This window comes from Pseudonocardia sp. NPDC049154, assembly GCF_040648315.1.
In the GTDB taxonomy this organism is placed as follows: Bacteria; Actinomycetota; Actinomycetes; order Mycobacteriales; family Pseudonocardiaceae; genus Pseudonocardia.
Map to the genome: position 1 here is coordinate 1 of NZ_JBEZDN010000017.1, position 88,635 is coordinate 88,635.

Sequence of the window (88,635 nt, forward strand, 5' to 3'; positions counted from 1 at the left end):
AAGTGGTGCTCCAGCACCACTTACCGCGCACGGCGGCTCCGCGGCGGGCACGGTTGAATGGCGCCGTGAGCGACCGCCGGACCCCCTCCCTCACCGACACCCTCGGCCCGGCCGCCGCCGGCCTGCGGCACGCGGCCACCACCACCCTCGGCACCGGACGCGCGCTGGTCGCGCTGGCCCGCTCGGGCGTCGTCCGGCCGATGCGGCCGGACCGGCTGGCCGGGGCGCTCGTCGGGTTGGTCCGGTACCGGTTCACCTTCGCCGGCGGCTACGCGGTCGGCGCGGCCCGGCACCCCGACCGGCCCGCGATCGTCGACGACTCCGGCACGCTCACCTACGCCGAGGTCCACACCCGCACGGACGGGCTCGCCCGGGCGTTCAAGGACCGTGGCGCGGCCGAACGCACCCGCGTCGGCGTGCTGTGCCGCAACCACCACGGCGCGATCGAGGCGATGGTGGCGTGCGCGAAGCTGGGCGCGGACGTCGTGCTGCTGAACACCGGCCTGCCCGCCGGCCAGCTCGCGGAGATCGCCGAGGAGCTGAGGCTGCGGATCGTCGTGGCCGACGACGAGTTCCGCGACCGGCTCCCCGAGGGCCTCACCGTGATCGGCGAGGGCGAGCTCGACGGGCTCGCCGAGACCCCCGGCCCGCCGCCCGGGCGTCCCGCGGAGGAGGGGCGGGTGATCGTGCTGACCTCCGGCACCACCGGCACCCCCAAGGGCGCGCAGCGGCCGCCGATCTCGAACCTCGCGCCGGCGGCGTCGATCCTCTCGGTCATCCCGTTGCGGGCGGGCGAGCCGACGCTGCTCGCGGCCCCGCTCTTCCACACCTGGGGCAACGCCGGCCTGATGCTCACCCTGCTGCACGGCGGCACGGTCGTGCTGCGCCGGCAGTTCGACCCCGAGGACTTCCTGGACACCGTGGCGGCCGAGAAGATCCAGGTCGTCATCGCCGTCCCCGTCATGGTGCAGCGGGTGTACGAGACCGGGCAGGCGTGGCGCGACCGGCACCGGCCGCGGATCGTCGCGGTCTCCGGCTCCGCGCTGCCGACCGGGCTCGCCCGGGACTTCATGGACCGCTACGGCGACTGCCTCTACAACCTCTACGGCTCCACGGAGGTCTCGTGGGTGAGCATCGCCTCCCCGCGCGACCTGCGGGAGGCGCCGGGCACCGCGGGCCACGCGCCCGTCGGGACGGTCCTGCGGATCCTCGACGACGACGGCCGCGGGGTGCCGCCGAACACCGACGGCCGCGTCTTCGTCGGCAACGACCTGCCCTTCGAGGGCTACACCCGCGAGGGCCAGGACATCGAGCGGCAGGACGGGCTGATCGGCACCGGGGACGTGGGGCACCTCGACGACGCGGGCCGGCTCTTCCTCACCGGCCGGGGCGACGACATGATCGTCTCCGGCGGGGAGAACGTCCACCCCGGACCGGTCGAGGACCTCATCGCGGCCGACGACGCGGTGCGCGAGGTCGCCGTCGTCGGGGTGCCGGACGAGAAGTTCGGTCAGCGACTCGCGGCCTACGTCGTGCTGCGCGAAGGGGCCACGCTGGACGAGGACGCCGTGCGCGCGCTGGTCAAGGAGAAGGCCGCCCGGTTCGCCGTTCCTCGGGACGTGGTGTTCCTCGACGAGCTCCCACGCAACCAGACCGGCAAAGTGGTCACCAGAGAGTTACCGGGTATGAACTGAACGCATCATCCGAGGTCACCCGTGCGATTTAGGGTGACCTAAGGTAGGGTCCCGGAATGGCCGGGAAGACCGACGCGCGCTGCTCCGCACTCGCGCGCGCGCTCGCCGAGCCGCTCCCCGGCACCGCCCCCGTGGGCGACCGGCTCGTGTGCGTCGAGCACCTCGGCGCGTGGCCGCGGACCGTCGACGAGCACCCCGACCCCGCCGTCGCCGGGCTCGCCGAGCGGGCCCGCGCGGCCGGCCGGCGGCTGCTGCTGATCCGGCGGCCCGGGCGTCGTCCGCCGCCGGACTCGCCGCGCACCGTGCTGCTCGCCGACACCGGTCCCGGGGCGGTCCGCGTCGGACAGCTGGTGGTCGAGGGGCCCTCGGAGCTCGCTTCGATCCCCCTCGACGACGCCCGCGCGGGCGAACCCGTCACCCGGCCGTTGATGCTCGTCTGCACGCACGGCACCCGGGACCTCTGCTGCGCGGTCGACGGGCTCGCGCTCGCCCGCGGGCTCGCCGAGACCGAGACGGACGGGATCTGGGAGTGCTCGCACCTCGGTGGGCACCGCTTCGCGCCGACCGCGCTCGTGCTGCCCACCGGCTACCTCTACGGCCGCCTCGACCTCGCCTCCGCCATCGAGGCGCGCAAGGCCGCCGGGCAGGGCGAGGTGGAGCACGGGCACTGCCGCGGCCGCGCCGCCTGGGAGCCGGCCGGGCAGGTCGCGGAGCTCGCCGTGCGCGCGCAGACCGGCCTGCGAGACGTCGACGCCCTCCTCGTCGCCCGCATCGACGGTCCCGACGTGCTCGTCACCGGCCCCGCCGGCGCCGCCTGGGCCGTGCGGGTCGAACCACGCCCCGGCCCCGAACGCCCGACCTCCTGCGGCGGCACCCTCGAACGCATGGCCCCCCTCGTCGCCACCGGGATCCGGGAGCTCGCCCGGGTGCGGTGAGGGTCGGGCGCGAGTGGGTGTACGAGCGCGGGTCGTGAGGACGTCAGGACCGGCCTGGATCGCTGGATCTTCGTCTCGGCAGCGGTCTGCCGGCTGAGTGTCGGCAGCGGTCGCACACCCAGCAGGCCATCACACATCTGGTCGACGGGATGTGTGCAGGACGGGCGGGATGGCAGCGCTCCGGACCGGATGGGCCGGCCCTCCTCGAGACGGGCTTGAGCCGCGAACGCGAGCAACCGCCTACCGTCTCCCCGTGGTCGCTCCCGTCCCCGTGCCGCCCGAGGATCCCGTCGACCGGGCGCGCCGGCTGGCCGTCGAGGTGCTGGAGCCGCACGCCGCGGCGGCCGACGACCCCGCGCGCGGGGTGCGTCGGGACCACATCCGGGCGCTCGCGGAGGCGGGTCTGCTCAGTGTGCGGATCCCGGAGGCCGAGGGCGGGCTCGGCGCCGGCGCGGTCACGGACGTCGAGGTCACGGAGGTCCTCGCCGGGGCGTGTGCGGCGACCTGGTTCGTGGTCAACCAGCACCGCACCCCGCAGATGCTCGCGCGCGGCGGCGTGGCCGGCCTCGACCCGGCGCACTTCACGACCGGAGAGGCCGGGTCCCGGTACCGCGCCGCGCTGTCGTCCGCCGAGGAGCAGGCGGGGCTGGCGATCGCGCACCTGCGCCGCCCCGGCTCGCCCGCCGTGCGCGCGGAGCCCGACGGCGCGGGGTGGCGGCTGCACGGGAGCGCCGACTGGTGCACCGGCTGGGGCCTGGTCGACCACGTGATGATCGCCGCCACCGCGCCCGGCGACCGGTACCTCTTCACGCTGCTCCTGGCACGGGAGTCGGCGGAGTTGAGAGCCGGCGACCCGCTGCCGCTCGCCGTGATGGGCGGCACCCGGACCGTCGCGCTGGAGATCGACGGGCTCGCCGTCGACCCCGACGCCGTCCTCGGCCTCGCCGACGGCCCGGCCTACCGCGAGCTCGACGCCGCCCGCACCGCGAACCCCACGGCCGCGACCACCGGCCTGCTGCGCCGGGTCCTCCGCGCGCTCGCCGCGGTCGACCGGCCCGGGGTGGCCGAACTCGCGGCGACGCTCTCCGACCGGGCCGAGGAACTGCGCGCCGAGGCCCTCGCCCTGCTCATCGAGGTCCCCCTGCGGGAACGGATCCCGGAACGGCTGGCCCTGCGCGGCGAGCTGGGCGCGCTGACCGTGCGCGCCGCGAACGCCCTGGTCGCGGCCCGCTCGGGCGCGGCGATGCTCCTCGACAGCCCGGAGCAGCGGTGGGCGCGGGAGGCGAGCTTCCACCTCGTCCAGGCCCAGACCGCGCCGGTGCGCGAGGCCCAGCTCGCCGCCCTCGGCCGCGATCCACGGAGATAGCGCTCGAACACCGCGGCGCCCCCTGCTGCATGCGTCCGAGGTAGCGCTCCCACACCGCGGCGAGCGCCGTACCGCCCCGCCCTTCAGAGTGCCGTATCGCCCCGCCCTTCAGAGATACCGCTCGAGCACGGCGGCGAGGCCGTCCTCCTCGACCGTGCCGGTGACCTCGTCGGCGTCGGCCTTCACCTCCGGCGGGGCCTGGCCCATCGCCACGCCGAGGCCGGCCCAGCGGAGCATGGCGCGGTCGTTGTCGCCGTCGCCCACCGCGAGGACGTCCGCCTGCGCCACGCCGAGGACCCGCGCGACCTCGGCCAGCGCCGACGCCTTCGACACCCCCTCCGGCACCATCGACACCCACGGCAGCTCGTGGTCGAGGGTCACCTCGGCCCCGGGGACCTCGACACCCTCCATCCGCTCGGCGACGTCCGCGGGCGTGCCGTGCGGCCAGTACGCGACGACCTTCGGCGTCGGCTCCCCGAGCAGCTCGTGCTCGTCGACGACCCGAACCCGACCGGCGAGGATGCCGTCGGGGAAGGGCGCGGCGACCCGCTGCCCGCGGCCGACCTCCTCGCACCCGAACACAGCGCCGGGCAGGGCCTCGCGCACCGCCGCGACGACCGGGCCCGGCTCGAACCGGATCGCGTACCGCACCTCCCGCGAGCCGGTGTCGAGCACGACGGCACCGTTCGAGCAGACCGTCGTGTGCGGGAAGTCGGCGTACCGGTCGGCACGGGGGCGGGCACCCAGCTCGAGCTGGTCCAGCACGTGCCCGACGCCGAGCACGGTCCGCCCCGTGCACAGCGTGACGACGGCGTGCCGCCCGATCTCCCGGACGGCCGCGAGCACCCGTGGGCTGGGCGGATTCTTCTCGTGGACCGTGGTGCCGTCGATGTCGAGGGCGATCAGTCGCGGCTGCCATCCCGGGGGTCGCACACGTCCGACCCTACGGTGCCGGCGACGCGGCCGAAGGGTGCAGCGGCTGCTTCCGGAGGGTCCCGCGACACGGCCCGGGACGTTTCGGCAGCATGAACCCATGCAGACCGGGTCCACCGTGCCGACCGCGCTCCCGCTCCGCCCGCCCGCCCACCGGGTGGACCCGCGCGCGCGGAGCTGGTGGCGGCTGCGCGGGCTCGGCGGCACCGGGATCGTCGCGCTCCCCCAGCTCGTGGTGGCGCTGGTCCTCGGCGGGCCGGGCTGGCTGTGGGGGACGCTCGCAGCGACCGTGGTCGCCGGGCTGGTCTACGCCGCCGCCGTCCCCGGGATCCTGTTCCGCATCCATCGCTGGGAGGTCACGGACGAGGCGGTCTACACGCTCTCCGGCTGGCTGGTCCGCGAGTGGCGGATCGCGCCGATCTCGCGCGTACAGACCGTCGACACCGAGCACGGGCCGCTGCAGCAGCTGCTCGGGCTGGCCAGCGTGACCGTGACGACGGCGTCTGCGCGCGGGCCCGTCACCATCCGCGGCCTGGCCACGGCGCACGCCCAGGAGCTCGCCCGCCAGCTCACCGAGACCACCCAGGCCACGCCCGGCGACGCCACATGACGGTCTCGGCCGAGCCCGTCGGCCCCGCCGTCGACTCCGGGGTCCCGTGGCGGCGGCTCGACGCGCGGATGGTGGTGGTCGAGCCGGTCCGGACCCTGTTCAAGCTCGTCCCGGTGCTGATCGTCGTGCTGATCACCGGGAGCAACGGCGACCCGGTCCGGCCGTGGATCACGCTCGGCATCGGCGTGCTGGTGGTCGTCGCCGGTGTGGTCCGCTGGCGCACGACCCGGTACCGGATCACGCCCGAGCGGGTCGAGCTGCACAGCGGCTGGCTCCGACGGCAGCGGCGCTCGGTGCCGCGCGACCGGATCCGCACCGTCGACCTCACGGCCTCGCCCCTGCACCGCGCCTTCCGGCTCAGCGTGGTGGCGGTGCGGGCGGCCGACGCCGGCGGGGAGCAGCGGCACGGCGGCCTCACGCTCGACGCCGTCAGCACGGCCGAGGCCGAGACCCTGCGGCGGGAGCTGCTGGACCGGCGGCCGGCCGAGCCCCGGCCCGTCGAGCAGTCGGCCGAGACCGAGCCCGACGCCGAGGTGCTGGCCCGGCTGCACTGGTCCTGGCTGCGGTTCGCCCCGCTCACCTTCTCCTCGCTGGCCGGCGTCGGCGCGATCGCGGCGGCCGCGTTCAACGTGCTCAACGAGCTGGGCGTCAGCCCCACGGAGGTCGACGGCGTCGACGCCGCGGCCGAGCGGCTCGCGGCGGCCCCGCTCTGGCTGGCCGTCGGGCTGGTGGGGCTGGCGTTGCTGGTGATCGCCGTCGTCGGGTCGGTGGTGCTGTTCACCGAGCGCTGGTGGGGCTACCGGCTGACCCGCGAGGCCGACGGCACGTTGCGCGTGCGGCGCGGGCTGCTGACCACCCGGTCGCTGTCGGTCGCGGAGGAGCGGCTGCGCGGCGTGGGCGTGCACGAGCCGTTGCTGCTGCGTGCCGGCGGCGGGGCCCAGACGCGCGCCCTGTCCACGGGGCTCGGGCGCGAGGCGCAGGGCGGGGTCCTGCAGCCGCCCGCGCCCCGGGCCGAGGCGCACCGGGTCGCCGGCGCGGCGCTGCGCAGGACCGGGACCGAGCTCGACCCGACCCTCACACCGCTGGTCCCGCACCCGGCGGCCGCGCGGCGGCGCCGGTACACCCGCGCCCTCGTGCCGGTGCTGGTGCTCGTCGCGGCGGCGGTCATCGTCGGACGGGTGTGGCCGGGGCTGGGCTGGATCTGGCCCGGCACGGTGGTGCTCGTGCCGCTCGCGGCGTTGCTGGCCGCCGACCGGTACCGGGCACTCGGCCATGCGCTCACCGCGCAGTACCTGGTCAGCCGGCTCGGCGGGCTGTCCCGCCGGACGGTCGCGTTGCAGCGTTCCGGCGTGATCGGCTGGACGGTCCGGCAGAGCCCCTTCCAGCGCCGCGCCGGCCTGGTGACCGTGCAGGCCGTGACGGCCGCGGGTGAGGGCGGCTACCTCATCCTCGACGTGGACGCCGCCGATGCCGTCTCGCTGGCGGAGGCCACCACGCCGGGGCTGCTCCCCCGGATCCGGCCGTAGCGCGGCCCCGGTCTCCTCGGGACGGTCAGGGGCGCCTCGGCGTGGACCTCGCGACGGACGAGCCTCAGGACCTGTCGGCGGCCTCCGCCGTCTCCTCCGCCGGCACCCACTCCAGCAGGTCTCCGGGCTGGCAGTCGAGCACCCGGCACATCGCGTCCAGGGTGCTGAACCGCACCGCCTTGGCCCGCCCGTTCTTCAGGACCGCGACGTTGGCCGGCGTGAGTCCGACCTTCTCGGCGAACTCCCCGACGCTCATCTTGCGCCGGGCCAGCTCGACGTCGATCCGCACGACGATCGGCATCAGATGACCGCCTCCATGTCGGCGCGCAGGGCCGTGGCCTGCCGCAGCAGGGCCCGCATCACCACCATCAGCAGCCCCAGCACGGCGACGCCGACGACCATGAGGAACAGCACCATCGGCACGCCCGGGTCGTCCGCCCGGAACCCGACGTAGAGGAACACCCCCACCAGCACCACCCACGCCGCGGCGATCGCCCACACGATCGCGTCGACCCACCTCAGCGAGGCCGGGCTGAAGATCCGGTCCTTCTTCACCCGGGCGAGCAGCATCCAGGTCGCGACGATCACGACCTGGACGCACAGCACCCAGAACACCGCCAGGGCGGTCAGCGGCCAGCGGAGGTACGCGTCCTGCGGAGACTCCTTCGCCATGTGGGCGAACTGGCCCGGCAGCGACAGGGTCTGGAACACGACCAGCACCCCGAACAACACGACGAGGAACACCCGGAGCGGCGCGACCGCTCGATGCTCGGCACTCATGAACCGAGTATCGAGCGGTATCTATCGAAAGTCAATCGCTTCTAGCGCCGACGCGTACCGAAGAGCCCGCGCGTGATCTCCCGGCCCAGCTGGGTGGCCATCGACCGCATGAACGACTTGGCCGCAGGCGAGTTGAGGATCTGCGTGACCATCCCCGGCTCCTCCCGCTCCTCACGGCGCCGCTCCGGCTCGGGGGCGGCCTCCGGCGCCGGCGCCGTCGGCGGGGCAGCCTCGGCGATCTTCGCCGTGAGCTTCTCGTAGGCCGACTCACGGTCGATCGTCTCGCCGTACTTGGCGTAGAGCGGCGAGGCCTCGGCCGCCTCCGTCACGGCCTGCTCGCCGATCGCGGCCATCAACGACCGCGGGGCCCGCATCCGCGACCAGGCCACCGGCGTGGGTGCACCCCGCTCCGACAGCACCGTGACGACCGCCTCGCCGGTGCCCAGCGTGGTCAGTGCCTCCTCGAGGTCGTAGACCTTCGACGTGGGGTAGGTCTTGACCGTCCTGGCCAGCGCCTTCTGGTCCTCCGGGGTGAAGGCGCGCAGGGCGTGCTGGACGCGCGCGCCGAGCTGGGAGAGCACGGCGTTGGGCACGTCCGTGGGCAGCTGCGTGCAGAAGAACACGCCGACGCCCTTCGACCGGATCAGCTTCACGGTCTGCTCGATGCGCTCGAGGAAGGCCTTCGAGGCGTCGGTGAAGAGCAGGTGCGCCTCGTCGAAGAAGAACACGAGCTTGGGCTTGTCGAGGTCGCCCGCCTCGGGCAGGTCCTCGTAGAGCTCGGCGAGCAGCCACATCAGGAACGTGGAGAAGAGCTTCGGGTTCGCCGCCTGCTCGGCGAGCTCGACCAGCGTGACGACGCCCTTCCCGTCGACCTGGCGGAGCAGGTCGGCCGGCTCGAACTCGGGCTCGCCGAAGAAGTCCTCGCCGCCCTGGGCCTCGAGGTTCACCAGCGCCCGGAGGATGACGCCGGCCGTGGCGGCCGAGACGCCGCCGATCCCCTTGAGATCGGCCTTGCCCTCGTCGCTCGTGAGGTGCTGGATGACCGCGCGGAGGTCCTTGATGTCGAGCAGCGGGAGGTTCCGCTGGTCGGCCCAGTGGAAGATCAGCCCGAGCGTGGACTCCTGGGTGTCGTTCAGATCCAGGACCTTCGACAGCAGGATCGGCCCGAACTGGGTGATCGTGGCCCGGATCGGGATCGCGGAGGACTTCCCGCCCAGGGACAGGAACTCGACGGGGAACCCGGTGCCCACCCAGTCGTCCCCGGTGTCCTTCGCCCGGGACTGGATCTTCGGCCCGTCCTCCCCCGGGCGCGCGAGCCCGGAGAGGTCGCCCTTCACGTCCGCCAGCAGGACGGGGACCCCGGCGGCGGAGAGCTGCTCGGCCAGCCCCTGCAGGGTCTTGGTCTTGCCGGTGCCCGTGGCGCCCGCGACCAGCCCGTGCCGGTTGAGCGTGGCGAACGGGATCCGGACGCGCGTCGACGGGTCCACCTGCCCGTCGACCACGACCGTGCCCAGCTCGAGGGCGGCACCCTCGGTGGCGTAGCCGGCGGCGATCTCCTGGGCTGCGCTCTGCGTGTTCTCCCCCACGTCGCCGGAGCCTAGACCAGCGCTACGACAACCGACGGGCCAGCGCATACGCTGCGGGCCATGAACGACCGGCTGGTGTGGATCGACTGTGAGATGACCGGTCTCGACCTGCGCCGCGACGCGCTCATCGAGATCGCCGTGCTGGTCACGGACGGGGACCTGAACGTGCTCGGCGAGGGCGTGGACCTCGTGATCCACGCCGACGACGACGCGTTGGCCGGGATGCCCGAGGTCGTCCGCGAGATGCACGCGCGGTCCGGGCTGACCGAGGAGGTCCGGGCGTCGACGATCACGGTGCGGGAGGCCGAGGAGGCCGTGCTCGCCTACATCCGTGAGCACGTGCCCGACCCCGGCACGGCGCCGCTGGCCGGCAACTCCATCGCCACCGACCGCGGCTACCTCGCCCGGGACATGCCGGAGCTCGACGCCCACCTGCACTACCGGATGATCGACGTCAGCTCGGTCAAGGAGCTGGCGCGCCGCTGGTTCCCGCGGGTCTTCTACGCCAAGCCGGAGAAGGGCCTCGCCCACCGCGCGCTCGCGGACATCAAGGAGTCGATCCGCGAGCTCGAGTACTACCGCCGGACGCTGTTCGTGCAGCCCCCGGGCCCGACGTCCGACGAGGCCAGGGCCGCCGCGGCCGCGCTGGCACCCCCGCGGTGAAGCCGCTTGCCGCGACCTTGTAGAGTTCACGTCAGAACGCCGGGGCAGCCCGGAGGTTCGATGGTGGGTGTAGCTCAGCTGGTAGAGCACCTGGTTGTGGTCCAGGAAGTCGCGGGTTCAAGTCCCGTCACTCACCCGGGGTCGCGGACCCCCTCGCACGGCCCGGAGAACGCCTCTGATAGCGTTTCGCCTGTCGCGCAAGGGACACCGCAGTACCCGGCAGGACAACTGAACACATGCGCCGCTAGCTCAATCGGCAGAGCAGCTGACTCTTAATCAGCGGGTTGGGGGTTCGATTCCCTCGCGGCGCACAGAAGCAGCAGGTCAGGGCGTTGTCGCTCTGACCTGCTTCGCGTTCAAAAGATCATAGTGAGCGTTTGTTCGCCCTGAAGCGAAGAGAAGGAGTCAGCTGATCACGGCTGGCAGTCCGGTCCTACCGGCCCGATCCGAGAAACCGCCGCCCACGAGTTCCGACCCGGGACGAGCTGCCCAGTTTCGGCACGGCGGCTGACCGCGACACTGATGCTCGTGGGAGAACCCCTACGTGTCGAGATTCCGACGCAAGGCGCGCTCAGCGGAGCAACCCGCCCCGTCGCAGACGATCGACTGCACCGTGATCCGCGCGGCGTCCGGCGAGGCGAGGAAGGACACCAGCCCGGCGAAGATCACCGAGCAACACTACGAGCGGATCTTCGGCGTCAACGTGCGAGGCACCGTGTTCACCCTGCAGATGGCGGTCCCGGTGCTCGACGACGGGGCGTCGGTCATCCTCAACTCCTCGGTCTGCGCGGACGACGGGGTCGAGGCGTTCGGCACCTGTGCCGCGAGCAAGGCGGCCCTGCGCTCCTACGCGCGGACCTGGGCCAACGAGCTCAAGGGGCGAGGCATCCGGGCCAACGCGATCTCACCCGGCACGATCGACCCCCGTGCCATACCCGCGATGGTCGGCGCCGAGGACGCCGAGACCGTGAAAGCCGGGGTCGCCGCGCAGGTCCCTTCCGGCCGCATGGGTACGGCAGAGGAGGTGGTTACGTGGTCGCCTTCCTCTCGTCCAAGCAGAGCAGCTTCGTTCTTGGCACGACGATCTACATCGCGGCGGCAATAAGCAGTCCCGATCAGCCGGTCGCGGCGCACAGGCGGTCCGTCGACCGTGCCAGTGAGCAGCGGCGTGATCGCCGACCCTCGTAGCGGGCCGCAGAGGGCATCAGGTCTGTCTGTGCCATCCGGTACCGCCTTGTGGCCGCTGTCGAGAGGCCCAGACCCGCCGGGGCACCCCAGTGCCCATGATCTTCCGTACGAACGTGGGCTCCGACGACGCGAACGCAGTGCTGCTCCGCCGTCTGGAGCGCGGCGTCCGCCTTGATCGTCGGGAGGCAGATGGGCATGCTGGACGGAGCGCGTACGCCGAACGACCGCTCCGCCGTCTCGGCACCGATGAGGTCGTAGACGAGCTCGACCGGAGCTGCCACGTCCTCGAACCGCTCGGTCCGGTAGGCGACGACTTGGCGCGGTCGCCGCTTTGGTCTTCGTTGATCCGCGGTGTTCATCGACAATCGACGGCGATCTCATGATCCTCTCGAGCCTCACCTGGTCTGACACGGAGGGCCAGAACGCTTTACTGCAACCCGCTGCCTCGCCGCATGAGGACAGACCCAAGCCCAGCTGCCGGGGAACCGCCGAAGAACCGACCTGGCGAGCCTCATCGATCACGCCCGATTCACCGGGGGGCCTCGGCATCAGCCGAAGAACGCCACCGTGCGTGCCTCGACGCTAGCGCGAGGCGCAGCGTCCGGTCGTGAGGTCGGGTCGTCGATTGCGCTGTGCGCCACCGGGAACGGGACGGCGGGATCGGTGTCCCAGAGCCGGAAGAGCAGGGCCTCGTCGGGTTGCATGTCCGGGAAGTAGTACCAGCGCTGCTTCGGGTCGTGCATCAGGTTCAGGCCGACGAACGGCTGCGGCTCGTCGGGCCGCTCGTGGATCGGGACGGACATGTACTCGTCCAGGCCGACCGTGCGGGCGTCGGTGACCGCGAGGGGGACCCGCTCGACGGGCCGGATGCCGCGCCAGACGTTGATCTCCGACCAGCGCCCGGCCAGCCACTCGTCGGCCTCGGCGCCCATCGCCCGGCGGATCCAGACCTCGAAGCTCGGACCATCGTAGTCGGCGTGGGCGGCGCGCGCGGGCTGGCGCTCGCCGCGCTTCTCGCCGTCCTCGAAGCGGGCCATGGTGTGGAAGACGACGACCTTGACCGCGCCCGTCGCTCCCTTGACCAGCTCCTCCAGCTCGGCGGTGTAGACCCGCTTCACCTCGTCCTCGTCGGCGAAGTCCCGTACCGCGGTCTGGTGCTTGACCAGCGCGAACCCGTGCACGTCGAGGCTGAACTCCGAGGCGATCGGTCGGGCGTTGGTGATCGTGGTGTCGACGGTGCGGAAGCTCGCCGACGAGGCCGCGTGCTGTCCTGCGTAGAAGATCCCGGCTGGCTGGTCGGGGTCGGCGTAGCGCAGCGGCACCGTCACCGTCACCGTGGACATCGTGTCCATGCTCATCGTTCCTCCGTGTGAAGTGGGGTGGGCTCAGCGCGCCCGCAGGGTCGCCGAGGGTGACTCTCCGAAGCGACGCCGGTACGCGGCCGCAAACCGGGGGACGTGGCTGAACCCCCAGCGGAAGGCGACCTCCGCGACGGTCGGGCCCGTGCCGGGCGACGCGGCGTTGAGGTCCTCGCGGGCCCGCGCGAGCCGCGTCCGCTGGACGTACTCCCGCGGGGAGATCCCGACGTGGTCGTGGAAGTGGCGTTGCAGCGACCGGGGGCTCACCTCGGCATGTCGGGCGAGCCGCTCGAGCGACAGGTCGCTGCCCGGGTCGGCGTCGACGAGCTCCATCGCCCGTTTGACCGGGGCGGGCCGGTGTGCCCCGACCCGGCGGTCGGTCAGCTGGTCGGTGTAGGTGTGCGGTTGGGCGAGGAGCAGGCCGTGCACGAGGAACGCCGACCAGGGGTTCTCCCCGAGCGTCCAGCCCGCCATTCCGTTCTTGGAACCCAGGTCGTCGACCAGCAGCGCCACTGCGCGCGCCCAGGACGCGGCTGCCGGTGTGCGCAGGTCCATGACCGGCCGGAACACCAAAGGCGTGGTGACCGGCCGGCCGAGCAGCTCTTCGAGGCGGCGTTCCAGCGCGGGTCGCTCGATCCGGACGTGGAGTTGGCGGTACTCCGCGCTGAGCCGCATCGTGACCGGCATTGACGGCGAGAGGATGCCCGCGGTTCGCTCGTCGACCACGATCTCCTCGTCGCCGACGCTGATCCGGTTGCGCCCGCCCCAGGAGAGGTTGACGTCGTAGTAGTCGACCTGCTCGGTGAGCGCGACGTCGAGCTCGGCGCCGCGGTGCTGCCCGTAGACCAGCGACACCGACCCTAACGGGACGACCGCGACATCCGTGGTCACGGCGCCCTGCGCTCGGCGCGGGGTCAGCCGGTGCGGAGTGAGGACCTTCGACACCGACGCCCGGAAGGCGTCGACGTCGGAGGCGCGCAGTACCGAGAAGCGTTCCAGGACGTGCGCGGTCGTCACGGGAGCCGGCTCTCAGGCCGTCGCGGCCGGGGGTGTGACGACGGCGGATCTCTGTTCGATGGTTTCCAGACCCCGATGGGCGGGCACCGCCGCGAGCTCGGCCGGGGTGAGCTGGGGCCTGGCGAACCGGATCGACGCCATCGTGACGACCTGTGCGACGACGATCAGCGCGGCGACCAGCCAGGGTGCCCCGTCCAGCTGGATGATCAGCGCGGTGGCCAGCAGCGGGGTGGGGCCCGCGATGAGCGCCTGCTGGAGCTCCCGGGACGAGGTGAAGCCTGCCGCCCGCGACTCGGTGCGGAACAGGACCGGGCCGATCACCAGCTGCGCCACGACGCTCGGCGACCAGCAGACCGCCCACAGGACGGCGCCGGCGATGATCACGAACACCATGTTGCGCGTGGTGAGCAGCGCGAAGTACGGGAAGGCGAGCACGATGCCGGCGATCGCACCGACGTTGAGCACGGTCTTCGCGCTCCAGCGGTCGCACGCCTTGCCCCACAGCGGCAGCGCGAGCACACCGGCGACATACATGACCAGCAGGGCTAGGGCCGTTTGGAGGAAGCTGAGCTTGAGTTGGTTGGCCATGTAGCTGATCCCGAAGGCGTTTGCGACGTAGCCGATCACGTTGCTGGCGGTCGGCATGAAGAAGGCCGCCACATAGTTGCGGGGGCTGGCCGTGAACGCCGTCTTGATCGCCAGGAGCGGGTTGGACCGCTGGACGATCCGCCCCTGCTCCTTGGCCTGCTGGTATTCCGCCGACTCCTCCATGTTGCGGCGCAGCCAGAGCGCGATGACGGTGAGCACACCGGCGAACAGGAAGGGGATGCGCCAGCCCCAGGACACGAATGCCGCCTGTCCGACGGCAAGGTTGATCACCGCGAAGAAGAGCAGGGAGAAGATCGACCCCGCCATGGTCGCGTTGTAGAGGAACGAGCTTTGGTAGCCCTTGGTGCGCTGTTGGGCGGATTCGTTGACGTAGACCATCGCCGTGCCGAGCTCGGCGCCCGTGCCGAATCCCTGCGCGACCCGGCAGAGCACCAGCAGGATGGGCGCCCAGACGCCGACGGTCGCGTAGGGCGGCAGGATTCCGATCGCCGCGGTGGCCACGCCGACCAGGATGATCGAGGCGAGCAGGATCGGGCGTCGGCCCCAGCGGTCGCTCAGCGCACCGAGGATGATGCCGCCGATCGGGCGGGCGATGAACCCTGCGGCGAAGGCGCCGAAGGCGCCGATCGTCGCGGCGTTGCCGGCGTCGGGCGGGAAGAAGAACGGGGCGAAGACCGTCCCCGCCACGTAGGCGTAGAGACCATAGTCGTACCACTCGATGAAGGTGCCCGCGCTGCCCGCGACGATGGCGCGGGCGGAGCGGCGGGGCGTGACCTCGACCGCCTCCTGGGGCGGGTCCGCGGGCGGGTCGATGGACGATGTCATGTCTGCACGATCTCCTTTGATCATTCGTGCGAGAGGGATCTCGGGGTCAGCCGAGGACGAACGGGTCGCGGGTCCGGCCCGCGGTGTCGATCCATACCGCCTTGGTGTGGAGGAACTCGTCGACCGCGTGTCGGCCGTTCTCGCGGCCCCACCCGCTGGCCCCACTGCCCCCGAAGGGCACGTTGGGCGCGACCGCGCGATAGCTGTTGACCCACACCGTCCCGGCCTGCAGCCGGGCGGCGACGCGGTGCGCGCGTCCGACGTCGGAGGTCCACAGCCCGGCTCCGAGGCTGAACTCCGTGCTGTTGGCGACGGCGACGGCCTCGTCCTCGCTCCCGACGTCGAGCACGGTCAGGACCGGGCCGAAGACCTCCTTCTGCGCGATCTCGGCGTCACGCGCCACGTCGGCGAGAATGGTCGGCTCCACGAAGAGCCCGCCCAGGTCCGGGTCGCGGCGCCCGCCGGACACCACGGAGGCGCCGGCCGCGATGGCGCGCTCGACGAAGCCCAGCACGATGTCGAGCTGACGCCGGTTGGCCAGCGGGCCCATCTCGGTGTCGGGAAGCAGCGGGTCGCCAAGCCGGATGGTCTTGGCCCGGTCTGCGATCCGCCCGAGCAGCTGGTCGCGGACGTCGCGGTGGACGACGAGCCGGGACCCGGCGATGCAGGTCTGCCCGTCGGCGGCGAAGATCCCGGCGATGACGCCGTTCGCCGCAGCTTCGAGATCGGCGTCGGGCAGGACGACCTGGGCGGACTTGCCGCCCAGCTCGAGCAGGACCGGGGTGAGCCGAGCCCCCGCGCCGGCCGCGATGGCGGCCCCGACCGCGGGCGACCCGGTGAAGGCGATCTTGTCGACGCCCGGGTGGTCGACCAGGGCCTTGCCGAGCTCGGCGCTCTGCCCGGTCACCACGTTGAGCACGCCGGGCGGGAACCCCGCCTCCTCGAACAGCCGCGCATACTCCAGTGCAGAGGCCGGTGTGGACTCCGACGGTTTGACCACGAGCGCGCACCCCGCGGCCAGAGCGGGCGCGAGCTTCCAGTGGAGCAGGGCGAGCGGAGAGTTCCAGGGCACGATCGCCGCGACGACACCCGCGGGCTCCTCCCGGGTGTAGACGAAGTAGTCGGGGTTGGCCGACGGGATCGTCTCCCCGTGCAGCTTGTCGGCCAGACCCGCGAAGTAGCGGAGCCAGGCCGCCAGTCCGGCGGTCTGCTGCCTGGTCTCCCGCAGGAGCTTGCCGTTGTCCGTGGTCTCGACGACCGCCAGCTTCTCGGCGTCCCGCTCGACGATGTCGGCCAGCCGGCGCATCAGCGCGGCGCGGCCGAAACCGGTCGTGGCGCCCCACTCGCCGTCGAGAGCCGCTCGGGCGGCCCGGACAGCGGTGTCGACGTCCGCCGCGCCGGCGTCGGGCACCCGGGCCCAGGCCTGACCGGTGTAGGGGTTGACCGTCTCGTAGGTGGCTCCGGAGGCGGCGGGACGCCAGGTCCCGCCGATCGCGAGCTCGTACTCCTGCACCGTTGCGCTCACTCTCTGGTGACGTCCGTCCGACTCGGCTGGGCTCAGCCCGCGAGGGGGACGACGGTCGCGAACAGCAGTGGGTCGCTGTAGACCTGCGCCAGCTGGATTCGGCCGTCGCGCACGGCGAACGCGAACAGGTAGGTCTGCGGGTAGGGCCGGCCGAAGGCGGTCGCCGAGTCGGCCATCCGGCTGCGAGCCCACACCAGGCCCGGGTCCACCGAGGGGAACAGCTCGACGTCGACGTGGGCCGCACCCACGAAGTGCTCGGCCACCCACTCGGCACGCGTCTGGAGTTCGTCGCGACCCTGCCACGCCGCCTTCGCCTGGTTCGGCGGGGCGAAGGGGAACTCGAAGACCGCGTCGTCGGCCCACAGCTCGTCACGAGACTTGGGGTCGGCGAGATCGGCGGTGAGCCAGGCCTCGACGACGCGCGCGCTCTCGGCAGACGCGGCGGCCGTGGCCTCGTCGAACTCCTGCGGCGGGTCGTAGGGCACCGGCGTCCAGCCGTGCAGCGCGGGCGGTGCCTGGCGGAGCAGCGCGCGCTCGAGCACCAGGGAGCTGAAGAACTCCCGGTAGACGACCACCTTGCCGTCCCGCAGGACGAGCTGGTGAACGTAGCGCTGCGGGTACGGGGCGCCATTGAAGGTCTTCTCCTCGGAGCACCGGTTGGTGATCCAGAAGACGTTCGGGTCGGCGGACTCGAAGATGCGCAGGTCGAGGCGGGAGGCATCGCCGCCGGCGCGCCGGACGGCGTTCTCCTCGCTGTTGCGGCGGACCTCGGCGATCCCGGCCCATCGGGTCTCCTCGAGGACCGCGAACGGCAGTTCCTTCACGCCGTCCTCAGCCCACTGGTCCAGGTACCGGTCACGCTTGTTCGTGTCGATGAAGGTCTCCACGGCCTTCCGGTTCTTGCGACGCAAATCAGCATCGATCGTCGTCATGACTCGACCTCCGTCGTGGGAATCACAAGAGCTCCCGAGGGGAGCGTCGCGGCATTACGTCCTGCGACGACTGGGAACCTTACCAGTCCGCTGTGGCGGCGCCTAGACCTTCTGTTTCGTCGCACATTACCGCACTTCAGACTGGATATAGACCTCGTCCAGAGCGCCACAGCCAAGGTCTGGAAGCGGTCACCACCCGCCTGCTAACCTGGCAACGTTTCCAGAACAGAGGAGCCTGATCTTCATGACTCTCGACCTATCGCCGGTCACCGACCACGCCCCGAGCCTGACTGGCCTGACCATCCGCGCGATCGAGACCGTGCCCGTCCGGGTCCCTCTCGAGCGCGTGTTCCGCGGCAGCTACTACCAGATGAGCCACCGCTCGACCATCGTCACGCGGGTCCACACCGAGGAGGGTGTGATCGGCGAGGCGTACGCCGGCGACGAGGACGCCGCCCTCCTAGAGATCGACGCGATCATCCACCGGGAGATCGAGCCACGACTCATCGGCGAGGACGCGATGGCGGTCGAACGTTGCTGGTCGTTGGCCAGGCCTGCCACGTTCGACATCCTGCGCGACCGGCGACTGGGGCTTGTCGCCTGCGCGTCCGTCGACGCCGCCATCTGGGACGCGGTGGGCAAGTTCCTGGGCCAGCCGTTGTGGCGCCTCTGGGGCGGCTTCCGGAACTCCATCCCGATGATCTCGATCGGCGGGTACTACGACAGCCCGCTCAGCATCGAGGACGAGATCGCCGTGCTGAAGGACCGCGGACTCGCCGGGATGAAGTTCAAGGTCGGTGGCGCCGACCCGGTCGCCGACGCGGAGCGGTTCCGGCGGGCCCGCGAGGCCGCCGGCCCCGACTTCGTGCTGGCCGCGGACGCCAATCAGGGCTGGACGGTCGAGGAGGCGGTCACCTTCTGCCGCCGGGTCGCCGATCTCGACCTGCTCTGGATGGAGGAGCCGTGCCGCTGGCACAACGACCGCCGCGCCATGCGGGACGTCCGGTACGCCACCGAGGTGCGCGTCTGCGCCGGTCAGAGCGAGTTCTCCGCGGGCGGCGCCCGCGACCTGATGGTCGAGGGCGCCATCGACGTCTGCAACTTCGACGCCTCCTGGACGGGCGGGCCCACTGAGTGGCGCCGGGTCGCCGCGATGGCCACCACGTTCGACGTGAAGATGGGCCACCACGAGGAGCCCCAGCTGTCGAGCCACCTGCTCGCCTCGATCCCGCACGGGCTCTACTCGGAGTGCTTCGACCCGCAGCGGGACCCGGTGTGGTGGAACCTCATCGCCAACCGCCCGCCGCTCGTCGACGGGCACATCACGCTGCCGAACCGTCCTGGCCTGGGCTGGGAGCTCGACGAGGAGTACATCCGCTTCCACCGGGTCGACGCCGCCTGACCGCACCGGCACCCGGCCGCGGGGAGGCCGTCCGGTCAGGTACCGGCGGCCTCCCGCACCGGACCGCAGCTCGGCCGCGGCACGAACACGGTGGGCAGCACGGAGGTCACCGGGCCCTCGTCGGGATCCTGGATGCGGCGCAGCAGCAGCTCGGCGGCCGCGCGGCCCAACTCATGGGTGTCGCGCCGCACGACTGCGATCGACGGATCGAGCATCTCGGTCAGGTCGGTCTCGTCGCAGCTCACCAGCGACAGGTCCGTCCCGATCGACACCCCCCGCAGCCTCAGCTCGCGCAGGCAGCCCTTGAGTAGTTGGTTCCCCCCGGCGACCAGCGCCGTCGGCCGCTCCCGCATGTCCAGCAGCCGGGAGGTCGCGGCCTGCCCGTGGTCCGCGTCGAGCGGACCCTGGACGATCGAGTAGCCGGCGGGGAGGCCGCGCTCGGCGTACGCCTCCTCCACCCCCCGGCGCCTCATGCGCGCGAACCGCGCGTGTCCGCCGAGGATGCACCCGATCCGGCGGTGCCCGAGGTCGAGCAGGTGGGAGATGGCGGCGCGCATGCCGCCCCGGTGGTCGCACAGCACCGCGCTCGGCCGCAGCAGGTCGCCCGGGTCGTCGAGCTCGCGGTCGATCAGCACCAGGGGTGCCTCGATCGTCTGCAGGGCGGCCAGCACGTCGGCGTCGTCCTCGGCGCTGAGCGACAACAACAACCCGTCGACGTGGCGGTCGCGGAACAGCAGGATGTTCTGCGCCTCGAGCGCGGGATCGTTCATCGAGTTGACGAACAGCAGGGAGTAGCCCGCGCGGCGCAGCGCGCCCTCCGCACCGAGGCTGATCTCCGACAGCAGCGGGTTCGAGATGTCGCCGATCACGAGCCCGACCGACATGGTCGGCCCGCCACGCAGCCCGCGAGCGAAGATGTCCGGCCGGTAGCCGATTTCGGTCACCGCCGCCATGACCCGGTCCCGCATTCCGGCGCTCACGTCCGGATGACCGGACAGCACCCGGGAGACGGACGAGATGCCCACACCCGCGCGCCGGGCGACGTCCTTGAGGCCCGGCCTTGGCATCGGCATCCCCACATTCTACGGTCGGGCCGTAGTCAGACTCGCGAGGTCCACTCGGTCGCAGGGACGGCCTCGGTAGGCGCGGCCGCGTCGAAGGACGCGCGCGCGGCGACGACGGTGTCGGCGTTCCGCTTGGCCCAGTCGTCGATCGCCCCGAGTAGCGGGCCGATCTCCCGGCCGAGCCCGGTCAGCCGGTACTCGACACGCGGCGGGACGGTCGCGTGCACGCGTCGGTCGACCAGCCCGTCCCGCTCAAGCGTGCGCAGTGTCTTGGTCAACGACTTCTGAGTCACACCTTCGACGGCCCGACGCACCTCGGTGAACCGCAGGGGTCGCTCGGCCTGGCCGAGGAGGTCCAGCACGTAGAGCACCCACTTGTTGGCGAGCACGTCGACGACGGTCCGCGACGGACAGCCTGCGGAGTACACCGGCTCGGTATCCATGGGGTACCTACATATCTCAGCGGTGCCTTCTTTACAAGAGATACCGGTCGTCGCACGCTGCTCCCGCCACGATCGACAGGAGGACATCGATGACGCGATGGGCACGCCGCCCCGAGGGTTCGAACTGGGGCGAGTTCGGCGTGGACGACCAGCTCGGCCGGTTGAACCTGATCACCGCCGAATGCAGGCTCGCTGCCGTCCGAGAAGTCCGAGAGGGCATCGCCTTCCCGCTCAGCCTCCCGCTCGACTTCCCGAAGGGCGAGTACATCGCGGGCCCGCGGAAGCCGCCCGAGCTGGCCAGCACCCCGCTCGGCCACAACCACCGCTTCCTGCCCTCGGTGCCCGACGTGGTCAGCGACGATCTCGCGGTGATCCACCTGCAGTACTCGACGCAGTGGGACTCCTTCGCCCACCACGGCGCCCTGTTCGATCTCGACGACACCGGCGAGCCCGCCATCTGCTACTACAACGGCTACCGGGCCGACGTCGACGTGATCGGCGATCCAGCAGGTTCGGTCACCCCGCATGCCGACGCGCTCGGGATCGAGACCATGGCCCAGACCGGGGTGCAGGGACGCGGCGTGCTGGTCGACCTGGAACGGGCGCTGGGCCACGACCGCGTCGCCGTCGGCTACGACCAACTGACCGAGATCATGGCCGCGCAGGCCGTCACCGTCGAGCCCGGAGACGTCTTCTGCCTCCACACCGGACTCACCGCGATCATGCTCGAACTCGGTGACGATCTCACCCACGAGGCCCTGGAGCAGTGCGCGGTCCTCGACAGCCAGGACGGCCGACTGCTGGAGTGGATCACGGACAGCGGGTTGTCGGCGATCGTAGCCGACAACCTCGCCGTGGAGCCGTTCAGCCTCGACCCCGCGCCCGGGGCCGACTCGGTCCTCCCGCTGCACACCCACTGCCTGTTCAAGCAGGGCATCCCACTCGGCGAGATGTGGTACCTGGCGGACCTCGCGGCCTGGCTCCGTGAGCACAGCCGCTCCCGCTTCCTGCTCACCGCTCCCCCGCTGCGGCTCCCCGGCGCTGTGGGGTCGCCGGTCAGCGGCGTGGCGACGGTCTGAATGCGCGGCGCGGGACGGATCGGCCTGGCGCGAAGCGGATCGAACCGGCGCGCGACCGCGCCTAACCTCACGGCGATCCGCAGGAGCGCCGCCGCTCCGCGTCGACAGGAGACCTGATCGTGAACCACGACTACGACGTCGCCATCGTCGGGTACGGCCCCTCCGGGCTCGTCCTGGCTTCCGCCCTCGGCAAGGTCGGCCACTCGGTGGTGGTCTTCGAGCGGTGGCCGTCGCTGTACGGGCTGCCCCGCCTCACCCACATCGACGGGGAGACCGCCCGGATCGTCCAGGCAGTCGGAGACCTCGACCACGCTCTGCGCGATGCAGAGCCCATCTCGAACTACCGCTACCTCAACGGCCGCGGCGAAGAGCTGCTCGAGCTGGACTGGCGCGGGAGCTCCTGCGGTCACCCTGCACACCTGTCGATCTACCAGCCGGACATCGAGGACGCGATCGACGTCCACGCGCGGGCCTCCGGCCATGTCGCGGTCGAGCAGGGCTGGTCCGTGGTCGCCCTCCGACCGCAGGACGACGGTGTCGAGATCGCCGCCCGGCCCTGGACCCAGTCCCGCACCGGACAGTGGTCGCACGGCGGCGAGGAGCGCGTCGTCCGGGCGAAGTACGTGGTGGGGGCCGACGGCGCCAACAGCTTCGTCCGCACCACCCTGGGTATCGACCGCAGCGACAACGGTGTCGACGACCGCTGGCTCAACCTCGACACCGAGCGGCTCCGTCCGCTGCCGGACCGGTTCAGCAGCCTCACCCAGTACTGCGACCCGGTGCGCGGCTCGATGCACATGCCGATCGGGAAGAGCCGCCAGCGGTTCGAGCTGGCCGTTCTGCACGGCGAGGACGCCGCCGAGTTCGAGCGTCCCGAATTCGCCTGGACCTGGCTGCGCGATACGCACGGGCTGGGCCCGGAGGACGTCAAGATCCTTCGCCAGATCGTCTATACGTTCCAGGGCAGGATCGCCGAGCGGTGGCGGGAGGGACGCGTCTTCCTGATCGGCGACGCGGCCCACACCACTCCGCCGTACATGGGTCAGGGCGCCTGCTCCGGGATGCGCGACGGCCTGACGCTGGGCTGGAAGCTCGACCTGGTCCTGCGCGGTCTCGCTGGCGACGCGCTGCTGGACACCTACGAGGCCGAGCGCCGTCCGCACGCGACCGCGATCACCGAGATCTCCAGCGCGCTGGGCAGGGTGGCGAACACCCACGACCCGGTTGCCGCCGCGGCGCGGGACCAGGCGTTCCGGGACGGCACCGCACCGCCGCCCCCGCCCTTCCCGATCATCGGGGCCGGCGTGGTCCACCACGGTCCCGATGGGCGGCCCTCCGCGCTGGCCGGCACGCTCGTCCCGCAGGGTGTGGTGAGCAGGGACGGGGCCAAGGGCCTGTTCGACGACGTCGTCGGGCGTGGGTTCAGCCTGGTCACCGAAGCGGACCCGAAGTCGGTACTCGACGCCGCGCAGCTGGAGTTCCTCGAGCGGCTCGACGTGACGACGGCCGTACTCGGCCGGGATATCGAGGACGTCGACGGCACCTACGCGGCCTACCTGCGCGCCAACGGGATCGAGGCGTTCATCGGCCGGCCCGACTTCCACCTGTTCTGGGCAGGCGCCCTCGCCGAACTCCCGGCCGCGCTCGACCAGCTCCGCGCGCGGCTGGCCTGGCGCGACGACACCGTCCAGGCCCGGCCCGAGCTGCCCCCCGCCGAGGTCCTCTGGCGGGCGATGTCACCGACCCGGATGCTCGACTACGGCATGGACTACGGCGACGTCCTCGAGCTCCGTCGGCTGACCACGGCGGGCACCGCCTGGGACGTCGCCGCCGAGGGCCTGGCGGAGCACCACCTCGAGCGCGCCGCCGACGCCGCGCGGGAGGGCCGGACGGCGACCGCCGAGGAGGCCTACAGAGCGGCGATCGCCTGCCTGGTGTTCGCGCAGATGGCCTTCAACGCCGACGGCCCCCGCAAGCGCGCGCTCTACGGCAGGCTGACCGACACCGTCTCCGCGCTGGCGGCGACGGCCTCCGCCGCCGCGCAGCGCGCGACCGGCGCCGTCTCGCTGCCCCGACTGCAGGCCGTCGAGCTCCCCTTCGCGGGCGGCACGATGTTCGGATGGCTGCTCCGGCCGCTCGGCCCCGTCCTGGGCACCGTCGTGGTCTGCGGCGGGCAGAGCGGCTGGGGCCCGGCATACCTCGGGCAGGCCGCGGCGCTCAACCGGCGCGGCATCGCGGCCCTGCTCGCCGAGGGTCCGGGCCAGGGCCGGACGCGCCTCGACGGCGGCGTGCTGCTCGACGTCGACGTCCGCGCGGCGTACCGCGCCTTCGTCGACCACGCCGTCGGACTGGGGCTCGGGCCCGTCGGGCTGTGGGGCAACAGCAACGGCGGTCTGTACGCGGGCACCACCGCCGCGTCGGACCCGCGGGTCGCCGCGGTGTGTGTCAACGGCGCCCCGGCCCACCCACGGCTGCTGACCTTCCGCAGCTACGTCGAGCAGGCCGAGGCCATGCTCGGCACCCGCGACCGGGCGGCGATCCAGGCGAACTTCGACCGGACCGCGCTGCGGCCGGAGGACCGCATCGACTGCCCGGTGCTCGTCCTGCACGGCGGCGAGGACCCGCTCGTCGGGCTCGACGAGCAGCAGCCGTTCCTCGACGCCGCCGCGCACCACGGTGCTGCCATCCTGCGGGTGTGGGCGGACGGCGAGCACACCATCTACAACCACTCGACCGAGCGCAGCGCGGTGGTCGCCGACTGGTTCGCCGGCGCGCTCGCCGACCGGGCAGGAGACCATGGACCACAGTGAGAGCAGCCTGCTCGACGCCGTCCTGGCGAGCATCGACGAGACACCGGACCCGCGGCTGAGACAGATCCTCACGACGGTCACCCGGCACCTCCACGCCGCCGTCCGGGAGCTGCGACCGACGAACCGGGAGTGGGAGCAGGCCGTCGAGTTCCTCACCGCGGTCGGGCAGAAGTCGGACGCCACGCGTCAGGAGTTCGTGCTGCTCTCCGACGTCCTCGGGGTGTCGATGCTGGTCGAGACGATCAACGGCGCCGACACGGGCACCGAGTCCACCGTCCTGGGGCCCTTCCACATGGTGGACTCGCCCGTCCGCGAGCTCGGCGAGTCGATCGACCTCGTCGGGAAGGGCGAGGCCTGTGTGGTCACCGGATCGGTACGAGACGTCGACGGGACGCCCCTGGCCGGGGCCACGATCGACGTGTGGCAGTGCGACGAGAACGGCTTCTACGACGTCCAGCAGCCGGACAGCCAGCCGGCGGGCAACGGTCGCGGGCTCTTCCACGCCGACGACAAGGGCCGGTTCTGGTTCCGGACCGTCGTGCCCAGCCACTACCCGATCCCCACCGACGGCCCGGTCGGTGACCTGCTCACGGCGACGCGCCGGCACCCCTACCGACCCGCGCACGTGCACGTGATCGCCGAGGCGCCGGGGCACACCCCCCTGACCACGCACATGTTCGTCGCGGACAGCCCCTACATCGACGGCGACGCCGTCTTCGCGGTGCGCGGGAGCCTGGTCACCGAGTTCGCCGAGGTGACCGAACCCGCCTACGCCGAGCGGTACGGGGTCTCGGCGCCGTTCCGCCACGCGCACTTCGACATCCGGCTGACGAGGGCCGCGGCATGAACGTCGTCGCCTACGAGGCTCTGCCCATGCGGGTGGTGTTCGGCCCGGGCTCGCTCGCGCGGCTGGGCGAGGAGACGGACCGGATTGGTCTGCGTCGCGTCCTCGTGCTCTCCACGCCCGGACAGCGCGGGCTCGCCGAACGCGTGGCGGCCGTGCTCGGGGACCGCGCCGTCGGGATGCACGACCGGGCGCGGAGGCACGTACCAGTGCCCACGGTCGACGAGGCCGCGAAGACCGCCACCGAGGTGGCGGCCGACGGGTGCGTCGCCGCGGGCGGCGGGTCGACTATCGGGTTGGCCAAAGCCGTGGCCCTCCGCGTCGGCCTGCCCTACGTCGCGCTGCCGACGACCTACGCGGGCTCGGAGATGACCCCGGTGTGGGGCCTCACCGAGAACGCGCGGAAGCGGACCGGGCGAGACCGGGCGGTGCTGCCCGCGGCGGTCGTCTACGACCCAGACCTGACCAGCACCGTGCCCGCCGCCGTGGCCGCCGTGAGCGGCCTCAACGCGATCGCGCACGCGATGGAGGCCCTCTACGCACCCGACGGCTCTCCGGTCGTCGCGGCCATGGCGGAACGCGGCATCCGCGACCTCGCGTCCGCGCTCCCCACCCTCGCCGCGGCGGAGGCGGACGACGCCGCCCGAGCGTCCGCCCTGGAGGGGGCCTGGCTCTGCGGCGCCTGTCTCGGTGCGACGACCATGGGTCTGCACCACAAGCTCTGCCACGTCCTCGGCGGGATGCTCGATCTGCCCCACGCCGAGACCCACGCGGTCGTCCTCCCGTACGTCGCGGCGTTCAACCTCCCGGCCGCCCCAGACGCCGATGCGGCCGTGCGCCGCGCCCTCGACGGACCGGACGCCGCGGACGGGCTCCGAGACCTGGCGGCCCGGCTGGGCGCGCCGCTCAGCCTCGCCGAACTGGGCGTCGAGCGGTCGCAGCTCGACCTGGTCGTCGAGGAGACCCTGTCCGCGCCCTACGCCAACCCCCGCCCGATTCGTCACGAGGACCTCGTGCGCCTCCTCGAGGAGATGCGGAGCGGCTGTTGGCGATGAACAAGGATCGTCGGGGGAGGCCCGAGTCGCCCGTCCCCAGTCACCGCATTGGTCACCGCTTACGACCGATTACGCCCTCCGCGACTGAGCACGAGACAAGATCGTTTACCCAGGAAGGCCGCTCTCACCAGCTCGTGGACTGCATCGAAGCGGGAGCGGTCGCGCAGGCCCTTATCGGCGCCAAGAGCGACGACGGGTCGGTCAGGGAAGTCGACGCAGAACGCGTCGACTTTCTCGATGCTGACGCGAAAGCGGACGGCAACGATCCCGTTCATCTCCAGCAGTCGCACGACATCGTTAATCGGGCCGCGTGGCACGTTCCAGTGGTCGCGGACTTGAGCTGCCGCTTGCTCGATGTCGACAGACTGAAGCGGCTGTTCGTTGTCAATGGGGAGGCGCGGCAGGTTTAAGGTCGGGCAGAGCGACATATTTCTCGAGCTCGAGCGCAAGATCCCGTGCGAGGTGCACGTAGGCCAGAGCTTGCTGGCGATCTCGCGGAGAAGTCGATCGGAGACTGAGCTGGTACGGGGACTGCCTGCCCAGCCGCGACTTCCCGATACTGCTCGACCTGCACCTGCAGGGCCGGCTGCCGCTGGAGAAGTTCGTGACCGAGGAGATCGGCCTCGACGACATCGAGACCGCCTTCGAGAAGATGCACCACGGCGACGTCCTCCGCTCGGTGGTCGTGCTCGGATGAGCGCGGCGCAGAAGGTGCCGGCGCGCCGAGTCCTGGCGCTGGGTGCGCTGTCGACCTTCGGGCCGCTCTCGCTCGACCTTTACCTGCCGGGGCTCCCCCAGCTGACGGCGGCGCTCGACACCAGTGAGTCACTCGGCCAGGCGTCGCTGTCGGCCTGTCTGGTCGGGCTGGCCCTTGGCCAGCTGCTGGTCGGTCCGTTGTCGGACCGGGTCGGACGGCGCGCCCCCCTGTTGGTCGGGGTCGCGCTGTTCACGGTCTCGGCGGCGTTGTGCGCCGTCGCACCCTCCATCGAGGTGCTGCTCATCCTCCGGCTGCTGACCGGAGCGGGCGGCGCGACCGGGATCGTGGTGGCGCGGGCGATGGTCCGCGACCTGGCCTCCGGTACCGCCGCGGCCCGCGCCTTCTCGCAGCTCATGATTGTCAGCGGGGTGGCGCCGGTGGTGGCCCCGCTGCTCGGCAGCCAGCTGTTGCGCGTCACCGACTGGCGAGGGGTGTTCCTGGCCCTCGCCGGGTTCGGCGCCCTGCTGTTCGTGGTCGCTCGCACCCAGGGCGAGACCCTGCCGGAGGACCGCCGCCAGGCCGGTGGGCTCGCAGTCGTCGGCCGGGCGCTGGTCACGGTGGCGAGGGACCGCGGGTTCGTGGTCCCCACGCTGGTGCTCTCGCTGGTCTTCTGCGGCATGTTCGTCTACATCGGCATGGGCAGCTTCGTGCTGCAGCAGGGCTACGGCCTCGGCGCGCAGGCCTTCGGGATCATGTTCGCCGTCAACGCGCTGGGGGTCGCCCTCGCCGGGCGGTGCAGTGCCGTGCTGGTGGGTCGGGTCGGCCCGTGCGGCTGCTGCAGGTCGCGGTCCTGATGTCGCTGGCCGGCGGGGCCGCGCTCGTCGTCGGGGTCACGGCCACCACGTCGGTGTGGGCGGTGCTGGTGCCGCTGTTCGTGGTGGTGTCGAGCGTCGGGCTGGCGTTGCCGAACGGACGGCGCTGGCGCTCGCCGACCACGGCGCGGTGGCGGGTACCGCGGCGGCCCTGGTGGGCGTGTGTCAGTTCACGGTCGGTGCGATCGTGCCGCCGCTGGCGTCGGTGGGCGGTGTCAGCGCACTCACCATGGCGGTCGCGATCCTCGTCGTCGCCCTCACTGCGGGAGTGGTTCTCGTGCTGTCACCCCCACGGCGCTGACGGGCTCGCTCAACCGACCACTGCGGCCACGCAAGCGCGGACCTCCTCCAGCGCCGCCTCGATCCCATCGCGCTCGGTCGAGGCGAGGCGGAACACGATGCGGTCGGCGCCGGCGTCCGCGTACTCCTCGACGACGGCGGGGTCCGTCGGCAGCCCGACGGCAACGACGGGCTGCCCCGCTCCCCCGGCGGTGAAGGCGCGGATGCGCTCGGGTGTCCCGTCGAGGGCCAGCGGGGCCCAGCCGTCCCCGTACGCGCGGGCGCGGTCCTCGGATCCCGGGGAATTGCCGCCGAAGAACATCGGGACACCACCGGGCTGCTCCGGTTTGGGCCAGGACTGGACCCGGTCGAACGCCACGAACTTGCCGTGGAACGTCGCCTCGTCCGCCCGCCAGATCTCCCGCATCGCGAGCATGTGCTCGCGGACGACGTCGTAGCGCGTCTCGGGGTCGATGCCGTGGTTGCGCATCTGCTCAGGGATGGCCCCGTGGCCGACGACGAGGTCGACCCGGCCCCCCGACAGCAGGTCGATACTCGCCAGCGCCTTCGCGGTGGCGATCGGCGCGCGGTGCCCGAGCTGGATGATCCCCGAGGACACCCTCAGCCGAGCCGTGGCCAGCGCGGCAGTGTTCAACGCGACCAGCAGGTCGTAGAGCCGCGCCCAGTCGCGCGGCATCCCCGATCCTGGCGCCGTGTCGAGCACGGGCATGTGCGTGTGCTCACCGAACTGGAGCACGTCGAACCCCGCCTGTTCGACGAGGACGGCGACCTCGTCCGGTCGCAGGGTCTCGTCCGTGCAGGACGCGTAGACACCGATCTCCATGCGAGCTCCCTTGCTGCGTCAGGACGCCGCCGAGCCTGGCAGCGGCTGCCTCCTGGGAAAACATGAAGAATCCGATGGTCGGCATAACTGCGGCCTATGAAGTTGGCCTACAAGGTGCGGCAGAACTCCACGAGTGCCCTGGCCCGTCGGGTGAGCCGGGCCTTCTCGGGCCAGGCCAGCACCGCCCGGCGCTCGCGGGTGGGGTCGAGGATCGGCAGGGACACCACCGGGCGGCCCTCGAAGCTGACGTCGGTGGGCCACTGCTGCACGAGGATGGAGTAGCCGACGCCGCGGGCCACCAGGCACCGCACCACCTCGATGTTCGAGCTCAAGTGGCGCAGGTTGGGGGTGAGCCCGGCCTCGGCGAGCATCTGCGCGGCGTTCCGGGCGCTGGGCACGTCGAACATGATCAGTGGCTCCCCGGCGATCTCGGCGAGGCTGATCGCCTTGCGGCCGGCGAGGGGGTGGTCGGCGGCGAGGATGACGTAGGGCCTGCTCGTGCGGACGGTCACCGAGGACAGGGCCACCCCGGCTCCGTCGTTGTCGTAGAGGAAGCCCAGCTCGCAGCGCCCGTCCAGGACGGCCTCGCGCACCTCGTCCGCCGCCCCCTCGACGACTCGGACGTCAAGGTCGGGATGGCGGGAGGCGAAGTCGTCGAGCACCGGCGGGATGAGGAACGGTGCGAGGGTGACGTAGCAGCCCACCGACAGGGTTCCGCTGACCCGGTTGTCCTGAGCCGAGGCCAGGTCCTGCAGCTCGGTCGCCCCCTCGAGCAGCCTGCGGGCGTCGACGAGCACCCGGTTGCCCGCCTCGGTCAGGGCCGCCCCCTTGGCGCGGCGGCGCACCAACAGCTGCACGCCGAGGTGGCGTTCGAGGTCCTTGATCGCGAGCGAGACGCCTGCCTGTGAGGCTCCGCACCGCTCGGCGCCCGCGCTGACCGATCCCGCGTCGGCGACGGCGACGAAGAACTCCAACTGGCGCAACGAGAACCGCGGGGACATAGGGATCTCCAATGAAACCTATCGGAACCTTTGTCTTTTCCACGCTATCGGCCGGTGTCACTCTCGGTCCAGGCGCTCACACAGCGTCGTAGTCGAACCGAGGTGGTTCCCAATGGCGACAGCGTCGGTCGCAACCGATGTCCAGCTGAGCGAGCTCGCCGACGACCCGTACCCGGTGTTCCGTCGTCTGCGCGACGAGGACCCGGTGGCCTGGGTCCCAGCCGCCGGCCGCTACCTCGTCACCCGCCACGAGGACGTCCTTGCCGTCGAGCGGGACCAGCGCGTGTTCAGCTCGGTGGAGCAGGACTCGTTGATGAACCGGGCGATCGGCCGGACCCTGCTGCGCCAGGACGGTGCGGCGCACAAGCGGCTGCGCGCCGCGGCGGAGGGGCCGGTGCGGCCCCGCGCGGTGAAGAACGAGTGGCTGCCCGCCTTCCAGCGCAACGCGGACGCCCTGATCGACGGGTTCTTCGAGCGCGGCTCGGTGGACCTGTTCGCCGAGTTCGCTGGGCCGCTGGCCGGGGCGAACCTGGGCACGATCCTGGGTCTGCGGTCCGCCACGCCGGCCGACATTCAGCGCTGGTCGCAGGCGTTCATCGACGGGTGCGGCAACTACGGCGACGACCCTGAGGTGTGGACCCGCTGCGCGGCCGCGGTCGCGGAGGTCGACGCCGCCGTCGACGAGGCCCTGCCGTTCGTGCGGGAGAACCCGGACAGCAGCGTGCTCTCCTCGATGCTGCACGCCGAGGACCCGCTGACCCCCGAGGAGATCCGCACCAACGTCCGGATCTTCATCGGCGGCGGGGTGAACGAGCCGCGTGACGCGATCGGCGTCGCCACTTACGCGCTGCTGACCCACCCCGACCAGCTCGCCGACGTCGTCGCCGGACAGATCGCGTGGCGGACGGTGTTCGAGGAGGCCGTCCGCTGGGTCTCGCCGATCGGCATGTACCCCCGCGAGGTCACCGAGCGCACGACCCTGGATGGCCGGACGCTGGAGGCGGGCGACCGGATCGGGGTGGTGATCTCCTCGGCGAACCGGGACGAGCGCGTGTTCGAGCGGCCGGACGAGTTCGACACCCGCCGCGGCTCCGGCGCGCACCTCGCCTTCGGCGGCGGACCGCACTTCTGCCTGGGCACCTGGGTGGCCCGCGTGTCCATCGCCGAGGTGGCCCTGCCGACCCTGTTCCGCCGGCTGCCCGAGCTGACCCTCCCCGAACCCGGCGCGGTGCGGATGGCCGGCTGGGTGTTCCGCGGACCGCTCGCCCTCGACGCATCCTGGAGGACCTGACCATGCCCGTGATCACCTTCCGCCGACTCGACGGCGCCGAGGACCGCGTCGACGCCCCCGTGGGCGCCAGCGTGATGAAGGCCGCGGTCGCCCACGGCGTGCCCGGGATCGTCGCGGAGTGCGGCGGCCAGGCCATGTGCGCGACCTGCCACTTCTACGTCGCCGACCAGGACCTCGCCGACCGCTCGCTGCCGCCGGTGTCGGACGAAGAAGACGAGATGCTCGACTGCACCTCCGCGCCCCGCACCGCGGGCAGCAGGCTCAGCTGCCAGATCGAGGTCACCGACGCGCTCGACGGCCTGACAGTCGACGTCGCCGGCGAGGGACCGTGACCACCGATCGGGTCGTGGTGATCGGCGCGGGCCAGGCCGGCGCCGGGGTGGCCGCCGCGCTGCGCGAGCAGGGCTTCACCGGCCCGGTGACCGTGGTCGGGCGCGAGTCGCACGCCCCCTACGAGCGACCCCCGCTGTCGAAGGCCTACCTCGCCGCGGCCCCGCTCGACGAGCAGCACCTCGCCCTGCGCACCGGGAGCTGGTACGCCGACCACGACGTCGCGCTGCGACTCGGCGCGCACGCCGAGGAGATCGACCGCGGCGCCCGCACCGTGCGCCTAGCCGGCGGCGAGCGGCTCGACTATGACCACCTCGTCCTGGCCACCGGGACCCGGCCGCGGACGCTACCGATCGTCGGCGCCGACCTGGACGATGTGCTGGTCCTGCGCGGCCTCGACGATGCCCGCGCGCTGCGGGACCGGCTCGACACCGCCCGCACGGTGCTCACCGTCGGGGCCGGTTTCATCGGCCTGGAGGTGGCCGCCGCGGCGCACAAGCGCGGCGTGCACCCCGTCGTCGTCGACGTCGCGGGCCGGGTCATGGAGCGCGCGGTCACCCCGACCACGAGCTCCTTCGTGGCCGACGCCCACCGCGCCTGGGGCACAGAGCTGCTCCTCGGCACCGGGATCACCGAGGTGCTCGGGCACCGCGGCCGAGTGAGCGGGGCTGTCACGACGACGGGTGTGGAGTTCGGGGCCGACCTGGTCGTGATGGCCGTCGGAGTCGCCCCCGAGGTTCGCCTGGCGGAGGCCGCCGGGCTCGACATCGGCGACGGGGTGATGGTCGACGAGTACCTGCGCACCAGCGATCCGGCGATCTCCGCGGTCGGCGACTGCGCCTGGTTCCCCGAGCCGGTCAGCGGCAGGCGGGCCCGTCTGGAGTCCGTGCAGGCCGCCGCCGACCACTCCAGGTGCGTGGCCGCCCGCATCGCCGGCAATCCCGAGCCCTACACCGCCGTCCCGTGGTTCTGGACCCACCAGGGCGACCTGAAGCTCCAGATCGCGGGCCTCGGCACCGGGGTCGACACCGAGGTGCTCCGGGGCGACCCGAGCACCCGGCGGTTCGCGGTCCTCGGCTACCGCGAGGGCACGCTGGCGACCGTCGAGTCGATCAACCGGCCCGCCGACCACGTCGCCGCCCGGCGGCTGCTCGCCGCGGGGGCCTCGCCGTCCCCGGACCAGGCGGGCGACCCCGCGTTCGATCTCAAGTCCTTCGCCGCCGCCGCGTCCGCCCCGGTGTCGTGAGGATCGGCGTCGCCGTCGCACTCGCCGCGGCGATGCACCGTCCGTCCACCACCCGCCCACCCCGCAGCACCATCCACCACCACTGCTCAGTGAGGAGCACCGCGATGGAGATCAACTGCGTCTTCGCGCCCGCACTCGACACTCCCGACCACATCGTGCTGGCCGAGGAGCTCGGCTACCGGCGCGCCTGGGTCTACGACGTGCCGGTGTCCTACGCCGACACCGGCATCACCCTGGGTCTGGCCGCCGCCCGCACGACCGCCATCCGCCTCGGGGTCTCGGTGTTCACCCCGCACCTGCGGCACCTGACGATGAACGCGGCGCTGATCGCGCACCTGGCCACCGTCGCCCCGGGCCGGTTCGACGCCGGCGTCGGCGCCGGGTTCACCAGCTCCACCTATCTGGGCCGCAAGCCCGCGCGCTGGGCGGACCTGGAGCGCTACGTGCAGGCGCTGCGGGCCCTGCTGGCAGGTGAGCAGGTCGAGTGGGACGGCACCGTGGTCAGCCTGATGCACAGCCCGGCCTCGGGCATCCGGTACCCGCTGGAGGTGCCGATCTGGATGGGCGCCCACGGCCCCAAGGGTTTCGCCACCGCCACCCGCCTCGGCGCCGGCGTGGTCACCAACCCCACCCACGGCGACCGCCCCGTCCCGTTCGACGGCGCCTGCCAGCTGACCTACTACGGCACCGTGCTCGAGGACGACGAGCCGATCGACTCGCCGCGCGCGATCGAGGCCGCCGGCCCCGGGGCGTCCCTCGCCCTGCACATGGGCCAGCACGGCCCGCTGGCCGGGATGCCCGAGGCTGCGGGCTACCAGGCCGCGATCGACGCGATCGACGAGCGGCACCGCCACCTGGAACTCTACCGAGGCCACTTGATCGAGCCCAACGCCATCGACCGCCGCTTCCTCACCGGCGACGTCATCCGGCGGGGCACCATGACCGGCACCGCCACCGAGATCGCCGCCATCCTGCGACGGCTCGAGGACGCCGGCGCCACCGCCGTGCTGTACCAGCCCGGCGGCCCCGACATCCCCCGCGAGCTGGCCGCCTTCCGCGCCGCCGCCGAGCTCCGCCACGACCTGCCCAGCACCAGCACCGAGAACAGCACCGAGAACAGCACCGACCAGGAGGTTCAGCATGCGTAGGGTCGTCACCGGGCACGACGCCCAGGGCCGCTCCGTCGTCGTCGACGACGGGATCGCCCCCCGCACCCACGAGTTCGCCTCGCTGCCGGGGTTCGTCTCCTCGGTCGTATGGGCCACCGACGCCGACGTCCCGGTCAGCAAGGTCGGCGAGGACCCGACCGGCAAGACCGAGTCGCTGCTGCCCGGCCCCGGCGGGACCAGGCTGATCCTGCTCACCCTGCCGCCGGACGCGGTGATGGGCACCCCGGCCTTCGACGGCCCCGGCTACGTGGCCGAGCAGCTCGCCCATTCCCCCGGGCTCGCCGAGACCTTCGAGGCCGACGGCATGCACACGACCCCGACGGTCGACTACACCATCGTCCTCGACGGCGAGGTCTGGCTCGAACTCGACGACGGACAGCTCACCCACCTCGCCGCCGGCGACGTCGTGGTCCAGAACGCCACCCGCCACGGCTGGCGCAACCGCTCGGACACGCCGGTCACCCTCGCCGCGATCCTCATCGGCACCACCCCGGAACGGAGCGTCTGACCATGCCGTACTTCACCCGCGTCGGAGAGGTCCCGCGCAAGCGGCACACCGTCTTCCGCCAGCCGGACGGCACCCTCTACTGGGAGGAGCTGATCGGCGAGGACGGGTTCGTCGGTGACACCTCACTGCTCTACCACCGCTACCCGCCGAGCGCGCTGACTGCGATCGAGGCGCTTCCCACCCCGGACGAGCGGCTCGTCCCGAACGACCCGATGAGCCCGCTGCACCTCACGCTGCACGACCTGCCCGCCAAGGGCGACGCCGCGCTCGACCGCGTCCTGCTGCTCGGCAACGACGACGTCAAGATCTCCTACGCCGTCGCCACCACCGACAGCACGCTCTACAAGAACAGCGTCGGCGACGAGCTCGCCTATGTCGAGAGCGGCAGCGGCGCCCTGGAGTCGACCTTCGGCCGCATCGACATCGCCGAGGGCGACTACGTCGTGGTCCCGACCTCGACCATCCACCGCTGGAGCGTCCCGACGGGCGGCGAGCTGCGCCTGCTGTTCGTGCAGGCCACCGGGCACATCGACCCGCCCTCGCGCTACCTGTCCGCACGCGGGCAGTTCATCGAGGGCACCCCGTACTGCGAGCTCGACATCCGCCGCCCCACCGAACTCGTGGCCGGCCAGGGCGAGCAGGTGCCGGTCGTGGTCCGCACCCGCACCGGGCTGACCCGCCACATCCACCGCCACCACCCGCTCGACGTCGTCGGCTGGCACGGCGGCATGTACCCGTGGTCGTTCAACATCAAGGACTTCGAGCCGATCACCGGCAGCCTGCACCAGCCCCCGCCGATGCACCAGATCCTCGAGGCGCCCGGCTTCGTCATGTGCAACTTCGTGCCCCGGCTGCTCGACTACCACCCCGAGTCGGTCCCGATCCCGCCGTTCCACTCCAACGTCGACAGCGACGAGGTGCTGTTCTACGCAGGTGGGGCGGCGAACACCCGCCGCGGCACGGGCGTCGGCGTCGGGTCGGTCACCGTGCACCCGGCCGGGTTCATCCACGGCCCGCACCCGGGCAACGTCGAGCGGGCTCTGGGCGCCCAGCGCGCCGAGGAGTACCAGGTCATGGTGGACACCCACCGGCCGCTGCTCGTCTCCGCCGCGGCCGCAGGGATCACCGACCCCGACTACCCGTTCACCTGGGCCACCCTGGAGGAGGGACGCACCGGTGCGTGAGCTGCTGCCCGTGCCCATGCAGGACCAGATGGGCGGGGACGTCTACTCCGGCATCGCCCGCGCCGCCGGGCTGCTGTGGTGCGGGCGCGAACGCGCCGTCCCGGGCGAGACCACCGAGACGGTGCTGCTGTTCTGCCACCCCAGCTCGAACTTCGTGGGGCACTACGCGCTGAGCCCGACCGCGGCGCTCGGGTTCGACGCCGTCGGGGCCGTCACCCGCTACGCGGGCAACGACACCCAGGTGATCCTGGAGAACTGCGTCGCCGACCTCGGGTCGATCATTCGGCACCTGCGCGAGCACGAGGGCTACCGCCGGGTCGTGCTCGTCGGGAACTCCGGCGGCGGCGGATTGGCGGCGTTCTACCAGTCCCAGGCCGAGAAGCCGACCGTGCTCGACGCGCCGGGCGGGGGTGGCACGGACCTCACCCGCGCCGTCCTTCCCCCGGCGGACGACCTGGTCATGCTCAACGCCCACGCCGGCCGGGCCGATCTGCTGCGCGGGTGGCTCGACCCCGCGGTCGTCGACGAACAGGACCCGTTCCGCCGCGACCCGGAACTGGACCTGTTCGCCGACCGGGCGCTGCCGCTGGACCGGGGCTGGGTCCGCACCTACCGGCAGGCCCAGGCCGACCGGATGGACCGCATCACCGCGTGGGCCAGATCCCAGCTCAGGCTGCTCGCCGAAAACTACGGCGACAGCGTCCCGGACCTGCCCTTCCACATCCACGGCACCTGCGCCGACCCGCGCTTCCTCGACACCACGCTCGACCCGTCCGACCGAGAGCCCGGCACGCTGTGGGGCGACCCGCAGTCGGCCAACCTGCGCCCGGTCACCCTGGGCAGCGTGAGCACCCTGCGGTCCTGGCTCTCGCAGTGGAGCGTCGCCGACACCAACGGGCACGGCCCGACCTGCCTCGAGCAGGTGTCGGTGCCGGTGTTCGTCGCCTACGGCACCGGGGACAAGGGGTGTTTCCCCTCGATGGCCCAGGCGCTCTACGACGCGGCCCTCGACCCGCGCAAGGGGATCCTCGCCGTGCGGGGCTCCGGCCACTACTTCGAGGGACCGAAGCACCTGCTGACCGACGCCCTCCAGGCCATCACGGCCTGGCTCGGCTGAGCCAGACCTCCGACCATCCCACCGCCATCGCAGCGCAGACTCGGGTTCCGGCGGCTGTCCCGCTCGCCGGGCCGGCCGGATAAGCTACGGATCTCGGCAGATCCGTCTCCCGCGCCGCCGAACCAGTACAGCACCGGCAGTCGCCGTTTTGGTCACCGCTTACATCTGATCACGACCACTGCGACTGAACATCAGCCCAGATCGTCAGCTCGGGGACTCACAAGGTCCGATGTCATCACTCACAGTGCCCATCCCGCCGGACCTCCGCCCGGCGTGTCGGGCCGAAAACACCGATTAGTCGACGAAGTATGGGACGCATCAGAGCGGAGGCGGTGTCGGGAGTCGACCATGATGTCGATGTCCTGGGTCACCACATCTAGAAGGCGCCGGGAAGAACCAAGACGGCCCACGCCGCGACGGGTCCGAGCGCGACGATCGCGCAAGTGTAGGTGATCACCTGCTTGTAGAAGCGGTTGCGGTCCACCCCGCGGGCGTTCGCCAGCACGAGCGCACCGTTGGTGGAGAAGGGCGAGACGTCGACGATAGTGGTGGAGATGGCCATGGCGGCGACGACACCCGCGGCGGGCAGCGAGCCGGTGAGCAGCAGCGGGATGGCCATCGGGATCACCGCGGTCAGGATGGCCGTGGACGAGGCGAACGCCGAGGTGATACCGACCGTCAGACAGAGCAGCAGGGCCACGACGAGCGGCGCGCCGATCCCGACGGCGGCGTGCGACACCCATTCGATGGTGCCCGCGTGCTCGAGCACGCCGACGTAGGTCACCATGCCTGCGACGAGCAGGATCGTCGGCCAGCTGATGCCGTCGATGGCCTTCCCGAGGTTCTCCCTGTCCATCAGCCCGAGCAGAGCGCCCGCGGCGAGGGCCAGGAAGCCGATCTGCAGGTGCAGGGCGAGTGCGCCGATGACCAGGCCGACCAGTGCGACCAGAGTGGCGGTCTGCTTCGCGCTGACCGTGACGCGGCTCGGTCTCACCAGCGTGGCCGTTCCCCCACCCGCGGGCAGCTCGGCAGAGCCGTCGTCGTCCGACGACGGGCGCTCGTCGAAGCTCTCCTCGCCGCGGCGGCGGAGCAGGACATAGGTGACGGCGGCGAGCAGCAGGTTGAACGCCATGCTGGCGAAGAAGAGCACCGCCGCGGAGACGGACAGGCCGGACTCGGCGACGATGCCGAACACCAGCGCCCCGGAGACGGCCATCGGCGAGAACGCACCCGCGTGGGCCCCGCAGATGACCATCATGCCGATCATCAGCGGACTGATCCGGTACTTGAACGCGAAGTTCATACCAATCGGGACGAGCAGTGCCACCGCGGCCGGGGTGAACGTGCCGAGGGCGGTGAGGACCGCGGCCACGACGAACAGCACCCACGGGACCAGGATCGCGCGGCCGCGGACGAGTCTGACGCCGGCATCCACCAGGAGATCGATCGTGCCGTTGAGCTTGGCGACCGAGAACAGGTAGGTCACACCGACGACGGTCACGAACAGCGAGACGGGGAAGCCCTCGAAGATCTCCTTCTCGTCGAGGCCGAGGACGAACGTCCCCACGACGAAGGAGCCGACGAAGGCGAGGATCCCGATGTTGATCGGCAGGAGCGTCGCGATGACGAAGATCCCGCCGAGGATCAGGATCGAGAGCAGTTGGGGTGACATCATTGTCCTTCAGGTGTCGAGAAGCCGTCGAGTTCGAGTGGCGCTCGGGTCGAGCGGGCGCCAGGGTCTAGGCGGCGTGGACGTGGCCTGCCATGGTGAGACGGGTGCCCGCGGAGGACACCTGCTCGGGAAGCGCGAGCTGCGCGTCGGCGAGGCGGCGCGCAGTCCGCCACACCCCGACGGCGGGCGATCCATCCCGGCTCGAGATCAGGGTCGTCACCACCCCGGCCGGCGTGTCCAGGTCGAGCGTGTCCCGGCCGTCGCGGACCAGGTCGTGGAGGACGGTACCCGACTCGCGGGCCGCCATGGTCAGCGCGATGCTGCCGGTCACGGCCAGTGCGGGGTGGGTACGTCCCATCGACATCATGCGGATCGACAGGTCGGACCGACCGGACCGCCCCGGGGCGACGACCGCCAGCTTGGGCGTCGCTCGCGCGGCCTCGTCGGGGGTGTCCGCCAACCCCATCACGACCGCGCCCAGCCGCCGGATCCGGTCGAGCCGCTCGAGCATGGCGGCGTCGGCGTCGATCTCGGCGGGAGACTCCTCGCCGGTGAGTCCGAGGGATGCTGCGGGGACGAGGACGACGGGCGCTCCGGCGTCGACGAGACTCACCGGTACCCCGTCGAGCTCATCGACCGGACGTCCGGACGGCAGCAGCGCACCCGTCGTCCGACCTGCGGGGTCGACGAACCACATCCGGACTCCGAGCCCCGGATGGGCGACCCCGGGGATGAAGTCCGTGCCCTCCTCGGACAGCCGACCCCCCGGTGTCGAGACCTCGAGGACGATCAGCTGGTCCGTGTTGGTGTTGTAGACCCGGACCTGGGAGGTCGTGCCGGAGGGGACGACCCAACCGCGCCGTAGTGCGTAGGGTCCGACGACGGCCGAGCAGTTCCCACAGTTGCTGGTCCAGTCGACCTGCCCGTCTGCGATACCGACCTGCGCGAACGTGTAGTCGACGTCGACGCCCGGCCGGGCGCTCTCCGCGAGGATCACGGCTTTGCTGGTCGTCGAGGTCGCTCCACCGACGCCGTCCACCTGGCGAGGGTCGGGGCTCCCGTACAGGCGGAGCAGGACCTCGTCGACGGACTGCCCGGGCACCATCAGCGAGTCGCGCTCGAAGACCCAGCACTTGCTGGTCCCGCCGCGCATCCAGGTCGCGAAGATGTCTCGCACTGCCACTCCTGTCGAGGCGGTGACGGCCGCCGTTGCCGAATGCGAACTGGAGCCAAGATGACCTGGGACGGGCCTACAGCACAATCACGAGTACCGGCAGACCTGTGAAGCTTTACTTCACGCTAGATCGCCGTCGCAGACCCCTGGAGTGGCACTGAATCACCGTATGGCCTGACCAGGGGCTCACTCCTGCCTGAAGTAGAGTGGCGCGACGCAGCGAAGAGCTGCACCCTGAGCGCGAAACTTGCTCGTCCGTTCTGGAGGACCCCTGTGCTCGACATCCGCCGGCTGGCCCTGCTCGCAGCGGTCCTGGACTCCGGGTCGATGACCGCTGCGGCTGAGCAGCTCGGCTACTCACCCTCCGCCGTCTCGCAACAGCTGCGTCGTCTCGAGGTCGAAGCAGGGCAACCGCTCCTGCACCGACAAGCGCGGGGAGTGCGCCCCACCGAGGCGGGTGCCCTTCTCGCGGGGCACGCCAGACATCTCGTGCGACGCCTCGAGGCCGCCGAGGCGGACCTCGCCGAGCTCGCCGGCCTGCGCAGGGGCACATTGTCGGTCGGCACCTTCCCCACCGTCGCCAGCGCGCTGCTACCACTGGTCGTCAGCCGCTTCCGCAGGCAGTATCCCGACATCCGTCTCGACGTGCGCAGCGCGCGCTTCGACGAGCTGATGGCCATGCTGGAGAGCGGCACGGTCGGCCTGTCCCTGCTGTGGGACTACGAGTGGAACCGGCTCGATCCGGCCGAGTTCTCGCTCACTCCACTCCTCGACGACCCCACTGTCCTCGTCGTCGCGGCCGACCATCGCCTCGCCCGCCGCCGCCACACCACGATGTCGGAGCTCGCCACCGAGGACTGGATCGTCCGGGCTCATGACCATCCGGTCGCCGAGGTGCTCGAACGCAGCTGCCGCGCCGCCGGCTTCTCTCCGCGCATCTCGTTCGAGGCCAACGACTACCAGGAAGCGCAGGCGATGGTCAGCGTCGGTCTCGGCGTTGCCCTCGCACCGCGAACCGCCGTGACGACCACCCATCCGGACGTCCGGGTCCTGGGGCTGGGGCGAGACGCTCCGTCCCGCCGGATCCTGGTGGCACACCGTCAAGACCGGCTCCGCGCTCCCGCTGAACTGGCGATGCATCAACTGCTGGTGGAGATATCACGGGAGTACCAGACGCGGGTCTGACCGCTCCGGAACCGCCCTTCCCGTCAGCCGTGGCGGGTCCTACCCCAGGTATCGATTGACGCTGACGTCGTCCTCGTAGGGATTCCTCGGCCCGGTCGGTGGCGTCGACCCGGCACCGGCGGGGTCGAGCTGTGTGACCTCGGAGGAGCTTGCTCGAAGGGGCTCATCGCTGTCTTGTCCCTCGACGACGACGACGACGACGACGACAACAACAACAACGACGACGACGACGTGCGGGCGATCCGCCCGCACGCCGTCGACACCCTGGATCCCGTCGATCAGCTCCCCGTGGAGAGACGGTTCTCCGCCAGCGCCAGGTGGTCGTAGCTCGGCTCCATGAACTGCTCGTGCAGCGCGCGGCGCCGCACACCCATGTTCCCGCCGTCATAGACCGGGAAGCAGAGGACGTCCTGCATGATCGCGGCGATCGGCGTCTTGTCCCCGTAGCCGTCGACGCCGACCAACCGCATGGCGTCGTAGACGGTCTGCACGGACAGCTCCGAGGCGTAGACCTTGGTGATGTTGGCCAGCTCGCGGTCCTGGCCGTCGGTCTTGTCGAAGTGGTCCGCGGCCTTCCAGGACAGGTACCGCGCGGCTTCGATGCGCATCTTGATGTCGGCGAGCATGTAGCCGGCGTTCTGGTACTCGATCACCGGGTGCGGGCCCGAGCGGCTGTCGGTCTTCGCGAACTCGTAGGCGTACTCGAACGCCGCACGCATCCGTCCGACACACGCGGCGCCGATCGGCGCGCAGGTCCAGGAGAAGGCGCTCTTCACCATCGTGATGCCGTCACCGGGCCGGCCGATCATGTTGCTGAGCGGGACGCGCACGTCCTTGAACTCGACCCGCGGCGAGTTGGTGGCGCGGTGGCCGATGGTGTCGATCATCCCGGTGATCTCGACGCCGGGGGTTCCCCGCTCGACGACGACGATCGCCAGCGACTCCTGCGGGGGCAGCGCCGGATCGGTCCGACAGACGACGCTGATCAGGTCGGAACCCTTGCCGTCCCAGCCGGACGCGTTCGTGGTGTAGTGCTTCGCCCCGTTCAGGACGATCTCGTCACCCTCGATCCGGGCGAAGGTCTGCACACCCACCTTCGGGTCCGGGGAGTCGTAGTTCGCTCCGCCCGTGACCTCGGTGTAGGCGATAGCGGCCAGCCTGGGCTCGCTCCCGCCGAAGGGCGTCAAGAACCGGCGCTTCTGCTCCTCGGTGCCGAAGTTCACGATCGGGTAGAGACCGAGTCCGGTGCCCAGGACGGCCGACGCCACGTTGACGTCGACGCGAGCGATCTCTTCGACGGCCAGGACGAACTGGAGCGAGGTGAACTTCGCGCCGCCGTACTCGGCGGGGATGAGCGCTTTCACGAACCCCGCGTCGACCATCTGCTGGAAGAAGGGCTTGAGGGCGTAGAACCGCTCCTCGGGCTTGCCGAACGGCGCGATGGCGTCGTCAACGCCGCTCAGCACGGTGCTCGCGAACTCCCTAGCCTGCGTCCGGACCGCCATCTGGTCCGTGTCCAGCGTGAAGTCCAGCGTCATAGTCTCCCCTTCGGCTTCGTGTCCGTACGCCTCACTGCGTGCGGACGTCGAAGGACGATGGTGGCCATTGGGACGCGCGATGGCTTGAACAGGACTGCACACGCCGTGGGATGGATGTGCAGATGTCCCTCACGTGTCCAGATCTGGAACAGGAGACCGGTGAAGGGCGGGCCACTCATCTGGCGGATCGGTGACCTGCTCTCGGAGCGCGCTGAGGTCTTCGGGCAGCTCGAGTCGCTGGACAACGGCAAGTCGGCCGGTATCGCCCAGGTCGTGGACGTGGGGTGGTCTGCGGACGTCTTCCGCTACTACGCAGGCTGGGCAACGAAGATCGAGGGCAAGACGGTCAACGTGTCGATGCCGTTCGCCCCGGAGGGTGCGCAGTTCCACGCCTACACGCTGCGTGAGCCGCTCGGCGTCTGCCGCCAGATCGTGCCCTGGAACTTCCCGCTGCCTATGGCAGCCTGGAAGATCGCCCCCGCACTCGCGGCCGGCAACACCGTGGTCCTCAAGCCGGCCGAGCAGACGCCCCTGACCGCACTGCTGCTCGGCGAGCTGTTCGAGGAGGCCGGCTTCCCGCCTGGGGTCGTCAACATCGTGACCGGCTTCGATCGCGACAAGGCCGTCGCCGGATTCGAATGGCCCGTCTTCGACGGTCCGTTCAACTGGGCGCACGACTGGTTCGACCTCATCGCCACCGGCGTCGAGCGCGACGAACTGCGCATCGTCGAGGAGGACGGCAGCACTGCCGCGTACTCGTTCGAACAGCTTCGGCTGCGGTCCAACCAGGTCGCACGCTGGCTCGTCGAGCAGGGGATCAGACGAGGTGACAGCGTCCTCCTCATGCTCGGTAACCAGGTCGAGCTGTGGGAGGCCCTGCTGGCGGTGATGAAGATCGGCGCGGTGATCATGCCGACGACCACGGCACTCGGCGCGAACGACCTGCCCGACCGGCTCTCGCGTGGTGGAGCTCGGTGCGTGGTGGCGAACGCTGCCGACGCGGCGAAGTTCGACGGCATCGCCGACTCGTTGGTCAGGGTCGCCGTCGGTGGGGCGCCCGCGGGCTGGCGCGATTACGCCGACACCGCCACGGCCCCGGATGAGGCGCTCCCGCACCCGGGGACGACCGCGGCGGACCGCCTGCTGCTCTACTTCACCTCCGGCACGACGAGCCGACCGAAGCTGGTGGAGCACACCCAGGTGTCGTACCCGGTCGGCCACCTCGCGACGACCTACTGGCTCGGCATCAGGCCCGGCGACACCCATCTGAACATCAGCTCCCCGGGGTGGGCAAAGCACGCCTGGAGCTGCTTCTTCGCGCCGTGGATCGCGGAAGCGACGATCGTCGTCTACAACTACGCGCGCTTCGACGCGGCCGCTCTGCTCGGCCAGATCCGTTCCCACGAGGTGACGACCTTCTGCGCCGCGCCAACGGTCTGGCGGATGCTGATCAAGGCCGACCTGTCCGACGGGCCGGGACCACTCCGCGAGGTCATCTCCGCGGGGGAGCCGTTGAACCCCGAGGTCGTCGAACAGGTGCACGCACACTGGGGTCTGACGCTGCGCGACGGGTACGGACAGACCGAGACGACGGCACAGATCGGGAACTCGCCGGGCTCGGCGGTGAACCCGGGCTCGATGGGCAGGCCGCTGCCCGGCGTTCCCATCGTCCTGGCCGACCCGCTGACCGGAGAGGCCACCGAGGACGAGGGCGAGATCTGCATCGACCTCTCGCGGCACCCGACCAGCCTCATGACCGGTTACGTAGAGGATCCGCAACGCACTGACGAGGCGATGGCGGGCTGGCTCTACCACACCGGGGACGTCGCCTCCCGAGACGCGGACGGCTACCTCTTCTCCATCGGCCGGACCGACGACGTGTTCAAGGCGTCGGACTACAAGGTGTCACCCTTCGAGCTCGAGAGCGTGCTGATCGAGCACCCGGCCGTCACCGAAGCGGCTGTCGTCCCCGCACCCGATCCGGTCCGGCCGAAGGCGTACGTGGCCGTGTCGGCAGGGTGGGCGCCCGACAGGGAGACCGCCCTCTCCATCCTCAGGCACGCCCGCGAGAAGCTCGCCCCCTTCCAGCGGATCCGACGCCTGGAGTTCATCGAGCTGCCCCAGGCCGTCTCCGGCAAGATCCGACGCGTCGAGCTCCGGCAGCGCAAGACCGACGAGCCCGAGGCCGCACACGAGTACGAGTGGCGCGACGACCAGTTCCCCGAGCTGCGCGCCTGACCTCGCTCGTACCGAACCTGTCCTCGGCCTCGTTCTCACCGCTACAGTTGCAGCCTCACAGAACTGGCAACGGAGGGTGGTCACCCGCCGTGCGAGTGGCACGGCCCGAGGCCGAGGGGAGGCCGACGTGCGGTACTGGACCACCGCGGACCGGCCTACCGGCGAGCAGTTCAGCTACTGGCGAGAGGTGATCTGCGAGGCCTTCACCCCGTTGGCCGCCCAGCGCGCCGACGCCCGGCGGGGACGGGCGCCCGACGATCCGGGCATAGCGAGCTGGGTCCGCTCGTCGCCGCTGAGCGGGACCAACTGCGCGGAGGTCACCTCGAAGAGCCAGTTGATCCTTCACGGGCCCGCCGAGGTCCGCCGGACTCGTTCCGACCACGTCTTCGTCAACCTGCAGCTGCGTGGCCATTGCGTCGGTAGTCAGGGGGACCGGACGTGCGTCGTGAAGCCGGGCGGCTTCGCTCTGTTCGACACCACGAGCGAGTACCGGCTGGACTTCGTCGGCGACGGACCGGACCAGGAGTGGCAGGTCCTGTCCTTCCGAGTGCCTCGCGACCAGGTACTTCCGCTGCTCGCCGACGGCCGTGGCTTCACCGCGGTCGCCCATGACGCCACCGTCGCAGGTTCTGCCAACCTGGTGGCGTCGACGATGACATCGCTCTGGCGCAACGTCGGGGATCTGGATCCTCGGGCACGGGACACCGCGGACATCGCGTTCAGCTCCGTGCTGGCCGCCGCCACAGGCGCCAACGACACCTGGCGGGACACGTCCCGCGAGTCCGTCGACGCCGCGCTTCGAGCGGCGATCGTGAGGTATCTCGCCGCCAACGTCGCTCACCTCCGGCTGACGGCCGATCACGTCGCCGGACGGTTCGGCATCTCCGTGCGCAAGCTCCATCGGCTCTTCGAGGGAGATCGACGCAGCTTCGGAAAGACCGTGGCCGCCCTTCGGGTGGAGGGGTGCGCCCGCGAGCTCTCGTCGCAGACCGAGCGGCGCTCTCTGGCAGAGCTTGCCGGCCGATGGGGCTTCGCCGACCAGTCCCATCTGAGCCGTGCGTTCCGGGCGCACTACGGATGCTCGCCCACGGACTTCCGAGAAAGCGTTGCCGCCTCGGAGACCGGATAGCGGTCACGGCCGAAGGAGCTCGGCCTCCATGGTCTCCATGGTCGACCGCAACTCCGCGACCATCGCGGCGACGGATGGCCGCCTCAGGGTGTCGGCGCGGGCGACTCAGTCAGCCTGATAGCGCTGCTCCAGCCAGGGGTCGCCGCGGTCGTGGTAGCCGTTGCGCTCCCAGAACCCCGGCTCGTCGTGGTCCATGAACTGCAGACCCGAGACCCATTTGGCGCTCTTCCAGAAGGAGAGGTGGGGACGAGGAGCCGAGCCGGGCCGCCGTGCTCGGCGGGCAGCGGTTCCCCGTCGACCGACCACACCACCCACGCCTTCCCGCCGGTGAGATCCGCGAGGGGGAGGTTGGTCGTGTAGCCGGTCCTACTGACCGCCGACGAGCCCGCGGCGGCCGACCTCGACCAGGATGTCGCGCGTGTCCAGGCCATGTTCGCGCGCCGCCCGCTCGGCGTGGCGCAGGAAGCTGGAGTAGACCCCCGCGTAGCCCAGGCTCAGCGTCTCGCGGTCGACCCGGACGGGCCGGTCCTGCAACGGCCGCACGAGGTCGTCGGCGGCGTCCTGCAGGGCGAAGAGGTTGCAGCCGCGCCTCCAGCCCCGCAAATCTGCCACCGCGACGAACGCCTCGATCGGGCAGTTGCCCCGCCCCCGCGCCCTGTCCGGCGAGCGACGCGTCGACCCGCGTCACCCCCTCCTCGACGGCGACCACCGAGTTGGCGACCGACAGTGAGAGGTTCTCGTGGGCGTGTATGCCGATCTCAGTGGCCGGGTCGAGGACGTCCCGGTAGGCGCGCACGCGGTCGCGGACGTCGTCCATGGTCAGGCGGCCGCCGGAGTCGGTGACGTAGACGCACCGCGCGCCGGCATCCTCCATGATCTTCGCCTGCTTCGCCAGATCCGTGGCCGGCGCCAGATGCGACATCATGAGGAAGCCCGAGACGTCCATCCCCAGGTCGCAGGCCCTGCCGATGTGCTGCACCGCGATGTCGGCCTCGGTCGCGTGGGTCGCCACCCGGACCGACCGCACCCCGAGATCATGGGCCTTCTGCAGCTCGTGCACGGTGCCGATCCCCGGCAGCAGCAACGTGGTCAGCACCGCGCGCTCCACGACCTCCGCGGCCGCGGAGATCCACTCCCAGTCGGTGTTGCTGCCCGGGCCGTAGGTCAGGCTCGCCCCGGCGAGCCCGTCGCCGTGGGCGACTTCAATCGCGTCCACCGCGGCCGCGTCGAGTGCGCCGGCGATCCGGCGCAGGTCCGCCGGGTCGAGGCGGTGCCGGACGGCGTGCATGCCGTCCCGCAGGGTGACGTCCTGGATGTAGAGCCGGCTCATCGAACTGCCTCCACGGGCAGAGCGGAACGGACAGCCAGCAGCTCCGCGGTGCGCAGCGCGGCCTCGGCCAACCGGAGCGCAGCGCCTCGATGCGCTGGGCTACGACGAGGCCTGGATCGGCGAGCACCATTCCGCGCGCCCGCTCGCCGGCAGCGAGCGCCGCGGGCTCCGTCGTCCCGAGGTGCCAACTCGGGCACCGAGGACGACCAGCCGCGCGCCGGACCCGCGGGCGATGTCGCCAGGCGGACCGCACAGACGTCTGCGTGCTCCGCGATCGGCTTCGTCGCCCGTCCGCTCGGCGGAGTCGTCGATCGCCGCGGGTCGCTCGGCGCTGCGTCGCTCGAGCGTGCAGCCGAGGTCGAGCCGGATGGTCCCGCCCGGGCCGGGGGTCCTCCGAGTCGGTGCGAGTCGGCGGCGGCGGAGCGCGGACCGCGGCGTCGAGGTCCGGTTCCGACAGCCGTGAGAACGGGATGCCGAGTGCTGCCCACCGCGTCGCCACGTCCAGGTCGTCGGAGGCGAGGAACAGGGACGAAGGCGACCGCGTTGGGCAACCCGTCGTTCGACCGGTCCGGCGCCGGCAGCGCCGCCTTCCCGCAGATGGCCGAGAGCGCCCCGAGCGGGCGGCGCGGCGGCGCCTTGCCAGCCAGCCGATCGCCGCCAGTGCCGAGGCCGTGCTTGGCTCGAGCCTCGCTCAGAGCCAGCTCGACCGCCGCCGCCATGTACCTCGGCCCCCTGTTCTTCTCCGGGTCCGCGGCCCACACCGAACGCATCGCCCTCGGCCCGGGTGTCGCCGCGGCCGGCACCCGGCTCGCACCCGTCACGGCCCACTCCATCGCGTCGGTGGCGAAGCTGGCGCCGGGCCGGACCTTTCTCGGTATCGGCACGGGCCACACGTCGATGCGGGTCATGGGCCGCAAGCCCATGCCCGTCGGTGAGCTCAGGACCTACGTGCGCACGGTGCGCGGTCTGCTCGCGGGCGAGGAGGTGGACCTCGGCGGAGGCGCACACACCCGCGTCCTGATCCGCGACCAGGGGTTCGTCGACCTCGACCACCCCATCCCGGTCGTCGTGGGCGCCAACGGCCCGCGCGCCCTGCGCCTCGCGGGCGCGGAGGGCGACGGTGTCGTCCCGATCGCCGTGACCCGCCCGGACGAGGTCGAGGGCGCCACTGAGCTGGTGGCCGAGGGCGCCGCCCGGTCCGGCCGCGCCCTTCCTCCGGACTTCGCCACGACGTCGATGACGAACGTCGTCGTGCTGGCGGAAGGCGAGTCGGCGACCTCGTCGCGCGTGCTCGCGATGACCGACTCCTGGGTGGGCGCCGCGATCCACTTCGCCTACGAGATGTGGTCGATCCGGGAGGACGAGGACGCCGTCCCGCCGCCCTTCCGACCCTTCTGCGAGGAGTACTGCGCGCACGTCGCCGGGATGGAGACCCCCGAGGACCGCCGCTACCTCGAACTGCACGACGGCCACGCCACCTGGCTGCCCGCCGCCGAGCGCACGTTCCTGACCGAGGACGCCGTCCGGGCGGTCACGATCGTGGGCACCGTCGACGAGGTCGTGGAGCAGATCCGGGAGGCCGAACAGGCCGGCGTGACCGAGCTGGCGCTCCAGACCCGCTGGCCACTGCCCGAGACGTGATGCGGGAGTTCGCCGAACGGGTCCGTCCGGCGCTCTGGGCGACATTCGGGGAGCACCGAGGACGGGCGACCGGTCACCATTTTGGTCACCGCTTACAGCCAACCACAGCTGCGGACACACATCGTTGCTCATGATCAAGGAGCTCACCGACCGTGGCGGACGAGATCGGCTTCCGACGCAACCGCTCCGCGGTCGCCGCGCACGCCTGGCCGGCGTCGCCCTCGACGGGAAAGGTCTACCGCGGCTCATAGAGTGACATGCCGCAGCGCCGCCCCAGTTCGGCGATCTGGTCGGCCAGGCCCGCATGTCGTGACCGCCGAAGTTGCGGACCGCCCACGTGCAGCGTGTCCTCGGGATGTCGGGCGAGGATCACCGAGCCCGTGGAAGCGGGGGAAGGTCAAACAGTACGTCGCCGTTGCTCAGGTCTGCGCGGTGGACGAACTGCCGAGCGTCGAGTTCTCGGTGTCCTCGCTCCCGAGGGTGTCTCGCGAGGTCTCGCGGGTGATCGCGACGAACGCGAGGCCGACGAGGGCAGCGAAGATCAAGTAGAACGCGGGCGCCAACGTGTTGCCGGTCAACGTGACCAGGGCGGTCGCGATCACCGAGACCAGGCCCGAGCCCAGCACTCCGCCGATGTTGAAGCCGATCGAGACGCCGGTGTAGCGAACGCGTGTCGGGAACAGCTCGGGGAGCAGGGTGTAGAGCACGCCCTGCTGCACGGCGAAGGGGATGTTCAGGATGATCGCCGCCACCATGGCCCAGACCAGGGAGCCCTGCTGCATCACCCAGTAACAGGGCACCGCCAGGACGACGAACCCGAGCGCCGCCGCTGCCAGCACGGCTCGACGCCCGAACCGGTCGCTCAGTGCGCCGGCCAACGGCACCACCCCGACCGGCAGCAGCACGATCAACACGATCAACCACAGCGAACCCGTCAGCGAGTACCCGAGCACCGCTGAGAGGTGCACCAGGATGTACACCGAGGCGAGGCTGCCGGTCGTCAACGTGGCATAGACGATGCCGACGGTCCGCACCACCGAACCCCCGTGGTTTCGGAGGACCTCGGTCACGGGAGCCTTGACCGGCTCGGACTCCTGGACCATCTCCTTGAAGACCGGCGAGTCCTCCACCCGCATCCGGTAGAGCACCGCGCCGACCAGGAGGGGGCCTGCGATCAGGAACGGGATGCGCCAGCCCCACGAGGCGAGCTGCTCGGGCGTCGTGACCGCGGTGACGGTCCCGACGGCCGCGGCGGCACCCGCGAGGCCCAGCGCGACACCGACGGACGTGGCCGAGCCGAACAGGCCGCGGCGTCGCGACGGGGCGGACTCGGCCGCCAACGAGGCGGCACCTCCGATCTCGCCACCGGCAGAGATGCCCTGCACGATCCGGAGCACGGCGAGCAGGATCGGCGCGGCGACGCCGAGGGTGGCGAAGGTCGGCAGGAGTCCCGTCAGCACGGTCGAGACGCCCATCAGGCTCACCGTCGCCATGAGCACGATGCGCCGGCCACGTCGATCACCGATCCGCCCGAAGATCACTCCACCGAGCGGGCGGGCGGCGAACCCGCCGGCCACGACGACCAGCGTCGACAGGACGCCGACGAGCCCGTCCTGGCTCGGGAAGAACAACGGCGCGAGGACGACGGCGAGGTAGCCGTAGATCGCGAAGTCGTAGTACTCGATGGCGGTACCGACGGCGGCGGCGATACTCGCCCGCCGGCCGGTTCGGGCCGCCTCCTCGGGGGTGACCTGGGACATCGGCGCTCCTTCGCGCTGCGTCGACCCGGGCCGTGGCCCTGAGGTCGTGGATGGTGACTGCTAGGTGGCGTGGTACCCGCCGTCGACAGGCACGGTGAGGCCGGTGATCCACGCGGCCTCGGCAGAGAGCAGGAACGCCACCACCCCGGCGACGTCCGCGGGCGTGGGCAGCCCGGGGATCGGTGTCTGGGAGGTGACCAGGCGTTCCATCGCGGACGGGTCGGGCGCGTTCTGGATGTGCTGCTCCACCAGCGGTGTACGGACGGCGGTCGGGGCAACGGCATTGACCCGCACCCCGCAGGCTGCGTACTCGATGGCCGCGGAGCGGGTCAGCCCGACGATCCCGGCCTTCGAGAAGCTGTACGGCGCCATATTGGGCTTGCCGGACAACCCGGACGAGGAGGCCATGTTCACCACGGCACCGCCCTCGCCGGCGACCATGGCCCGCAGGGTCGCGCGCAGCACGTGGAACGCGCCGTCGGCGTTGACCCGCATGACGGTCGACCAGATCGCGTCGGTCGTCTCGTGGACCGGCACCTGCGGGCCGACCACGCCGGCGTTGTTGACCAGGGCGTCGATCCGACCGTGCCGGGCGGCCACCGTGTCGATCACGGTGTCGATCACGGCGTCGACGGCGGCTGCGTCGGTCACGTCGACCTCGTGCGCGGTGGCGTGGGGGAGCTCGTCGGCCAGCTCGGCCACGGCCCGCAGGTCGCGGTCCAGCAGCGCGACGGTGGCCCCCTCGGCGGCCAGCCGCTCTGCCGCGGCGGTCCCGAGGCCGGAGCCGGCCCCGGTGACGACGGCGACCGAGCCCTCGAACCGGCGGGCCGCCGTCGTCACGCCGGGGCCCCGTCCCGCAGCTCGCGGGCCAGCCGGGACGCGTCGGCGCGGGAGAGCTTGCCCACCCGGTTCTGCGGCAGCGCCTCCACCCGGAACACGAACTCCGGCCACTTGCCCTTCGTCAGGCCGAGCTCGCCGAGGTGACGCTGCAGCTCGGCGAGGTCGAGATCGGCCCGCTCGGTGACCAGCAGGACCGCGATCCGCTCCCCCAGCACCTCGTCCGGCACCGGGACCACGCAGACCTGGTCGACCTGCGGATGGCGGGCCACCGCGGTCTCGACCTCGGTGATGTCGATGTTGCGCCCGCCGCGGATGATGATGTCCTTCTCCCGGCCCTTGATCGAGATCGTGCCGTCCGAAGCGGTCTCGACGAGGTCGCCGGTCGGGAAGAACCCGTCCGCGGTCAGCTCGGGCGGGACCACGGCCCCGGCCCGCGCGTAGCCCTCGAACAGCGAGGGGCCGCGCACCTGGGCCCGTCCGGTCGCCCCGCCCGGGAGCGGCGCGCCGCCCTCGTCGACGGCGCGCAGCTCGGTGCCCGGGAAGGGCATGCCGTCGGTGCCGAGCCGCTTCTCGGGGGTGTCGTCGGGGAGCGAGGTGGTGTGGCCCAGGCATTCCGACATCCCGAAGACCCGCAGGAAGCGCGTCCCGAGGTGCTGCTCGGCCCGGCCCAGCGCGCCCGCGTCCATCGGACCCCCGCCGACGGTCATCGCGGTCATCGCGGTCAGCAGGCCCGGCTCGCGGGCGGCCCCGCCCATCTGCAGCGCCATCGTGGGCACGCACATCGTCCAGCGGGCCTCGTGCTCGGCCATCAGGTCGACCGCGGCGGCCGGGTCCCAGCGGTCAGCCAGCAGCACGCGCCCGCCGAGCATGAGCGGCAGGTACAGGCCGAAGCAGACGGCGGCGGCGGACGACAGCGGGACGAGTGCGGCGACCGTGTCCCCGGGCCGTAGCCCGACCGCGTCGATCGTGGCCTGCCCGGCGTAGCGCAGCGACGCCTCGGACTGCACCACACCCTTGGCGCGGCCGGTCGAGCCCGAGGTCAGGCCGATGACCACCCCACCCCGCCACCGGCCGCCGTCGCGGGCGGGCCGGGCCGCGAGCCGCCAGCCGTCCAGGACCTCGGCCGCCGCAGGGAGCCCGACCGCCCAGTCCTGGGTGATGCCGGGGGCGGCGACGACGGCGTCCGGGTCGATGTCCTCGCACGCCGTGGCGAACTCCTGCCGAGTCGCGTGCCTGCTGATCAGGGCGAGCGTGCCCGCGAGCCTGCCCACTGCCACGGCGGCGACGACGGTGCGCCACGAGTTGTCCGCCTGCACCAGCAGCGTGGGGCGGGGGCCGGTCGCCTCGCGCAGCGCCGCGGCCAGCGCGGCGCCCTGCTCCAGGATCGCGGCGAGCCGGTGCGGGCCGTCGGCGTCGATCGCGACGACGTCGTCCGGCGCCGCCGCGGCGCGCCGGTCCAGGTCCAGAACGAGCTGTCGCATCGTCAGGCCCGGAACATCTCGCGCTCGTCGCCGAGCAGGGCGATCCGCTTGCCCCGCATGGCGCCCACGTGCCGGACCGCGGCGGCCCACTCGTCGCTCGCGAGGGCGGCACGGGCGGCTGCCTCGTCGTCGAAGCTCAGGACGGACAGGCCGTCCCAGCCCTCCGACCGCGGCTCGAGCGCGCTCGACACGGCGGTGTGGCGCCAGGCCCGCAGCCCCGGCAGGGGGTAGGTCACCTCGGCGTGCTCGCCGCGCCACCAGGTGATGAACTGCTCGTGGGTCCAGTCCGAGGGACGGGCGGCGAGCAGGGCGAGGTTGAACATCTCCGGTCTCCTCTTGAGTCTCAGGCCTCGATGTCGAACTCCGGGGAGCGGCCGATCATCAGACCGACCACCTGCCCCGAGTCGTCCAGCCGAGCCGCGGCGACGAACGTCGACTCGAACTTCCCGCCGCGCCGCGCCTGACCCAGCACCAGCTCGTCGGATCCGACGGTCGAGGCGGACAACACGTGATGGGTCAGCACGCCCTTCTCCCGCTGGCGGAGGTACCCCTCCATCGCCTCCCGGCCGCCCGCGAAGTCCCGGGCCGCCTCGCCGCCGGTGCCGAACACGATCGAGAACCGGAAGTCCGGCGCGATCATGTCGAGGATGTCGTCCGGGGAACCGCCGTCGAGGGTGTCGAACCACTTCGCCAGGAACGGGGCGCTCACGCGGCACCGCCCGTGGGCAGCGGGAACATGCCGAACGTGGGGTGGAAGAAGGCCTGGTAGCGGACCAGGCGCTTGTCCGGCGACACCAGCGCCACCGAGGAGAACGAGCCGGTCCCCCGGCCGTCGCCCTCGGTGATGATCCCGTAGACCATCTCCAGGTCGCCGTCGGTCCCACGGGAGACGATCCGGTGGCGCCGTCCGACGGCGGGCCGCCCGGCGATGTACGCCTCGAGATCGGCCCGGCCGGAACCTCGGATCTCCTGGCCCGGCAGCGCGATGAGGAACTCGACGTCCGGTTCCACCAGGTCGAGCCCGGCCAGCGGCGTCGCGCCGTCGAGCTGCGCGTAGTAGTCCTCGATGATCATGTCGACCGTCCTCCCTGACGGTGGGCCCCGTGTGGAGGGTCCACGACCGACCGGCCCCACAAAACTGAGCTGAGTTCAGTTTGATTGAGTTCAGACTAGGCAGGCCCGGGCCCGGAGGCAAGGGGGTCAGCCGGCGTCGGGCTCCCGGCCCGCCACCATCCGCACGCAGCACCCGGTGATGAAGTCCGAGATGGTCCGCAGCTCGAGCGGGCCGCCGGGCCGGTACCAGCGCCAGACGCCGACGACGAGGCCGAGCAGGCTGCGGGCCATCATCTGCGGGTCGCGGCGGGGGAACTCCCCCGCGGCCATCCCGCGTTCGAGCAGCTCCGCCCAGTTGTGCTCGACCTGTGCCACGAGCTCGCGGCACGCCTGCCGCTCGGTCTCCTCGCGGCGCGAGGCCCGCTCGTTGGCCAGCAGGGCGATGTTGCTCTGCAGGATGCGGTTCTGCTGCACCTCCTGCGGCGAGAGCGCGTACGCGGCCTCGACCGCGGCCCGCAGGGCGTCCGACGAGCTGGACGCCCCCGCCGTGGCCTCGCGGAAGGCGGCGTCGGAGTTGCGCAGCCCGAGCCGCATGATCGTGAGCAGGCAGTGCGCCTTGGACTCGAAGTAGTGGTAGAGCGCGGTCTGCCCGATGCCGACCCGGTCCGCCACCTCGGACCACTTGGTGGCCTCGTAGCCGACCTCGCCGAAGCACTCCACGGCCGCGGCCAGGATCGCGGGCCGCTTCGACCGCGGCCCGTCGTCCGCCTCGGTCAGAGCCTCGATGCTCACATCACCACTCCCTCGTCCGGTGGCTCAGCCTAGCCGCGTGCCCGAACCGGGTTCACTTCGCGCTCACCACGTCGTCCGCCGCGGCGAGGCCGGTCGCGGCGGCGGCGGCGATGCCGCCCGCGTAGGCGCCGGCATAGATCCCGCCGACGTCCGATCCCGCCGCGTACAGCCCGGGCACCACGTCCCCCGACGCGCCGAGGACCCGTCCCCGCGCGTCGATCCGGATCCCGGCGAACGGGAAGGTGAGCGCGGTCGCGACCTCGACGACGTAGTAGGGCGCCTCGGCGAGCGGCCGCGGGTCGATCGTGCGCGGCGGGCTCGGCGGCGCCCCGCCGGCGAGCCGGGCCACCTCGTCGGCGATCCGCTCCCCGTCGTAGCCCCACTCCTCCGGCATGGCGCGGAAGTCGTCCGCGTCGTCGGCGACGACGCACCGGCCGCCCTTCCGCCGGGCCAGCGCGAACTTGTCGGTGGCGGGCGCGCCCTCCACATAGGACCCGGTGATGTACTCGCGGTAGCCGCGGGCGTCCGTCACCAGCAGGCCTCGGCCCTCCGGCTGGTCGAGCAGCGCCATGGTGGTCAGGTGGTCGCCCACGGTCTCGTCGACGAAGCGCTCGCCGGCGAGGTTGAACAGCAGCGCGTGCTCGCTGTAGTAGAGGGCGAGGTCCACGAAGTGCTCGGGCTCCAGGTCCACGTGGGCCGGGACCAGGTGCCCGTAGAAGCCGCTTCCCTCACCGGTCACGGCCCCGCCCGCCTCGGTGGCCAGCCGCAGCCCGTCGCCGCTGCTCCAGGGGTTGGAGCGCAGGGCCACGTCCCGGGCCTGCGCGTGCACGTACCGCGCACGCAGCTCCGCGTCCGCCTGGAACCCGCCGGTGGCCAGCAGGGTCGCACCGGCCCGCACGGTGTGGGTCGAGCCGTCTGCGAGGCGCAGGTCCGCGCCGGAGACCCGACCCTCGGCGTCGATCGTGAGCTTCGTGGTGTGCGCGCCGGTGGTGACCGACCCCTGTGCGAGCACGGCTCGCCGGCACGTGTCGATGTAGAGGCTGGTGTCGAACGCGTGGCCGCGGCCGAACCGCAGGATCGTGACCGCGTCCGCGACGGGGACCTCCAGGTCCCGGAGGAACGCGACGGCGTCGGCGAACCGGCCGACCACGGCGGCCTTGAGCTCCGGATCCCCGTGCGGGTTGATCTCGTCCATCGTCGCGGTGTCCGGGGCGGTCCAGAGGTAGCCGGCGAACTGCGCCGATCCCCCCAGCTCCGGGGCCCGCTCCACGACGGCCACCCGCAGCCCGGACCGGGCGGCGCGGGCGGCGGCGGTCATGCCCGCCATGCCGCCGCCGAGGACGAGGAGGTCGACCAGGTCGGTCGGGGTCGGTGCGTCGGGCATGCGTCGTCGCCTCTCTGCGTCGAAGTGTTCTCAGATGCCGAGCCGTGCGAGCAGGGTCTCCCGGTGCGCGGCGTGCTCGGCCACCAGGACGGCCGTCGTCGCCGCCCGCCGGACGTGCAGGTGCGCGGGGTGCTCCCAGGTGAAGCCGACACCGCCGTGGACCTGCACGGTCTCGGCCGCGACCCAGCGGTAGGCGTCGCCGCACACGAGGGCGGCGGTGGCCGCGGCGGTCGGCAGCTCCGCGGGATCGTCCGCGGCGGTGGCCGCGGCCCAGAGCGACGCCGAGCGGGCCGCCTCCACCTGCACAGCCATGTCGGCGCACCGGTGCTTGATCGCCTGGAAGCTGCCGATCGGGCGGCCGAACTGCAGCCGTTGTGCCGCGTAGGTCGCGGAGAGCTCCAGGGCCGCCGCTGCTCCCCCGGTCTGCTCGCAGGCCAGCGCCGCGGCCGCGCGGTCGTGCACGCGGTCGAGCACCGCCTGCGCGTCCGCGGCGAGCAGCGTCGCCGGGGTCCGGTCGAACACCACGTCCGCCAGCTGCCGGTTGGGGTCCAGCGCCCGCATCGGCGCGCGGGTGAGGCCGTCGGCCTCCGCGTCGACGACGAAGAGCGCGGACTGCCCGTCGACCGCGGCGACGGCGAACAGCAGGTCCGCCGTGGCGCCCTCGACGACGAGCGTCTTGCCCCCGGTCAGCCGCCACCCGCCGGCGTCCTCCTCCGCCCGGGTGGCCTGCCCGCTCGGCGCCTCGCGGTCCGCGAGGGTCGCGGTCGTCGATCCCGCAGCCAGCTCGGCGAGCAGCTCGTCGTTCCCCCCGGCGTGGAGCAGCACCCCCACGGCGAGGACCGCCGTGGAGAACCAAGGCAGTCGGGCCAGGGACCGGCCCAGCTCCTCGGCGACCACGCCGACCTCGCGGAAGGTCGCGCCCGCACCGCCCGCCGCCTCCGGGACGTCGAGGGCCACGACGCCGAGCTCGCCTGCCAACCGCTTCCACACCGTCGGGTCCCATGGCTGGTCGGGCTCTCGGGCGGGTTCGGTGTGCCGTGCCAGGAAGTCGCGGACCGCCGCGCGCAGGTCCTCGGCGTCGGCGTCCGGGGTGAGCCGGGGGATCATGCGTGCTCACCATCGTCCACGGCAGCCAGCACGTCGGCGAACCGCTCGCGGGCCTCCGCCTGACGGATGGGGATGATGTAGGGCGGGAACAGGCCGTCGTCGGGCTCGGTGCCGCGCAGCAGGGCCTGGGCGAGGTTGACCTTGTGGACCTCGGTGGCCCCGTCGGCGAGTCCCATGTGGAAGGACTCCATGACCCACTTGCCGAACGGCAGCTCCTTGCTGATGCCCAACGAGCCGTGGACCTGGATGGCCCGCCCGGCGACGTCCGCGAGGACCTTCGGCATGGCCGCCTTGACCGCGGAGATGTCCGCGCGGACCTTGCGGTAGTCGTTGTACTGATCGATCCGCCAGGCCGTGCGCAGCACCAGCAGCCGGAACTGCTCGAGCTGGATCCAGGAGTCCGCGATCATCTCCTGCACCAGCTGCTTGTCCGCGAGCCGCTCCCCCTTGCTGGTCCGGGACACCGCGCGGCGCTTCATCATCTCGAAGGCCGTCCGGACCAGCCCGACCGTGCGCATCGCGTGGTGGATGCGGCCGCCGCCGAGGCGGGTCTGGGCCACCGCGAAGGCCTGGCCGCGCTCGCCGAGGATGTTCTCCGCCGGCACCCGGACGTCGGTGTAGCGCAGGTAGTTGTGGCTGCCGACCGGCTCGTCGTGCCCCCACACGGACACGTCGCGGACGCGCTCGATCCCCGGGGTGTCCGCGGGCACGACGAACATCGACATCGACTTGTGTGCCGGAGCGTCCGGCTCGGTCACCGCCATCACGATCAGGAACTCCGCCCACAGGGCGTGGGAGGAGAACCACTTCTCCCCGTTGATGACCCACTCGTCGCCCTCGAGGCGGGCGGTGGTGCGGAACCCCGTCGGGTCCGACCCGCCGTGCGGCTCGGTCATCGAGAAGCACGACACGATGTCGCCTTCGATCAGCGGCTCGAGGTAGGTCTTCTTGAGGTGGTCGGTGCCGTAGTGCGCCAGGATCTCCGCGTTGCCGGAGTCCGGGGCCTGACAGCCGAACACCACAGGCCCGGAGTGGGTGCGGCCCAGCTTCTCGTTCAGCAGCGCCAGCCGCAGCTGCCCGTAGCCGGGCCCACCCAGCTCCGGGCCCAGGTGACAGGCCCACAGCTTCTTCTCACGGACCCGCTGCTGCAGGGGCTTGATCAGCGCGTTGCGCACCGGGTCCCGCGGGTTCCAGGCGTGCTCGATCACCTGGTCGACGGGCTCGATCTCGTCCCGGACGAACTCCTCGACCCAGTCGAGCTCCTCCTGGACCTCGGGGTCGTTCTCGAATCCCCAGCTCATCGACTCGCTCCTACCGGGTCAGGACGGTGCAGGCGGAGATGCCCGGCGCCCCGTAGACGTGGGTGAACCCGACTCGCGGGTCCCCCGGGACCTGGTGCTCCCCCGCGCCCCCGCGCAGCTGGAGCACGTTCTCGTAGACCTGCCGCAGGCCGGAGGCGCCGATCGGCTCGCCGTTGGCCAGGCAGCCACCGTCGGTGTTGACCGGCAGCCTGCCCTCGATCGCGGTCGCCCCGGAGGCGATCAGCTCCTCCTGCTCGCCGTGCGCGCACAGCCCGGTCTCGGCCATGTGCATCAGCTCGGCGCCGGACTCGGTGTCCTGGACCTGCGCCACGTCGACCTCCGACGGGGCGATCCCCGCCGCCGCGAACGCCGCCGCGGCCGCCTCGACCGTGGGCGAGTCCGCCCGCTCCGCGGCCGTCCAGGGCGAGAACACCTCGAACGACCCGTACCGGCGGGAGCGGAACGCCGCGCCCTGCAGGAACACCGGATGCTCGGTGTACTCGCGGGCCTTGTCCGCCCGGCACAGGACCAACGCGACCGCACCCTCGGCGGGCGAGCAGTACATGTACTGGGTCAGCGGGTGGGAGATCATTGGCGCCGCCGCGATCTCCGCGGCGTCGATCTCCTTGCGCCGCCACGCCATCGGGTTGCGGGCGCCGTTGCGGAAGGCCTTCTCGGCGATCGTGGCCAGCACGCCCGGCGCGATGCCGTGCTCGTGCAGGTAGCGCTGGATCTTCAGGCCGAAGAACTGCGTGGTGACCATCAGCCCGGTCTCGCCGTACCAGGCCCCGATGCCGTGCTCGGCCGGGTCGGTGTTGAAGGCCCCGCGCGGGTGCTTGTCGAACCCGATCACGATGCCGACGTCGTGCTGCCCGGAGCGGATCGCGGCGTCTGCGGCGATCAGCGCCGACCCGCCCGTCGCGCAGCCGTTGGCGACGTTGATGAACGGCAGCCCGGTCAGCCCGAGCTCGGAGACCAGGGTGTCCGCGTCGCCCGCAGAGTGCGAGCCGCCGAACCCGAACTGCATGTCGGAGAAGCGCAGTCCACAGTCGCGCAACGCCTCCCGCGCCGCCTGGACCGCCTGCGCCCGGCCCGAGATGCCCTCGGTGCGCCCGAACCGGTGAATCCCGATCCCGACGATCGCGACCCCGCTCATGCCGTCACCGCCACGAACGCGAACGTGTGCACCGGCCAGCCGAACTCGTCGTCCCGGTAGGGGGCGAGGACCAGCTCCACGGCCATGCCGATCTCCAGCTTCACCGGGTCGGTCTCCACCAGCCGGGTCTCCACGATCAGCTGCCCGGGCAGCTCGACGTACCCGACGCCGTAGGGCTCGTAGTTCTCGGTGCCGGTGTAGGGCGGCTTGGGCCGGAACCCCTGCACCGTCCAGGACCACAGCGTGCCCCTCCGGGACAGCGGTACGTCCTCCATCGCCGACCCCGTGCAGCGCGGGCAGCCGCCCTGGCGCGGGAAGGTGTGGGCCGCGCAGTCCGTGCACCGGCTGCCGAGCAGCGCCGGGCCCTCCACGGTCTCGACGAAAAGGGCGTCGTCGACGGTCGTCTTCCCGGCGATCACGGCGCGGCCAGCCGTCCGCCGTCGACGGCGAGCAAGGCGCCGGTCGTGTACGTGGCGTGCGGCCCGCAGAGGTAGAGCGCCGCACCGACGATCTCGTGCGGCTCGCCGACCCGCTTCGCCGGCCAGTCCTGCGCCATGCGCGCCACCGCCTCCGGGTCCCAGGCCTTGCTGATGTCGGTGGCGAACGGACCCGCCAGGATCGTGTTCACCCGCACCGACGGCCCGTACTCCTGCGCGAACCCCGCCGTCAGCGTGTTCAACGCCGACTTCGCCGCCGTGTAGGGCAGGTCGCCCGCCGTCGGGCGCTGCGACCCCATCGACGAGATGTTGAGGATCGCGCCGCCACCCCGGGCCACCATCCGCTTCCCCGCCGCGGCCATCAGCCGGAACGGGCCGCGGACGTTCACCGCGAAGACCTTGTCGAACAACGCTTCCGACACCTCCTCGAGGGAGGAGTACAGCGGCGCCATGCCCGCGTTGTTCACCAGCACGTCCAGCGGGCCGAGCTCCTGCTCGACCTCGTCGAGCAGCGGGTCGAGCCGGTCCCAGTCGCCGACGTGCGCCGCGTGCGCGGTCACCCGGCGCCCGGTCGCCGCCGCCAGCTCCTCGGCCAGTTCCTCGCAGGCGTCCTTCTTGCGCGAGGCCACCGCCACGTCCGCGCCCGCCGCGGCGAACGCGATGGCGATCTCGCGGCCCAGGCCGCGCGATCCGCCGGTGACCAGCGCCCGTCGACCGGCCAGCGGCTGGTCGACGGCCCGGGCGGCCGCGACCGCCGCATCGAGAGAGCTCATCTCGGGATGTCCTTCCACGCCACGCCCCGATCGCCTCGGGGCTCCGCGGGCAGCCCCAGCAGGCGCTCCGCGATGATCGTCCGCTGCACCTCGTCGGAACCCCCGGCGATCCGGTAGCCCGGCGCGCCCAGGTAGTGCTCGGTCCAGCGGTAGGTCCCGTCCCCGGCGTCCGCGACCAGCCGCGGGCCGAGCACCAGCGCCGCCGCCTCGGAGACGAGCTTGAGTCGTTGGGCCCAGTCGAGCTTGCGCAGCGAGCCCATGGGACCCGGTTCGCCGCCGGCCAGCCGGGTCTCCCGATCGCGCTGGGCCGACAGCGCCGCGACCTTCTCCGCCGTCCAGACGTCCGCCAGCACCCGCCGGACGTCCGGGTCCCCGGTCCGACCGAGCCGGCGGGCGTCCTCCGCGAGCTGGGCGAACCCGCCGCCCAGGTCCATGTTCGCCCCGGACGACCCCCGTTCGAAGCCGAGCGTGGCGAGCGTGACGCCCCAGCCCCCGCCGACCTCGCCCAGGCGCAGCGAGTCCGGGATCCGGACGTCGTCGAGGAAGACCTCGCAGAACGACGAACCCCCGGACATCTGCCGCAGCGGCCGCACGTCCACTCCGGGGGTGTCCATCGGCAGCAGGAAGGCGGTGAGCCCCTTGTGCTTCGGCACGTCCGGGTCGGTGCGGCAGATCAGCTCGCCCCAGCCCGCGAACTGTGCGCCGGAGCTCCACACCTTCTGCCCGTTGACGATCCACTCGTCGCCGTCCCGGACCGCCCGGGTCGCGAGCCCCGCGAGGTCCGACCCCGCCGACGGCTCGGAGAACAGCTGGCACGCCAGGGCGTCCCCACGGAGTAGCGGCCGAACCAGCATCTCCTTCTGCGACGGCGTGCCGAACAGCTGCACCGTCGGCGCGATCAGTTCGGTCGACACCGAGGTCAGCTCGTGCTGCCCGGGCGTCTCGAACTCACGCTCGACCTCCGCGAAGGCCTCCTCGTGCAACGCCGACAGACCAGCGCCACCGTGCTCGACCGGCCACGAGATCGCGCCATAGCCGGCGTCGTACCGCGCGCGCAGCCAGTCCTGGATGCGTCCCAACAGGGCACGCTCGTCGTCGAAGGGGAGATCGTGGAACACCGCCACCGACTCGCGCGGCGCGTCGCCTCGCGGGGTGAGCTGCTCGGCCAGCCAGGTCCGAGCGGTCGCGGCGTAGTCCGCGAGGGCGCTCTCGGTCACCGCGGTCATCGGGCCGTCCACCCGCCGTCGACCGCCAGGACCTGCCCGGTGCAGTAGGTGGAGGCGCCCGAGGCGAGGAACAACAGCGCCCCGTCCAGCTCGCCCGGGTCACCACCCCGACGCAGCAGGGTGTTGCGCTCGATCCAGCGCACCGACGCGTCGTCGGCGAACATCGCGTCGTTCATCTCGGTCCGGAACCATCCGGGGGCCAGCGCGTTGGCGCGCACGCCGTCGCGGCCCCAGTGGCCGGCGAGCTGTCGGGTCAGGCCGATCAGGCCCGCCTTGCTCGCCGCGTAGCTCGCGCCGCCGCGCGGCGCCGTGGAGACCAGCCCGACGATCGAGCTGACGTTCACGATCGACAACGGGCGTCCGCTCGCCGCGGCCGCGGCGAGCTGCGCCAGGTGGAAGGGGCCGGTGAGATTGAGCCCCAGGACGTCCGCGAACTCGGCGCTCGTCTCACGGTGCGGTTTGGCCGGGCTGCCGGCTCCCGCGTTGTTGACCAGAACCTCGATCGGGCCGGACTCCGCCACCACCCGCTCGACGAGCGCGGCGCGGTCCGCCTCCGACGACACGTCCGCGGCCGCCGTGCGGAGCCCGGGGACCTCGGCGGCCAGCGCGTCGAGGCGCTCCTTGCGCCGCGCCGCCGCCCAGACCGTGGCGCCCGCGGCGGCGAGCACGCGCACGAACCGTTCCCCCAGCCCGGACGACGCGCCGGTCACCAGGGCGGTGCGGCCGGTCAGGTCGAACAGCGCGGCCGGGGTGGGAACGCTCATCGGGACCCCTCCAGCAGCCGCAGGCCGTCCGTGATCAACGCCGTGATGGTCCGTGGGAGCTGTTCCTGGACGGGATCGTGGTGGGCGCCGGTGCGGTGGCGCACCAGGTTGTGCCCCATGATCGCCGCCATCTTCATCCGGCCGAGCGCGCTGAACCAGGCGGCGTCCGCCGAGGTGCCACCATCTCCACCGCGGGACGCGCGGTACGCCTCGGCGAGCTCGGCGTCGCTCGGGAGCCCCTCGACGACCCGGCCGGACCCGGGGAACAGCGCCCCGTCGGTGAACACCCCGAACCAGCCGAGGTCCACCCGCGGGTCGCCGACGCTCCAGATCTCCCAGTCGACCAGGGCGGTCGCCGTCGCGTCCGTGAACAGCAGGTTCCCGAGACGGAAGTCGCCGTGCACGATCACCGGCGCCACCGGGGCAGGCACCGAGGCGGCCAGTCGCTCGACCAGCTCCCCACCGCCCGGGCGCAGGTCCTCCGGCACGGCGTCCATCGTCGTCGCCCAGCGGGCCACCTCGCCGTCGGCGGTGATCGCCTCGGGCAGGGTCCCGCCGGTGTCGGCCAGGCTCCGCTCCACGACGTCGAGCGGCACGGCGTGCAGCGCGCCGAGGATCCGCGCCGCCTCGAGCATCCGGGTCCGCGCCAGCGCGGGCTCGACCGCGGCGTCGACGTCGAGGACCGGCTCCGCGGCCTGCCCCGCGGCGAACTCCATCGCGAACCAGGCGGGCTGCTCGGTGTCGCGGGCGAGTACCGCGGGCGCCGGAACCGCAGTGTCGGCCAGCGCCTCCAGGATCGCGGCCTGGTGGAGGACGTCGTTGCGTCCCACCGCCCTGCGGCCCGGGGGTACCGCCTTGACCACGGCCCGGTCCGAGCCTGCCCCGATCGTGTAGGTCAGGCCCGACCGGCCGCCCTCGAGGACGGCCAGCGCGTGGATCTCGCCGAGGCCGAGCTGCGCGCGCACGCGGTTCGCGAGGACCGGGTCCGCATCGACCGCCGTGTCGACTGTCTCCGTCATCTCATCCCTCCACAGGCCCTGACCGGTCGTGGCGCCGGCGGCCCGCGCCACGCGCGGGACCGCCGACGTGATCACGATGCGGTCAGCGCCCGGTCCACTTGGCGTCGCGCTTCTCCAGGAAGGCCGCGACGCCCTCGGCGGCGTCCTCCGAGTTCAGCGTGACGCCCACAGCCAGGTGCTCCAGCACCATCAGCGAGGCGATGTCGGCGTCGAGGCCCCGGTCGATCGCCATCTTGGTGAGCTTCATCTGGAACGGGCTCTTGTCGGTGAGGTGGCTGATGAACTCCTCCACCGTCTCGTCGAGCTTCTCGGCGGGCGCACTGGCGTTGACCAGGTCGAACTCGTCCGCCTCCTTGCCCGAGAGCAGCTTGCCGGTGAGCATGAGCTCCTTGGTCTTGCGGATGCCCAGCATGCGCGGCAGGCGGTAGATCGGGCCGGCGCCGCCGAACAGGGCACGGCGGATGTGGAAGTCGCCGATCTGCGCGGTCTCGTCCGCGATCGCGAAGTCGCAGGAGATCATCACCTCGAAGCCGCCCGCGGTCACGTAGCCCTCGAGCACCGCCACCGACGGCTTGGTCATGTTGTAGAGCCGGTCGCAGACCTTCGCCGACACGACCGCGACGTCCATCGCGGTGCTGGTACCGATGAAGTCCGACTGCAGGCTGTCGAGGTCGAAGCCCGAGGAGAAGGTGTTCTCCCGGCCACGCACCACCACGACGCGGAGCTCGGAGTCCGCCTCGATCTCGGTGATGTACTCGTCGAGCTTGTGCAGCATCGGCACGGTGATGCAGTTGCGCTTGTGCGGTCGGTTCAGCCAGATCCGCGCCACGTGACCGTCACGCTCGAACTGGATGTCGTCCTCGACTGCCATGGTTCCTCCTGAAACTGAACTGAATTCATCTTAGATCGTGCGGGCCGCCGCCGCCCCTGTCAAGGGGGCGATCAGCCGGCGCGGACGCCGCCGCCGACCGGGAACCCGAAATAGGCCTGTTCGGCCCGCGTGGCGAAGCCCGGATCGTCGGGCGAGCCGGTCGCCCGGACCACGCCCTCGTGCAGCACGACCACCTCGTGCGCCACGGCGAGCGCCCGGGTGAGGAGCTGCTCCAGCACCACCACCGTCACCCCGTCCTCGGCGAGGCCGGTGATCCGTCCGTACACCTCGTCGACGAGGGCCGGGGCGAGACCCAGCGCCGGTTCGTCGACGACGAGGAGGCGTGGGTCGGCGATCAACGCGCGAGCGATGGCGAGGAGCTGTTGCTCGCCCCCGGACAGCGCCGCGGCCGGGATGGACAGCCGGGTCCGGACGCGTTCGGGCAGCCACTCGACGGCCTGGTCGATCCGGGACCGCAGGTCCCGCCCCGAGATGCCGGCGGCGTAGCCGGCGACCTCCAGGTTCTCCTGCACCGACAGCGTCCGGAAGAGGGCCCGACCCTCCGGGACCAGGCTGCTGCGCACCGCGCCGTCGGTGGTCCGCGTCCCCGCGGAGGGACTGAGTGTGCCGTGCAGGACCTGGCCCAACGTGCTCTTGCCCGCACCGTTCGCCCCGACCACCGCCAGGACGACGCCGGGGTGAACGGCCAGGTCGACGCCGTCGAGCGCGGTCACCCCGCCGTACCGATGGGTCACCCCGGACAGCGCGATCGCGGGCGGCCCCTCGGCGCGGGCGGACGTGCGGGGCTGCCGCGCGGACGTCGTCCCGAGGTAGGAGCTGCGGACGCGGTCGTCGGCCAGGATCTCGTCCGGCGCGCCGGAGCCGATCGGGCGGCCGAAGTCGAACGCCACCACCCGATCCGCGACGGCGAACAGGTCCTCCAGGACGTGGTCGATCACGACGACCGACGTCCCCGCCGCGCGCAGGCCCTGGATCTGGCCGGCGAGCAGCCTGCGCTCCTCGGCGTCCAGGCCGCCGAACGGCTCGTCCATGATCAACAGGCCGGGCTGCTCGGCGACGGCGCGCCCGAGGTCGAGCCGCTTCTGCGGGCCGAAGGGCAGCTGGTCGGGATGCACGTCCCCCTGGCCCGCGAGGCCGATCCTTCCGAGCAGGGCGTCGACTGCCCGTCGGCGCGTCGGAGTGGTCCACCGCGTGGTGCAGAGCAGGTTCTCGGCGACCGTCAGCTCGGTGAAGACCTCGGCGTGCTGGAAGGTGCGGCCGATGCCGAGCCGTCGGCGACGGGTCGCGCGCGCCCGCAGCAGGTCGACGCCGCCGAAGGTCGCCGAGCCCGCCGTCCGGCCGCCGGAGACGAGGCCGCACAGGGCGTTGACCAGCGTCGTCTTGCCGGCGCCGTTCGGCCCGATGATCGCGAGGACCTCACCCGGGGATACCGAGAGCGACACCCCCTCGAGCGCCTGCAGCCCGCCGAAGGCCACGCCGAGGTCCGCGACCTCGAGCGTCCGTCGCTCCGCGGCCGGCGCGGGGGCCGGCTCGCCCGGGGTCTCGACGACCGACGGCTCGCCCGGCCGGCGCACCCGCCGCAGGAGCGTGCGCAGCACGCTCCCGAGCGCGGGCACCACCCCGGCGGGCAGGAGCAGCAACGCGAGGATCAACAGTGTCCCTTGCAGGATCAGCTGGTCGACGCCCAGCAGCCCGGCCAGGCCCGGCGCGAACGCCAGGAAGATCCCGCCGAACACCCCGCCGCCGACCGCACCGACGCCCCCGAGCACCGCTGCGGCGACGGTGTTGATCCCCAGGGTCAGCGAGAACGTCTCCGGACTGACGAAGCCGGTGATCAACCCGAGCAGGGCGCCGGCCAGCCCGGTCGCGGCGCCGCTCACGCCGAACGCGAGGGCGCTCTGCGCCTCCGGTGCGATCCCGACCGAACGGGCCACCACCGGGTGCGACTTCGCCGCGACCATCCGCATCCGCAGGCTGGTCGAGCGGGCCAGCACGGCGATCCCGACGACGATCCCGGCGGTCAGGATGGCCGCCACGACGGCCTCCGAACCGCCGGAGCCGAGCGAGCCCGCGCCCGTCACGCTGGGCAGGTCGGTGACCGGGACGCCCTGGTCCCCGCCGGTCACGTCGACCCAGCGGTTGATGACCTCGAGCGCGACGAGGCTGAAGGCCAGGGTGAGCAAGGCGATGTAGAGCACCGAGAAGCGCGCCCCGGCGAACCCGAGGAACGCACCGCAGCCGCCGGCGAGCAGCATCGCCACGAGCACCGTCGGCTCCAACGCCCAGCCGTGCGCCGAGCCGTGGGCGACCGTGTAGGCGCCGATGGCGAACAGCGCGGGATGGCCCACGGACCAGATGCCCGCCCAGCCCGCCAGCAGCCCGACGCTCAGCACCAGGATCGTGTAAGTCGCGGCCAGGGCCACCGAGTACGCCTGGTACCCGGGCAGGAGCCCGCTCTCGACGAGCACCACGAGCAGCACCGCGGCCACCGGGCCGAGGACCGCTCGCACCGCCACCTTCCAGGTCAGGATCATGGCGCTCAGACCCTCTCGAAGCTGCGGGTGCCGAAGAGGCCTTGCGGCCGCAGCAGCAGGATGAGGATCGTCAGCGCGAAGACGAAGGTGTCACGGAAGTTCGCCGAGACGTAGGAGGCGGCGAGGTTCTCCAGCACTCCGATCGTCACGCCGCCGATCACCGCGCCGTGCATGCTGGTCAGCCCACCGAGGAAGATGCCGGCGAACGCCCGGAACAGCGGGGCGGCCAGCACCGTCGGCGCGAGTCCGACCCGGGGGACGTAGAGGACCGCCGCGAGCGCGGCGAGCCCCAGGCCGAGCGCCCACGCGATGCGCGCGACCCGCTGCGCGGGCACGCCGACGATCTGCGCGGTGGTCGCCGACTCGGCCGCCGCGCGCATCGCCGAGCCCAGGGTGGTGCGGGTGAAGAGGTAGCCCACGGCGAGCATCGCGACGGCGGACACTCCGATCACCACCAGGTCCTGGGTGGCGAGCGTGGCCGAGCCGAGCGTCACGGTGCCCCCCACCAGCGGCGGGAAGGCGTGCGGCTCGGTCCCCCAGACGTCGCTGATCACCGCCTCTGCGATCAGCGACACCCCCATCGTCATCACCAGCGCGGCGAACAGCCGCCCCGTGCCGAGCGGGCGGATCACCAGCTCGCGGACGACGAGCCCGAGGACGACGGCCACGAGGACCGCGGCGATCACGGCGGACCCCACCCCGAGCCCGCGCTGCACGACCATGAGCGCGACGTACACGGCGAGCGTGGCCATGCTCGCCAGCGCGAAGTTCACCACGTCGGTGGCCCGGTAGATGATCACGAGACCCAGTCCGAGCAGGCCGTAGACGGCACCGCTGGCGATCCCGCTCACCACGACGAGGAACAGCTCGCTCATCGGGTGATCAGTCCCGTGACGGCGGGCGGGCGCGGCGCCGAGGCGTCCCACCGGTCCCAGAACAGGACGTCGTCGACCGTCGGGCGGCGGGCGGGCCGGAAGTCGGTGCCCACCGTGAAGGCCAGCGGCGTCAGGCAGACCTGCTGGACCGTGTCGAAGGGGATGTCCAGCAGCTCGGCGACCTCCTTCTCCCGCGCGAGGTGCATCGTCGTCCAACAGGTGCCCAGGCCCCGGGCCCGCGCGGCGAGCATCATGCTCCAGACCGCGGGCAGGACCCCGCCCAGCAGCGACGCGCTGGCGAACCCGGCGGCACCGTCGAGCCGGGCACCGTCGAGACAGGCGATGACGATCGTGTCGACCTCGTGCAGCGCGCGTTCCAGTGCGTCGGCCGAGCGGCCGGTGCGCTCCTGCGCGGCCGCCTCCTCGGCGTCCGCGACCTGCACGCGCCCGATGTACCCCTCGGAGTCCTTGTAGGAGTTCAGGTACACGTCGGAGTAGAGGTCGGCGACGGCGCCGCGCAACGCGGGATCGCGCACCACGACGAACCGGGTCCGTGCGACGTTCGACCCCGCCGGAGCCTGCATCGCGAGGGTCACGCACTCGCGGACCAGGCCCGCGGGCACCGGGCGGGAGGGGTCGAGACGCCGTCGGACGGCGCGGGTGGTGGCGAGTGCCTCGTCGAGGTCCACGGCCTACCCCCGCTCCGGCGCGCTGACGAAGTCGCCCTCGGAGACCCACTGACCGTTCCGGACGGTGACCCGCTGGACGTCCCGTGTGCCGAGGTGCGACTGCGCCGAGAACGACATGTCCGGCGCGACCCCGGTCTTCACGTCCGAGGCCTTGCCGTACGCGGCCGCGATCGACTCCGAGGTCACCGGTCCCTGGATGGTCTTGGCGATCTCCACGAAGACAGCCGCGTTGGCGTAGCCGAGCAGGGTCGAGAAGTCGGCGGGCTGTCCCGGCGAGTACTTCGCGATCGCGTCCCGGAACTGCTGCATCTCCGGCGTCTGCTCGGTGGGCGAGCGGACCAGCGACACCGAGTGGTAGCCCTCGGCGGCGGGGCCGGCCAGCGTCACCGTGGTGCCCGACGCGGTCGGTGCGTAGCCGTAGGTCGGTAGCGACACGCCCTGCAGGGCGGCGGCCTTGAGGTACGCCGCGGCCTCCGGAGCCGGGAGGACCAGCATCACCGCGTCACCACCCGCGGCCTTCACCTGGCTGACCGCCGGCGCGAAGTCCGTGGTCCCCAGCTTGACCGGTACCGCGGTCGTCGTGACGCCGGGCTGCTCCCGCTCCGCCGCCGGCCCGATCTGCCCGGCCACGTCGGCGAACGCCTTCGGGTCGTCATGCACCACGACGAGGTTGCGGGCCCCGGACTGGACCGCCCACTGCGCCATCGCCGCGGCCTGGTCCTCGTAGAGCGTCTGCGTCCCGAACAGCAGCGGTCGGGGCGGGGTGTACCAGCTCGCGATGCCACCGTAGTGGTCGACGATCGGGACCTGGGACTGCTCGAGGACGAACGGGAACGCGGCCTCGGACGGGGCGACGCCGTTCGCGTTGACGATCGCGACGACGTCCTCCTGCCCGACGAGCTGCCGTGCGGCCTGCACGGTCTGCTGGGGGTCGTAGGCGTTGTCCTTCACGATCCAGTCGACCTGACGGCCGTTGATCCCGCCGTGGTCGTTGACCCAGCTGAAGTAGGCCTTCGCCCCCTCCATCTGAGGCACACCCGACGCCGCCTGCGGGCCGGACAGCGGGATCCACGCGCCGATCTTGATGGGGCCGGACCCGTCGTCGGCGGCCCCACCGCCGGACGAGGATCCGCCGCAGGCGGTCAGCACGATGGCGAGCACCGCCGCCAGCGCGGCCAGCGCGCTCGTCGGTCGAGGACGCATCTCCACTCCTTCGTGAAATGCAACTGAGGTGAGTTCAGTTCAAGTCGGGCCCGAAGAGTAGACCGGCGCCGAGGCCGCGACAAGAGCGCTGGCCTATCGAGTTGAGTTCAGTTAGGTTCTTGCCGTCACCGATACGACGAGGAGGCGCGATGACGCTGCCGACCATGGACCCCGCGCTGCGGGGGCGGCGGATCGCCGTCACCGGAGCGTCGAGCGGGATCGGACGGGCGATCGTCGACCTGCTCGCGGCGCAGGGCGCTTCCGTCGCAGCTCTGGACATCCGGCCCCTGACCGACGGCGGCGCGGCGGCCCGCGAGCTTCCCTGCGACGTCGCCGACGCCGACTCAGTCGACGCCGCGCTGGCCACCGCGGTCGACGCACTGGGCGGCCTTGACGGCCTCGTGACCTGCGCGGGGGTCACCGACGGCACCCCGACCGACGAGATGCCGCTCGACGTGTGGCGGCGCCTGGTCGACGTCAACCTCACCGGGACCTTCCTCTGCGTCCGCGCCGCCCTCCCCCACCTCCTGCGCGCCGATGCCGGGGCGATCGTCACCATCGGCTCCGTCGGATCCCTGGTGGCGGCCGGACGGTCCAGCGCCTACGACGCGTCGAAGGGGGCGGTGCTCGCCCTGACCCGCAGCCTCGCCGCGGAGTACGCGGACCGTGGGCTGCGTGCGAACTGCGTCTGCCCGGGGCCGGTCGCCACGGAACTGGCCCGGTCCAGCGCCGACGACCCGCACGGCCTGCGGCCCGAGCCGCGCACCGCCATCGCCGGCCGGGTCACCCCGCCGATCGCCCGGACGGCGGCGCCCGCGGAGATCGCGACCGCCGTCGCGTTCCTGCTCTCGGCGCAGGCATCGTTCATCACGGGCACCGCCGTCCCCGTCGACGGCGGCTACACCGCCGTCTGACCCGACCCGTCTGGAGACCCTGTGCGACGACTCGACGACACCCGCGTGATCCTGACCGGCGCCACCGGCGGCCTCGGCACCGCGATCGCGGCGCGGCTGAGCGCCGAGGGCGCTCGCGTCGCGCTGACCGATGTGGATCCCACAGCCTGCGAGAAGCTCGGCGCCGAGCTCGACGGGCCGACCCTCGCGCTGGGTCTCGATGTGGCGGACGAGCAGGCCTGGGCCGAGGTCGTCGCCGCCGTCGCGGACCACTGGGGCGGCGTGGACGTGCTGGTCAACAACGCCGGCATCGGCAGCACCGGGACCGTGGAGTCCGAGAGCCGCGGGCGGTGGGACCAGGTCGTCGACGTCGACCAGCTCGGGACCTGGCTCGGCATGAAGCACGCCGGACCCGTGATCGAACGCAGCGGCGGCGGGGCGATCGTCAACGTCGCCTCGATCCTCGGCGCGACGGGCGGCCTGGCCAACAGCTTCTCCTACGCCGCCGCCAAGGGCGCCGTCCGCTCGATGACCATGAACGCCGCCCTGCACTGGGCCACTCGCGGGGTCCGGGTGAACGCCGTCGTCCCCGCCTTCATCGGGACCGCACCGCTGCTGGAGCGGTTCGCCGGCACGGAGCGGCATGCCGCGATGCTGGCGAACACGCCGATGCGCCGACTGGGCCGCCCCGAGGAGGTCGCGGCAGCCGTCGCCTTCCTCGCGAGCACGGACGCCGGGTACACGACCGGGTCCGAGGTCTTCGTCGACGGCGGGTGGTCGGCCCGCTAGTCGGGGACCAGGACCGCCCGGCCGGTCAGCCTGCCGCCGCGCACCTCGTCGAAGGCCCGGTCGGCGTCGGCGAGCAGGAACACGGTGGTGTGCGGGGCGAGGCCCCCCTGACGCGCCAGGTCCACCACGGCCGCGAGCTCGGTCCGCGAGCCCCAGAACGGCAGCTGCAGGCGGAATCCCGTGCGCAGCACCCCGGGCTTGGCGACCCGCAGCACTCCCCCGCCGCTCCCGACGAGGACGAGCACCCCCGCCGTCCGCAGCAGCGACGTTGCCAGGTCGATGCTCGTCTGCGCGCCCGCGAAGTCGAGGACGACGTCGGCGCCCCGCCCGGCCACCGCGGCCACCGCGCCGGCGGCCTCGTCCGGCGCCACGGCGACATCCGCGCCACAGTCCCGCGCCAGCTGTCGGGCCGCCTCCCGGGTGTCGACCGCGACGACCCGGGCGGGACGCAGCGCGTGCAGCAGCCCGATGGCGAGGTGCCCCAGCCCGCCGACCCCGATCACGACGGCGACCGAACCCGGATCCGCCAGATCCGCAGCGCAGCCCTCGATCGCGTGGAAGGACGTGAGTCCGGCGTCGGTGAGGGTCGCCGCCGCCACCGGATCGAGGCCGTCGGCGGGCACCAGCCGCTCCTGGGAGACGACGACGGCGTCGGCCATGCCGCCGTCGACCCCGAGGCCGACGCCGGCGACGGACAGCCGGTCCCGCTCGTCGCAGTAGTTCGTCCGTTCCTGGACGCAGCGGTCGCAGCGTCCGCAGCCGAGCGGGGCGTGCACGAGGACCTGGGAGCCGATCTCGAGCCCCTCCACCCCGGCGCCCAGCGCCGCCACCCGCCCGCAGATCTCGTGCCCGAGCGTCATCGGCAGCGGCCAGTCCGCGCCGACGCCGTGGTCGAGCACGTTCAGGTCGGAGTGGCAGATCCCGGCCGCCAGGACGTCGAGCCGCACCTCGCCGGGCCCCGGCTCCGGGTCGGGCACCGACACCAGAGCGGCCCGGCCGGGTCCGGTCATTCGATACGCGCGCACCTGTGCCTCCCGTCGTCGACATCGGACTTTAGACTACTGAGCTGAGTTCAGTTAGGTTGCGCCGCAGATTTCCGCCCGACTCACCGAGGAGCCCACGATGTCGTTCGTCCTCGTCCACGGCGCCGGCTACGGCGCATCCTGCTGGGACGAGCTCGTCCCGCTGCTGGAACACGACACCCTCGCAGTCGACCTTCCCGGTCGCGGATCGCGCGCTGGCACCGACCTCATTGCGCGCGTCATGACCGCGCTCGGCGGGCGGATCCGCCGCGTCGTCCTGCTCTCCGCGGTCGTCCCGCCCGACGGCACCCGGGTGCTGGACCAGATCGCCCCGGGCGTCCGCCTCCCGACCGAACCGGCCACGCTGCTCAACCGCCTGCACGGATAGCCGGCGCTCAGGCGTCGTTCATGTTCAGTCAGAATCGCTCCGCCGCGGACGTCGACGAGGTGATGTCCGGGCCGCGGTCGACCTTCGATGATCCATCATCCGCACACCCGTCCTGAAGGGGTCACCGACGGCCCGGCCCGCCACCGCCCGGAGTTCGGCCGCCTCCTGATCTGTGAGGACTCGCTCCACGCTGGCAGGATTTCCGGCGATGGGCCCAGGAGGCATCTCGCCGAGCGAAGGGACTCCGTGTCATGACCTACACCGTGGACTTCCACACCGTGTCGACCGTCGGGCTGGAGTCGTCGCCGGCCGCGGCCGCGCTCGCAGGCCTGCGGGCGAACGAGGCCCGCTATTTCAAGAACAAGTACAACCATGAGTTCACGGTGGAGCCCGCAGCCGACTCCGAGGACACCATCGAGTGGGTGCACCGGATCCTGCAGGAGGAACGCGACATCGTCATCTCGTCCCCACCCCTCGAGGCGACTGCCTTCCAGGTCGAGAACATCCGGATGGCCTACGTCTTCTACGAGAACGGCCTGTCGGTCAACGTCATGTACACCCTCGACGACGGCGGCAAGAGGGCGGTCGGGTTCAAGCTGTCCGACGGGATGGAGGTTCCCGAGGAGCTGGCCACGCGCTTCAAGTTCGCACGCCAGAAGTCGAAGCTGGCCGGGACCATCCGCGGCTCGTACTTCACCATCAAGAAGGAGTACTGAGTCGGGTCGACGACGCGAGGCGACCATGTCGTCGCCCTGACCGGGATGACGGCGCGCCAGGCGTCGTAGGACCTGCGCGACCTCAGTGCTCCGCGTGCCCCGCCTGCCCATGCCGCACCTGGTGGCGGAGCTCGCGGAAGCGGTGGGTCTCGTAGCCGACGAGGCCGCAGAGGACCACGGCCAGGATCAGCAGCGCGACGACGGCCGGGACCAGCGCGACCAGCGGCGTGATCGCCAGCAGCACCACGCCGACGACGATCCGCTCGACGTTGACGGTGCCGATCAGGTAGCGCTTGAACCACACGTGGGCGAAGAGGTAGATCGCGGCGCCGCCGTAGAGCGCGGCGAGCGGGATGCCGTAGATCGGGTCGGCGAGCGTGTGCCCCTCGCCGCCGCCGATGTAGAGCAGCGCCTTCTTGAGCCCGAGCGACATCAGGATGATCCCGATGACCATGGGCAGGTGCAGGAAGGTGTAGCCGCCGCGGGCCAGCCTGATCTGCCGCTCGCCGGTCGCCTCGGCCAGGGCGTGCTCGGTGAGGAGGGCGGTGACGTCGAAGTAGGCCCACCACATCGCGCCCGCGATCGCGAGCCCGAGCACGCTCCCGATGATGATCGGCCACGAGACCGGCAACGCGGCCACGCCGATGCCGATGGACACGATCGACTCACCGAGCGCCACGATGATGATCAGCCCGTGGCGCTCGGCGAAGTGGCGCGCCGAGTTGAGCCGCCAGGAGGCGCCGGCCAGGGCCGTGCCCACGTAGTCACCGAGCAGGGCGCCCGCCCACAGCGCGGTCTGCACCCAGCCCTCGGCCTGCGACGCGAGGAGCAGCAGCACCGTGCCCAGCACCACCGACGGGATCCACCGCACGATCTGCCCCCGCAGCTGCGGGTCGTCGCGGCTGCAGATCCAGAACATGCCGAGGTGCACGATCCGCACGACGAAGTACGCGATCGCGAACACGACGGGCCCGGACAGCCCGCCGGGCAGGTCGTCGAACGCCTCGGGAATGGTGATCGAGGCGATGAACACCCCGGCCATCGCGACGAGCATGCCGACCCGGATCACGCCCTCGTCGGCCTTCGCGACGTTGCCGAGCCAGGAGTAACCGACCCACGCCCACCACATGACGACGAGGATCAGCATGCCGCGGAGCACGGTCTCGGCCGTGGGGTCGTCCGCCATCCAGTCGGTGACGCGGGTGAGCGCGAACACGAAGACGAGGTCGAAGAAGAGCTCGAGGGTGGTGACCGCCGCTCCCTCGCCGACCGTCTCGACCCTCGTCCGCCGCGGCGTCACCATGCGGGGCATCGTGCCAGGCCCGGCCGCGGGCCGACAGGTCGCGTGATCACTCGATCATCGAGAGACTTCGTCGTCGAGCGGGTAGCGTGGGGACCATGAGCGTGACGACCCCCGTGCGCGTGGTCGGCGGCGGCCCCGGCGGGATGCTGCTGGCCTACCTGCTCGCCCGGGCCGGCGTTCCGGTGACGCTGCTGGAGGCCCATCGCGACTTCGACCGCCGGTTCCGCGGCGACTCGCTGCACCCGTGGACCCTCGAGCTGCTCGACGAGCTGGGGCTGGCCGACGAGCTGCTGCGGCTGCCCCACTTCCCCGCCCGGTACTTCCGCTTCCACACCCCCGCCGGCACCCTCACCCCGGCCGACTACGGCGCGCTCGACAGCCGCTTCCCGTACGTCGCGCTCATGCCGCAGGCCCGCTTCCTCGACTTCCTCGCCGCGAAGGCCGCCGAGCTGCCCGCCTTCGAGCTGCGCACCTCGTCCAGGGTCTCCGGGCTGGTCGAGGAGCACGGCGTGGTGACGGGTGTGCGCGTCGGCGACGAGGAGCTCCCGGCGAGCCTGGTCGTCGGCGCCGACGGCCGGTTCTCGAAGGTGCGGGCCCTGGCCGGGCTGCCGGCCCGCTCGCTCGGGGCGCAGACGGACATCCTCTGGTTCACCCTGCCGCGGCGCGCGGACGACCCGCCGGAGGCCGACGTCGACCTCTACTTCGGCGCGGACCACTACGTCGGGCTGCTCGGCGGGCCGGAGGACTGGCAGGTCGGCTGGTCGCTGCCGAAGGGTGGGTTCGCGGCGGCGCGCGAGGCGGGCGTCGAGCCGATCCGGTCCTTCCTCCGCACGCACGTGCCGTGGCTGGCCGACCGCGCGGATCTGCTCACCGACCTGCGGCAGACGACCTTGCTGTCGGTCGACATCGCCCGCGTGGACCGCTGGTGGCAGCCGGGCCTTCTGCTGATCGGCGACGCCGCGCACGTCATCTCCCCGGTCGGCGGCAACGGCATCCTCATGGCCCTGCAGGACGCCGTCGCCGCGGCGAACCGGCTGGTCCCGGCGCTGCGCGCGGGCGGGGTACACGAGAGCGACCTGATCGCGGTGCAGGCCGACCGGGAGGCTGCGATCCGCAGGGTGCAGGCGCAGCAGGTCCGCACCGAGCAGCGGGTGGTGAAGGCGCGGCAGCGGGATCGCGCGATCGCCCCGCCCCCGGCCCTGCGCTGGGTCTTCGCGCTGCCCGGCGCGCGGGCCCGGGCCGCGCGCGGCAACGCGTACGGGCCGAACCCGCCCGCCCTGGAGCCGGGTGTCCTGGCGGTCTGAACGGCACGGTCACCCGGCCCCGAGCGGCGGAGCGGCCGGCGGCGGCTACCGTCGCCGTCCGTGGAGAGGGAGAGCGTTGCGGTCGGGGCCGGGGTCCTGGCCACCGTCGTCCGGTCCGGGGTGGTCGAGTCGGTGCACCTGGGGCACCTGGCGACGGTCGGCGGCCCGCAGATCGGCCGGCCCGGCACCGTCTTCCTCCCGCGCTCGTCGCTCAAGCCGGTGCAGGCCGCGGCGATGCTGCGGGCCGGCCTGGACCTCGACGACGAGCTCCTCGCGCTGGCGGCCGCCAGCCACGCCGGCCTGCCCATGCACCGGCAGGGCGCGGCCCGGATCCTGGCCGGCGCGGGACTTGACACCACCGCGCTGCAGAACACCCCGGACCTCCCGCTCGACCCGGACGCCGCGGCGGCCTGGCGCGCGTCCGGCTCGCCGCCGGAGCCGGTCGCCCAGAACTGTTCCGGCAAGCACGCCGCCATGCTCGCGACCTGCGTGGCCGCGGGCTGGGACCCGGCCTCGTACCTCGACCCCGCGCACCCGCTGCAACGGGCGATCCGCCGGCACGTCGAGGCGCTGACCGGCGCCGAGGTGCGCCACGTGGCCGTCGACGGCTGCGGCGCGCCGCTCTTCTCCTGCACCGTCGCGGGCCTGGCCCGCGCCTTCTCGACGATCGCCACGGCGGAGCCGGGCAGTCCGGAGGGCCGGGTCGCCGCGGCGGTCCGGGCGTACCCCGAGTGGCTCGGCGGCCCCGCCCGCCCGGTGACGCGCATCCTGCGGGCCGTGCCCGGGCTCGTCGCGAAGGACGGGGCGGAGGGGGTGTTCGCCGCCGCGCTACCCGACGGGCGGGCGCTGGCCCTGACCGTGCTCGACGGTGCCGCCCGGCCCGTGCCGGCCGTGGTCGCCGCCGCCCTGCGCGCCCTGGGGGTGCGCTCCGCGGACCTCGACGCCGCCGGCCACGTGCCGGTCCTCGGTCACGGGGCCGAGGTGGGGGCCGTGGAACCGGCCGCGCCCTCGACCGTCGGCACCGGCGCCGCCTGATCCGGCAGCTCGACCTCGTCGAGCATCCGGTGGGTGCGCCGCCGCACCACGAGGGCGACGGCGAGGCCGGCGACGACCGCGACGCCGAGCCCGACCCAGGAGAACCGGGACAGCCACTTCTCGGCGACGATCCCCAGGTAGTAGACGGCCGCGGTGGTCCCGCCGGCCCATGCGATCGCGCCGCCGACGTTGGCGGCGAGGAACCGCGGGTAGTGCATCCGCAGCGCCCCGGCGAGCGGGCCGGCGAAGATCCGCAGCAGCGCCACGAACCGGCCGAAGAACACCGCCCACGTCCCCCAGCGGCCGAAGATCCGCTCGGCGAGGGCGACGTGCCGCGGCCCGAAGTGCTTCGGGAAGCGCCGGCCGAGCCGGTCGAACAGCGGGAGGCCGAAGCGCCGGCCGATCAGGTAGCCGATCGAGTCGCCGACGACGGCACCGACGATCGCGGCCGCGCCGACGGCCACCGGGTCGACCGCGACCTCGTGGTGCGAGGCCAGCAGCGCCGCGCTGACCAGCACGATCTCGCCCGGCAACGGGATGCCGAGGCTCTCCACACCCACCACGAGCCCGACGATCAGGTACACCGCCAGCGGCGGGATCGCCAGCAGGATGTGGTCCACGGTCATGGTCACCAGGGTGCCCGACGCCCGGGACCGGACGGAGCGGGGCCACCCACCGCTCCTCCCGGGTGCAGGCCCCACCTCCGCGGTCGCCGCTGCCGTTTTCCTCCCGGTCCGTCGGGTTCGTCGCGCCCGGTTCGACCGGCCCGGATAGGTTCGTGACGTGCGCTCCCTCACCGCCCTTCCCCTCCGGACCGGCGCCGCGCTGCTGCTCGCGGGCACCCTGGCCGTCACCACGGCCTGCGCCGGCCCCGCCCCCGCACCCACGGCCGCCACCCCGGCCGGCACCCCGTCCGCCACCCCGCAGAGCGCGCCCGCGGACGGCGCGCCGTGGGTGCTGGCCTCGGGCCTCGAGGTGCCGTGGGGCATCGCCTTCCTCCCGGACGGCTCCGCGCTGGTCACCGAACGCATCCCGGCGACGATCTCGCGGGTCGCCCCGGACGGTGCGGTGACCCGGCTGGGCACGGTCGACGGCGTCACGCCGACCGGCGAGGGCGGGCTGCTCGGCGTGGCGCTGTCCCCGGACCACGTGACCGACCGCGGCGTCTACGTCATGTTCACGACCTCGGACGACAACCGCGTCGTCCGGCTGACGGCGAACCCGGACGGCACGATCGACGGGTCGCGGCAGCAGGAGATCCTCACCGGGATCCCCAAGGGCGGCAACCACGACGGCGGCCAGATCAGGTTCGGCCCGGACGGCTTCCTCTACGTCGCGACCGGCGAGGCGGGCCGCGGCGAGCCGGCGCAGGACCGCGACGACCTCGGCGGGAAGATCCTGCGGCTGACGAAGGACGGGCAGCCCGCGCCCGGCAACCCGTTCGGCACCGCGGTCTACAGCCTCGGCCACCGCAACCCGCAGGGCCTGGCCTGGGACCCGGCCGGGCGGCTGTTCTCCGCGGAGTTCGGGCAGAGCACCTGGGACGAGATCAACCTGATCACCCCGGGCGGGAACTACGGCTGGCCGGAGGTGGAGGGCCGCGAGGGCCGGGACGGCTTCGTCGACCCGCTGGCCCAGCAGGGCACGGACGACGCCTCGTGGAGCGGGCTGGCCTACGCGGACGGCGCGCTGTACGCGGGCGCGCTGCGCGGGGAGCGGCTCTTCCGCTACCCGGTGAACCCGGACGGCTCGCTGGGCGAGCCGCAGGTGCTGTTCGAGGGCACGTACGGCCGGATCCGCGCCGTTGCGGTCACCCCGGACGGGAAGTCGCTGTGGTTCACCAGCAGCAACCGCGACGGCCGCGGCGACCCCGGGGCCGACGACGACCGCATCCTCGTGCTTCCGCTGGCGTGATCCGGTAGACCGGAGACCGTGCAGGCGAGCGAGCGGTCGGTTCAGCGGTCAGTTCAGCGGTCGGGCGGTCAGGCGCCGGAGGCGGTCACCGGCGCGGGCCGGGTCCGGGGCGTCGAGAAGGACGGGGTGGCCCGCTTCCTGGGCGTGCCGTTCGCCGCGCCGCCCGTCGGCCCGCTCCGCTTCGCCGCGCCCGCGGCGGTGCCGGCGTGGGACGGCGTGCGGGACTGCACCGTCCCCGGCCCGAACGCCCCGCAGCCGCCGCGCACCTTCGGCCCCCTGGACCTCTCCCCCGTCATCGGGCAGGGCTGGCGGCCGGGCGACGACCACCTGACGGTCGACGTCTGGACGCCGGACCCCGGTGGCTCCGGGCTGCCCGTGATGGTGTTCGTGCACGGCGGCGCGTTCGTGGCGGGCGAGCCCGGCGCCCCGGTCTACGACGGGACCGCGCTGGCCCGCGCCGGCGTCGTGCTGGTCTCGGTGACCTACCGGCTGGGGATCGAGGGCTTCCTCCCGCTCGCCGGCGGGGCCACCAACATCGGGCTGCGCGACCAGCTCGCCGCCCTGGCCTGGGTGCAGGAGAACGCGGCCGCGTTCGGCGGCGACCCCGGGAACGTCACGGTGTTCGGCGAGTCCGCAGGCGCGATGAGCGTGGGCTGCCTGCTCGGCTCGCCGCTCGCGGCCGGGCTGTTCCGCCGGGCGATCGTGCAGAGCGGCGGCGCGGAGATGGTGCACAGCGAGGGGCCGCTGCGCGGGTTCGCCGCACGGGTCGCCGCCGAGCTGGGCGTGGAGCCCTCCGCCGCGGCCTTCCGGGCGCGGCCGCTCGCCGAGACCCTGGCCGCCCAGGACCGCATGTCCGATCCGCTGAAGCGCGGCGACCTGCGCGAACCCGACGGCGTCGATCCCGGTTTCGGGCTCGGCGGGTTCTGCCCGGTGGTCGGCGACGACGTCCTGCCGCGCTCCCCGCTCGGGGCCGTCGCCGAGGGGTCCGCGGCCGGCGTCGACGTGATCACCGGGTTCAACGCCGAGGAGATGAACCTCTACCTCGTCCCCACCGGCCTGCTCGCCGCCCTGACCGACGCCCAGGCGCTCGCCGGGCTCGGCGCGGTGCACCCGCGCGCCGCGGAGCTGCTGGCCGCGCGCCCCGAGGCCACGCCCGGCGAGCGGTACGCCGCCCTGCTCACCGACCTCGTGTTCCGCGGCCCGGCGCTGCGCCTCGCCCTCGCGCACGCCGGGACCGGGTCCGGCTCCACGCACGTCTACGAGTTCGCCTGGCGCTCCCCCGCCTTCGGCGGGGGGCTCGGCGCCTGCCACGCCCTCGAGCTGCCGTTCGTGTTCGGCACGCCGGAGCGCGCGACCGGACCCGACGCGCTGGCGGGCGAGGACCCGCCCCGCGCGCTGGCGGACGAGATGGTCGCGGCGTGGACCGGGTTCGCCCGGACCGGCGACCCGGGCTGGCCGGCGTTCACGCCGGAGGGCCGCGCGCTGCGGCGCTTCGGCACCCCGTCGGTCGACGCGGCCGCGGACCCGGTCACCGCGGGCTGATTCCGGCGCGGCTACCGTCGCCGCATGAGCGCCCGCGTCGGCAGGTACGTCCGGATGATCGCGACCCCCGGGGAGGGGGCCGCGCTGGCCGAGGGGATGCTGCGGGTCGCCGAGGGCATGCGGTCCGCGCCGGGGTGCGAGCTGTACATCGTCAACCGCACCCCGGACGAGGAGGACGCCGTCTGGGTCACCGAGGTGTGGTCGGACGAGGAGGCGTCGGAGGCCGCGCTCGAGCGCGACCTCGGCGAGGCCGGCCTGGGCGCGGTGCTGCCGCTGCTCGCGGGCCCGCCGGAGTACATCGAGCTCACCCCGGTGGGCGGGCCCGGCCTCGGCTGACCCAGGTCAGCCGAGCGTCGCGTGCAGCACCGCCGGGAGGCGGTGCAGGCGCGCGAGCAGCAGCTCGGCCTCCTCGGCCGTGAGCGGCAGGCGCACCCCGAGGGCACCCGTGTCGTCGTCGGCGAGGTCGGCCGTGAGCCCGCGGACCGGGTAGCCGCGGCCGCGCAGCAGGGTCACGACGCGCTGGACGCCCTCGAGGCCGCCGGTCACGGCGACGGTGACGGTGACGGTGACGGACACATGGTCCGGCACGTCCGGGGCGGTGGGTGCAGGGAGCAGGGCGGCGGTCATCGGATCTCCTTCACGAGGTGGGGATCCGGGCCAGGTCCCGGGCGGGCGCACGTGGACTGCGCGCCGGCGACCTGGCTCAGCCGGCGCGCCGGGTAATGATCTCCCGCCGGGAGGTCACCGCGTGGCGCACGCCACCATCCTAGCGGTCCCGGTCCTGCTCCGACGCCCGGACCGCACCGGGGGCCTTCTTGCTGGCCCGCAGCGAGCCGGCGTGCGCCTTCTGAGTGGGGTCGTTGCGCGTCTTGATCAGGCTCGCGACCGTGACGATCACCAGGATGCCGACGATCACGCCGAGGCTCAGCGGCGTCGAGATCTCCGGGACCGACGGGCTGATGTCGACGTGCAGCCAGTGCAGGATCAGCTTCACGCCGATGAAGGCGAGGATGATCGACAGCCCGGTCGACAGGTACACCAGGCGGTCGAGCAGGCCCTTGACCAGGAAGAACAGTGCCCGTAGGCCGAGCAGGGCGAAGGCGTTGGCCGCGAAGACGATGTAGGCCTCGCTGGTCACGCCGAACACCGCGGGGATGGAGTCGAGCGCGAACAGCAGGTCGATGCCGCCGATCGCGACCAGCACGATGAACAGCGGGGTGGCCAGGCGCTTGCCGTCGACCTTCGCGAACAGCTTGCCGCCGTGGTAGTCGTCGCTGACCGGGAAGAGCCGCCGCGCGCCCTTGACCACGGCGTTGTCCTCGACGTCCGGGTCCTCGTCGCGGTGCCGGAAGAGCTGGACCGCGGTGTAGAGCAGCAGCAGGCCGAAGACCAGGAACATGAACGAGAAGGCGTTGAGCAGCGTGGCGCCGACGGCGATGAAGATGCCGCGCATGATCAGCGCGAGCACGATCCCGAAGGTCAGGACCTTGTGCTGGTGCTCCTCGGGGACCGCGAACGTCGTCATGATGATCACGAAGACGAACAGGTTGTCGACCGAGAGGCTCTTCTCGACGATGTAGCCGCTGAAGTACTCGATGCCGAACTGGCTGCCGGCGTACGACCAGAAGATCACGCCGAACAGCACGGCCACGGCGATGTAGAAGACCGACCAGAGCACGGCCTCGCGGAACCCGACCCGATGGGGTTTCAGCGCCGCCACGATCAGGTCCAGCGCGAGCAGCAGTACGACCGCCCCGATCGTCACGCCCCACGCCAGCCCGGTGACCTCGAGCACCCGTCCTCCTCGGTCGATGTCCGTTTCGCACCCTTCGGGAGAAGGCTACCGATACCCGGACGCGCGCGCCCCGATCCGGGCGAAAGCGACAACCGTCACGTCCGCCGGCCGCCGGTCAGCGTGTGCGTTCGACACGCCAGGTGCCGGAGACGATGTCGGTGCCCGGCGGCAGCGCGCCGCGCTTCTGCGCCCAGCTGCTGTCGCCGTCGTGCTCGTGACTCTCCCGGAGCCACTGTCCCGCACCGGCGTCCGCCTCCACCACGAACAGGTCGCGGACCGACCCGATCGGGGAGTCGAAGGCGAGCACGAACGAGGCCGGGCCGGAGTCGGTCCGGACGGGCGCCTTCGCGAAGAACGGCATGCCCTCGGTGAACAGCCGCAGCACGAGCCAGTAGGTGTGGTCCGGATCGGCGGGCTGCACGACCTCCAGGTCGACGCGGATCCCGATCGGGATGCCGGGCTGTCCGTCGTCCGAGGCGACGGAGAGGAACCGGACGTCGCCGCCCCCGCCGCCGACGTCGCAGTTCACCCCGGTCGGGCCGACCGGCTCGACGGTCTCCACGGCGCCGGGCAGTGCCAGCGGCGACACCGCCACGGCCTGCGGTGCGGGCGCGCAGCGACCGAGGAGCAGGCCGAACGCGGTGCCCGCGCCGAACAGGGCGAGCCCGGCGAGCGCGAGCGCGACGAACCGGGAGCGGCGGATCGGCGGCCGGGCGGGGGTGCCGTCTTCGGGGCCGGCAGCGGGATCGGCCGTCTCCTCCGGCTCCTCCCCGGCCGCCCACGCGTCCCGGGCCGCCGTCCACCGCGCCTCGTACGGGACCGGGTCCACGCCGTGCACGACCAGGAAGGCCGTGACCGACGGCCACCGCGGCAGGGCGCTGCGGCCGTCGGGCGTGCGGCGCGGGCCGAGCATCCGGGAGCAGGTGGCGGACGAGACCGTGACCAGGCCGGAACGGTCGGCGCGGGCGCGCACGATCGCCTCCTCGACCTGGCGCAGCCGGTCGAAGGGCCCGTCGGTGTAGATCCTGCGCAGGTCCGTGACGACCTCACGGACCGGCTCGGGCAGGTCGTCCTGCAGGGGGTCCAGCCCCTTCTGCGGCATCGCCGCCGCCTCCTCCTCGGCCGGTGTTCGCGCGCTGGTCGGTGCTGATCGGTCCCGATCGCTCACTGATCGGCTCGGTGCAACGTTGCCGTTGGTTACACGAGTACACCGCACGGACACGGAACGCGGCGGGTTCCCGGAGCATCGGCTGATCGACGACACTGCTCGGAACGACCGGCGGGAGGTGATCACGGGGTGGGCCGACCCGCGCGCCCGGCCGGGCGTCTGACGCTGCGCCTCGACGCCTCCGTCGGCACCGCCGTCCAGGTCGGCACCGTGGCCGTTCCCCTGGCCGGACGCCCTTTTCCAGGGGCTGTTCCGGGCGTCCTCCCGCCGCGGCCGCACGGCTTCGTCGGGCGGCGCCGCGAGCTCGCGGAGATCACCCGGGCCGTCCGCGGACCCGTGCGCGCGGTGCTGCTGACCGGCCGTCCGGGCGCGGGCACCACGGCGCTGGCCGTCGAGGCCGCGCACCGCCTCGCCCCGCTCTTCCCCGACGGCGTCCTCGCCGAGGACCTCCGCGACCGCCTCCCGGGACCGGACGCGCCCGCGGGCCGACTGCTCGCCGGGCTCGGGCTGCCCGTCCCCGCCCGGGCCGCCGACGCCCGGGCCGCGCTGCGGGCCGCCCTGGCCGAGCGGCGCGTCCTGCTCCTGCTCGACGACGTCGCCGACGCCGGCGTGGTCGCCGGCCTCCTGCCCGCACGGGCCGGCTCGTTCGCCCTGCTCACGGCGCTCTCCCCGCTCGCGCCGCCCGAGGGCGTCGCGGTCCGCGTCGAGGTCGGCGACCTCGGGCTCGACGACGCCCGCACCCTCCTCGGCGGCCCCGGCCCCGGCGTCGACGAGCTCGCCGCGGTGTGCGACGGGCTGCCGCTCGCGCTGCGGATCGCCTCCGCCCGGCTGGCCGCGGAGCCGGACCTCACGCCGGACCGGCTCGCCGCCGCGCTGCGGGACCGGCACCGCACGCTCGCCGGGCTCCGGATCGGGGACCGGACGCTGCGCGCGTCGTTCGCCCCGGCCTACGCGCACCTCGGGCCGACCGAGCGCCGGGTGCTGCGCACGCTCGGGGCGATGCCGCTCGCCGACGTCACGCCCGCGACGGCGGCGGCGCTGGCAGGGGTGGACGCCGGGTACGTCGCGCCGGCGCTGGACGTGCTGGCCGCGGCCCGTCTCGTCGACCGGCGGCCGGGCACCCCTCCGCGGTACGCGCTGCGCGGCCCCGCCCGGGCGTTCGCGGAGGAGGCGCTGCGCGACACCGGCGGCGAGCGGATGGCCGCGGCCGGCCGGGAGCGGGTCGCCCACACCTACTTCCGCGCGCTCGACCGGGCCCGCCCCACCCCCGGCCGCGCCGCGGACCACGGCTGGTTCGCCGCCGAGTGGGACAACCTCGTCGCGGTGGCCGAGGACCTCGAGCGGTACGACCGCACCGGTCTCGACCAGGTCGCCGACGTCCTCGCGGACCGCCGCGCGCTCCGGGCGCCGTGGGCGCACTGGTACCGCGTCCAGGCGGCGGCGCTGCGCCGCGCGGAGGCGGAGGGCCCGCCGGAGCGGCGCGCGGAGCTGCAGGTGCGGGTCGCCGTCGCCCAGCACGGGCGCGGGCGGCCGGACCTCGCGCTCGGCGCCCTCGACGGGGCCGAGCAGCGCTTCCTCGCCGCCGGCAACCCGGTCGGGGCGGCCGGGGCGGTGCGGGCGCGGGCCGAAGTGCACCGCGAGCTGGGCGACCTGGGCCGCGCCGAGCAGCTCTACCTGCGGGTGATCGAGCTACTGCGCACCCATCGGGGTGCCGAGGCCGTCGAGACCACGGCGTGGGCCCTGCACGGGCTCGGTGCCGTCGCGTGCGCGCGGGGCCGCACGGACCGCGCGCTGCACTGCGGGGCGGGGGCGCTGGAACGGTTCCGGGTTCTCGACCACGGGCCGGGGCAGGCCGCCGTGTGGCAGGGCCTCGGCGACGCGCGCCGCGCCGCGGGTGACGCCGCCGGCGCGGTCGAGGCCTACCGCCACAGCTGCGCGCTGTACACGGAGCAGGACGGGCCGGAGCCGGTGGCCCCGCGGCAGGGCCTGGGCGAGGCGCTGGCCGCGGCGGGCCGGACGGAGGCGGCGGCCGTCGAGCTGGGAGCGGCGCTGCGGGCCGCGGTGGCCGCGGGCGACCGGACGGCCGAGTCGAAGGCGCGCCGCTGGCTCGCCGTCCTCGGTCACCAGGAGTCGAACGGGTGCTCCGTCGGCAGTGCGGCGCCGTCGTGGCCGAGCAGCGCGAGCATGTCCTCGTCCGCTCCGAAACCGGTCGGGCCCGGCACCGTCCCCTCCTCGGGTTCCGGTTCAGCGCTCACCGCGGGTCCTTCCCGTCGCCGGTCGTCGGACACCGATGATCGCCGGGATGCCGCCCGGTGATGTCGCACCCGTGCCACCTGCGGCGATCAGTGTGCGGGTTCCGCCAGCCTGCGTTCCAGTCCCTCGGGGTCGAGCACCCGGAGCTTCCGCGGCGAGGACCGGTACCCCGTGTCGACCAGCCCGGCCTGCTGCAGCCGGGCCAGCTCCAGCCCGACGATCCGCGGCTTCGCGCCGACCAGATCGGCGATCCGCGGCTGGGCCAGGGGCACGTCGACCACCACGGAGCCGCCGGGGCCCGGGACGCCGAACTCGCGCGCGTGGTCGAGGAGGACCCGTCCGATCCGGGCGCCGATGCGGCCCTGCGTGTACCGGACCCGCCGGTCGGTGACCGCCCGCATCTTGGCGACGACGGCGGTCGTCACCGCCCGCTGCGCCTCCGGGTCGGCGCCGAGGAACCGGTCCAGCGCCGGGCGGGGCAGGACCCGGCAGAGGGTGGGCACCGCGGCGCGGACCATCGCCGAGCGCGGCCTGCGGTCGACGTAGCCGAACTCGCCGAGCAGGGACCCGGGCCCGCGGAAGGCGAGGAACACCTCGGCCCCGTCGGCGGCCGTGACGCTCACCGTGGCGAGGCCCTCCTCCAGCAGCAGCATCGACTCCGAGGGGGAGCCCTGGAACAGGATCGTGGCGCCGGGGACGAACTCGGCGGGGTGCCCGAGGGCGCGCAGCGCCTCCCAGAGCGAGGGGTCCAGGGCAGGCCCGGGTCCGGCGCCGCCCCGCGGGCCCTGCGCCGCCTCCGTCCGCTCCTGGGTCGTCACCGACCGGTCACCCCCGGGTGCCGCGCGGACCGGTCGGCCCGCAGGGCGAACCTACCCGCCGGGCGCCCCCACCTCGTAGGCTCCCCGTCGGCGGCGGTTCGGGGTACGGGGGAACGGGTGGTCGGACGCCGGGGTGACGCGGGCGACCGGTTGTGCGTCGCGGTCGATCTGGAGGGCTACGGCAGGCGCTCGGACGCGGGGCAGGAGCGGGCCCAGGAGGCCCTCGCCGGGCTGCTCGACGCGGCGTGGCGGGCGGCGGGGACCTCCCCGCTGCGCCAGCCCAACGGGGACGGCGAGGTGGCCCTGCTCGGACCGGCGGCCGAGCCCGGGGCGGTGGTCGCGATGCTGGTGGCATTCCGGGCCGGGCTCGAGGCGGTCAACCGGGCGACCCCGCGCGAGCGGCTGCGGCTGCGCGCGGCCGCCCACCGCGGCCCGGGCCGTCCGGCGCGCAACGGCTTCGCGGGCAGCGGCGTGGTGCGGACCTGCAGGTTCCTCGGGTCCCGTGCGTTGCGGTCCGACCTGGCCCGGCGGCCCGGCACCGACCTCGCGGTCGCCGTGTCCGACCCGCTGTTCGACGAGCTGCGCGGCGTGGTCCGCGTGCGCGACTTCCGGCGGGTGCTCGTCCTCGAGCCCGCGAAGGCGTTCTCCGGCTACGCCTGGCTGCACACCGGCGGCCCGCTCCCGGCTCCGCTGACGGGCGTGGTCGGGTCCGCCGACGCCGCGCCGGAGCAGCCGGGGCCCGAGGTCCCCGGGATGCGGATCGAGATCGCCGACGGCGGCCAGGCGGGGACCGTCGTCCAGGCGCGGGAGCTGCACGGCGGTCTCACGATCGCCCCGCCGGACCGCCGGGGCGGCGTGTGAGGGAGCCGGAGCTGGACCTGCGGGTGACCGCGCCCCTCGGGACCGTCGTGCAGGTGGGACGGGTCGTGCTCGAGCCCCCGGCGGCGCCGCCGGTCGACCTCGCCGGGGCGGGACTCGCCGGGGCGGGACTCGCGGGGCGCGAGGGTGAGCTGGCCGCGGTGCTGCGGGCGGTCGCCGCGGGTGCTCCCGGGGTCGTGCTCGCCGGCGGGCCCGGGCTCGGGACCACCGCGCTGGCCCTCGCCGCGGCCGCCCGTCTGGCCGGCCGGTACCCCAGCGGGGTCCGGTTCGTGCCGCTGACCGGCCCGGATCCGGGCCCGGCGCTGCGGGAGCTGCTGCGGGACCTCGGCGTGCGCGCCGGCGAGGTCCCGGCCGCGACGCCGCACCGGACCACCCTGCTGCGTGCGGTGCTCGCCGGCGCGCCGACCCTCCTCGTGCTCGACGACGCCCGCTCGGCCGCGCAGGTCCGCGCGCTGCTGCCCGGCGGCGGGTCGACGGTGCTGGTGACCACGGCCGCGCCGCTCGGCGAGCTGCACCTCGACGGGCTGGCCCCGGTCGCGGTGCGGGGCCTGCCGTCCGCCGCGGCCGGCGCGCTCCTGCCGTCCTGCCACGGCGGGCTCGACGTCCCCGCCCTCTGCCCGGCACCCGCCGTCGAGTCCGCAGCCGCGCTGCTCGAGGCCTGCCACGGCTCCCCGCTCGCCGTGCGCCTGCTCGCGGGGACGTTCCCGACCCCCGCCGCGGGGCTGCGCGCCCTGCGGACACAGCACTCCACGGGCCGGCCGCGCGACGCCGCCGCGACCTCGGCGAGGTCCTCCGCGGTCACGGCCTGGTTGTCGAACGGGTCGTAGTCCGTGCCCGCCCT

The 88,635-nt window shown here is 72.7% G+C and carries 84 protein-coding genes, 2 tRNA genes and 3 pseudogenes; 41 read left to right on the top strand and 48 right to left on the bottom strand.

Annotation, left to right across the window (positions count from 1 at the left end; all coding sequences use genetic code 11):
- The first annotated feature begins 65 nt into the window (after positions 1-65).
- The 3 genes from AB0B41_RS11755 (at position 66) to AB0B41_RS11765 (ending at position 3,995) form a co-directional block, all read left to right on the top strand.
- Entirely contained in the window at positions 66-1,694 is a 1,629-nt protein-coding gene (locus tag AB0B41_RS11755) for an AMP-binding protein (RefSeq protein WP_358201828.1), read from the top strand.
- Positions 1,695-1,750: 56 nt separating this feature from the next.
- On the top strand, positions 1,751-2,629 hold the full coding sequence (locus AB0B41_RS11760) for a sucrase ferredoxin (RefSeq protein ID WP_358201831.1): 879 nt from the start codon (positions 1,751-1,753) through the stop codon (positions 2,627-2,629).
- Between the two features lie 253 nt (positions 2,630-2,882).
- Complete coding sequence (locus AB0B41_RS11765; RefSeq protein ID WP_358201833.1) at positions 2,883-3,995, top strand: acyl-CoA dehydrogenase family protein; 1,113 nt, start codon at positions 2,883-2,885, stop codon at positions 3,993-3,995.
- A gap of 108 nt (positions 3,996-4,103) precedes the next feature.
- Here AB0B41_RS11765 and AB0B41_RS11770 read toward each other — a convergent pair whose 3' ends face one another.
- Positions 4,104-4,928 (bottom strand): HAD hydrolase family protein, encoded by an 825-nt coding sequence (locus tag AB0B41_RS11770; RefSeq protein ID WP_358201838.1) that lies wholly within the window; start codon positions 4,926-4,928, stop codon positions 4,104-4,106.
- Positions 4,929-5,028: 100 nt separating this feature from the next.
- Here AB0B41_RS11770 and AB0B41_RS11775 point away from each other — a divergent pair, with 100 nt between their 5' ends.
- The gene (locus AB0B41_RS11775; RefSeq protein WP_358201840.1) at positions 5,029-5,538 is read left to right on the top strand and encodes a PH domain-containing protein; all 510 of its coding nucleotides are present in this window, start codon (positions 5,029-5,031) and stop codon (positions 5,536-5,538) included.
- Complete coding sequence (locus tag AB0B41_RS11780; protein WP_358201841.1) at positions 5,535-7,064, top strand: PH domain-containing protein; 1,530 nt, start codon at positions 5,535-5,537, stop codon at positions 7,062-7,064. The genes AB0B41_RS11775 and AB0B41_RS11780 overlap by 4 nt, the downstream gene beginning before the upstream one ends.
- A 64-nt stretch (positions 7,065-7,128) precedes the next feature.
- On the opposite strand, the gene AB0B41_RS11785 is transcribed toward AB0B41_RS11780, so the two are convergent.
- The 3 genes from AB0B41_RS11785 to AB0B41_RS11795 are packed head-to-tail and all read right to left on the bottom strand — an operon-like array spanning position 7,129 to position 9,430.
- Entirely contained in the window at positions 7,129-7,365 is a 237-nt protein-coding gene (locus AB0B41_RS11785) for a helix-turn-helix transcriptional regulator (RefSeq protein WP_358201842.1), read from the bottom strand.
- Complete coding sequence (locus AB0B41_RS11790; protein ID WP_358201845.1) at positions 7,365-7,844, bottom strand: DUF2975 domain-containing protein; 480 nt, start codon at positions 7,842-7,844, stop codon at positions 7,365-7,367. Before AB0B41_RS11790 ends, AB0B41_RS11785 begins: the two co-directional genes overlap by 1 nt.
- Positions 7,845-7,885: 41 nt before the next feature.
- On the bottom strand, positions 7,886-9,430 hold the full coding sequence (locus tag AB0B41_RS11795; protein WP_358201847.1) for a helicase HerA-like domain-containing protein: 1,545 nt from the start codon (positions 9,428-9,430) through the stop codon (positions 7,886-7,888).
- A gap of 60 nt (positions 9,431-9,490) precedes the next feature.
- On the opposite strand from AB0B41_RS11795, the gene orn reads away from it, so the two are divergent.
- The 4 genes from orn (at position 9,491) to AB0B41_RS11815 (ending at position 11,198) form a co-directional block, all read left to right on the top strand.
- The gene (gene orn, locus AB0B41_RS11800) at positions 9,491-10,093 is read left to right on the top strand and encodes an oligoribonuclease (RefSeq protein ID WP_037045533.1); all 603 of its coding nucleotides are present in this window, start codon (positions 9,491-9,493) and stop codon (positions 10,091-10,093) included.
- Positions 10,094-10,156: 63 nt separating this feature from the next.
- A tRNA-His gene (locus AB0B41_RS11805) sits at positions 10,157-10,229 on the top strand.
- 102 nt (positions 10,230-10,331) lie between these two features.
- A tRNA-Lys gene (locus tag AB0B41_RS11810) sits at positions 10,332-10,404 on the top strand.
- Positions 10,405-10,706: 302 nt separating this feature from the next.
- Positions 10,707-11,198, top strand: coding sequence for an SDR family oxidoreductase (locus AB0B41_RS11815; protein ID WP_358201849.1), 492 nt, complete (start codon positions 10,707-10,709; stop codon positions 11,196-11,198).
- A gap of 631 nt (positions 11,199-11,829) precedes the next feature.
- On the opposite strand, the gene AB0B41_RS11820 is transcribed toward AB0B41_RS11815, so the two are convergent.
- The 5 genes from AB0B41_RS11820 to AB0B41_RS11840 are packed head-to-tail and all read right to left on the bottom strand — an operon-like array spanning position 11,830 to position 17,547.
- Positions 11,830-12,639, bottom strand: coding sequence for a CmcJ/NvfI family oxidoreductase (locus AB0B41_RS11820; RefSeq protein ID WP_358201852.1), 810 nt, complete (start codon positions 12,637-12,639; stop codon positions 11,830-11,832).
- 27 nt (positions 12,640-12,666) lie between these two features.
- Entirely contained in the window at positions 12,667-13,656 is a 990-nt protein-coding gene (locus tag AB0B41_RS11825) for an AraC family transcriptional regulator (protein WP_358201854.1), read from the bottom strand.
- Positions 13,657-13,668: 12 nt separating this feature from the next.
- Entirely contained in the window at positions 13,669-15,090 is a 1,422-nt protein-coding gene (locus AB0B41_RS11830; protein ID WP_358201856.1) for an MFS transporter, read from the bottom strand.
- 46 nt (positions 15,091-15,136) lie between these two features.
- A complete protein-coding gene (locus tag AB0B41_RS11835) occupies positions 15,137-16,615 on the bottom strand; it encodes an aldehyde dehydrogenase (RefSeq protein ID WP_358201858.1) in 1,479 nt (492 codons plus the stop codon).
- Positions 16,616-16,647: 32 nt separating this feature from the next.
- Positions 16,648-17,547, bottom strand: a complete 900-nt coding sequence (locus tag AB0B41_RS11840) for a PhzA/PhzB family protein (RefSeq protein ID WP_358201860.1) — start codon at positions 17,545-17,547, stop codon at positions 16,648-16,650.
- 244 nt (positions 17,548-17,791) lie between these two features.
- Between AB0B41_RS11840 and AB0B41_RS11845 the strand changes: the two genes are divergently transcribed.
- Positions 17,792-18,949 (top strand): mandelate racemase/muconate lactonizing enzyme family protein, encoded by a 1,158-nt coding sequence (locus AB0B41_RS11845; protein WP_358201862.1) that lies wholly within the window; start codon positions 17,792-17,794, stop codon positions 18,947-18,949.
- A 35-nt stretch (positions 18,950-18,984) separates the two neighbouring features.
- Here AB0B41_RS11845 and AB0B41_RS11850 read toward each other — a convergent pair whose 3' ends face one another.
- On the bottom strand, positions 18,985-20,022 hold the full coding sequence (locus tag AB0B41_RS11850; protein ID WP_358201864.1) for a LacI family DNA-binding transcriptional regulator: 1,038 nt from the start codon (positions 20,020-20,022) through the stop codon (positions 18,985-18,987).
- 26 nt (positions 20,023-20,048) lie between these two features.
- Positions 20,049-20,456: a helix-turn-helix domain-containing protein gene (locus AB0B41_RS11855; protein WP_358201866.1), complete on the bottom strand. Its 408-nt coding sequence runs from the start codon at positions 20,454-20,456 to the stop codon at positions 20,049-20,051.
- 89 nt (positions 20,457-20,545) lie between these two features.
- Between AB0B41_RS11855 and AB0B41_RS11860 the strand changes: the two genes are divergently transcribed.
- The 8 genes and pseudogenes from AB0B41_RS11860 to AB0B41_RS11895 all read left to right on the top strand — a co-directional run bounded on the left by AB0B41_RS11860 (position 20,546) and on the right by AB0B41_RS11895 (position 28,114).
- On the top strand, positions 20,546-21,535 hold the full coding sequence (locus tag AB0B41_RS11860; RefSeq protein ID WP_358201868.1) for a cyclase family protein: 990 nt from the start codon (positions 20,546-20,548) through the stop codon (positions 21,533-21,535).
- Positions 21,536-21,654: 119 nt separating this feature from the next.
- On the top strand, positions 21,655-24,345 hold the full coding sequence (locus tag AB0B41_RS11865; RefSeq protein ID WP_358201870.1) for a bifunctional 3-(3-hydroxy-phenyl)propionate/3-hydroxycinnamic acid hydroxylase: 2,691 nt from the start codon (positions 21,655-21,657) through the stop codon (positions 24,343-24,345).
- A complete protein-coding gene (locus AB0B41_RS11870; protein ID WP_358201872.1) occupies positions 24,332-25,192 on the top strand; it encodes a dioxygenase in 861 nt (286 codons plus the stop codon). Before AB0B41_RS11865 ends, AB0B41_RS11870 begins: the two co-directional genes overlap by 14 nt.
- On the top strand, positions 25,189-26,244 hold the full coding sequence (locus AB0B41_RS11875; protein ID WP_358201874.1) for a maleylacetate reductase: 1,056 nt from the start codon (positions 25,189-25,191) through the stop codon (positions 26,242-26,244). The genes AB0B41_RS11870 and AB0B41_RS11875 overlap by 4 nt, the downstream gene beginning before the upstream one ends.
- A gap of 134 nt (positions 26,245-26,378) precedes the next feature.
- Positions 26,379-26,654: a hypothetical protein gene (locus tag AB0B41_RS11880; RefSeq protein WP_358201877.1), complete on the top strand. Its 276-nt coding sequence runs from the start codon at positions 26,379-26,381 to the stop codon at positions 26,652-26,654.
- A gap of 107 nt (positions 26,655-26,761) precedes the next feature.
- Positions 26,762-26,941: pseudogene (locus AB0B41_RS11885) on the top strand (S-(hydroxymethyl)mycothiol dehydrogenase); the annotation flags it as partial.
- Entirely contained in the window at positions 26,938-27,795 is an 858-nt protein-coding gene (locus AB0B41_RS11890; protein ID WP_358201879.1) for a multidrug effflux MFS transporter, read from the top strand. The pseudogene AB0B41_RS11885 and the gene AB0B41_RS11890, both read left to right, overlap by 4 nt.
- Positions 27,796-27,850: 55 nt before the next feature.
- Positions 27,851-28,114 (top strand): hypothetical protein, encoded by a 264-nt coding sequence (locus AB0B41_RS11895; protein ID WP_358201881.1) that lies wholly within the window; start codon positions 27,851-27,853, stop codon positions 28,112-28,114.
- A 9-nt stretch (positions 28,115-28,123) separates the two neighbouring features.
- Here the strand turns inward: AB0B41_RS11895 and AB0B41_RS11900 are convergent, their stop codons facing one another.
- Both AB0B41_RS11900 and AB0B41_RS11905 read right to left on the bottom strand, forming a co-directional pair.
- The gene (locus AB0B41_RS11900) at positions 28,124-28,936 is read right to left on the bottom strand and encodes a TIGR03619 family F420-dependent LLM class oxidoreductase (RefSeq protein ID WP_358201883.1); all 813 of its coding nucleotides are present in this window, start codon (positions 28,934-28,936) and stop codon (positions 28,124-28,126) included.
- Positions 28,937-29,043: 107 nt separating this feature from the next.
- A complete protein-coding gene (locus tag AB0B41_RS11905) occupies positions 29,044-29,937 on the bottom strand; it encodes a LysR substrate-binding domain-containing protein (RefSeq protein WP_358201885.1) in 894 nt (297 codons plus the stop codon).
- Positions 29,938-30,049: 112 nt separating this feature from the next.
- Here AB0B41_RS11905 and AB0B41_RS11910 point away from each other — a divergent pair, with 112 nt between their 5' ends.
- The 7 genes from AB0B41_RS11910 to AB0B41_RS11940 all read left to right on the top strand — a co-directional run bounded on the left by AB0B41_RS11910 (position 30,050) and on the right by AB0B41_RS11940 (position 36,782).
- A complete protein-coding gene (locus AB0B41_RS11910) occupies positions 30,050-31,228 on the top strand; it encodes a cytochrome P450 (protein WP_358201887.1) in 1,179 nt (392 codons plus the stop codon).
- Between the two features lie 2 nt (positions 31,229-31,230).
- A complete protein-coding gene (locus AB0B41_RS11915; protein WP_358201889.1) occupies positions 31,231-31,560 on the top strand; it encodes a 2Fe-2S iron-sulfur cluster-binding protein in 330 nt (109 codons plus the stop codon).
- Positions 31,557-32,804, top strand: a complete 1,248-nt coding sequence (locus tag AB0B41_RS11920; RefSeq protein ID WP_358201891.1) for an FAD-dependent oxidoreductase — start codon at positions 31,557-31,559, stop codon at positions 32,802-32,804. Before AB0B41_RS11915 ends, AB0B41_RS11920 begins: the two co-directional genes overlap by 4 nt.
- 104 nt (positions 32,805-32,908) lie before the next feature.
- A complete protein-coding gene (locus tag AB0B41_RS11925; protein ID WP_358201894.1) occupies positions 32,909-33,952 on the top strand; it encodes an LLM class flavin-dependent oxidoreductase in 1,044 nt (347 codons plus the stop codon).
- Positions 33,945-34,481 carry a cupin domain-containing protein gene (locus tag AB0B41_RS11930; RefSeq protein ID WP_358201896.1) on the top strand — a complete coding sequence of 179 codons (537 nt, stop codon included), beginning with the start codon at positions 33,945-33,947 and terminating at the stop codon, positions 34,479-34,481. Before AB0B41_RS11925 ends, AB0B41_RS11930 begins: the two co-directional genes overlap by 8 nt.
- 2 nt (positions 34,482-34,483) lie before the next feature.
- Positions 34,484-35,665, top strand: coding sequence for a homogentisate 1,2-dioxygenase (locus tag AB0B41_RS11935; RefSeq protein WP_358201899.1), 1,182 nt, complete (start codon positions 34,484-34,486; stop codon positions 35,663-35,665).
- Positions 35,658-36,782, top strand: coding sequence for an alpha/beta hydrolase (locus tag AB0B41_RS11940; RefSeq protein ID WP_358201901.1), 1,125 nt, complete (start codon positions 35,658-35,660; stop codon positions 36,780-36,782). Before AB0B41_RS11935 ends, AB0B41_RS11940 begins: the two co-directional genes overlap by 8 nt.
- A 376-nt stretch (positions 36,783-37,158) precedes the next feature.
- Here AB0B41_RS11940 and AB0B41_RS11945 read toward each other — a convergent pair whose 3' ends face one another.
- A complete protein-coding gene (locus AB0B41_RS11945) occupies positions 37,159-38,454 on the bottom strand; it encodes an SLC13 family permease (protein WP_358201904.1) in 1,296 nt (431 codons plus the stop codon).
- 67 nt (positions 38,455-38,521) lie between these two features.
- Positions 38,522-39,631: a PrpF domain-containing protein gene (locus tag AB0B41_RS11950; RefSeq protein WP_358201906.1), complete on the bottom strand. Its 1,110-nt coding sequence runs from the start codon at positions 39,629-39,631 to the stop codon at positions 38,522-38,524.
- Positions 39,632-39,901: 270 nt separating this feature from the next.
- Here AB0B41_RS11950 and AB0B41_RS11955 point away from each other — a divergent pair, with 270 nt between their 5' ends.
- Positions 39,902-40,813, top strand: coding sequence for a LysR family transcriptional regulator (locus AB0B41_RS11955; RefSeq protein WP_358201909.1), 912 nt, complete (start codon positions 39,902-39,904; stop codon positions 40,811-40,813).
- A 39-nt stretch (positions 40,814-40,852) separates the two neighbouring features.
- Here the strand turns inward: AB0B41_RS11955 and AB0B41_RS11960 are convergent, their stop codons facing one another.
- Together AB0B41_RS11960 and AB0B41_RS11965 are read right to left on the bottom strand one after the other, a co-directional pair.
- The gene (locus tag AB0B41_RS11960) at positions 40,853-41,065 is read right to left on the bottom strand and encodes a hypothetical protein (protein ID WP_358201912.1); all 213 of its coding nucleotides are present in this window, start codon (positions 41,063-41,065) and stop codon (positions 40,853-40,855) included.
- Between the two features lie 26 nt (positions 41,066-41,091).
- Positions 41,092-42,351 (bottom strand): acyl-CoA dehydrogenase family protein, encoded by a 1,260-nt coding sequence (locus AB0B41_RS11965; protein ID WP_358201914.1) that lies wholly within the window; start codon positions 42,349-42,351, stop codon positions 41,092-41,094.
- A 114-nt stretch (positions 42,352-42,465) separates the two neighbouring features.
- Between AB0B41_RS11965 and AB0B41_RS11970 the strand changes: the two genes are divergently transcribed.
- Both AB0B41_RS11970 and AB0B41_RS11975 read left to right on the top strand, forming a co-directional pair.
- Positions 42,466-44,589 (top strand): aldehyde dehydrogenase family protein, encoded by a 2,124-nt coding sequence (locus tag AB0B41_RS11970; protein WP_358201998.1) that lies wholly within the window; start codon positions 42,466-42,468, stop codon positions 44,587-44,589.
- A 127-nt stretch (positions 44,590-44,716) separates the two neighbouring features.
- Positions 44,717-45,718, top strand: coding sequence for a helix-turn-helix domain-containing protein (locus AB0B41_RS11975; protein WP_358201916.1), 1,002 nt, complete (start codon positions 44,717-44,719; stop codon positions 45,716-45,718).
- Positions 45,719-45,823: 105 nt separating this feature from the next.
- On the opposite strand, the pseudogene AB0B41_RS11980 reads toward AB0B41_RS11975, so the two are convergent.
- From AB0B41_RS11980 to dmpG, 3 genes and pseudogenes are all read right to left on the bottom strand, one after another.
- Positions 45,824-46,080, bottom strand: a pseudogene (locus tag AB0B41_RS11980) (molybdopterin-dependent oxidoreductase); the annotation flags it as partial.
- Between the two features lie 4 nt (positions 46,081-46,084).
- A complete protein-coding gene (locus AB0B41_RS11985; RefSeq protein ID WP_358201919.1) occupies positions 46,085-46,330 on the bottom strand; it encodes a hypothetical protein in 246 nt (81 codons plus the stop codon).
- Between the two features lie 79 nt (positions 46,331-46,409).
- Positions 46,410-47,048, bottom strand: a pseudogene (gene dmpG, locus AB0B41_RS11990) (4-hydroxy-2-oxovalerate aldolase); the annotation flags it as partial.
- Between the two features lie 717 nt (positions 47,049-47,765).
- Between dmpG and AB0B41_RS11995 the strand changes: the two are divergent.
- Positions 47,766-48,689 (top strand): LLM class flavin-dependent oxidoreductase, encoded by a 924-nt coding sequence (locus AB0B41_RS11995; protein WP_358201920.1) that lies wholly within the window; start codon positions 47,766-47,768, stop codon positions 48,687-48,689.
- Between the two features lie 419 nt (positions 48,690-49,108).
- On the opposite strand, the gene AB0B41_RS12000 is transcribed toward AB0B41_RS11995, so the two are convergent.
- The 21 genes from AB0B41_RS12000 to AB0B41_RS12100 all read right to left on the bottom strand — a co-directional run bounded on the left by AB0B41_RS12000 (position 49,109) and on the right by AB0B41_RS12100 (position 69,975).
- Positions 49,109-50,449 (bottom strand): MFS transporter, encoded by a 1,341-nt coding sequence (locus AB0B41_RS12000; protein ID WP_358201922.1) that lies wholly within the window; start codon positions 50,447-50,449, stop codon positions 49,109-49,111.
- A 60-nt stretch (positions 50,450-50,509) separates the two neighbouring features.
- The gene (locus tag AB0B41_RS12005; protein ID WP_358201925.1) at positions 50,510-51,289 is read right to left on the bottom strand and encodes an SDR family NAD(P)-dependent oxidoreductase; all 780 of its coding nucleotides are present in this window, start codon (positions 51,287-51,289) and stop codon (positions 50,510-50,512) included.
- On the bottom strand, positions 51,286-52,770 hold the full coding sequence (locus AB0B41_RS12010; RefSeq protein ID WP_358201927.1) for a fatty acid--CoA ligase family protein: 1,485 nt from the start codon (positions 52,768-52,770) through the stop codon (positions 51,286-51,288). The genes AB0B41_RS12005 and AB0B41_RS12010 overlap by 4 nt, the downstream gene beginning before the upstream one ends.
- A gap of 2 nt (positions 52,771-52,772) precedes the next feature.
- A complete protein-coding gene (locus AB0B41_RS12015; RefSeq protein WP_232872612.1) occupies positions 52,773-53,093 on the bottom strand; it encodes an EthD family reductase in 321 nt (106 codons plus the stop codon).
- A 20-nt stretch (positions 53,094-53,113) separates the two neighbouring features.
- The gene (locus AB0B41_RS12020) at positions 53,114-53,479 is read right to left on the bottom strand and encodes a hypothetical protein (protein WP_232872613.1); all 366 of its coding nucleotides are present in this window, start codon (positions 53,477-53,479) and stop codon (positions 53,114-53,116) included.
- The gene (locus AB0B41_RS12025; RefSeq protein WP_358201930.1) at positions 53,476-53,844 is read right to left on the bottom strand and encodes a nuclear transport factor 2 family protein; all 369 of its coding nucleotides are present in this window, start codon (positions 53,842-53,844) and stop codon (positions 53,476-53,478) included. Before AB0B41_RS12025 ends, AB0B41_RS12020 begins: the two co-directional genes overlap by 4 nt.
- Before the next feature lie 126 nt (positions 53,845-53,970).
- Positions 53,971-54,615 (bottom strand): TetR/AcrR family transcriptional regulator, encoded by a 645-nt coding sequence (locus AB0B41_RS12030; RefSeq protein WP_037048929.1) that lies wholly within the window; start codon positions 54,613-54,615, stop codon positions 53,971-53,973.
- A gap of 52 nt (positions 54,616-54,667) precedes the next feature.
- On the bottom strand, positions 54,668-55,999 hold the full coding sequence (locus AB0B41_RS12035; RefSeq protein ID WP_358201932.1) for an FAD-dependent oxidoreductase: 1,332 nt from the start codon (positions 55,997-55,999) through the stop codon (positions 54,668-54,670).
- Positions 56,000-56,029: 30 nt separating this feature from the next.
- The gene (locus tag AB0B41_RS12040) at positions 56,030-57,106 is read right to left on the bottom strand and encodes an acyl-CoA dehydrogenase family protein (RefSeq protein WP_358201934.1); all 1,077 of its coding nucleotides are present in this window, start codon (positions 57,104-57,106) and stop codon (positions 56,030-56,032) included.
- On the bottom strand, positions 57,103-58,407 hold the full coding sequence (locus AB0B41_RS12045; protein ID WP_358201936.1) for an acyl-CoA dehydrogenase family protein: 1,305 nt from the start codon (positions 58,405-58,407) through the stop codon (positions 57,103-57,105). The genes AB0B41_RS12040 and AB0B41_RS12045 overlap by 4 nt, the downstream gene beginning before the upstream one ends.
- Positions 58,408-58,417: 10 nt before the next feature.
- On the bottom strand, positions 58,418-59,563 hold the full coding sequence (locus AB0B41_RS12050; RefSeq protein ID WP_358201938.1) for a thiolase family protein: 1,146 nt from the start codon (positions 59,561-59,563) through the stop codon (positions 58,418-58,420).
- Entirely contained in the window at positions 59,560-59,982 is a 423-nt protein-coding gene (locus tag AB0B41_RS12055) for an OB-fold domain-containing protein (protein WP_358201940.1), read from the bottom strand. The genes AB0B41_RS12050 and AB0B41_RS12055 overlap by 4 nt, the downstream gene beginning before the upstream one ends.
- Positions 59,979-60,773: a glucose 1-dehydrogenase gene (locus AB0B41_RS12060; RefSeq protein ID WP_358201942.1), complete on the bottom strand. Its 795-nt coding sequence runs from the start codon at positions 60,771-60,773 to the stop codon at positions 59,979-59,981. Before AB0B41_RS12060 ends, AB0B41_RS12055 begins: the two co-directional genes overlap by 4 nt.
- On the bottom strand, positions 60,770-61,999 hold the full coding sequence (locus tag AB0B41_RS12065; protein WP_358201944.1) for an acyl-CoA dehydrogenase family protein: 1,230 nt from the start codon (positions 61,997-61,999) through the stop codon (positions 60,770-60,772). The genes AB0B41_RS12060 and AB0B41_RS12065 overlap by 4 nt, the downstream gene beginning before the upstream one ends.
- Positions 61,996-62,763 carry an SDR family oxidoreductase gene (locus AB0B41_RS12070; protein WP_358201947.1) on the bottom strand — a complete coding sequence of 256 codons (768 nt, stop codon included), beginning with the start codon at positions 62,761-62,763 and terminating at the stop codon, positions 61,996-61,998. Before AB0B41_RS12070 ends, AB0B41_RS12065 begins: the two co-directional genes overlap by 4 nt.
- Complete coding sequence (locus AB0B41_RS12075) at positions 62,760-63,782, bottom strand: phosphotransferase family protein (RefSeq protein WP_358201949.1); 1,023 nt, start codon at positions 63,780-63,782, stop codon at positions 62,760-62,762. The genes AB0B41_RS12070 and AB0B41_RS12075 overlap by 4 nt, the downstream gene beginning before the upstream one ends.
- 82 nt (positions 63,783-63,864) lie before the next feature.
- The gene (locus AB0B41_RS12080; RefSeq protein WP_037048955.1) at positions 63,865-64,653 is read right to left on the bottom strand and encodes an enoyl-CoA hydratase/isomerase family protein; all 789 of its coding nucleotides are present in this window, start codon (positions 64,651-64,653) and stop codon (positions 63,865-63,867) included.
- Positions 64,654-64,724: 71 nt separating this feature from the next.
- Entirely contained in the window at positions 64,725-67,208 is a 2,484-nt protein-coding gene (locus tag AB0B41_RS12085) for an ATP-binding cassette domain-containing protein (protein WP_358201951.1), read from the bottom strand.
- 5 nt (positions 67,209-67,213) lie between these two features.
- Positions 67,214-68,083, bottom strand: coding sequence for a branched-chain amino acid ABC transporter permease (locus AB0B41_RS12090; RefSeq protein ID WP_345381051.1), 870 nt, complete (start codon positions 68,081-68,083; stop codon positions 67,214-67,216).
- Positions 68,080-68,772, bottom strand: a complete 693-nt coding sequence (locus AB0B41_RS12095) for a nitroreductase family protein (RefSeq protein ID WP_358201953.1) — start codon at positions 68,770-68,772, stop codon at positions 68,080-68,082. The genes AB0B41_RS12090 and AB0B41_RS12095 overlap by 4 nt, the downstream gene beginning before the upstream one ends.
- Before the next feature lie 3 nt (positions 68,773-68,775).
- Complete coding sequence (locus AB0B41_RS12100; protein WP_358201955.1) at positions 68,776-69,975, bottom strand: ABC transporter substrate-binding protein; 1,200 nt, start codon at positions 69,973-69,975, stop codon at positions 68,776-68,778.
- A 149-nt stretch (positions 69,976-70,124) separates the two neighbouring features.
- On the opposite strand from AB0B41_RS12100, the gene AB0B41_RS12105 reads away from it, so the two are divergent.
- Positions 70,125-70,889, top strand: a complete 765-nt coding sequence (locus tag AB0B41_RS12105; RefSeq protein ID WP_358201958.1) for an SDR family NAD(P)-dependent oxidoreductase — start codon at positions 70,125-70,127, stop codon at positions 70,887-70,889.
- Between the two features lie 21 nt (positions 70,890-70,910).
- Positions 70,911-71,657: an SDR family NAD(P)-dependent oxidoreductase gene (locus AB0B41_RS12110; RefSeq protein ID WP_358201960.1), complete on the top strand. Its 747-nt coding sequence runs from the start codon at positions 70,911-70,913 to the stop codon at positions 71,655-71,657.
- On the opposite strand, the gene AB0B41_RS12115 is transcribed toward AB0B41_RS12110, so the two are convergent.
- Positions 71,654-72,667: an alcohol dehydrogenase catalytic domain-containing protein gene (locus tag AB0B41_RS12115; protein ID WP_358201962.1), complete on the bottom strand. Its 1,014-nt coding sequence runs from the start codon at positions 72,665-72,667 to the stop codon at positions 71,654-71,656. The two genes, AB0B41_RS12110 and AB0B41_RS12115, sit on opposite strands and share 4 nt — an antisense overlap.
- A gap of 112 nt (positions 72,668-72,779) precedes the next feature.
- Here AB0B41_RS12115 and AB0B41_RS12120 point away from each other — a divergent pair, with 112 nt between their 5' ends.
- Positions 72,780-73,067, top strand: a complete 288-nt coding sequence (locus AB0B41_RS12120) for an alpha/beta fold hydrolase (protein WP_358201964.1) — start codon at positions 72,780-72,782, stop codon at positions 73,065-73,067.
- Between the two features lie 251 nt (positions 73,068-73,318).
- The gene (locus tag AB0B41_RS12125) at positions 73,319-73,783 is read left to right on the top strand and encodes a phage tail protein (RefSeq protein WP_358201965.1); all 465 of its coding nucleotides are present in this window, start codon (positions 73,319-73,321) and stop codon (positions 73,781-73,783) included.
- An 82-nt stretch (positions 73,784-73,865) separates the two neighbouring features.
- On the opposite strand, the gene AB0B41_RS12130 is transcribed toward AB0B41_RS12125, so the two are convergent.
- Complete coding sequence (locus AB0B41_RS12130; protein ID WP_358201967.1) at positions 73,866-75,086, bottom strand: low temperature requirement protein A; 1,221 nt, start codon at positions 75,084-75,086, stop codon at positions 73,866-73,868.
- A 95-nt stretch (positions 75,087-75,181) separates the two neighbouring features.
- Between AB0B41_RS12130 and AB0B41_RS12135 the strand changes: the two genes are divergently transcribed.
- Complete coding sequence (locus AB0B41_RS12135; RefSeq protein ID WP_358201969.1) at positions 75,182-76,390, top strand: FAD-dependent oxidoreductase; 1,209 nt, start codon at positions 75,182-75,184, stop codon at positions 76,388-76,390.
- Between the two features lie 60 nt (positions 76,391-76,450).
- The gene (locus tag AB0B41_RS12140) at positions 76,451-77,425 is read left to right on the top strand and encodes an asparaginase (RefSeq protein WP_358201972.1); all 975 of its coding nucleotides are present in this window, start codon (positions 76,451-76,453) and stop codon (positions 77,423-77,425) included.
- On the opposite strand, the gene AB0B41_RS12145 is transcribed toward AB0B41_RS12140, so the two are convergent.
- Positions 77,359-78,051, bottom strand: coding sequence for a DedA family protein (locus tag AB0B41_RS12145; RefSeq protein ID WP_358201974.1), 693 nt, complete (start codon positions 78,049-78,051; stop codon positions 77,359-77,361). The two genes, AB0B41_RS12140 and AB0B41_RS12145, sit on opposite strands and share 67 nt — an antisense overlap.
- Positions 78,052-78,208: 157 nt before the next feature.
- On the opposite strand from AB0B41_RS12145, the gene AB0B41_RS12150 reads away from it, so the two are divergent.
- Genes AB0B41_RS12150 through AB0B41_RS12160 form a run of 3 tightly spaced genes read left to right on the top strand, consistent with a single transcriptional unit; the run spans position 78,209 to position 81,217 of the window.
- Positions 78,209-79,339: a PQQ-dependent sugar dehydrogenase gene (locus AB0B41_RS12150; protein WP_358201977.1), complete on the top strand. Its 1,131-nt coding sequence runs from the start codon at positions 78,209-78,211 to the stop codon at positions 79,337-79,339.
- An 18-nt stretch (positions 79,340-79,357) separates the two neighbouring features.
- Positions 79,358-80,881, top strand: coding sequence for a carboxylesterase family protein (locus AB0B41_RS12155; RefSeq protein ID WP_358201979.1), 1,524 nt, complete (start codon positions 79,358-79,360; stop codon positions 80,879-80,881).
- Positions 80,882-80,905: 24 nt separating this feature from the next.
- The gene (locus tag AB0B41_RS12160) at positions 80,906-81,217 is read left to right on the top strand and encodes a putative quinol monooxygenase (RefSeq protein ID WP_358201981.1); all 312 of its coding nucleotides are present in this window, start codon (positions 80,906-80,908) and stop codon (positions 81,215-81,217) included.
- Positions 81,218-81,223: 6 nt separating this feature from the next.
- On the opposite strand, the gene AB0B41_RS12165 is transcribed toward AB0B41_RS12160, so the two are convergent.
- The 3 genes from AB0B41_RS12165 to AB0B41_RS12175 form a co-directional block, all read right to left on the bottom strand.
- On the bottom strand, positions 81,224-81,508 hold the full coding sequence (locus tag AB0B41_RS12165) for a hypothetical protein (RefSeq protein WP_358201983.1): 285 nt from the start codon (positions 81,506-81,508) through the stop codon (positions 81,224-81,226).
- Between the two features lie 139 nt (positions 81,509-81,647).
- Complete coding sequence (locus AB0B41_RS12170; protein ID WP_358201985.1) at positions 81,648-82,676, bottom strand: TerC family protein; 1,029 nt, start codon at positions 82,674-82,676, stop codon at positions 81,648-81,650.
- Positions 82,677-82,791: 115 nt separating this feature from the next.
- The gene (locus tag AB0B41_RS12175; protein WP_358201987.1) at positions 82,792-83,778 is read right to left on the bottom strand and encodes a hypothetical protein; all 987 of its coding nucleotides are present in this window, start codon (positions 83,776-83,778) and stop codon (positions 82,792-82,794) included.
- 195 nt (positions 83,779-83,973) lie between these two features.
- Between AB0B41_RS12175 and AB0B41_RS12180 the strand changes: the two genes are divergently transcribed.
- Positions 83,974-86,160: a tetratricopeptide repeat protein gene (locus AB0B41_RS12180; RefSeq protein ID WP_358201989.1), complete on the top strand. Its 2,187-nt coding sequence runs from the start codon at positions 83,974-83,976 to the stop codon at positions 86,158-86,160.
- A gap of 26 nt (positions 86,161-86,186) precedes the next feature.
- Here AB0B41_RS12180 and AB0B41_RS12185 read toward each other — a convergent pair whose 3' ends face one another.
- On the bottom strand, positions 86,187-86,915 hold the full coding sequence (locus AB0B41_RS12185; protein WP_358201991.1) for a Crp/Fnr family transcriptional regulator: 729 nt from the start codon (positions 86,913-86,915) through the stop codon (positions 86,187-86,189).
- Between the two features lie 117 nt (positions 86,916-87,032).
- On the opposite strand from AB0B41_RS12185, the gene AB0B41_RS12190 reads away from it, so the two are divergent.
- Together AB0B41_RS12190 and AB0B41_RS12195 are read left to right on the top strand one after the other, a co-directional pair.
- A complete protein-coding gene (locus tag AB0B41_RS12190; protein ID WP_358201994.1) occupies positions 87,033-87,776 on the top strand; it encodes a hypothetical protein in 744 nt (247 codons plus the stop codon).
- A 23-nt stretch (positions 87,777-87,799) separates the two neighbouring features.
- A complete protein-coding gene (locus tag AB0B41_RS12195) occupies positions 87,800-88,621 on the top strand; it encodes a hypothetical protein (RefSeq protein ID WP_358201996.1) in 822 nt (273 codons plus the stop codon).
- Positions 88,622-88,635 lie beyond the last annotated feature (14 nt).

Coding starts and splice junctions, on each gene's coding strand:
- AB0B41_RS11760 (WP_358201831.1), top strand. CDS start 1,751: ATGGCCGGGAAGACCGACGCGCGCTGCTCCGCACTCGCGCGCGCGCTC.
- AB0B41_RS11775 (WP_358201840.1), top strand. CDS start 5,029: ATGCAGACCGGGTCCACCGTGCCGACCGCGCTCCCGCTCCGCCCGCCC.
- AB0B41_RS11780 (WP_358201841.1), top strand. CDS start 5,535: ATGACGGTCTCGGCCGAGCCCGTCGGCCCCGCCGTCGACTCCGGGGTC.
- AB0B41_RS11785 (WP_358201842.1), bottom strand. CDS start 7,365: ATGCCGATCGTCGTGCGGATCGACGTCGAGCTGGCCCGGCGCAAGATG.
- AB0B41_RS11790 (WP_358201845.1), bottom strand. CDS start 7,844: ATGAGTGCCGAGCATCGAGCGGTCGCGCCGCTCCGGGTGTTCCTCGTC.
- orn (WP_037045533.1), top strand. CDS start 9,491: ATGAACGACCGGCTGGTGTGGATCGACTGTGAGATGACCGGTCTCGAC.
- AB0B41_RS11820 (WP_358201852.1), bottom strand. CDS start 12,639: ATGAGCATGGACACGATGTCCACGGTGACGGTGACGGTGCCGCTGCGC.
- AB0B41_RS11830 (WP_358201856.1), bottom strand. CDS start 15,090: ATGACATCGTCCATCGACCCGCCCGCGGACCCGCCCCAGGAGGCGGTC.
- AB0B41_RS11840 (WP_358201860.1), bottom strand. CDS start 17,547: ATGACGACGATCGATGCTGATTTGCGTCGCAAGAACCGGAAGGCCGTG.
- AB0B41_RS11845 (WP_358201862.1), top strand. CDS start 17,792: ATGACTCTCGACCTATCGCCGGTCACCGACCACGCCCCGAGCCTGACT.
- AB0B41_RS11850 (WP_358201864.1), bottom strand. CDS start 20,022: ATGCCGATGCCAAGGCCGGGCCTCAAGGACGTCGCCCGGCGCGCGGGT.
- AB0B41_RS11855 (WP_358201866.1), bottom strand. CDS start 20,456: ATGGATACCGAGCCGGTGTACTCCGCAGGCTGTCCGTCGCGGACCGTC.
- AB0B41_RS11860 (WP_358201868.1), top strand. CDS start 20,546: ATGACGCGATGGGCACGCCGCCCCGAGGGTTCGAACTGGGGCGAGTTC.
- AB0B41_RS11870 (WP_358201872.1), top strand. CDS start 24,332: ATGGACCACAGTGAGAGCAGCCTGCTCGACGCCGTCCTGGCGAGCATC.
- AB0B41_RS11875 (WP_358201874.1), top strand. CDS start 25,189: ATGAACGTCGTCGCCTACGAGGCTCTGCCCATGCGGGTGGTGTTCGGC.
- AB0B41_RS11890 (WP_358201879.1), top strand. CDS start 26,938: ATGAGCGCGGCGCAGAAGGTGCCGGCGCGCCGAGTCCTGGCGCTGGGT.
- AB0B41_RS11900 (WP_358201883.1), bottom strand. CDS start 28,936: ATGGAGATCGGTGTCTACGCGTCCTGCACGGACGAGACCCTGCGACCG.
- AB0B41_RS11905 (WP_358201885.1), bottom strand. CDS start 29,937: ATGTCCCCGCGGTTCTCGTTGCGCCAGTTGGAGTTCTTCGTCGCCGTC.
- AB0B41_RS11910 (WP_358201887.1), top strand. CDS start 30,050: ATGGCGACAGCGTCGGTCGCAACCGATGTCCAGCTGAGCGAGCTCGCC.
- AB0B41_RS11915 (WP_358201889.1), top strand. CDS start 31,231: ATGCCCGTGATCACCTTCCGCCGACTCGACGGCGCCGAGGACCGCGTC.
- AB0B41_RS11925 (WP_358201894.1), top strand. CDS start 32,909: ATGGAGATCAACTGCGTCTTCGCGCCCGCACTCGACACTCCCGACCAC.
- AB0B41_RS11930 (WP_358201896.1), top strand. CDS start 33,945: ATGCGTAGGGTCGTCACCGGGCACGACGCCCAGGGCCGCTCCGTCGTC.
- AB0B41_RS11935 (WP_358201899.1), top strand. CDS start 34,484: ATGCCGTACTTCACCCGCGTCGGAGAGGTCCCGCGCAAGCGGCACACC.
- AB0B41_RS11945 (WP_358201904.1), bottom strand. CDS start 38,454: ATGTCACCCCAACTGCTCTCGATCCTGATCCTCGGCGGGATCTTCGTC.
- AB0B41_RS11965 (WP_358201914.1), bottom strand. CDS start 42,351: ATGACGCTGGACTTCACGCTGGACACGGACCAGATGGCGGTCCGGACG.
- AB0B41_RS11970 (WP_358201998.1), top strand. CDS start 42,466: ATGTGCAGATGTCCCTCACGTGTCCAGATCTGGAACAGGAGACCGGTG.
- AB0B41_RS11995 (WP_358201920.1), top strand. CDS start 47,766: ATGTACCTCGGCCCCCTGTTCTTCTCCGGGTCCGCGGCCCACACCGAA.
- AB0B41_RS12000 (WP_358201922.1), bottom strand. CDS start 50,449: ATGTCCCAGGTCACCCCCGAGGAGGCGGCCCGAACCGGCCGGCGGGCG.
- AB0B41_RS12010 (WP_358201927.1), bottom strand. CDS start 52,770: ATGCGACAGCTCGTTCTGGACCTGGACCGGCGCGCCGCGGCGGCGCCG.
- AB0B41_RS12015 (WP_232872612.1), bottom strand. CDS start 53,093: ATGTTCAACCTCGCCCTGCTCGCCGCCCGTCCCTCGGACTGGACCCAC.
- AB0B41_RS12025 (WP_358201930.1), bottom strand. CDS start 53,844: ATGATCATCGAGGACTACTACGCGCAGCTCGACGGCGCGACGCCGCTG.
- AB0B41_RS12035 (WP_358201932.1), bottom strand. CDS start 55,999: ATGCCCGACGCACCGACCCCGACCGACCTGGTCGACCTCCTCGTCCTC.
- AB0B41_RS12040 (WP_358201934.1), bottom strand. CDS start 57,106: ATGATCCCCCGGCTCACCCCGGACGCCGACGCCGAGGACCTGCGCGCG.
- AB0B41_RS12045 (WP_358201936.1), bottom strand. CDS start 58,407: ATGAGCTGGGGATTCGAGAACGACCCCGAGGTCCAGGAGGAGCTCGAC.
- AB0B41_RS12050 (WP_358201938.1), bottom strand. CDS start 59,563: ATGAGCGGGGTCGCGATCGTCGGGATCGGGATTCACCGGTTCGGGCGC.
- AB0B41_RS12060 (WP_358201942.1), bottom strand. CDS start 60,773: ATGAGCTCTCTCGATGCGGCGGTCGCGGCCGCCCGGGCCGTCGACCAG.
- AB0B41_RS12065 (WP_358201944.1), bottom strand. CDS start 61,999: ATGACCGCGGTGACCGAGAGCGCCCTCGCGGACTACGCCGCGACCGCT.
- AB0B41_RS12070 (WP_358201947.1), bottom strand. CDS start 62,763: ATGAGCGTTCCCACCCCGGCCGCGCTGTTCGACCTGACCGGCCGCACC.
- AB0B41_RS12075 (WP_358201949.1), bottom strand. CDS start 63,782: ATGACGGAGACAGTCGACACGGCGGTCGATGCGGACCCGGTCCTCGCG.
- AB0B41_RS12080 (WP_037048955.1), bottom strand. CDS start 64,653: ATGGCAGTCGAGGACGACATCCAGTTCGAGCGTGACGGTCACGTGGCG.
- AB0B41_RS12085 (WP_358201951.1), bottom strand. CDS start 67,208: ATGATCCTGACCTGGAAGGTGGCGGTGCGAGCGGTCCTCGGCCCGGTG.
- AB0B41_RS12090 (WP_345381051.1), bottom strand. CDS start 68,083: ATGAGCGAGCTGTTCCTCGTCGTGGTGAGCGGGATCGCCAGCGGTGCC.
- AB0B41_RS12100 (WP_358201955.1), bottom strand. CDS start 69,975: ATGCGTCCTCGACCGACGAGCGCGCTGGCCGCGCTGGCGGCGGTGCTC.
- AB0B41_RS12105 (WP_358201958.1), top strand. CDS start 70,125: ATGACGCTGCCGACCATGGACCCCGCGCTGCGGGGGCGGCGGATCGCC.
- AB0B41_RS12115 (WP_358201962.1), bottom strand. CDS start 72,667: ATGACCGGACCCGGCCGGGCCGCTCTGGTGTCGGTGCCCGACCCGGAG.
- AB0B41_RS12120 (WP_358201964.1), top strand. CDS start 72,780: ATGTCGTTCGTCCTCGTCCACGGCGCCGGCTACGGCGCATCCTGCTGG.
- AB0B41_RS12125 (WP_358201965.1), top strand. CDS start 73,319: ATGACCTACACCGTGGACTTCCACACCGTGTCGACCGTCGGGCTGGAG.
- AB0B41_RS12130 (WP_358201967.1), bottom strand. CDS start 75,086: ATGGTGACGCCGCGGCGGACGAGGGTCGAGACGGTCGGCGAGGGAGCG.
- AB0B41_RS12135 (WP_358201969.1), top strand. CDS start 75,182: ATGAGCGTGACGACCCCCGTGCGCGTGGTCGGCGGCGGCCCCGGCGGG.
- AB0B41_RS12145 (WP_358201974.1), bottom strand. CDS start 78,051: ATGACCGTGGACCACATCCTGCTGGCGATCCCGCCGCTGGCGGTGTAC.
- AB0B41_RS12160 (WP_358201981.1), top strand. CDS start 80,906: ATGAGCGCCCGCGTCGGCAGGTACGTCCGGATGATCGCGACCCCCGGG.
- AB0B41_RS12165 (WP_358201983.1), bottom strand. CDS start 81,508: ATGACCGCCGCCCTGCTCCCTGCACCCACCGCCCCGGACGTGCCGGAC.
- AB0B41_RS12175 (WP_358201987.1), bottom strand. CDS start 83,778: ATGCCGCAGAAGGGGCTGGACCCCCTGCAGGACGACCTGCCCGAGCCG.